Genomic DNA, 96,319 nt, shown 5'->3' with positions numbered 1-96,319 from the left:
CGCGATGAACGCGACGACGAAGCAGGCGGTCGCAGCAAGCAGGGTGGGGATCATCAACACGCCAAACCAGCCCACATACAGGCGGTTCTCGGTGCTGGTCACCCACTGGCAAAACTGCTCCCACAGGGAGGCAGATTGTTGTCTCTGTAAAGTCGTGGTCATGATGAAATAAGTGCAGTTAGGTTTGCTTGATGCTTGTCCATGAAGGACAGGCAAGTTATGTATGTACTTACATTAACTGAAATGTTTCAGTTTGTAAACAACTTAGGGTAGATAACTCCCCCGCAAGGTCTGGTAATTGCGACACTCCCGACCTATGCCGTTTGGGGTATGGCCTCAGCCTTGCTCTGGCTGACGCATCCAGGCTTGTTTAGCTCTAGCGATCTGCTGGGGCGCAGGGATGGACTGAAACAGGCTAAGGGCTTTGTAAAGATGATCTTCAGCTTCGGCGGGCTGCGTAGACAGGCAGTCTAGGGTGAGGGCGTATTGCAGGTGGGCCGCAGCGAGATCGCAGTGGGCACCGACTTCGTCCAGCAGGGCGATCGCACCCCGACAATCCTCTACAGCCTCGGCCAAATCCCTCCGCTGCCCCTTCAACCGCCCCCGCCCCGCCAGAGCATTGGCCTTAATTTGCAGGTAGTGGCCTGCCTCTGCTGCCTGGATGGCTTCGCTGAAAAGAGATTCAGCCGTATCTAAATCTCCTAAATTTAAATAGGTGTGGCCCAAAAGCTGCACAAAGAAGGCGTGACGCCCGCTTTTGCCTTTGCCTCGCGTTTGGTCAATAACAGCGTCAGCTAGGGTTTTCGCAGCTTCTTGATCGCCTTGGTATGACCGCACCAGAGCTAGACAGGTGGTAGCTTTGTCGGCCCAGGGTTGGTGGCGAGTGCCCGTGGCGGTAGCGATCACCTGACTAAACCAGCTCGCAGCCGCATCGAGATTCCATAGGTCAAGGTGGTAAAGGCCGAGGCTGAGCTGGGAGTCGACCACCAGCATGGTGAGGTAGTACCAGCGGTGGGTGGCGGGGGCAGGGGCTTCGGCTTGTAGGCAGGCCTGGGCGATCGCGATCGCATTCTGCTGACAGGCGATCGCCCTCTCCAACCGCCCCTGTATCCAATACAGATCGCCCAAGATATTCGACAGCTCGCTGGCGTCGGCATTCTCAGTGGGAATGTGGTCGATGATGGCGGTGATCGCATCGGTGACCGGCTGCACCAGGCCCATGCGATATAGGGCGCTGCCCAGGGGCAGAAACTGCTGCCACTGGTTGTCGCGGCTGTGCAAAATCACCCGCGCCGCTGCGCCATAGTCGCCAATCGCAACGTAGTGGTAGTAGGCTTCTAGCGCCTGGACTGCATCTTCTAGGGTGCAGATACGTTGAATGCTGTCACTCCAGCGGCGGGCAGCCGCACGATGGGCCGATTCCCACTCAGTAGCGGTTTGAGAAGCGGCGCTGAGCTGGGCTAAGGCCCCAGCCCGCACCACGGGGTGCAGCCAGTAGCGCCCCTGACGGCACTCCAGCAGCGAACGGTTGCGCAGGGAAGTGACGATCGCCTGATGGCGCTGAGTTGGGATGTCAGCCATCAAGCACTGCACAGATTCCCAGGGAATCGTCGGCACGTCTTGGTAGCGGTAGACGCCCAGACGGCAGAACAGGCGGTGGGCGTCTGGGTCGAGATCGCGCAGTCGGACGATCTGGCTTTCTACCAAATTCTTGAGATCTACGGGGCCAAGTAAATCTTGGCTGTGGGCCTGCCAGTAGAGGGCGAGGCTGCCGTCAAAGTCGGCCTGCACGACCCCAGCGAGAATTTCCATGGCCTTGGCGTTGCCGCCGTAGGCGCTGTGCATCGCGGCTAGCACCTCCCCATTGTCAGGAATGCCTCGGTGGGCGAAGTAGGTAGCCCAAGCGGCCAGGGCCAAACCTGGCAGACGGTAGTGGGTGATGGGAATGCCGGGTTCGCAAAGGCGATCGCGGCTCGTCATCAGGGTCAGCGTCTGCCCGCGACTGTCAGCTAAAACCCTGAGCAGTTCGCTGTAGCGGCGATGAGGGCCGATGAACTGGCCCTGGGCATCTAGCGCGGGTTCTAGGTTGTCGATTAATACGGCGACCTTTTGCTGGCGCAGGTGTCGGCGCAGGCGATCGAGCGTCACCCCAAACTCGCGACCTGGTTCGACGCCAAAGTCTTGGCGCAGCCATTCTTCCACCACCCACTCTACTGGGGTGATGTCGGCGGGGTCTTTGGCCATCAGCAGCTCCAGCGTGAGATCTACGGGCTGTTGCGCCAAAAAGTGCTGGGCCAGGGTGGTTTTGCCGAGGCCGCCTTCCCCCTGGATGAGGAGAGTGCGATCGCCCTGGGCAACCAGAGCGGTGAGGTGGGCGATCGCCTCCTGACGCCCCACAAAATTAGGATTGGTCGGATGCGAAGCAGAGATCTCCGCAGGGCTGCTCAGCGTCATCTGCCCCGGTTCGGCCACAGATAAAGAGGATGGCTGTTCCCATAAAGCCGCAGCGTTAGGGTTAGCGCCCCTGGTGGATACCTCAATGCCCATCTTACGCAGCGATCGCTTCAGGGCCGACTTCAGGGTAGATTTCGTCACTTTCTCGCCGGTCACTTTTGACAGCAGCCGCCACATTTGGTAGGCCACGTCTTTGATGTGACCCTCGGTATAGCCAGCGGTGTTGGCAATATCGAGATACTTTTGGCCCTGCCACACCTGGCGCAAGATGGTGCGCTGCAAATCGTTCAGATGCCGTCCGGTGACGGTGAAGACAAGCCGATCTGCCAGTTCTACCGCATCTGAAGCCATCGCTGCTGGTATCCTCCACGGCCACAACTCTAGCCGAGATTGAAGTTTCTTTCATCTCCGGTGGACGGTTTCCGCCTTTTTCCGCCTCTGGAATAGTGGCCCTCAGCGCAATGACCGACCCTAGCCGACCGACGGCAACAGTCCCCAAAGCTACGGTGAACTTACCCAACCATAACCCATGCAAAGGGTATCAAATATGACCGCCACACTTTTCTCCTCTGCAACGGTATTTGAGAATGATTTGGCTGGGCCTTGGCAGTCTGCCCTTGGCCCCAAGCTAGCGCACCAGCGGATTACAGCCCTAACCCGACGGTATGTGACCGTTGAGCATCTGGGCGATCGCCTCACCGACCTGCCTCACCAGTTCCAAACTCCCCAGCCGCGCCGATGGAATCTGGTAAATTGGGCCGATATTTCCTCTGAACAGGTCAGCGGTATTGCCCTCGACACCTTCTGCGCCATTCTGCTGGGCACCATCAACACCGAAGCCCCAATTCGCGGCTACACCCAGGCCAGCCGCCAATACCTAGAGCATTTCTATCCGCAAATGGCGGAGTTTGTCGGCGGCACCGTGGATGCCGCCGGACAGGTGATCCGGCTGGGGCTCTGGGAACGAGAAGAGAAGCGTCACACCCCTGTTTTGACAATGCTCTACCACCGGCTGGCTGGGGCCGTTCCCCAGCCCGTTCCTCACCGGGCGAGGCCCTACGCCCGCAGCAGCAACCCCCGTGCCGATCTCTACCGCCACGGGTTGCACCGCATCGCTACCGAATACGGCGCTGCCTGCCTCTACCTGTGGATGATGGCCTATACCACCGGCCCCCTCCAAGCCGCACTGGGGGAACTACTCATCGACGAAATCAACCACATGACCAAGTTCTGGGGCTTTGGCCGCTGGGCCTACCCCAACACCGGCCTGGGAATGATTGCGGGTACCCTAACCCACGCGATGGTGAAAAAGTGGCGGCAGCCCAACCTTCAGGGCAGCCTAATTCATACCCTGCGGCGCATGACGGCTGAACTGGCCTGGGAGCGATGGAGCCTCAGCCACCGGCTGACCTTTCTCTATACCTTTGACCAGGTCATGCGAGTGCTGTGGACGTGGGATCGATCCCTAACTCGGCCCTATCTGGAGGAGTTGTTTGGCCAACAGGCCAACCATGGTTAGAGAGAGTTGACGGCTGGAAAAACCCGATTCAGCCCGAACTCAGGCAAAAGCAAACGGCGAGAGTCAATGACCGTTTACCTGGACGATCGCCGTTGATTGTTTGAGCCAATACCAGCTAGCGACCTATTTATAAGGAGTATTTGAGATGACCCAGGTAATCGATTTCACCACCCTGCCAGCAGATCTCTATGTCGAAGCCCTGCCTCAGCATGTAGCAGTGATTATGGATGGCAACGGTCGCTGGGCCACCCAGCGGGGCATGCCGCGTATTGCAGGCCACCGCCAGGGGGCTAAAACCGTAAAAGACCTGCTGCGCTGCTGCAAAGACTGGGGCATTGGGGCGCTGACGGTCTACGCCTTTTCGACCGAGAACTGGCGGCGACCGATGGAAGAGGTGAGCTTTTTAATGCGGCTGTTTGACCGGCTGCTGCGCCGCGAACTGGCCGAAATGCAGCGAGAGGGAGTGCGCATCCATTTTCTAGGTGATTTGTCGCCGCTGCCGGAGCGGCTGCGAGAACTGATGGCAGAGGCGATGGCATTAACCCGCCAGAACCAGCGGGTGCAGTTCAACGTGGCGGTGAACTACGGCGGGCGGCAAGAGCTGGTGATGGCCACGCGCCACATTGCCCAGCAGGTCGCCTGCGGCGCTCTATCCCTAGAGCAGGTCGATGAGGAGACTCTATCCCGCGCCCTGCTCACCTATCCTATGGCCGACCCAGACTTGCTGATTCGCACCAGCGGCGAACAGCGGCTGAGCAACTTTTTACCCTGGCAGCTGGCCTATACCGAGCTGTACTTTACCGACCTGCTGTGGCCCGAGTTCGATCGCGCCGCCTTTCACCAGGCCCTGCACTGGTACCAAAGCCGCCAGCGCCGTTTTGGGGGATTAGCTACACCGCCCATTGCCCAAGGGTTTTAACGGAGGCATGCTTGCAAACTACACCGCAAGACGCAGGGGTTGAGCCGTTTGTTGCGCAATAAAAAAGTGAGCCAAATCTGGCTACAGATTTTGGCTCACCCAAGGGAGACTTACTTAGAAAAAATTGTCAGTCAGCGCGGTTTGCGCGCAAGCCCTACGCTGCCTCTGCGAGGGTGGGGTAGTCGATATAACCCTCTTCCCCACCGCCGTAGAAGGTGTCGGGGTTGGGCTCGTTGAGGGGAGCATTCTTCGCAAAGCGCTCGGGCAGGTCGGGGTTAGCGATAAACAGCTTGCCGTAGGACACTAGGTCGGCATCGCCGCTGGCGATCGCAGCGTTCCCCGCCGCCTGGTCGTAGTCCCAGTTCACCATCAGCAGGCCGTCGTAGAGCGGGCGGAACTCCTTGGTGGGGATGGGAATACCGCCGTAGCGCAGGTCGGCTTCGCTGGGTTCGAGCAGGTGCAGATAGGCCAGATTGAACGGGTTGAGCGCCTGAATAGCGTAGCCAAAGGTGGCCCTGGGGTCAGAGTCGGTCATGTCGTTGAAGGTGGCACTGGGAGAGAGACGCACGCCGACGCGATCGCTTCCCCAAACCCCGACCACAGCTTCAGTGACCTCTAACAGCAGGCGAGCGCGATTTTCGACCGGGCCGCCGTAGGCATCGGTGCGGTGGTTGCTGCCGTCGCGCAAAAACTGGTCGAGCAGATAGCCGTTGGCCCCGTGCACCTCCACGCCGTCGAAGCCCGCTGCTAAGGCATTCTGGGCGGCCTGACGATACTGATCGACAATGCCCGAAATTTCATCCAGTTCAAGCGCCCGCGGCGTGACAAAGCGCTGCATGCCCTCGTAGGTCATGGCGTCGCCCTTCGGCTGAATGGCGCTAGGAGCCACGGGTGTTGCCCCATCGGGCTGTAGAGACGGGTGCGAAATGCGCCCCACGTGCCACAGCTGCAAGAAGATCCGACCGCCATGGGCATGGACTGCCTGAGTAATTTTTTGCCATCCGGCGATCTGCTCGGCACTGTGGATGCCGGGGGTGGCAGGGTAGCCCATCCCCTGGGGAGAAATCTGGCTGGCTTCAGTGATAATTAGACCCGCAGAGGCTCGCTGCTCGTAATAAGTCACATTCAGCGACTGGGGCACGTTGCCCTCCCCGGCGCGGTTGCGGGTGAGGGGAGCCATCACAATCCGGTTGGGCAGTTCGTAAGCGCCCAGTTGAATGGGCGTAAAGAGGTTCTTTTCAGTAGACATAAGAGCTTCCTTCGGGAGGGTTAGAACAGGGGCTTTTTGCAAAACGATATCGGTCACATAGGGGCAAATGGCCTGCGCCCTGGCGGACAATCGAGACCCGAGACAACATAAACATACATAAGGGCATAAAACGGCACAGATTCTCCAGAGGAAAATGGCATTTGCCCCCTAGAAAATCAAGGCCGGAGACGATCTAAATAACGGCATGGGCTTGTAGGGGCAAGCGGCTGGTTACCCCTACAAGCGGCTGTAACTGGTTAGCTCAGAAACGGCTCAACGGCTTTGGAAAGGGTGGCCTTAGACACCGCCCCAACCATCTGCTCCATTTTTTCGCCATTCATAAACACCATGAGCGTGGGAATGCTGCGAATGCCATAGTGGGAGGCAATGCCCGGCTGCTCGTCGGTGTTGACCTTGACTACTTTGAGCTGCCCCTCATACTGCTGGGCCACCTCATCGACAACACCCGCCACCATGCGACAAGGGCCACACCAGGGAGCCCAAAAGTCGACGAGAACCGGCACATTGCTTTTCAGCACTTCGGCTTGAAACGTATCTTGAGTAATGCTGACAACTGCAGACATTGGAATACCTCCGCCAACTGGGCGAATTTCAATTATTCGAAAAACTCGAACAATCAAACTATAGCGTCTCCCGTGGCATAATGCAACTATGCGACCTATTCACCATCCCAGCTGCCAAGACATCGCTCTCGAAGGAGTTTTGTATGCCCTCGGCGATCCTGTACGCCTCGAAATTGTGCAGAGACTTGCCAGCAACGATGAGCTGTCCTGCTCTGATTTAGATTTGGGAGTGGCAAAGTCAACCCTCTCCCACCACTTCAAGATTTTGCGCGAGGCCGGGGTGCTGCACTGCCGCAAGCAGGGCACCCAGCACATGAACTCCCTCCGCCGCGACGATTTAGAGGCGGCGTTTCCCGGCCTGCTCGACAGCATTCTGAAGGCCGCTGATGCCAAAGCCGAAAGCTAGGTAATTTGGGGTTAAAGAGACCATCCTCAGGTAGGGGCACAAGGCCTGCGCCCTTGAGGGGAAAGCGAAAAATCCGAGGGTTTTCGAGACCAGAATTCTCATAAGTCGCCTCTCTAAGGCACCCCACTCCAGTGTCTACCTAAAGTGGATTAGACTCCAGAACACTGCTCTGCAGGGACTCTATCTCAGGCCCGCGATCTGGATCGCGAACGGCATCGGCAATTTTTTTAATAAAACTGGCGGTGGGTACGGCGAGCAGCAGCCCCAGGAAACCGGCAAACTTTGCTCCGATCAACAGCGCCAGAATGATAATCGCAGGGTTTAGCCCGGTGATGCCCCCCATCAGGCGCGGGGCCACCAAGTTGTCGTTAATTTGGCCCAGCACGATCGCGACGCCCAGCACCTTGAGACCCAGCCAAATATCTTGAAACGCCAGCAGCGTGCTTACCCCCAGCACTGCCACCGTACCACCAAAGGGAATGACGCTGACTAAACCAATCACCAGGCCAAACAGCAGACCAAAGGGCACATTGAGCGCGATCAGGGCGGTTGACTGGGCCACCGCCAAAATCAGCGCCAGGGTGGCCTGTCCCGAAAAATAGCCCTGAAAGCTGGGCTTTAGAGAGCTGCGAATCTGCGATCGCCAGAGGGTTGGCAGCCAGCTCAGCAGACCTTCCCACAGCGGGTCGCCGTTGATCACCAGCAGAATGGCCAAGACAACGGTGATCAGCAGGTTGAGAGCGCTGTCGAGGGTGCTGAGGGTAACGCTAATCGCCTGGGTGGTGGTGGCCTGGAGCGCGCTCGTCAGCTGATTGGCGGCTTCCACCGTGAGCTGATCGAGGTTGATGGGCAGGTTTTGAAAGACGGTTCGATCTTCTAGCAGCAGCAGCTGGGTTTTGGCGCGATCGATCCAGCCCGGCAGTCGTTCGGCAAAGTCGTTGAGCTGCTGCCACACCTGTGGCCCCAAAAAGATCACTAACACCGTGGTAACCACCACGGCCAACAGCACCACCAGCGCCACCGCCAGGCTTCTGGCCAGGCCTCGATTCTCTAGCCAGTCGATGGGGTAGTCGAGCAGGAAGGCGATCAGCGTGGCGGTGATGACAATGCTGGTGGCGGGCTGAAAAATTCCTGCCAGCCGATACAGCAGCCAACCGTTGAGGCAGATGAGGGGCAGAGCTAGCCCTGCGATCGCCCATTTGGGCAGCTGAGAAAAAGAGATCATAGGTGCCGTTCTAACGCTGAAATATCTAGCTCGGCCAAGGGGACGAAAAAGTCCCTCAGGCGCTGCGCTATTTTAGCCACCCCGCCTGACACATTTGACTCGATGTTGAGCGGTAGCACCGGATCGTGCAGCGACAGCCGCAGCAAAAACCAGCCGTTCTCGTCTAGAGATTGGCAGGCCACGCGCACCCCCTCGTAGTTTTTGGGTGCGATCGCCCAGTCGGGCTGAGTATCCACAAACTCTCGCAGCTGCTCAATCACCCCAGTGCCGTAGGTTTTAAAGTCAGGGGTTTTGATCTTGAGGCGAAATTCTTCGCTTTCCTGGGGTTCTTGCAGGGGAGCGATTAGGTCGGTGAGGCGATTCCCGCACAGGCGGGCCTTGGCCAGTTCCACCAATAGCTGACTGACCAAGTAAGCTCCATCGTCTAGGAAGTAATTCTCTTTCATGGCCCCGTGGCCCGAGGTTTCGATCGCCAGCCAGGCGGGCTGCCCCAACCCATTTAGCCGTATCGCCTCATTGATCACATTCCTGTAGCCCCGCTGAAACCGATGGTGCACACCCCCCAGATCGCCCTCGATGAACTGGGTCAGCCCATCGGAGGTAATGGAGTCGGTGACGATGGTGGTGCCGGGGTGTTGGTGCAGCACGATCGCCGCAATCAGCGCGATCAGCCGGTTGCGGTTGAGTTCGCGCCCCTGGTGGTCAACCGCTGCCCCGCGATCGACATCGGTGTCGAAGATGATGCCAAAGTCGGCCCCCTGGGCCACCACCGCCCGGCAAATCGAGGCCATTGCCGCCGCGTCTTCTGGGTTGGGCACATGGTTGGGGAAGGTGCCGTCGGGGTCGAGGAACTGGCTGCCGCTGGTGTCTGCCCCCAGGGGTTCGAGCACCTGGCTGGCATAAAACCCGCCCGCCCCGTTGCCCGCATCGACGATAATCTTGAGCCTGTGCAGCGGCTGGTCAAAATTGTCGGGATGGTTTACCGACTGGCGAATTTGCTGCACAAGGCCCGCCGAGTAGGCGGCGATCAGATCGCGGCTCTCCACTGGGCCGGGCGTAGCCGCCGTTGGGAAATTCCCCCGCTCTGCCAGTGCCAAAATGCGAGTAATGTCTCCCTTGCCGAGGCCGCCCTGGCGGGTGAAAAATTTGAGGCCGTTGCGGTTGAAGGGCAGGTGGCTAGCGGTCATCATGATTGCGCCGTGGCAGGCAAACTCGGGCAGCACGGTGCTCATAAACATGGCCGGGGTCGAGGCCATACCCACATCCATCACCCGACAGCCCAGGGAGGTCATGCCTGCGATCGCCGCCTGCATCAAGGTGGGGCCAGAGAGGCGACTGTCGCGCCCCACGGCGATCGCCAATTCTGCCGCTGGGACGCTCAACGCTGAAGAGAGCCAGGTGGCAAAGGCTTTACCCAGAGTATTGACCACCTCGGGGGTGAGGTTGACCGATTCACCGGAGACGCCCTCTAAGGCGACACCGCGAATGTCGGAGCCGTTTTGGAGAGTGGCCCAGTTAATGGATGTTGTGGATGGGGGCATGGGGCGATCGCTCCTGCTGTCATTCCCTTCACCATAGAAGCAGCCCCAGCTTTCTGCCGATTTCTTCAGCTTTTTTGCACCCCAAGCCGGGCCGCGATCGCACGCTATGGGGTCAAGCGCCACAGTTATAGCAAGTCCAGCTCGGGATCTATAGAGTTCCCCCAGGCAGAACTCCCCTTCTGGCCTGGGATGAGGTCTATCTCCCTGCGACCGATGACCAATTCGTATATCCTTAAAGGCACTTGGGCCACAGCAGCGCCTAAAAAGCTTCACCGCCAGGTCAATGTCAGAGCTATACACTCAAATCTTTCGTCTATCGGGGCAGCATCCCTCGCTGTTTTGGCTGGCGTTATTGGGGGCGATCGCGGCCCTGGCCTATTTTTCGGGCAACGTGCTCTCTCGCCTGGTCAACTGGCTGCTGCGCCGCTTGACCAAGGGCCGAGCCGATAAATTTTACCGCCTGGTGGTTCAGCCCCAGGAGTCGCTATTGCAGGGGGTTCTAGTACTGACCCTGCTCGACCTGGTGGCCTACCTGATTTTGAACCGAGATTTGCAGGTGCGGTGGTATCCCTACCTGGAGATTCCACTCACCCTGGGGTTTACCCTGGTTTTGGGCTGGTTTTTGGCCGGTAGCTTCAGGGCTTACTTCAACACCTACCTGCTCGATGCCGCCCTACAGGAAGGGCGCAAGAGCAACAGCGAAATTTTGGTGCTGGCCCGGTTCTTTGCCAACGCCGGCATTCTGCTGATCTTGGTGGTGGCCTTTGCCGAAACCCACAGTCTGAATATCTTTGGGCTGATCGCCAGCCTGGGGGTAGGCGGCATTGCCGTCGCCTTTGCCGCCCAAAAGGTGCTAGAGCAGCTGCTCGGCGGCCTGGTGATCTATGTTGACCATCCCTTTGGGGTGGACGACTACATTGGCCTGCCCGACGGCACCTTTGGCCGGGTCGAGGCCATCGGGCTCAGGTCGACCAAAATTCGGGTGGCGGGCAAGGGGTCGCTAGCGATCGTGCCCAACAACGTGATCATTCAATCCACCGTCGAAAATTTCTCTGGGGCCAAGAAGGTGATGGCCATTACCTACCTCAACCTGTACCGGGCCGTCAGCCCCGAAGAACAGGCCCTGATTCGTCAGGTCATTCTAGAAAGCACCCAGGAGCTGTCGGGCATCGACCCCCGCAGTACCGACATCGCCTTTCGCGACCTAGATGGCGGACGGCTGGCCCAGGCCCAGATCACCTTCTTCATTTTGGGGTCGGGCGATAGCTCCATGGAGATTCGTCGCCAGCTGCTCAAGGTCGCCAGCCAGCAGCTCACCCAGCGACTCAAGCAGTACGGCATCGCCTTTGACATTGAAGAGCCCACGGTCTATGTCGATGCCCCCATTACCGTGTAGGGTGCTGGGGGCCGCTGCTGTATTGCCGCTGTTTCGCTAGATTGTTGACAACCCGCCTTTCTAACATTGTTTGTAACCCTCCGCGACCTGCTCAATACCGTTGATATTCAGCTTTTAGCACTGCCGCCATTGGCGGTGTTTTTGGTCGCGCTGCTGCTGGCCCTGCTGGTTGGTCGCTATACTCCAGGGCTGTTGGGGCTAATCATTCAGCGGTTCTCGCCCCAGCAGGGGGCCACCGTCTACAACAACCTGGTCTTGCCCATCAAAGGCACGGTAAAAACCGCCGGCACCCTGCTGCTGGTGTCGCTGTCGATGGTGTGGCTGCAAGCGGCCTCAGCGGGGCTGTACGGATTTTTTCGCCCCCTGGTTGATTTAGCCACCATTGCCAGCGTGGCCTGGTTGGCCTCTCGCCTGTTTCGACAGTTTGTTCGGGTATACGGCATCAAAATGGTGCGCCGCCTGGGCCGCGAGGTAGACGAACTGCTGCTGGTGTTTGAAACCCTGGCCAATGTGATTATCGGCTTTATTGCCGTGCTGGCGTTTGCCCAAAGCCAGCGGTTTAACCTGGTGGGCCTGATTGCCAGCCTGGGCATTAGCGGTATTGCCCTCGGCCTAGCCGCCCAAAAGATTTTGGAACAGCTGCTCAGTACCCTAGTGCTCTATCTCGATCGCCCCTTTGTGCCGGGCGAGTACATTCGCCAGGGCGATCGCCAGCTGTGCCGGGTCGAGTCGATTGGGCTGCGATCGACCAAGCTGCGCACCGCCGCCAAAAGCACGCTGATCATTGTGCCTAACTCAAAGCTGGTCAATGAAGAAATTGAAAACGTCAGCCGGGCCAAGAAGGTGATGGTAATGCTGTATATGGACTTTGCCCGCCCCCTGCGCGAAGAAGATGCGGCGCTGGTGAAGCAGGTAGTGACCCGCAGCACCGAATCGCTGTTTGGCATTGACCCCGGCAGCACCAGTATCAGCTTTCCGGCAGCGACCGAACCGGCAAAAAACGGGGGCTTTGCCGCCAGTCGAGCGCGGGTGACGTTTTTTATCTTGGGCTCTAGCGAAAACTCGATTGAGCTACGCAAGCGCCTGCTAGAGCTGGCTAACGACAACATCGCCAGCGAGCTGCAAGCCTACGGCATTGAGTTCGCTCTGCAAGATCCGACGGTGTATGTTGAGTCGCCAGTTACGCTATAGCTTTGTATCGTCATCTATATCAATTACCATCGTCATTGCTTTCAACCATGCTACAAACTCTCCCCGGTCGTCAGAGTTTAGAACTTTTATGGCGGATATTTTCCGCTAGCCCCTTGCGGGGAGACTGCTCAGTCGTGGACTTCTTCAGGCGGCAGTGTAAATGACTATGAGCATCAAACCTGGCAGCAAGTATTATCCACTGTTTGAACACCTGCAAAACTGCAACCAAGCCGCTATAACGCTCACCTTTTTAGAAATTGAAGCCTTGATGGGTAGATCTCTGCCCGCCTCAGCACGAGCCAAAAAGAACTGGTGGAGCAATCGCGATAGTGCCAGTGCCCTACAGGCGATCGCCTGGGTCAGCGCAGGCTATCAAGTGCACTCAGTCGATCTGACTCAGCAGTGGGTCACCTTTCAGACCTTTCAAGCCACCTACAACGTCCAACGCAAAGATGGCGAAATCCAGTGGAACGGGGATGCTATTAAAGCGCTGAGAGCTTACAAGGGCCTGAACCAGGAGCAGTTTGCCAATGAGTTAGGCGTGCGCCGAGAAACCGTGAGCGAATGGGAAAACAGTAAGTACGAGCCCGATCGCTCTAAGCGTAAGCTGCTAGCCATGATTGCCAAGCAGGCCAACTTCGGCAATCTGGAGACAGATGCATGAACCTCTATTGACTTTTTGTGTGGCTAGACCACATAATGCTGAAAGTCGATCAGGCGTACTCATAACGTGCGATGCCCTGTCAGCGTAAGGCCATGAGCCATTGCTCTAAGGGGCTCTGGCTAGTGGTGCTCGGCCTTTCGCAAGGCCGAGCCAGCAACTCTCAACACCAGCAATTAGATCTTTGAAACTATGTTTAACCACCCTCCTGGGGAAGGTAACCTTCCCGCCACGTTCACGCTGCCTACCTATCAGCCCGATCGCCTCACCCACATTCTTGTCGGCGACTATGCCGCTGTAATCGAGGCCATTAACCGTATGGAGGTGCTGCGCTATTGTGCCAGAGTTGCATGGATCGACCCAGTGCCCACCGGGCGCAGCGGCGAGTACATCAGCGTCATGACCCGCCGCCTCACCTCCTTTGAAGAGTGATCTGGAGATCGCCATGAATCAGCGTGGGGTGGAGATGCGGCTGACCTAAAATTAGCAGGCAGTAACCACCCTGCGCCGTCACTCGCGACTAGCAAAGTTGCAGCGACCAAGGGACAGATCAAACAGATGAAACCCATATTCTTGCGATAGGGCCTCAAATACCTGAAGCCCCCGCACGCTGTTGCCGCGACCGTCGAGGGGCGGCGAAAACACGGCAATACCAGCCTGGTTCGGCACAACAGCGAGAATTCCGCCCGAAACGCCGCTCTTGGCCGGAATTCCGACCCGAAATGCCCACTCCCCAGCAAAGTTATACATACCGCAGGTGTACATGACGCTGAGAATGTCGCGCACATGCTCGGCCCCCACCGCCCGCTGCCCGGTGATAGGGTTAACACCCTGGTTAGCCAGGGTGGCGGCCATCACCGCTAGATCGTGGGCCGTAACCAGTACCGCGCACTGCTGAAAGTACAGATCGAGCGCTTCTTCAATGGGCTGGTCGATCATGCCGAAGTTGAGCATCAGATGGGCCATAGCCCGATTGCGGTGGCCCGTGGAGCGCTCCGACATAAACGTAGACGCATCGACAAATACCTCATTACCCACGTAGCGCTGGAACATGGCCAGCAGTCGGTTGAGTCGTTCGGCGGGGTCTGCGCCAGCGATTAGAGCGGTGGTAGCGATCGCCCCCGCATTCACCATCGGATTGTCCGGACGTTTAGAATCCTCATCTAGCCGGATGAGGGAATTAAACGGATCGCCCGTGGGCTCTACCCCCACTTTTTTGAGCAATTTCTCGCGGCCATAGTTTTCGAGGGCCATGGCGTAGACAAATACTTTTGAAATCGACTGGATGGTGAATTTCTGCGCCACATCCCCCACCTCGTAGGCGCGGCCATCTAAGGTGACCATGCTAATGCCAAACCAGTCGGGGTTGGCCCGCGCTAGCTCAGGAATGTAGGTAGCCACTTTACCACCAGAAACTCCCCTCAGCTCTTGGTAAAGCTGCTCTAAAAACGCTTGAACCTGGGACATGCACTCACCCACTCACCTACTTCTGCTCGGGGTGCTGGGCTTCGGGGCGGTGGTTGCCCAAGTCATTGAGCCGCCAGATAAACTGGTGCAGCTTGCCAAAATCACGGTTGTTAAAGTGCATAATCAACCGGGGCAGGTCAATGGTTTCATCCCTATGCTCTTCGGGTAGGGCGGCTGACTTTTCAATTTTCCCCTTGGCGAGAATGTCGCCAAATTCTTGGTTGAGCAGATCTATAGCGCCATCGGGCAGGTCGCTCTTGAGTCGAATGATCAGGCGATCGCTCGTATAGCGACAAGAGTGGTACACCCGATAAAAGCTGCTGATGGCGTGACAAGCGTCATCAACATTGTCAGTAATGGTATACAAACTGGGGTCATCGGGGCTAATTAGCCCTCGGCTCAGCAGGTGGTTGCGAATGTAGCCATCCCACCCTTGCCAGTAGTCGCCGCCGGGATGATCGACCAGCACAATGGGCATAGGGTCGGCCTTACCCGTTTGAATCAGCGTCAGCGATTCAAAGGCTTCGTCCTGGGTACCAAACCCCCCCGGAAACAGCACCAGGGCATCGCTCTCTCGCAGAAAAAACAGCTTGCGGGTGAAGAAGTACTTGAAGTTGATCAGCTTAGGATCGCCCTCCATGACCGGGTTAGCGCCCTGCTCGAAGGGCAGCTGAATATTTAACCCAAAGGATTGCTCTGGGCCAGCCCCAGCGTTGCCCGCTTCCATAATGCCGCCCCCGGCTCCGGTCATGACCATAAAGCCCAGTTCGGTCACCTGCTTGGCAAATTTCTCAGCTAGCTGGTAGTCAGGACTAACCGCCCCAGTCCGGGCTGAGCCAAAGATCGTAATCTTGCGGGTGTGCCGGTAGGGGTAAAACACCTGAAACCCCTGCTCCATATCGAGCAGGGCATGGTTCAAAATTTTCCAGTCGAGTCGGTCTGCTTCCCGCCCCATCATTCGCAAAATAGTTTCTAGCACCTGGCGAATGAGCTTGCCATGTTCGAGGTGGGGCAATTGCTCAAACACCATGGCCAAATCGGCCTGAACGCTAGAGGGTAAATCTGAGGGGAGCGCAACCATACGCCGTTGGGTCCATAGAGGCAGCATCCTATTCTAGCGACAATTCTGACCCCTGCCCTGCAAAGACCCTCTGGCGAGAGACTTACCAGTGCTAAAGGGCGACGCAAGGTCGAATCAGCCGATAGCTAAACCGATGAAAAACTGCCTGTCCTAGCACTTGGGGCAGCGGTTTGAGGCGATCGCCTACTCCAACCGCTAGGACAACCTGACGCTGACAAGGGCTAGGCTAGAGCAGGGCAAGCCTAGAGATACTTTTCGAGGGTGTTGGCCAGGGTGGTTTTGGGTACGGCACCCACAACCATGTCAACACGCTGCCCCTCTTTGAAAATCATGAGGGTGGGGATGCTGCGAATACCGTACTGGCTGGCTACGCTAGGATTCTCGTCGGTATTGACCTTAACGACCTTGATTTGGCCATCGTACTGCTCAGCAATTTCTTCGACTACCGGAGCCACCATACGGCAGGGGCCACACCAAGGGGCCCAAAAGTCGACCAGTACGGGGACGGTGCTTTCGAGAACTTCTTGCTTAAACGTAGAATCTGTTACCTGAGCGGCTGCCATGCCTTGCGTTCCTTGCCGTTGTTAACCACACGCAATCTTATCATAGCCAACCCCCGGCTTCTTGGGCGAGTGGTCAATATCTATGGATTGAACTGGGGATTGAACTGGGGATTGAACTGGCGCTAACTCACCTAAATCAGCCGTATTTTGGCGTTTTTAGGGCTAAGATGCCTAGATAAGAAACCGCCCAGACCAATGGCCTGGGCGGGGTGTGGTGTGAGGAGTGAACTCAAACATAAATGTTTGAGCGCAAATATATTCTACTGTGGACAATTGGAAATCTGCCACCGCCCGATGACATTCTCAACAAAATTGTGGTAGCCACAAATTGTTTTCGCCCCCGGGAACCTACGCAGAGGCCTAGAGTCGGCTACTTGGAAATTGAGGCCACAGAATGAGGCTCCCGAGCGTTGGGGTGAGGGGCTCACTTTCAGCGTTGCCAACCACGGGGGACTAGGGAGTTGCCTGGCCTGAAGCATGTCGTAGCACCTGAGAGATTGGCTAGAGATTAGAACAGAAAGTATCGCTGGGCCATGGGCAGCACGTCCGCTGGTTCGCAGGTTAGCAGTTCGCCGTCGGCCCGCACTTCATAGGTTTCGACATTGACCTCCATCTGGGGTTGGTAGGCATTGAGCTTCATGTCGGCTTTGCTGAGGCTGCGGCAGTTGGCTACAGCAGCGGTGGCTTTAGTCAGCCCAATGTGAGCCGGAATGCCCAAATCCATGGCGGCTTTGGAGATAAAGCTGAGGGAGGTGGCGGCGATCGCCCCCCCAAAACTGCCAAACATGGGCCGCATGTGTACCGGCTGCGGCGTGGGAATGCTGGCGTTGGCATCGCCCATCTGCGCCCAGGCGATTAGACCACCCTTGATCACAATCTCGGGCTTCACCCCAAAGAAGGCGGGCCGCCACAGGCAGATATCGGCCAGCTTACCCGCCTCGATGGAACCCACATGGTCAGCAATGCCGTGGGTGATGGCGGGGTTAATGGTGTATTTGGCCACGTAGCGCTTGGCCCGGTGGTTGTCGTTGCGATCGCTATCCTCCGCCAGTGGGCCCCGCTGCACCTTCATCTTGTGGGCGGTCTGCCAGGTGCGAATCACCACTTCCCCCACCCGGCCCATGGCCTGGGAGTCAGAGGCAATCATGCTAAAGGCTCCGAGGTCGTGGAGAATGTCTTCGGCGGCGATGGTCTCGCGGCGAATGCGCGACTCGGCAAAGGCAATATCTTCGGGAATGCTGGGGCTGAGGTGGTGGCACACCATCAGCATGTCGAGGTGCTCGTCGAGGGTGTTGCGGGTGTAGGGGCGGGTAGGGTTGGTCGATGACGGCAGCACATTGGCCTCGCCGCACACCTTGATAATGTCGGGGGCGTGGCCACCGCCAGCCCCCTCGGTGTGGTAGGTGTGAATCACCCGATTTTTGAAGGCGGCGATGGTGTCTTCTACAAAACCCGCTTCGTTGAGGGTGTCGGAGTGGATCGCCACCTGCACGTCGTACTCGTCGGCCACCCCTAAACAGGTGTCGATGGTGGCGGGGGTGGTGCCCCAGTCTTCGTGGAGCTTGAGGCCCATGGCCCCCGCTTTCACCTGTTCCACCAAGCCTTCTGGCTGGGCGCTGTTGCCTTTGCCCAAAAAGCCCAGGTTCATGGGGAAGGCGTCGGCGGCTTGCAGCATGCGCCAGATATTCCAAGCACCGGGGGTGCAGGTGGTAGCGTTGGTGCCGGTGGCGGGGCCGGTGCCGCCACCGATCATGGTGGTGATGCCGGAGGCGATCGCTGTGTCGATCTGCTGCGGGCAAATAAAGTGAATGTGGCTGTCGATGCCCCCGGCGGTGACAATCATGCCCTCCCCAGCCACGACCTCGGTGCCGGGGCCAATGATGATATCGACGTTGTCTTGAATGTAGGGGTTGCCCGCCTTGCCAATCTTGAAAATTTTGCCGTCTTTGATGCCGATGTCGGCCTTGACAATGCCCCACCAGTCCAAAATCAGGGCGTTGGTGATCACCATATCCACCGCTCCCGCATCGCGCCCGATCGGCGATTGCCCCATACCGTCGCGGATGACTTTGCCGCCGCCAAATTTCACTTCGTCCCCGTAGGTGGTGAAGTCTTGCTCAACCTCAATAACTAACTCCGTGTCGGCTAAGCGAATGCGATCGCCTACCGTCGGGCCAAAGGTTTCGGCATAGGCACGGCGGTCCATGCGATAGCTCATGGGGACTCCTCAGAGATGGGGCAAATCTAGCTAGAACCACTCTAGAATGCGGGATCTCCCCCATTTGGTCAATTGGGCTACCGGAGGCGATCGCACCTGTGAGACTGTCATGCTGTGCCTGACCGAGAGGGCTCCTGTGTATACACAAATGTGTCTCGGCTGAATTGCCCTCGCTAATCCCCCCACCCCCCTTAAAAAGGGAGGGCATTGGATCCTCTTTCTGGGAAAACTGCCCCCTTTCCTCAAGGGGGGCTCTATTGAGGAATCCTAACAGGTTGAATTTGGGGGGATCATAGCGAGCGTTTGGCTCAAGCAGAAATACATATATACGGGAGCCCGACCGGTCGGGATTCCCTTAAGCCATAATTAATATCAGTTTTGATGCAGACTAGCTAGGCCAACTCACCTCCCCTTAATTTCCATGGTGACCTTAAACGCCTCCACCCAAAGCCTCTTAGCCCAACTCCACGCGCACCTCAAAACCCTCTACGGCCAGCGGCTTTATCAGGTCATGCTGTTTGGCTCTCATGCCCGTGGCGAGGCCAGGCTAGACTCTGATGTCGATGTGTTGGTTGTCCTTACCGGTGCCGTTAACCCTGGCCAAGAAATTTCCAACATTAGCGAGTTCCTAGCCAATCTCTCTTTAGAGTACGACAAGGTTATCGGCTGCCTGTTTATGGATGAGACCCGTTACACCACCCGCCAAGGGCCACTGCTACGAAACATTCGGCGTGAAGGCATTGCCCTATGACCGAAGACCAAGAAGAGTTATTGCTCAAAGCTCAACAGAGTCTGGCTGCCGCTCAACTATTGCTGGGTAACGATTACACCGATTTTGCCGCTTCGCGGGCATACTATGCGATGTTCTATGCTGCAGAAGCTTTGCTTGAGGGAGATGGGCTTTCTTTTTCTAGTCACAGCGGTGTCATTTCTGCCTTTGGCAGAGAGTTTGCCCGTACGAAAAGAGTTCCAGCCAAATTTCACCGCTATCTGATTGAGGCACAAAACCTCAGAAATACTGGTGACTACGGGCAATTTAATGCAGTCGATCAAGTGCAAGCATCCAATATAGTTGAGCAATCAGAAGAATTCTTAGCCATGGTTCAGTCATTGATTGATTAACAGGTTCGTTGGTCGCCTAGGGCTGCATGACCACCGAGCGATCGCCGCAGAGTAACCTTTCCCGATGGCCTAGAAGCAAAACCCCCAGCTTCTCAACAAGAAACTGGGGGTTTTTGGCTAATGCGTCTGGAAGGAAATAACCCTAGCTGGCCAGATATTCGCGAATATCAGACTGGCGCTTACGCAACTTAGTCAGAGCCTCGCGCTCAATCTGGCGCACCCGCTCGCGGCTGATCGATAGCAGATCGCCAATTTTTGCCAAGGTCATCGTTTTGCCATCAGATAATCCAAAGCGGAGAGACAGCACCTCCCGCTGTTGGGGAGTCAGGTCACCCATCAGCCGCTCTAGGTCTTGGCGCAGAGAGACCTGGGTGGCAAAGTCTTCAGGCGAAGGGCCGTCATCTTCGAGCAGTTCGCCCAGTTCGGTATCCTGGTTATCGCCCACTTTGAGGTCTAGGGAGAGAGGTTGGCGAGACTTTTCGAGGTAATCGCGCACCTGTTTAGCGGTCAGATCGCATTCGATCGCTAGCTCAGCCACCGTGGCCGCCCGACCGTAACGCTGGGACAGCGTGCGCTGGGCTTTTTTGAGCTTGTTGAGCTTTTCGGTAATGTGAATGGGCAGGCGAATGGTACGGCTTTTCTCAGCGATGGCGCGAGTGATGGCCTGGCGAATCCACCAGTAGGCGTAGGTGGAGAATCGGTAGCCCTTGGTGGGGTCAAACTTTTCCACCCCGCGCTGCATGCCGATGGTGCCTTCTTGGATCAAATCGAGCAGGTCAACGTTACGCTTAATGTACTTCTTGGCCACCGACACCACGAGGCGCAGGTTGGCTTCCACCATTTTGCGCTTGGCCAGACTGCCATCGCGCACAATGGCCTCAAGCTCAGCTACGGGTACGCCCACGGCCTCAGCCCACTGTTCTAGGGCTAGGCCATAACCTGCGGTCTCTTCTAAAGCCTTCCGCTTGGCCTCTAGGGCCGACAGCTTCTGCACCTGCTTGCCCAACACAATCTCTTCTTCGTGGGTGAGCAAGGGCACCTTACCAATTTCTTTCAGGTAAGTGCGAACCAGGTCAGTGGAATTTTGCACAGTTCTCATAGATCGGCACGGTGGGGAGAGAGCGACGGGGAACGAATAGGGCAGAATGCCCATTAAAAACTGCTGCTGGCCAGCAGCCAAGGCTAAGACGTTCAAACGCCCACAGCCTGAGAATCGATCTAGCGACGAGCCCGAACCGGCACGGGAATCGGCTCAGCCTCTAAGGCCGCTTGCTCAGCTTGACGCTTGAGAATCAAACCGGCAGCTACTGCGGCAATACCAGCTTCTAAAAGGGATCCAAAGATGTCCATAGGTAAAAGGTTGTTAATTGGATATGTAAACAACTGTAACATTTATGAAGGGAAGCGTGAATGGCTATTAATACTCAGCACATTGCGATCGCGCAGGCCTGTATCCCTTAGATTAAAGCGATTGACAGGGGCATATTGCATTCCAGAAGACATATTTTTGGGGTAGCCACGGAAGAAATTCTTAAAATTCAAAAAATAATGTTAATAAAACTCTGAGAAGCTACTCATAGCGTTGAGGAGTGTAAAGCTGGTTCTAAGCGGAGAGCGAAAGCCGCGATCCCTGGGGGGTCTTGGTCACGTCGATGCGGGTTTGAAAGGCCGCCCGAAAGTGGGGAATGTGGGTAACGGTGAGAATGCAGGCAAAGTCGGCTGCGATCGCGTTGATTGCGGCAATCAGGCGATCGCACCCCTGCTGATCCTGGGTGCCAAAGCCCTCGTCAATAATCAGCAGCTGTAGCGCCAATCCCGATCGCTGGGCCAGCAGCCGGGCCAGGGCCAGCCGTAGGGCAAAGTTGACCCGAAACGCCTCCCCGCCCGAGTAGGTTTCGTAGGGGCGGGTGCCTCGGGCGTCGGCAATCAAAATATCCAGCGTGTCGATGATCCCTTGGCCGCGCTTAGTGGCCCGCTGGGTAACAAACTGCACGTGGAGCTGGTGAGCGCTCAGGCGACCCAGCAGATTGTTGGTTTCGGCCTCAAGCTGGGGCAGCAGGTTTTCGATCATCAGCGCCTGAATGCCGTTATGGCCAAAGGCCAACGCCAGCTCTTGGTAGACCCGCTGGCGCTGGCGTACGGTGGCCAGTTCTTGCTGCTTTTGGGCGAGCCCCTGGTGCAGATCGTCGAGGTGCTGGCGGGCCTGACCGAGGGCACCCAGCTGGGCCAGTAAGGTATCGCGCTGGTGCTGACGGGCGGCGATCGCCTCTTCCAACTGTTCTAGAGCCTCGGCATCGTAGGCTGAGTCCTGGTGCTGGGCCTCTAAGACGGCGATCGCGGTGCTCAACTGCTCTAGCTCCCGCCGCTGCTGCTGCTCTTGGGCCTGAAGGCTCTCGATTTGGGCCTGGCGCTGGGGCTGCTGCTGCCGGGCCGCCTCTAGCTCGCGGTGGCGCTGCCGCCAGCTTTGGGCTGTCTGGAGGGACTGGCGAATCTGCTGGTGATGGTCGATGCGGTAGTTGAGCTGCTCAAGGGCGGTCTGGGCTGCCGCCAGCGCCTGTTTCTGGGGGCCATTGTGCAGCAGAGCTAGGTCAGCCTCAAGGGTAGCTCGCTCAGCCTCAAGCTGCTGCTGCCGCCGATCGAGCTGCTGTCGCCGCCGCCGGGCCTGGGCCAGCTCGTGGTGCTTGATCTCAGCCCAGCGCAGCCGATCGACCTGGCCGCGCACCAGGGCATGGTCGCGATCGTCGTAGGCCAGCTGGGCTAGGGTGTCGTTAATCTGGTGCAGCTCGGTGCGCAGGTCGAGGGCGTACTGGTTTTCAGTGAGCGACTGCTCTAGGCGCTGCTGCTCGGCCTCTAGAGCTTGAAGCCGCTCGTGGACGGTGGCCTGGGAGGCCATTTGAGCGGTGAGCTGGCCCTGCTTTTGCAGCACCGGGGCGTAGGCCTCTAGCTCGGCTTCGACCGCCCGATACTCCTGCCGCAGCACCTGAATCTCGCGCTCTGAGGTGGCCAACTGCTCGCGAATCACCCAAATCTCTTCTTGTAGCTCTTGCTGCTGCTGGCGATGGCGGCCTTCAACTAGTTTGCGGTGGTGGGTTTTGAGGGCGCGATCGCACAGCGGGCAGACGGCCTCTGGCTGAGCCAGCATGCCTAACTTTTGGCCAATCTGAGCAATCTGGGTTTCGCAGGCGCGCTGGTTAGACTGGAGCACCTCCATAAAGCTGCGCCGCTCTAGCCCCTTCTCGCGCACCTGCTCCTGGTAGGCCCGGCGCTGTTCTAAATAGGTCAGGGTATTTGACACCTCCTGGGCGGTGGCCACCAGCTGGGGCGGATTTCCCTGATCTTGCTGGAGCTGCTGGGCGGCGGCGGTGAGTTCTTCCAGCCGGGTCTGGAGACGGGTTTGGGCCTGCTGTAACCCGGCCTCTAGCTGTCGGCGGCGCTGCTGTAGCGGTTCGGCCTGAAGCTGAAGCGCATCCAGGTGTTTGAGGCGAGCTTTGGCGGTGAGAAACTGCTGGCGGGCCGCGTCAACGGCTTCGCTTTGTAACAAAGCTGAATCTAAATCGGCGATCTGGGCCTGCAAGGCCGCCAGCTGGAGCTGGGTTTGACTCAGGCGCGTGCGGTCTTGGGCCGACTGGGCTTGCCACTCAGCCTCTAGGCTCTGGCGCTGGGCCTCTAGCGCCTGGTAGCGTTGAAAGTGCTGGTTGAGCTGGGCATCCTCCGCCTCTAGGGCCGCCAGTTCCGCCAGGCCAGTCTCAATCTCAGCGGCCTGGGCCAAACGCTGATCCTGCTGGTGCTGTTCCCGGGTTAGCGCCGCCAGGGAGGTTTCGGTTTGGTGTAGAAGGGCCATCAGGTGCTGCTGCTGCTGCCGCTGCATCTGAAGCTGCTGCTCACAGGCGGAGTGGCTTTGCTCCAGGGTGCGAAGCTGCTGCTGCTGCTGGCGATCGCGCTCCTGGGCCTGATCGATATCGTGCAGTTCTTGCTGAAGCTGGGCCTGGCGCTGTAGGGTCGGTTCGTAGTCGGCCAGGGCGGCAGTGAGTTCGTCGAGCTGGGTTTGACGCAGGGTGGCCTCAGCCTTGGCCTGGCGAGCCTGCTCTTTGGCCCCCTCGGCCAGGTGGTCGTACTGGTGCAGCTTGAGCAGGTCGGCCAGAATTTGCTTGCGATCGCCGGGCCGCTTCAGCATAAAGTCGTCGGCCCCGCCCTGGCGCAGGTAGGCCGAGTTGATGAAGGTGTCGTAATCGAGCCGCAGATGGCGACAGATCAAAAGCTGAGTGGCCCGCACCCCGCGCTGGGTCAACACTCGCCAGCCCTCCTCGGTGTGCACCTGAAACTCTAGACTGGTACCCTGGCTGCGGTGGCGGCTGCGCATCACCCGGTAGGTGTGCTCCCCCTGGTGAAACTGAAAAGTCACCTGGGCCTCCATCTCGCCCTGGTGGATGATGTCATCATCGGCGGCGACGCGGCTCTGGCCCCACAGCGCCCAGGCGATCGCCTCCAGCAGCGACGATTTACCCGCGCCGTTGGGGCCAGCCACGCAAACCACGTGCAGCCCACTGAAGTCGAGGCTGGCATCGCGGTAGCTAAGAAAATTCTTGAGGGCAATGTGCTTGGGAGTCATGGGTACATTAGCACCACTATCCCCAGCCTACAGTACAGCAGAACTTAAAGTACACCTGTATTTTCAAAAGCCGCCAAGTTTTCAAACAGAAGTGGCTGACACGAATGCTCATGTCAGCCACTTCTGTTGATTCAAAACACGGAAGCGGTGGGATTTGAACCCACGAGGGAAGGTTTACTCCCCTACCTCCTTAGCAGGGAGGCGCTTTCGACCACTCAGCCACGCTTCCAAGAAGTAGCTCTTCGTTAGTTTAGCAGACACTCAGCAGAGACTTGAAACAACCCATGACTTTTTATCAAAGCGGGCACCACCGTCGCGCTCAAGCGCTGCGGCTGGGCTGCATTTGGGGCCACAGATAGACTAGCCCAGAGGCCAACGTCAGCGCCACCGCCGCCCAAAAGAGAATCTGTGCTGGCCCATCCCAGACCGCCGGTAGCGGGGCCAGCAGCAGGGCGATCGCCGCAATCTGAACTACGGTCTTGGCCTTGCCCCACAGGTTGGCCCCCGGTACCGCGCCCCCCTGCATGGCCGGGTTGACCCGCCAGCCGGAGATCGTAATTTCCCGCGCCACAATCAGAAACACCCCCCAGGCGGGCACCTGGCCCAGCCCCACCAGCATGAGCAGGGGGGCCAGCACCAGCAGCTTATCCACCAAAGGATCCAAAAACTTGCCTAGATCCGTCACCTGGTTGAGCCGCCGAGCCAGGTAGCCGTCGAGCCAGTCGGTACTCGCCGCCACCACAAAAATGCCCGCCGCCCACCAGCGCTGGGCCGCCGTTGGAGCCTGGAGCAGCACCAGCAGCAGCGGAACGCCGAGCAGGCGGGAGACGGTAATCCAGGTGGGAATGTTCATATAATTTTGGATTTTAGGTTTTGAATTTTAGAGTTAGGGAGAGTTGAGCAGTGTCTAGCGCTTCTCCATCAAAGTCCTTTTTGGCCTAAAGTTCCTCTTCCCCTGGGAGAGGGCTGGAACGCCCTAGCCCTTGACTTTGCCGAAGCGGCGATCGCGCTGCTGGTAGGCGTAGATCGCCTGGTGAAACTCCGAGGTGTCGAAGTCGGGCCACAGGGTGTCGGTCACGTAGATTTCAGCGTAGGCTAGCTGCCACAGCAAAAAGTTACTGATGCGCATTTCGCCGCTGGTGCGAATCAGCAGGTCGGGATCGCTGATCTCAGCGGTGTAGAGGTGGCGGCTGAATAGGGACTCGTCAATGGCGCTGGGGTCGAGGTCGCCCCGCTGCACCTGCTCTGCGATCGAGCGGCAGGCCTGCACAATCTCCTGCCGCCCGCCGTAGTTGGTGGCCACCGTAAACTCAATGCCGTGGTTACCCTGAGTCTGGGTCACCGCCTGGTGAATCTCGCCCTGGAGCGATCGCGGCAGCGCCGCCAGATTGCCCACAAAGCGAATGCGGACGTTTTCCTCCATCATCTCCAGCAGTTCCTGGCGCAGCACCCGCTCAAACAGCGCCATCAGAAAATCCACCTCTTCCACAGGGCGACCCCAGTTCTCGGTCGAAAAGGCGTAGGCCGTCAGCGCCCCAATGCCCCAGTCGCGGCAGCAGCGCAGCAGGGTTTTGAGCGTATCTACCCCACGGCGGTGGCCCATAATGCGCGGCAGCCCCCGGCGCTTAGCCCAGCGCCCGTTGCCATCCATAATCACCGCTACGTGATGGGGCAGGCGATCGGGCTTGAGGTCGGCGGGCAGGGCATGGCGAACAACAGGCTTGGTGGTCATTTTTTCTCTCGGGGAGACGATGAGGGGAGACGAAACAAGCGCAGTATGTAGGCAACCCCAAGGCTGCCCAGCCGCCGACTCAAGCTTCTGAGCTGGGGCGCCACCGCCTCGCGATCTACCGATTTAGAAAACTTAGACCGCAGAATACTGCGCAGGCGACTGCTAGTCAGAGGCCGATCTAGAATACCGCCTTCCGCCAGTGAAATAGAGCCTGTTTCCTCTGATACCACAACACAGAGACAGTGCTCTACCCGTTCAGTAATGCCCATCGCCGCCCGGTGGCGGGTGCCTAGCTGGCGCGAGGCCACCCGCTCCGAAATCGGCAAAATCACCCCCGCTGACGCAATCCGCGATCCCCGCACCAGCATGGCCCCATCGTGGAGCAGCGTGGTGGTTTGAAAAATAGTTTGAATCAGTTCCTTAGAAACTTCAGCGTTGATGCGCACCCCCGGCACCATAAAGTCGCGCTCGTCGATGAGCTTGTCGATTTCTAGAATTAGCAGTGCCCCGGTGCGATTTTGGGACAGTTCCTTCACAGCATCCACAATTTCGTCGATGACGTTATCGGGCTGGGGCATGGCCTCTCGCGACGGACTGAGCAACTCCCACACCCGCCCCTGGCCCAGCAGCTCCAGCAGTCGCCGAAACTCTCCCTGGAGCATAAAGGCCATGGCCACCGCCGAGCCAATCACCAGCTTGTCGAGCACAAACCCCAGCAGCGCTAACCCCAAAAACTTGCTCAAGGCCGCTGCCAGCATTAGAAAAATCAGCCCTCGCACCATCCACAGGGTGCGCTTTTCGCCAATGATGACGAGCACCACATAGCTCAGCAGCAGCACCAGCGCAATATCCAGCGCCTGTAACACGAACCTAACCTGGTCAAGGTTTGTTAGCCATTGCTCCCAGAGGTAGTTCATGCAGCGTTAGAGGATGGTGCCTGAGCGGCTGTGCGATGGGTTGGCCTGAGCACCCCCCTTAGCAAAACCTTGCCCGAGACTAGCAACGGTTGCTGGTTAGGTAGACTTTGCTTCGGGCCGGAGGGTTTCGGGCAGACAATCTTGCCGAAGCAAATCTGCCACGGTTTCCCGGCGAATAATCAGGGTGGCGTCGCCGTCGGCCACCAGCACCGCCGCAGGCCGAGGCACCCGGTTGTAGTTCGAAGCCATGCTGTAATTGTAGGCACCTGTGCCTGCAATAGTAACCACATCCCCGCTCTTCAACTCGGGCAGAGCCGCATCCTTAATTAGAATATCGCCAGACTCGCAGTGCTTACCGGCCAGGGTCACGGTTTCTGTCAGGGGCGCGGCCATGCGGTTGGCCACTAGCGCCCGGTACACCGACTGGTAGGTGATGGGGCGCGGGTTGTCAGACATGCCGCCGTCAATGGCGGCGTAGGTGCGCAGGCCGGGGATCACCTTTTGGCTGCCCACTCGGTAGGCGGTGACGCAGGCGGAGCCAATCAGCGATCGCCCAGGTTCGCACAGCAGCTTGGGCAGGGGAATATCGTGGGCTGTACAGGCCGCGATCACGCTCTCGCATACGGTCTTCACCCAGGTGTCAATGCTCGGCGGGTCGTCGCCCTCGGTGTAGCGAATGCCCAGACCACCGCCCACATCCAGTTCCGTCAGGGTGAGGCCGTGGCGCTGGGCGGTGACCATCCACTGGGCCATGACAGCCCCGAGGTCGGTATGAGGGTTCAGCTCAAAAATCTGCGAGCCAATGTGGGCATGGACTCCCAGGCAATTTAGCTGGGGCTGACCGCTGAGAAACTCAAACACGGCTTCGATCTGGTCGGGGTCAAAGCCAAACTTGCTGTCGAGGTGGCCGGTGCGGATATATTCATGGGTGTGGCACTCAATGCCGGGGGTGACCCGCAGCAAAATGGGCACGGTTTTGCCCTCCTTGGTAGCGATCTCTCCCAGAGTCTTGAGTTCGAGCCAGTTGTCGACCACCACCCGGCAGCCCACCTCGACCGCCAGAGTCAGCTCTTCAAAAGACTTGTTGTTGCCGTGGAAGTAGATGCGATCGCAGTTGGCCCCGGCTCCGGTGGCCGTGAGCAGTTCGCCCGCCGATACCACATCAATCCCCAGCCCCTCGTCGGTGACGATGGCGCACACCGCCAGGCAATTCCAGGCTTTCGATGCGTAGACAACCAGGGCATCGCCTGGATAGTAGCGCTCAAACCCCTGGCGATACTGGCGGCAGGCGGTGCGCAGCGTATGGTCGTCGAGAATATAGAGAGGTGTGCCAAACCGCTCGACGAGCTCTACCACGTCGCAGCCGCCGACGCTCAGGTGCTCGTCTGGGGTGGTGGTGGCGGTCAGGGGCAACAGCTGCTGGTTAGGGGACAGCGTGCCGTCGGGGTTGGCGGGGGGGAGGTACTGGCGGCTGTCTGCAATCGACGCCGGTGCCGGAGGGGTTGAAACCATAGACCTTGTGCTCATAGAAACGAAAGAAATGTTCAAACAATCATGCGAGACAGCCGCGACGCTACCGGCGGGGAGCCGTGGCCCTATTCCGCCCCAATGCCCAGTGTACAATTAAGGGCTGTGCCAGTTTTCTATACCAATCAAATCATCAGCACCTGTGGGCTATCTTTCTTGCCAGGCTCCATGCCAAGACGACATTGCTGCCCTGGTGGCCCTCGATCACCTCGCCCTGGGGGGGCTGTGGTCAGCGGAGGGCTACGGGCGCGAGATTGATAGCCCCAACAGCTGTCTGCTGATGCTGGTGCATAGCCCCTATGGTAGTCAGGGGCCGGGGGGCGATCTATCGACGGCTTCGATGGCGGGCCTGAAAACTTCCTCACCCCCCGATCCTCAGACCTTTCAGTCTTCACCGGGTGTCCAAGGGCGATCGCGCCCCCCACATCCACCTCGGCTAGGGGCCGTTGAGCCTTCAGCTTCCCGTGGTGCGGCAGATCCTGCGTCTTTAGAAAGTTCTGGCGAACCCATTCTCCTTGGCCTGGGCTGCTACTGGGCGATTTTAGATGAGGCTCACATTACGGTCTTGGCGATCGATCCTCGCTACCAGCGGCGGGGGCTGGGGAAATGGCTGTTGGTGAACTTGCTGACCGATGCCTGTGATCGTCAACGACCGGATCCAGATGAAGGCCATCGTACGCTTACCCGCGCCACCCTTGAGGTGCGTCCCTCCAACAGCCGCGCTCTGGCCCTCTACGAAAGCTTTGGGTTCGAGACCTTAGGGCTTCGCCGCCGCTACTACGCCGATGGCGAAGATGCCCTGATTCTGTGGCAAAATTCCCTTAAAACCGCTGAATTTCGCGATCGCCTCCAGCAGCAACGCAGTGCGGCAAGGCATCAACTTGGGCGGCAAGGATGGCAGATAACCGACAAAAAATTGCCCCTCAACCGAACCTAAAACCGAACCTTTAAAGTTGAGAAAATTTACATTTTCTCAAGGCGCAATCTATTGACAATGGGCGATCCCAACCAATTTCTAAGCCCAAAGGAGTAGCCAAAGGAAGCGCGGTAAACCGGCTGTTTAGTAGGGCACAACTGACAAAAATCGCTGTGCTAGAATTTGCCTATCCGGCACGCACCAGGTGATTAATACCATCATGTTTGAACGCTTCACAGAAAAAGCAATCAAGGTCATCATGCTGGCTCAGGAGGAAGCTCGTCGGCTCGGCCACAACTTTGTGGGTACCGAGCAGATTCTCCTGGGGTTAATTGGGGAAGGCACGGGCGTAGCCGCCAAGGTCTTGAAGTCGATGGGCGTCAACCTCAAGGACGCGCGCATTGAAGTTGAAAAGATCATTGGCCGTGGCTCCGGCTTTGTGGCCGTTGAAATTCCCTTTACCCCCCGAGCCAAGCGTGTGCTTGAACTCTCCCTGGAAGAGGCCCGCCAGCTCGGCCACAACTACATTGGTACCGAGCACCTGCTCCTGGGACTGATCCGCGAAGGCGAGGGGGTCGCGGCCCGCGTTCTCGAAAATCTGGGCGTTGACCTGTCTAAGGTGCGCACCCAAGTGATTCGCATGCTGGGTGAAACGGCGGAGGTGTCTGCCGGAAGCAGTGGTGGGCGCACCAAAACCCCCACCCTGGATGAGTTTGGCTCTAACTTGACCCAAATGGCCGCCGACGGCAAGCTCGATCCGGTGGTCGGTCGTCAGAAGGAAATTGAGCGCGTCATCCAAATTCTCGGTCGCCGTACTAAGAATAACCCGGTGCTGATCGGTGAGCCTGGCGTGGGTAAAACCGCGATCGCCGAAGGTCTAGCCCAGCGCATTGGCAACGGCGACGTGCCCGACATTCTCGAGGATCGCCGGGTGGTGACGTTGGATATTGGCCTGCTAGTGGCCGGTACCAAATACCGAGGCGAGTTTGAAGAGCGCCTCAAGAAAATCATGGATGAGATCCGCACCGCGGGCAATGTCATCCTGGTGATCGACGAAGTCCACACCCTGATTGGGGCGGGGGCTGCCGAAGGTGCGATCGACGCGGCCAACATCCTCAAGCCCGCCCTAGCCAGGGGTGAGCTTCAGTGCATTGGCGCGACAACGCTAGATGAGTACCGCAAGCACATCGAGCGCGACGCTGCCCTTGAGCGCCGCTTCCAGCCGGTGATGGTGGGCGAGCCCAGCGTGGATGAAACCATCGAGATTCTCCACGGCCTGCGCGATCGCTATGAGCAGCACCACAAGCTGAAGATCGCCGACGAAGCCCTGGAGGCTGCCGCCAAGCTGTCGGATCGCTATATCGCCGATCGCTTCCTGCCCGACAAGGCCATCGACTTGATCGATGAGGCGGGTTCTCGCGTGCGCCTGCTCAACTCCCAGCTGCCCCCGGCGGCGAAGGAGCTCGATCGCGAGCTGCGTCAGGTGCTGAAGGACAAAGACAACGCCGTGCGTTCCCAGGACTTTGACAAGGCCGGGGAGCTACGCGATCGAGAAATGGAGATCAAAGCCGAAATTCGGGCGATCGCCCAGAACAAGGTCAATGAAGACGCTGGCGGCGAAGAGAACATGCCCGTGGTAGGCGAAGAAGACATCGCCCACATTGTCGCCTCCTGGACTGGGGTGCCGGTGAGCAAACTCACCGAATCTGAGTCTGAGAAGCTGCTGCACATGGAAGACACCCTGCACCAGCGCCTAATTGGTCAAGACGAAGCCGTGAGGGCTATTTCCCGAGCCATTCGCCGCGCTCGGGTGGGCCTTAAAAACCCCAACCGGCCGATCGCCAGCTTTGTGTTCTCCGGCCCCACCGGGGTTGGTAAGACCGAGTTAGCCAAGTCTCTCGCCGCCTACTTCTTCGGCTCCGAAGAGTCGATGATTCGCCTGGATATGTCTGAGTTTATGGAGCGCCACACGGTCTCCAAACTGATTGGCTCGCCTCCGGGCTATGTGGGCTACAACGAGGGCGGTCAGCTCACCGAAGCAGTCCGCCGTCGGCCCTACACCGTGGTGTTGTTCGACGAGATCGAGAAGGCCCACCCCGATGTCTTCAACATGCTGCTGCAAATTCTGGAAGACGGTCGCCTGACCGATGCTAAGGGCCGCACGGTTGACTTCAAGAACACCCTGCTGATCATGACCTCTAACATTGGCTCCAAGGTGATCGAGAAGGGCGGCGGCGGTCTCGGCTTCGAGTTTGAGCAAGACCAGGCTGAGTCGCAGTACAACCGCATTCGCTCCCTGGTGAACGAAGAACTCAAGCAGTACTTCCGCCCTGAGTTCCTCAACCGTCTCGACGAAATCATCGTCTTCCGTCAGCTCACCAAGGACGAGGTCAAGGAAATCTCCGACATCCTGTTGAAGGAGGTGTTCGGTCGGCTTACCGAGAAGAACATCCACCTCCAGGTCACCGAGCGCTTCAAAGAGCGCTTGGTGGAAGAGGGCTATAACCCCAGCTACGGGGCAAGGCCGCTGCGTCGGGCGATTATGCGTCTGCTCGAAGACACCCTGGCCGAGGAGATTCTTTCCGGTCGTCTGGGCGATGGTGACACCGCCACCGTCGATGTTGACGACACCGGCAAGGTTGTGATCCAGTCTGAGCAGAAGCGAGAGCTGATCTCTGCCGAGAGCTAAAACCTGCATCATCAGTTGTTGACAATGCCGTTCTCTGGTGAGGACGGCATTTTATTGTTTACCCTGATGGGGTCATGCGGTAGCGGCCTAGAGCCGCTATGCTGGCATCACCTTTGAGAGGTTTCACCATGGGCGATGTTACCGACTGTGAAAAACTGGCCGGGGTGTTTAACCGAGCCAGCGAGCAAGGCAAAGGGGCCTTTTGCCAAATGCTCTGGGGCAACCAGCCCGAAGATGTGCAGGCCCAGCTTAAACCGTTGCTCAGTCAATCAACCATTGACCTGCTAGATGCGGCGATTAGCCCGCCGCAATAGTCTTTCACAATGCACCTCTGAATGCTAAAACGAGTCTATGAAGATAAACGGCGAGCCAACTAGAACCATTCGTCTGCACCCAGAGAGCCCTGGCATTGTGCAGGTGATTGACCAACGCCAGCTGCCCCACCAACTCACCTGGATGGATCTGACCTCCGTGGATGAGGCCGCCTACGCCATCAAAGATATGGTGGTGCGAGGTGCCCCGCTCATTGGGGCAACTGCCGGCATGGGCATGTACCTGGCAGCATTGGAAGCGGTTTCGGCGCAGGACTTTCGCCGTTTTTTAGAACAGGCCGCCCAAACCCTGGGCCAGACCCGACCCACCGCCGTCAATTTGCACTGGGCGCTGAACTCTCAGATCCAGGTGCTTCAGCAGGCGGCAACGCCATCCGAAGCCGTAGATCGGCTGCGGCAAAACGCTGAGGACATTCTCGACGCCGATGAAGAGCAGTGTCGCCAGATCGGGCTCCACGGCTTGTCCCTGATCGAGGAAATCTACGCCCGTACTGGGCAGACCGTCAATATTTTGACCCACTGCAATGCGGGCTGGCTGGCCTGTGTAGACTGGGGCACCGCCACCTCACCGATGTACCAAGCCCACGATCGCGGCATTCCCCTCCACGTTTGGGTAGACGAAACCCGCCCCCGCAACCAGGGTGCCAAGCTCACCGCCTGGGAACTGGGCCAGCATGGGGTGCCTCACACGGTTATTCCAGACAACGCTGGGGGCCACTTGATGCAGCATGGCCAGGTTGATCTGGTGATTGTGGGCACCGATCGCACCACCCGCCAGGGCGATGTCGCCAACAAAATTGGCACCTACCTTAAGGCTCTAGCCGCCTACGACAACGGAGTGCCCTTCTATGTGGCGCTGCCCTCCTCCACCCTAGACTGGGCCCTGCGGGACGGCGTGCGCGAAATCCCCATCGAGCAGCGTAGCCAGGAGGAAGTGAAGTACATGGACGGTCTCTCCCCCCACGGCGTTACCTCAGTGCTGATCTGCCCAGAATCGTCCCCCGCTGCCAACTACGGCTTTGACGTTACCCCCGCTCGTTTGGTGACCGGGCTAATTACCGAACGGGGCATCTGCCCGGCCTCGGAGACTGGGCTGCTCAGCCTGTTTCCAGAACAGGCGGCATCCTAAGGGCCAGACCATGACCACCCCCAGTGAAGGCGTCACGGATGAGGGCGTCATCAAATATGATTGCCATTGGACGCCGGGTGCTCCGGTGTCCGCATCCGATTTGGCTGAGTTGATGGCGTGGCGCGATCGCCTATGGCAGGCCAAGCAAATTGGCCTCTATCCCAACGGCATCGGCTACGGCAATATCAGCCTCAGACTATCGGCCCACAGCTTTGCCGTTTCTGGCACCCAGACCGGCCATTTGGCCCAGACTACCGATTATCACTACACCCTGGTAAATGACTGGGATATCGATCGCAATACCCTACGCTGCACTGGCCCTGTTAAGGCCTCATCGGAATCTCTGACCCATGCGGCTCTATACGATTACAGCGACGCGATTCAAGCGATTATCCACGTCCACAACCGCGATCTGTGGCAGCGCTACCGGGGGGTGCTGCCCACCACGGCTGTCACCGTTCCCTACGGTACCCCGGCGATGGCCTATGCTATGCAGCAGCTGTTGCAGCATGGCGATTTGAACCAAAAGCGCATGTTGATCATGGCGGGGCATGAGGAAGGGGTACTCGTCTTTGGCCCTACCCTGAATTCGGCGGCCCAGGTACTGTATCAGCACATGGATGGGGATTAGCACCCACCTGTTCGGGAACTCCTGTGCTCTCAAATCGCCTGGATTGGGGCCGCTGCACGGGATGATATCCGCGTTGGGATGATGGAATTTGTCGTTGAAGACCCAACGTCAAAGCCCGTTTAGAGTTGCGTTAGGTCACGGCTGCCCCCCATCCTGCGCGTCCCTTGCTACAGTCGATAGGCAGATTAAGACGCAGCACAGCAGGAGCACCATCGTGGATCAATGGCAGCAGGGGGAAACCCTTGATCTGGAAATTACCGACCTGAGCAGCAGCGGCGACGGCATTGGCCGCTGGCAGGAGCGGGTGGTGTTTGTGCCTGACACGGTGCCTGGCGACACGGTGCGGGCGCGGCTGGTGCAGGCTAAACCAACCTTTGGCCGAGCCAAGGTGCGACAGTTACTGACGCCTTCCCCCGATCGCATCCGAGCCGCCTGCATTGTGGCCGACAAGTGCGGCGGCTGCCAGTGGCAGTCGATTAGCTACTCAGCTCAGCTGGTGGCTAAACAGCAGCAGGTGCTCGATGCCTTTACTCGCATCGGTGGCTTTGAAGAGCCTCTAGTGTTGCCAATTCTGGGTTCTGACGCGCCCCTGGGCTACCGCAATAAGGCCACCTACCCTTTGGGGCGATCGCCCGAAGGCCAGGTCAAGGCGGGCTACTTTCGCCAGGGCAGCCACAAACTGGTCAACCTCAACCAGTGCCCCGTGCAGGATGAGCGGCTTAACCCCATGCTGGCTGAGATCAAACGCGACCTGCAAGACCGGGGCTGGTCGATCTACAACGAGGGCAAGCACCAGGGGCGGCTGCGCCACCTGTCGCTGCGGGTGGGGCGTCGCACTGGGCAACAGCTGCTAACGCTGGTCTCCACCGCCCCAAACCTCAAAGATATTGAGCTCCAGGCCCAGGAGTGGCGAGAGCGTTACCCGGATCTAGTCGGGGTCTGCGTCAACCTCAACCCCGACAAAACCAACGCCATTTTTGGGGCCGAAACCCTGGTGATTGACGGCGTCCCCTATATCGAAGAAATCTTTGCCGGGCTGCGGTTTCAAATTCACGCCACCACGTTCTTTCAGGTCAACACCGAGCAGGCCGAGCGGGTCTTGCAGGTGATTTTAGATGAGCTTCAGCTCACCGGCATCGAAACGATGATCGATGCTTACTGCGGTGTCGGCACCCTCACGCTGCCTCTGGCTCAAAAGGCTAAGCGGGTGATGGGTCTAGAGGTTCAGGCCGAGGCCGTGGCCCAGGGCTTGGCCAATGCGGGGCTCAACGGCATCGACAATGTTGAGTTTCGGGCCGGGGATGTGGGGGTACTGTTGACCGAGGCAGCCGCAAGCCTGAACGATCCGGTAGATGTTGTAGTGCTGGATCCACCTCGCAAGGGCTGCGATCGCCCCATGCTTGACGCCCTGCTCGAACTTCATCCCCCTCGCATCGTCTACATGAGTTGTGACCCCGCTACCCTGGCCCGCGATCTCAAGATTCTGCGGGATGAGGGCGGTTATACCCTGGTTAAGGCCCAGCCCGCCGACTTCTTTCCGCAGACCCCCCACGTAGAATGCGTCGCATTTCTGGTAGCGTAAAAGCCAGATTGGTTTTACTGCGTTTCTCTCCGCTCCTATGAAGTTCAGCACCATTGCCGACAAAATTCAGATTACTACCGCCTCTAGTCTGACGGTGAACCCTGGTCATGATCCCGACATCATTGGGGTGGCTGCCGTTGACCAGGCCTCGTTCGGCATGCTGAGCTACATCGAAGGTGACAAGTTTGCCACCTTTGTCGATACCACCGAGGCGGGGGCGCTAATTTTGCCCCAGAACCCAGTGCTCCAGACTAAGGCCACCGATCGCGGCATTGCCTGGCTAAGCGCTCCTGACCCGCGATTGGCCTTTGCCCGAGCCATTGGGCTGTTCTATACGCCCTTTCAGCCCGCCCCTGGCATCCACCCTAGCGCTGTGATTGACTCCACCGCCGTCTGTGGTGAAAATGTCTCCATCGGGGCCAACGCGGTGATTCAGGCGGGTGTCCATCTGGGAACAGGGGTCTGCATTCACCCCAACGTGGTGATCTACCCCAATGCACGGGTGGGCGATCGCACCGTGCTCCACGCCAACTGCGTCATCCATGAGCGCACCCAGATCGGAGCCGACTGCGCCATTCACAGCGGGGCGGTGATCGGGGCCGAAGGCTTTGGCTTTGTGCCCACCCCCCAGGGCTGGGAAAAGATGGAGCAGTCGGGTATTGTCACCATTGAAGACGGCGTGCGGGTGGGCAGCAATACTACAATCGATCGCCCTGCCGTCGGCACGACTCGCGTCGGGCGCGGCACCAAGCTTGACAACCTAGTGCACATTGCCCACGGCTGCCAGGTCGGTGAGGGTGTCGTCATGGCCGGACAAGTGGGCATGGCTGGGGGCGTTATCATCGGCAACCGGGTGATTTTGGCGGGACAGGTAGGCATCGCCAACCAGGCGGTAATTGGTGACGGCGCGATCGCTACGGCTAAAGCCGGGATCCATAACGACGTAGCCCCCGGCGAAATCGTCACCGGCATGCCTGCCCTGCCCCACAAGGTTTTTCTCAAAGCCTCAGCTGTATACCGTCGCCTGCCCGAAATGTACAAAACCATCCGAAGCCTACAAAAGCATCTGCCCTAGCCCATGGATCACCAGCCCATGCCTCCTGCCCAGGACAACGACACCGACATTCAGCAGGAACTGCGCCTCAGCCGCCGGTTTACCCTAGCGGATGCCATCGGCCAGGAGGCGGGCAGTTTCATGAAAGGGGAATCTCCCATTCCTCGGCTGGTGCAGGCCAGGCACGGAGCCCAGCAAGCGCTGAAAGAATCTTTGGTAGATGGGCCCGGCGCGCTGCATCGGGTTTTGGAGCAGTGGCTGGTGGATGATGACAGCCGCCTCAGTCGATATGTAGGGCAGCCCGTCGAAGCCGTGAAAGATTTGCTGGTAACAGTGCTGCGATCGCCCGCCACCTTTTACGAACTGGTGCGCCAAACCGATGTCACCTGGGGGCAAATCTACGATAGTCGGCCCCACTTTCAGCAGCCTGGTCAACCCGCCCATCCCGACGACGAATACACCCACGAGTCGGTGCGAGAGACCTTGGAGTGCTGCCTGCACGTTCTCAACCAGCCGCCCACAGTACAGGATTTTGAAGCAAAGCCTGAGTAATTCCATCGTCGAATATAGTCATCGCCACTGGGGTTAAAATCAGCGAAGACAACCCGCATTGAATCAGGACTTAGCATAACCTAACAGCCCTATAGTGAAAAAACCGCTGTTGCTAAACACAACAGCGGCCAGGAGCACTAGTCACTTGAAAGACATCAGACGGTAAAGTCCGGATCGATACCGCGCCACACCGCTACTAACCGTCCCTGTACATCTACCAAATCCGCTGGAAACTCCATAACTGGATAGTTGGGGTTGGCAGGCTTGAGATGCACCTGATTACCCTGGCGGTGGAATGACTTGAGGGTAGTGCCGCTTTCCACCCGAGCCGCAACAATGGTCCCCTCCCGAATTCCCTGGGGATCTTTTACTGGCCGCATAATCACCACATCCCCGTCTTGGATCATGGCCTCAATCATACTGTCTCCGGTGACCTTGAGAGCATAGTCGCCCGACTGAATGGGCAGCCCGTTAAGGTCAAGGCGCTCGACGGCATCGGTGAACGCTTCGTTAACAAAGCCAGCGGCAATGGTGCCAAGAATGGGCACGCCCCGAACGTCATCTTTAACGCGAATAGTGCGCGCTTTGCCCTCGCTCCACTCAATGTAGCCCTTATTTTTGAGGTGCTCTAAGCGACTTTGAATGGGAGCCGGAGAACGCAGGTTCATTGCCCGCATCATTTGGCGAATAGAGGGAGAGTGCTGATTGGCCCGGATATACTCAACTAGCCAGTCGTAGAGCTCCTGTTGGGCGGTTGTTAAGGATTCCATAGAGATTTAGCCACGGCGTTGGGTTATGTCATGGAACAAGTGTACCAACTGAGCGGCGATCTGTCTACTCTAGCAACAAACCTTTGGGTAAGTCAGTACTAACACCAAATCTGATGCCAATCCCGCTGCTTCCCCAGAGCGAGCCAAAGGGTCAGAGGCTGGTTTCCCCTACTCATTCCCGCTTGGAAATGTTGCTGAGCCCGTACGTGATGATTGACATATTAAAGCAGCCATTGCATAACGACTAAAAAGGCTGCCTTTGGGCAGCCTTTTGTTCAGTCTAGAGGGCTAAAATTTAAGCCAATTTAACGGATGTACTCTTTTAGAATGCTGTTGCGGTTGGGGTGACGCAGCTTACGCAGAGCCTTGGCTTCGATCTGGCGAATGCGCTCGCGGGTGACGTTAAAGATCTGGCCAATTTCTTCCAGGGTCTTCATCCGGCCGTCGTCGAGACCATAGCGTAGGCGCAGCACATCGCGTTCGCGGGGGCTGAGGGTGCCCAAGACACTCTCTAGGTCTTCCCGCAGCAAGCTCTTGGACACCTGGTCTTCAGGGGTTTCGCCGTCAGACTCAATGAAGTCGCCAAGGCGAGAGTCTTCTTCTTTACCGATGGGGGTTTCGAGGGAGATGGGTAGCTGGGCCGACTTAGCGATAAACCGCAGCTTCTCGATGGTCATTTCCATACGAGTGGCGATTTCTTCTTCGGTGGGCTTGCGGCCTAGCTCTTGGGAGAGCAGCTTGGTGGTTTTTTTAATGCGAGAAATGGTTTCGTAGAGGTGCACCGGCAGGCGGATGGTGCGCGACTGATCGGCGATCGCCCGGGTGATCGCCTGGCGAATCCACCAAGTGGCGTAGGTAGAGAACTTATAGCCCTTCTCGTGGTCAAATTTTTCAGCGGCGCGGATCAGGCCCAAACTACCTTCTTGAATGAGGTCTTGGAAGGAGAGCCCGCGGTTCATGTATTTCTTGGCGATCGAGACCACCAGACGCAGGTTAGACTGCACCATTTTGTCTTTAGCTCGCCGACCAATGTGCAGACGGTGGCGGAAGCTGGCCACGGTATAGTCTTTGCCTTCGTCTTGGCCAACGGCGGCGGCCCATTCGATATCAGACGGTTCCCGTTCGAGGGAGTCGAATAGCTCGTCTTGAATGCGCTCTAGCTTAAGCAAATCGGCGATCTTGCGGGCTAGCTCAATTTCTTCTTCGGCCCGCAGTAGGCGAATACGACCAATCTCTTGCAGGTAGAGACGAATGGAGTCTTCGGTGTAGTGGCGCTTTTTGGTCTGAGCTCGGCGGCGGGTTACTTTACCCTTCGGCGCTTTGTCATCAGCGACGGCCTCGTCATCTTGGGCAACAAAATTCTCGTCACTATCGTTACCGTCGATCAGTAGATCGAGTTCAGTTTCAGGGTTGATAGTGCCGAGCAGATGATTTGCTTGGGTCATGCCGCGAACCTCGTGCTCCTTAAAATTGAAAGACAAAGACTGTGATCAGATTAACAGCTCCGTTAGATAGATGCCCACAGTTCCGAAAAAGTGCGGATCTATTTTCTAGAACTCAGTGATCAATGCCTAGCCACCTAGACGTTTACGATACTGGCTTGGTGCTGTTAGCCCGGGCTCGCCTCCGCCTCTATCTAGAGAAATACATCAGCGCCGCCATGGCCTTTCAATTTTAACTGCAATGCCAGGTGATGTACCACCCCAACTTTGCGGAAAACTTTTGAATTGGCTGAAATGCTTAAGGCACAGTCAAAACGCCTGGTTCAAATTTGAGGGCGATCGCGCAAAAACCGACCCAATAGAACATAAGAACTATCCCTCTGACTCGTATTTTCTTCCTTTATAAAGAATAATAACGTAAATCGTTGGGGGTTCCTAAACGTGAATCAAGCTGCTGACGCGGTTCGTCGCCGGGCTAAATCTTCGGCTTGGCTCGCCGAATTTTGTAGTCAATTCAATACATTTGCGCTGGCATGCCAGTATTTTCTACGCATTATTACGTAGTTTTTTCATGCGCAAAAAAGGATCCGATTTAGAGGAGCGTTAAGTCTGATCTGGTCTCGAAGCTAGCAATTTGGCAAAAATGCTTTGGCTTTGAATAACGGCCAGAGGCTCTTCATTAAATGCCGCTGCCGTCTAGAAACTCTTCGATGACGCGGTCTTGCAAACGGCAGTGAACGCCGTCTTGAGAGCGCACCGCCCCCACTAAAACAGGTTGGCGCACTTGGCCCAAGGCCTGCACTTCTTTCTCTAGTGCTTCGATGCGATCGAGCAAGGCGCGAATTACCTGGGCTTCGGAGTCGGGTAGGCGACCGTGCTCTAGAGGTTCTACACGCTCTCCGGCTCGGTACACGATGCGACCAGGAACGCCCACCACCGTGCAGTCAGAGGGCACTTCTCGCAGCACTACTGAACCGGCCCCAATTCGCACATTGTGCCCGAGATAAATGTTGCCCAGTACCTTAGCCCCGGCCCCCACCACCACGTTGTCGCCTAGGGTAGGGTGGCGCTTGCCGGTTTCTTTGCCGGTACCCCCTAAGGTTACGCCCTGGTAGATTAAGGCATAGTCGCCTACGATGGCGGTTTCCCCAATGACTACGCCCATGCCATGGTCGATAAAGACTCCTTTGCCAATGGTCGCCCCCGGGTGAATTTCTATGCCGGTGAGGAACCGCGCCAGGTGGGAAATGAGGCGCGGCACTACAGGCAGGCCCAGGTTCCACAGCCAGTGGCTGAAGCGGTGTAGGGCTAAGGCATGCAGGCCAGGGTAGCAGGTCAGCACCTCTAGCCAGTTGCGGGCCGCTGGGTCACGCTCGAAGACGATGCGAAAATCGACAAGCAGAGTGGTGAGCACAGGCAATGAATTAACTGCAGCCCTACCATCCTAACGTGGGCCTGTCGTTGACCAACACCTTTCGCGGGTGTGGATTACTCCAGCGTAAGCATTACGGCCCTGCACCAAAAGAGAGGTTTTTTGACCCTACGGAGTTGCGCTGAGGGAGTAGTTGTAGCGCTGACCCTGTTGGTGGGAGCCGACCCAGACACTGTAAGTACCTGCTGGCCAGTTTTGGTCTTGCACTCGGGCGTCGGGATTGCGGCGATCGGTGTCGCCGCCACAGCGTACGGTGCCATCAGACCCTTGAACTAGAAGGCTGGTATCGTTGCCGCCGCTGTTGACTTGAAGGGTGAGGGTGGCGAAGTCTTGCTGTAACACCATGATGTGATCGGGGGCAGTGTCAGCAAACCCGGCGCAAATGGTGCCGTTGCGATCGCGCCCGGCAATGCTAGACAGCGCAGAAATACCGTTGGTGAAGCCGCTAACGCTGGCTGTAGGGGTAGACCCAGACAGCGTAAACGCCTCGAAGTTGGCCTGCTGAGCCAGGGAAGGCAGCATTGCCAGTAGCCCCGTCGCCAGCCCTGCGGCTAGCGCCAGTGCTCCGCATTGTTGATAGTTGATAGCCATGGCCCCAGCCTCCTACGGTTCAGTTCTATGGTGCTAGGTAATCGTCGCGATCGGTAGACATAATAGACAGATACTGCAACTGTCTTCGGTCACACCCCCTCCAGTTACACTAGGCAACCGTTGGCCACTTATCTAGCGATGTCCGAATCCCCAGGAGGCTCCAGCCATGGAACTTGTGATATGGAACTTGTGATATTGATGATCTGCGTGGCGGCCTCCTGGGCGATCGCCATTCTGGTCAACAGCCTGACTCACCTCGGCCAGTTGTTAGTACCTTCCCCCTGGCTGATAGGCGGCATGGCCCTGGTGTTAACCACGTGGATCATGCGTGACGAGTAGCGCTAAAGCTCAGTCGTGCCGTAGAGTTCTGGCACCTCTCGAACCGGCGGCAGCGACTTAGCATCTCGGGTTTCGATATAGCCCGTATAGTAAGCCCCCGGCTCGATTTCTAAAGCACCGGCTACCACATCTCCTTCGAGGCGGGCCGTGCGGCTGAGGGTGAGCTTACCCTCGGCAAAGACCCTGGCCTTGAGCACCCCCTGCACCACAATATTTTGAGCTCTGACCTCGGGGCCTTCGATCAACCCCGTAGAGGAGATCTCTAGGTCACCCTTGATGTCTACAGTGCCATGGATGACGCCGTCTACCCGCAGCATACCTTCGGCGTGAAGCACCCCTTCAAACTCAGTCTTTTGACTCAGATAGGTCAATAGCGGAGCCGGTTTACGTTTGAACATCAAAATTGCCCTCATAACTCCAGAGAACAGCACTCCAAGCAATGGCCTGGGCGACATTAGCCCTAAAGAAGCTGCCGCGGCCCGAACAGCACCCTAGCTGTGTAACTAAATATTAAAAGACAATGGCTTCGGCCCGACAATAATCTGCTGGTTGGCAGCAGTTTCCCTCTCTTTAGAGGGGTGGGCGCTACCATCTACCCTCGTTATGCTTTAAATTAGAAGAAACTTGGAAGAAATACCCCCTATTCAAAATCAGCGGGGATCAATATAAATAGACGCTAAACCCTTCTGAATTCACAACGGTCTCCTCTTCCTTTTTTCTGATTCGACCCTTTTAAAGACATGGTCCTAGTGCTGGTTCGCTGGCGCTGAGACTTTTACTCCAGCGATCGCGATCGGTGCGACAGAGCCCTTACCCTGTTCTGCCGCGTTGTTATCTCACCCCATAACAAGCCCTTACAGGAAACCTACCATGACCGCTATAGATGTTCGCCTTCAGTTTGAGCAAGCCGTTCAATCCTTTGAATCGGTAGATGTAGACTGCAAGATCGCCGTACTCTGGCAGATCTACGACACCCTGGGCCAAGCTTTTGCCGCCATTGCTCCGGTAGCCCTTTTTTCCCAGGCCGTTCAACAGCTGCTCAGCCAGATTCAGCAGGTCGATCGCGACGATCAATCGGCCATCATGCGCGATATTCTCGCGGGAGCCGACACCCGCTTTACCCAGGCTTATCAGGCTCTCAATACGAACATGAAGCTGGCCTTTTGGCATCGCCTGTTCAGCCTCATCCCCACCAGCCGCCTGCCGATAACGGCCTGCCGAGACGGTTCAGCCACAACCCAGGCGCTGATCGCCCGCATCGGGACCATGGGCCTCAACGAACGGCTCCACTTTTTGCGCCGAGCCGTGGGCTAAGTTAAGGCAAGCCACTTATTGTTTCTCAAAATCTGCGATTGGCGTTTTTGGGAAGGCATTGGGCCAAGCGGTGGGTGGGAGCTGGAGTTCATGCTCCCCCCTCACTCAACTGCTAGCTCTCAGCACTGGGGGATGTTGACGGTAAAGTGAAAGCCATAGGCTCCGCGATGGGGCCTAACTGCTCTATCTACCGTTTGGCTATGCCTACCATTGAGGTTAATCAGCTCAGTAAGCGCTACCCCGTCGCGATCAAAGAGTCGGGCCTGGGGGGAACGCTACGGCATTTCTTTCGCCGTCAGTACCGTTTAGTAGAGGCGGTACAGGCCGTCTCGTTTCACATTGAGCCGGGCGAAGTAGTGGGTTTTTTAGGCCCCAACGGAGCCGGTAAGACCACCACGCTCAAAATGCTCACTGGCCTGATTCGACCCTCAGAAGGAACGGTGCGGGTAGGCGACCAGGTGCCCTTTCAGCGGCGGGCCGAGTTTTTGCAGGATATTACCCTGGTAATGGGGCAAAAGCAGCAGCTGCTGTGGGATCTGCCTGCCCTCGATTCGCTGCGGATCAACGCCGCCATCTATGGCCTCTCCGACAAAGAGTTTCACTACCGGGTCGATGAGCTCACCGAGATGTTAGCCCTTCAGGGAAAGCTGACCCAGCCGGTGCGAAAGCTTTCTCTGGGCGAGCGCATGAAGGCCGAAATGATGGCGGCCCTGCTGCACCGTCCTCGCGTCTTGTTTTTAGATGAGCCTACTTTGGGACTAGACGTCAATGCCCAGGTAGCAGTGCGGGAATTTTTGCGCGACTACAACCGTCGTTACGAGGCCACCATTTTGCTCACCAGCCACTACATGGCCGACATCACTGCTCTGTGCCGCCGAGTGCTGCTGATCTACCAGGGGCGGTTAATCTACGACGGCAGTCTAGAGGGGTTGCTCGATCGCTTTGCTCCCTACCGAGAAGTCACCGTAGATTTGTCCACGGGCTGCGATGCCGCCACCCTGAGCCGCTACGGCGAACTAGAAAGCCTGGAGGGCTGCACGGCTCGTTTGATCGTGCATCGCGATGCCCTAACTCAAACTGTCAGCCGACTGTTGGGCGATTTGGATGTACAGGACTTGACTGTCAGCGACCCGCCAGTGGAGGAAGTGATTGGGCGCGTGTTTGCGGCAGGTTCTGCTGAGCGGTGAGGGGATGATGGGTAGGTGAGTGGGTGGATGGGAAACGGCTAAACACGCAGGCCGAAGTAGGTGAGGACGAGTTCTTGGGTGCCAGTGTTGGCGACTTCGTGGTGTTCGCCGGGCGCGATCGCAATACAGACGCCGGGAGTGAGTGGATAGACCTGACCCTCAACGGTAATGGTGCCAGCGCCCGATTCGACGAAAAACACTTCGGCCATATCGGCGTGGCTGTGGCCGTTGGCGATCTGGCCGGGGGCAAAGCGGGCCTGGGCAAAGTTGGTCAGGTGGGGTAAGTCATCCCCATGCAGCAGCACCCGCTTTTTAATCGCCGGGTTGTGGGAGACCGACGCTTCGGGCACTTGATCGAGGCCGGTGATTTTCATGGTCTGGCGCAGTTCTGACTTACAACAGCTCGCACTGGCCGTGGTGGCGCAGCAGATGATCGCACAGCACCAGGGCCACCATGGCTTCGACCATGGGCACGGCGCGGGGCAGCACACAGGGGTCGTGGCGGCCCCGCGCCTCTAGCACGGTAGCTTCGCCGGTATTGGTGACGGTGTTTTGGGCTTTGCGAATGGTGGCGGTGGGCTTAAAGGCGACGCGAATAATAATGTTTTCGCCGTTGGAGATGCCCCCCTGGGTGCCGCCGGAGCGGTTGGTGCGGGTGCGCAGGGTGCCCGCTTCGTCAGTGTAGAACTCGTCGTTGTGCTCGCTGCCGGTGAGCAGGGTGCCCGCGAAGCCAGAGCCAATTTCAAAGCCCTTGCTGGCGGGGAGCGACATCACGCCCTTGGCCAGATCGGCTTCGAGCTTGTCGAATACGGGGGAACCCAGCCCGACCTTGACCCCACGAGCCACGCACTCCACCACGCCGCCAATGGAGTCGCCCTGGTCGCGGATGGCTTCGACCCGGTCGATCATCTGCTCGGCGGCGATCGGGTCGGGGCAGCGGACAATATTGCTCTCGACCTGCTCTAAGGTGACAGTGCTAGGATCCACACTGCCCTCCAGGTCTTGGATGCGCTTGACGTAGCCAATGATCTCAGTGCCGGTGACCTGGTGGAGGATCTTTTTGGCGATCGCCCCCGCCGCCACCCGCCCAATGGTTTCCCGCGCTGAGGAGCGGCCGCCCCCCTGGTAGTTGCGCAGGCCATACTTGGCGTCGTAGGTGGCATCGGCGTGGGAGGGACGATAGGCGGTGACCATCTCGCTGTAGTCCTGGGGGCGGGTATTTTCGTTGCGCACCAGAATAGAGATGGGGGTGCCCAGGGTTTTGCCCTGAAAGACGCCGGAGAGAATTTCGCAGCGATCGCCCTCTTTGCGCGGGGTGGTAATTTTGCTCTGGCCCGGACGGCGGCGATCGAGCTCGGCCTGAATTTCCTCAGCGGAAATCTCTAGGCGGGGGGGACAGCCATCGATGACCACCCCCACCCCACCGCCGTGAGATTCGCCAAAAGTGGTGATGCGAAATAAGTCCCCAAAGGTGTTGCCCATAGATCGGTAATGCCAGTATCGGCCAAGGTAGTTTTACCGATCCTACTATTTAGTTTCCTGATTGGTTTCCGCCAGCTTCAAATAATAGCGAGGATTCACCGCCTGACTGTTGCGGTAGACGCTGTAGTGCAGGTGCGGGCCAGAGGATCGCCCGGTGCTGCCCAGGTAGCCCACCACATCGCCTCGGTTAACGCGATCGCCGATTTTGACCTCCAGTTCGGACATATGGGCGTAGAGGGTTTCGTAGTTATAGCCGTGGTCAATTTTGACGTGGTTGCCGTAGCCGCCGTTGTAGTCAGCCCGCACCACTACCCCTTCGGCCGTCGCCAAAATCGGCTTGCCCACTGGCCCGACAAAGTCTACGCCCTCATGCATTTCGTAGCCCCGCAGGCCAAAGGGGTTGGGCCGCAGCCCAAACTCTGAGGAAATCGAGGCCTCCCCCGCTATCGGTTTGCCGCTGGGGAAAGCTGCCGCCTGCTCGGCCTCGGACTCAAGAGTTTGCTCTAGGGCTGGCTTTACCGCTCGAGAGAGCATGACCTCTAGACTGGGCAACTGGCGGCGGGCTTCGTCGAACATGACCTCGGCAGGAGCTTCCTCAGCTACACCACCGCGAGGAGGAATCTCCGCTTCAGAATTGGGGACGCGGGTATTCTCAAGACTTTGCTCGGGCAGGCCAGCGCGGTTCTTGAGCACCTCAATTTCGTTGCCGATCGCGTCTAACTCGGTCAGCACTTCGCTCGCAGTTTCAGACAAGTTTTGGTTGCGCTGGGCCAGGTGCACGTTTTGATAGAGCAGCAGGCCAATCCAGGTGAGGGGTAGCCCTACTACTAAGGCTAGGCCCACCAGCAGCGGCACCGGACGCAGCCTCAGGGTGATAGGAGATTTGCCAGTTGCCGTAATCAGTACGGTGTAAGGCTTGAGCTGAAGACGGGGCATAGCAAAACTAGCAGGGAAAAGTGGTAGCAGACGTTAACCATCAGACCAAGATGGATTATACGGGGATCAGAGCATTTGCACAATTTCACGGATCGTTTGCAGGCCAACGCCACAGTGACTCCAAGGTGCAATTCTAGAATGTAGGGATTGTTCTGGCCGTTGTCGAACGTGGCCTGGGGCACTCCGAGCCGCTGATCATGGCTGTGTAAAGAATCCGTTACACTGAGTAAATAGCGCTCTACAGAGAATTCGTGCGATGGATGTCACCTGGCTCGACAGCAACTCTTGGCTGATTACCCTGGGGGGACAGCGCATTTTGGTTGACCCCTGGCTGGTGGGAGAGCTGGTGTTTGGCCAGCAGCCCTGGCTGTTTAAGGGCGAGCATCCCCAATCTCGGCCTTTGCCCGAGGCGATTGACCTGATCTTGCTTAGCCAGGGGCTAGAAGACCACGCCCATCCCCCCACCCTAAAGGCTCTCGATCGCACCATCCCGGTGGTGGGGTCGCCCAGTGCGGCCAAGGTGGCAGAGAGCCTGGGTTACAGCCAGGTCACAGCCCTCAACCACGGCGAAACTTTTATCCTCAATCAACAGGTGACCATCAAAGCGATCCCCGGCGCACCCGTAGGGCCGCTCGTGACTGAAAATGGCTACATTCTGCGCGACATGTCGGGCGATCGCGAGTCGGGGGCCTCTCTGTTCTACGAACCCCATGGCTTTCACCGGCCCGAGCTGAAGGCAGAGGGGCCTGTGGATGTGGTGATCACACCGGTGGTCGATCTGGCGCTGCCTGTGGTGGGGCCGATCATTCGCGGCCAGCAAGGGGCTCTAGAACTGATCGATTGGCTCCAGCCTCAGGTGGTGCTGCCCACCGCCGATGCGGGCGAAGTCACCTACAGCGGATTGCTGATCAACTGGCTCAAAACAGTGGGCGATCCCCAGGCGTTGCAGGCGGCGATCGCGGCCAAAGGACTGTCAACCCGAGTGTTAGCTCCTGTTGTAGGTCAATCGCTGCCTTTGAACCTCATACCTCGCCAGCCTTTGGCCACGGGGGTTTAGCGAGGATTTAGCGATCCCCACCAGCGGCAATGGGGTATCCAGGGAGGCTGTATTCAGGTAACCTTCTTTTAAGGTTAGTCAAGTTTTAAGAAGGATCTATAGCTATGCCTTACACCACCGAAGACGGCGGCCGCCTCAACAATTTTGCCAACGAGCCCAAGATGTATGAGGCTGAGCCCCCGAGTGCCACCCAAAAGCGCAACTATTTGATTTTGGGTGGGCTAGCCCTGGCGCTGGTGGGTGGACTTCTGGTGGTGGCGATTTCCGTCTCGTAGGTCAGGTCTGCGGTTTAGCCAGCCAACTCTAAACGACAGCCGAGGCAGAGACTGCTTCGGCTGTCTTGTATCTGGAGTCGGGGTAGAGTAGGCGGAGTAACGTCTACCTCGGGTTAGCATGGCAAACTCGCCCCATTGGCTGGAGGGTGTAACCGGCAGCGGCAAGACTGCCTGGCTGCTGGAGCAGCTGCGCCCAGATGCTGCGGCGCCGCTGGAGCTGGGCCAAAGCCACTTAATCTTTGCAGCCAATGGCGACAACCGCCTGCGGCTGGCGGCGCGAATTGGGGATGTGGCCCCCGGCGTGGCGGTGGTCACGACCACACCCAACGGCTTCATTCAGGACGAAGTGACGTTGTTTTGGCCGCTGCTGGTGGCCGAGCTGGGCCTGTCGCCCCAGTTTCCGCTGCGGCTGCGGCCCGAGAATGAGCAGGAGTTAACCGCCAGTCATTGGCGACAGCAAATTCTCGACGGCACCCTGACGGTGGAGGGCTGGTTAGAGGCCCAGACCGTGCGGCGATCGCTCGATTTTTTGCAGCTGGCCGCCGCTGGAGGGATCCCTGCTGAAGATTTGCCCGTGCTGCTGCCGGAGGGCATTCCCCCAGGGTTTGCCCCCGAGACGGTGTGGCGGGCGATCGGTCAAGCGCTGGTAGACTGGCGCGACTGGTGCCTGGCGCGGGGTCTGCTCACCTACGGGGTGATGACCGAGCTGTACTGGCGGCATTTGCTGCCCCACCCCCTCTACCGAGAGAAATTGCTGGCCCGCTACGGTGGTCTATTTGCCGATGACCTGGATGAATATCCGGCGATCGCCGCCCAGTGGCTCCAGGTGTTTATCAATGCCGGGCGGCCCGTGGCCATGACCTGGAATCGCCACGGCAAGGTGCGAATGGGGCTGGGGGCCGATCCTGATGCCCTGGAGCAGATGCGGGATCAGTGCCAGGTGACAGAGCAGACCACCCCGGCGACCAATGCCCTGGCCTACCCCTGGGGCGATCAGGTGGTGGCGTGGGTGATGGATCCCCTGGCGCTGCCCGAACCGCTGGCCTGTTTTGAAACCCTGCAAACGGTGTCGCGGGGGGAGCTGCTGCGCAAAACGGCGGAGCGCGTGGTCAAGGCGGTCAACCAGGGCCAGGTGGCCCCCCAGGAGATTGCGATTATTGGGCCGGGTCTAGATGCGATCGCCCGCTACACCCTGGCCGAAATTCTCAGCGATCGGGGGCTGCCGGTGGCCTCCCTCAGCGACCAGCGACCGGTGATTCACTCGCCCTTGGTGCGATCGCTGCTTACCCTGCTCACCTTTGTGTATCCCGGCCTGGGGCGGCTGGCCAGCGCTGAGGAAGTGGCCGAAATGCTGGTCGTGCTGAGCCAGATTCCCCAAGCCCCCGAGATTGGCCCCTGGTTTGAGGCGGTGCAGATTGACCCGGTGCGGGCCGAGCTGCTAGTTGACCACTGCTTTGAACCCAGCCTAGAGCAGCCCGAACTGTTGCCCGTAGAGCGCTTCGATCGCTGGGATCGCCTCGGCTACAAGGCCACCGAAGCCTACAGCCGATTGCGCCAGTGGATTGAACAGCAGCGCCAGCAGCGCCAGCAGCGCTTGACGCCGGGGGTGATTAGCGTACTCGATCGCGCCATTCAGGCCTTTTACTGGGGCGGCAGCCACCTACCCGCCGACCAGCTTGCCGCCCTGCGCGAGCTGATGGAAACCGCCCAGCACTACTGGGCGGTAGAAGATCGCCTGCGCCAGGTGGCCCCGATGCTAGATCAAAAATCTACCGTAACGCTAAAAAATTCTCTAGAGCGGTTTATTCTACTGCTGCGCCAAGGCACCGTAACCGCCAACCCCTACCCGGTGGAATCGGCCCAGGTGATTACCATCGCTACGGTGTACCAGTACCGCCTGCAGCGCCTGCGCCACCGCTGGCACTTTTGGATCGACGCCGGATCGCCCCGCTGGCTGGCCGGTACCGACAATCTACTGTTTGGCTATCCGCTATTTTTAGGATCCTACCGGGGTCGCCCCTGGACGACTGAGGATATTGAAACGCTGCACCGCGATCGCCCCGAGCGCATTGTGCGCGATCTGCTGGGACGAGTCAGCGATCGCGTAGTGCTCTGCCACAGCGAACTGGCAGTCAGCGGCCAAGAGCAAATCGGCCCTCTGCTCACCCTAGTCACCGCCAACGCCGACGCTTAAAAGCAAATAGGGAAAGAATGAAGAGTGAAAACTGAAGAAAGTCCCAAACTCTTCGTTCTTCACTTTTCGTTCTTTTTGTTGTCCGTCCCATGGCCGACAACAAAAGAGGGACACTGACTAGCAGCATCCCTCTTTCATGGCATTTGCCTCAGATGAACTGGGGCTTAACGAAAGCGCTTTTTGCGACGCGCGACGGCTTTGCGCTTGCGCTTTTCTTGGGGCGTCTCGAAGTGGCGACGACGCTTAACTTCCGAAAAAACCCCGGCCTTAGAGACCTGCCGCTTAAAGCGACGCAGGGCCGATTCAATGCCTTCGTTTTCACCGACAACGACTTGAGTCATACGAAATCGCTTCTTTACTCCTTGGGTATGCCTAACAAATCAAACAACAGGTTGTCAAATTCACACACTGTTCAAGATTGCCCCGGAGCGGTCGAGCCACCTCCCATTGCTCCAGGCAGAGTCGTCATGGTCAGCTGTCAGTACGAAGTATATACAGACAGAAAAATTCGGGCATAGTTGTCCGTAATTTTTATCAGACTAGCACAAAATAGGCCGTTGCCCAGCCCAACCCCGTTGGGGCCAAACGGTGGTTAGGCGGTGTAGGTCTTGGGCCGAGGGAAGGGCAGTTGCCCAGTGCAGAGCCCCTGGCCCAGCCGCTGCTCACAGAAGGATTTTTCGTCGGGAGCCAGCTGGTCGTAGCTGATATCTCGCCGCAGCACAATGCCGTTGTGGCCCGCCAAAAACCGGGGCAGTTCTGCGTACTCAATGGTGCGGAGGGTGGCCATGTCGTAGCTGGTGTAGGTGGTCAGCTCTGGGTCGGCAAAGTCAACATCGATCACGGTTAGCACCTTCCTCGGCGGCAGATTGCTGTCGATCAGAGCGCGCGGCCCAGACCCCAAAAGGCCGGTGTGGAGCAGCTGGAGATTGCCCCGGTGGCCAGGATAGTAAGCATGCTGGTGGCCGCTGATGTAAGTGTGCACGTTGTATCGCTCTAGCATGGCCCGCAGCTGATCGGCGTTGGCGAGCACTTCGCCGGGTTTATCGCGCCCCACAGCGATGCCGTAAAGGGGCAGGTGGCTGAGCAAAATGCGGGCCTTAGCCTGCTGGGCGGCGTCGCTGGCTAAGGCTTGCTCGACCCAGGCCAGCTTTTCCTCGGGCAGGCGACTGGTCGAGCCATCCCAGGTCATAAAGAAAATCCCCTGCTGCTCAAAGGTGTAGTAGAAGGGAAAATCGGTGCGATCGATAAAGTTAACCCCAGGGCTGTGTTCTGGGGCCGTCCAGTAGGCCGTGGCTAGGTCGCGTTCCTGCTGAAACAGAAATTGATTGTTTGGCCCCCTGGCCCCCGAGGCATCGTGGTTGCCGATAGTAAAGCCGAAGGGCACGGATTGCTGGCGCAGGGGAGCCGCCACATGGTCGTCAAACGCCTGCCACATAGCCCGAATTTGGTCGGGTGTCAGCGATGGACTTTGCCCCGCTACCATGTCGCCGCCGCACACTACCAGATCGGGCTGCCAGAAGGGCAGTAGGGCGATCGCCTTATCCACTTCAGGGTCGTAGTCGGTGGAGCCGTAGGCGCTGTTGAGGTCGCTGATCGCTACCAGCCGGACATCCTTACGGAGCGGGTTGGCCAGTCCTCCCGCTACACTGGCCACGATCGCCTGGGCTTCGGCAGACAGCGCTGGCGGAGCTGGAGCCACATCTGTCACCGCCCCTTCGCGGGCCTCAGTGGGGGATACTGCCTCTGCCCCAGGGGCCGGAGTCGCAGGGGCGGGGGGTTCCGAGAGCAGTGCCCGCTGGGAACAAGCAAGGCATACGCTGAGCACTATGCCCAGGCAGAGGCCGGTGAAAAAGCGTTTAAAACCCATAACCAAGAAAGGCCAAACCACAGGCCTAAACTTACCCCATCTATCCGACTTTTGGGCGGGGGGTTTGCCGGTCGGATGGCTGGGTCGCAGGTTGAAAGGTTAGTAGGTTCGAACGTTCGGGCTTACTCATCCAAGCGGCAAACTTGTGAGTCCCAATTGTCTATCCAGAACTCAAGTTCCTCTGGCTAGAATTTGGAGAGATTTTCGGCTCACTTGCCGCCCGCGATATCAATAAATGACCCGGTGGTGTAGGAAGCCTCTGCCGAAAGCAGCCACAGAATAGCATTGGCCACTTCCACCGCCTGCCCGCCCCGCTGCATGGGCACTGCGCCTTTAACGCGCTCGACCCGATTGGGCTCGCCGCCGCTGGCGTGAATATCGGTGTAGATAAAGCCGGGGCGCACCGCATTGACGCGAATGCCCTCGGCGGCCACTTCCTTAGCAAGGCCGATCGTGAGGCTGTCGATCGCACCCTTGGAGGCGGCGTAGTCCACATATTCCCCTGGCGACCCCAGCCGCGCCGCCACCGATGACACATTGACGATCGCCCCACCGGCTCCACCGTACTTCGTTGACATGCGCTTTACGGCTTCGCGCGCGCAGAGAAAGCTGCCGGTGACGTTAGCGGCCAAGACTCGGCTGAGCCGGGCGGCATCGAGTTCGTCCACGCGCCGCTGCTGCTCTAGAATTCCGGCATTATTCACCAGGGCCGTCAGCGTACCCAGTTGTTCATCCACCGTTTGAAAAAGGCGTAGCACATCGTCTTCTAGGGAAATGTCTGCGGCGACGGCCATCGCCCGTCCACCTGCCTGGGCGATCGCGTCAACCACGCCATGGGCTGCCGCTGAGTTGTGCAGATAGTTGACGCAGACCCCATACCCCCGCTCGGCGGCGAGACGGGCTGTAGCGGCCCCAATACCCCGACTGCCGCCGGTAACGACTAAAACCTGTGCCATCAGCTGCTGGACTAAAACGACGATAGCGACTCGAATTTGGCAGATTTAGATTCTAGCTGCCGCTGGGTGCGGGCGCGATCGCAGCTAAAAGCTTACCTGGTTATCTACGTTACTGGAGTATGCTTTAAGCCTGTTGATTTAGATCCAGCTCTGAAAAAACGTCTTTAGCAATTAACAGGGCATTGACGGCAGCGGGAAAGCCGGCATAAATCGACATTTGCATAATGACTTCGACAATTTCGTCTCGGGTGCAGCCTACATTTAAAGCGCCTTGAATGTGAGCTTTTAAAACAGTGGGTGCATTGCCCAGGGTGACCAGGGATGCGATCGTGGCAATTTGCCGCTCTTTGGGCGATAAACCCTCGCGGGAGCAAATATCACCGTAGGGAAACTCAATAATAAATCGCGCAAAATCGGGGGCAATATCCCCCAGAGCATCCATGATGCCCTCGCCGATGTGGCCATGAATTCTGGCCAGCGCCTCTTGCCCACGGGCATACCGAGTCGAATCCATTGGGATGTCTTTCTTCAAAATGGTTTGCCGGGTTGTCGTTACTTGGCTTCCATCCAGTTTGGCCCGGCGTGGGCTTCGACCTTGAGGGGCACCTTCAGCTCTACGGCAGACTCCATCACGGCGATAATCTGGGGTTCTAGCTCTGCCCACTCGTCGGGGGGCACCTCAAACACCAATTCGTCGTGGACTTGCAGCAAGAGGTTGGCCTGATAATTTTTCAGTAGCTCATGCAGGCGAATCATGGCAATTTTGATGATGTCGGCACTGCTGCCCTGGATCGGGGCGTTGGCCGCCGCCCGCAGCGATCCGGCATCGTAGCCGTTGGTGCGGAGAGCATCGAGGTCGATGGTGGCGGGGTCGGTGCCGCGCAGCGATCGCAGTTTGCCATCCGTAAAGTTGAAATACCGCCGCCTGCCGCAGATGGTCTGCACGTAGCCCTGGGCGATCGCCTCTCGCTGCATTTGCAGCAGGTACTCAAAGACTTTGGGGTAGCGATCGTAGTAGCGATCGATAAAGGTCTTAGCCTCGGTGCGGCTCACCCCGGCCTCACGGGCAAAGCGCACCGCTCCCATGCCGTAGATAATGCCAAAGTTGATCACCTTACCGGCGCGACGCTCTTCAGCAGTGATGTCGTCTTTCTCGAACAGCAGCCGGGCTGTCAGAGCGTGGACATCGTCGTTGTTGTTGTAGGCCTCCACCAGCACCGGCTCACCGCTGAGGTGGGCGAGAATGCGTAGCTCAATCTGAGAATAGTCTGCCGCCACCAGCCGCCACCCGGTTTCGGGAATAAACGCGGCGCGGATCTGACGACTAAAGGCCGTGCGAATGGGAATGTTTTGCAGGTTGGGGTTTGACGACGACAGCCGCCCGGTGGCCGTCACCGCCTGGTTAAAGTCGGTGTGCACCCGGTGAGTATCAGGGCGAATTAGAGTGGGCAGAGCATCCACATAGGTGGATTTCAGCTTGGAGAGGGTGCGGTGCTCCACTACCAGATCCACCACGGCGTGGTCACCCTGGAGCTTTTCGAGGGTAGAGGCATCGGTGGAGTAGCCGCCCGACTTATTTTTGCGCGACTTGCGCTTATCGAGGCCCAGCTTTTCAAAAAACAGCGTGCTGAGCTGTTTAGGCGACCCCATATTGAAGGTTTCCCCAGCCGCTTCGTAGGCGGTTTTTTCCAGGCGGGCCAGGTCAGTTTCAAGCTGCTTTGAGAAATTGGCCAGGTAGTCAGGGTCAACGCGAATGCCGGTGCATTCCATCTCCGCCAATACCGGCTCCAGGGGCAGCTCGACCTCGGCAAACAAGGTTTTGAGGTCAGGGACTTCGTCTAACTCAGCTTGAAGCTTGGATACCAGGAGATAGGTGGTGTGTACGTCGGCTCCGCAGTAGTTGGCCACCGCCGCAATCTCTACATCGGCGATGGTTTTGCCCTTGGGCACCAGGTCTTCGTAGCTCTGGGCCACCAGGTTGAGGTAGCGCAGGCTGAGGTCGGTAAGGTTGTGGCTGGCCTCGGGGTTGAGCACATAGCTGGCCAGCATGGTGTCAAACACCACGCCCCTCAGGTGAATGCCCTGGTGGCGGAATACCAGGCGATCGTACTTGGCGTTTTGCAGCGCCTTGGGGAATTCGTCGCTCTCGAGGATGGGACGCAGCGCGTCTAGCACCATCTCCAACGGCAACATTTTCCCGTCGCTGTGACCTACCGGAACGTAGGCCATGTCTTCTCGACCCGTGCCCCAGCAGCAGCCGATGCCTACCAGCGTGGCGTCCCTTGGCTCTAAGGACGTTGTTTCGGTGTCCCAGGAGACAGGGGTGGCGGGGTTCTTTTGCTGAGAGAGAATATCTAGCAGTTCGTAGAGCTGGGCCTCGGTGGTGATGATCTGGGGTGCGATCGCCACCTCATCCACCCCCTGGGCGTTGTCGGTTTCCTCCGCCGTAAAGAAGGCCACATCCGCGCCGCCCGTATCCTCAAAGCGGCTGGAGCGACTAGGTTCTGGGCTGCTGGTGCCCCCACTCAGCGCCTGACTGGCCTTCGCCGCCGTCTCCTCTGCCGCTGCGCCACCAAACGCAGTTTGCAGCTTGCCTAGCCGATTGACAAAATTCTGAAACTCCAGCTTTTTCAGCGCCGGAATCACCACATCGGGGTCAAACCCATCCAGCTTGCAGGTAGCCAGGTCGATGGGCAACTCCCCATCGGGAATATCAGTAATAATTTTGGCCATGTAGCGCGAGTGGTAGGCCGACTCTTTGCCCTCGATCAGCTTTTTCTGAGTCGCGCCCTTGATGTTGTCGATATCGGCGTAGACGGCATCCAGGTCGCCGTACTCCGCCAGCAGCTTGGCGGCGGTCTTGGCCCCAATGCCCTTCACGCCAGGGATATTGTCCGACGAGTCGCCGCACAGGGCCTTGTAATCGACCACTTGATGGGGGTAAATATCGAGCTTGGCCTTGACCTCCTCAATTTTAAACTCCTGGGCCAGGCCGTTCTTGGCCCCCTTGGCAAAGGCGTTGCCCAGGTGCAGCACGGTAATGCACTCGTCGGGGTCAATCAGCTGAAACAAATCCTGATCGCCGCTGAGAATTTTGACGCAAAACCCTTCGGCCAGGGCTTTAGTGGCCAGGGTGCCGATCACATCGTCGGCCTCAAAGCCGGGGGCGACGTAGATATTCAGCCCAAAGTCGGTGAGCAGTTCGTTGAGATTTTCGACATCTTCTAGAAACCCCTCCGGCGCTTCGGGGCGGCCATCTTTATAGGTGGCGTCGGCCTGGTGGCGAAAGGTGGGCGCAGCCAGGTCAAAGGCCACGGCGGCGTACTGGGGCTTTTCGACCTCCATCATGTCGAGCAGCGACTTGAGAAAGCCGTAGCACACGCTAGTTGGAATACCCGTGGAGGTGCGCAGGCCGCCGTCGGCATTTTTGGCAAACGCATAGTAGGAACGGAAGGCCAAAGAATGGCCATCTACCAGCATCAGGGTGGGCTTGTCGGCGGAGGAGTTGGCGGCCACGGCGGGTTCTCGGGGTCGGGGAATGAGTTCCTATTGTAAGGGGCGAGGTCAATCTTAACTGCCTAGAGCACTGACTAGGACGCGGAGCAGATCTTCTAGATCGGCGGGTACTCGGTAGAGATCGAGGTCTTGGGTGACCCGACGAGACTGGCGATCAAACTGACCAAACTGCCAGATATTGCCCGTCGAAATGGCTCCTTGTAAAACCGGTTGGTCTGACTCAATCCATTGATCTAAGGCAATCAGCTCGATCGCTAGCTGCACAAAACCCCGCTCTAAATCTTCGTTTTTGGCTTCAATCACCAAAAAAGTAGTGCCATTTTGTAGCAGGTAATCAAGCGATCCCTTGAGCTGGTTGCTCACCGCCACCGGATATTCCACATTCAGGGTGGCCTGGGTGTAGTGCAGCACATCGGTCAGCACTGGAGCGATGAGAAATTCTCGCCGGGCCATTTCGCTGGTGAGGCTGAGGCGGGGCAGGCTTTCTTCGATACGGGTTTTGAGATCGTTTAGGCGATTGAGCGGGCCTGGGTAGCGAGGCAGGTGTAAAGCCTGGCGCTGAAGTGACACGCCAAAGTAGGCCAAAATATCCTGCGGCGCAAAGTTGAGCTTGAAGTAGTCGGCAAACGTGTACGACTGTTCGGGCTGGATAATGGCAGCTCTAGGCATATCTCAGACCGTTTAGGGATGAAGTGGGGGGCGTAATCCTAGTGTATCGTTCCACCGAAGGGGCGATCGCCATGCTAACCAACGCGATCGCGTATCAATTTGCGCAACCAGGGCAGTAGGCTCATCCAAAATGGTTGATACTGGCCGCAGCCCATGTTCTGTTGGGGGTAACGCCCATGCAAAAGATGCCAAATCTGAAGCCGTTAGGCTGTGTTTTGACGATCGCCCTGGCAACCCCTACACCACTCCCTGTCGGTGCCCAGAGCACCCCTCCCCGGATCGCCTGTGAAACGATGGTTTCTCTAAGCCAGGGAGGCACTTTAACCTATCTACTAACGGGCAGCCTGCCGGAAACTACTGCGGCGGACAATCGGCAAGACCCGATCGCACCAGCCTTGACCCTAACGGTGCAGTGGCAGAATCAGACGGGGCGGGTGCAAACCCTGCTCAATGCCGCTGCCCTGAGCGATTATGAGCAACTGGCTCCCGATGCTGACTATGCTCAACTGCCCTTTGAAGGCCCTTTTCGCGGTCAGCCCAACAACGCCGACCATCTCTATGGAACACCCGATTCGGTGCATGGTCTCTACGTCAGCCTGCGCCCCACCAGCGGACTGCCCCAGCAGATCCAGACCGTTCACTACTTGAGCCCTAGCAAGTACGTGCGCTCAATGGTGGGCACCTGCCAGACTGCAAATGCCGACCTCAACGGGGCGATTGACGAGCAGTTGTCGCTGCTACAAGAACGACTTCAAGCCCAGGACTGGGCCGCTGCCGATCGCATAACCCGGCGGTTGCTGGCCCCAGGGACAACCTCCCTGCCACCGTTTGATCCCCTACCCTCTGATCCAGTATTGTTGCGGCCAGAGCTGATAAAGGCCATTGACCAGATGTGGCTGACGGCCAGCAACGGGCGATTTGGGCTCCGTGTGCAGCAGCGTCTTTGGCAGGCGGCGCTGGCCGAGCATCCCAACGATGGTGTAGCGGCGGTCAATGCCTTTCGCGATCGCGTCGGCTGGAAGCTGGCGGCTCCTCGCGCTGAGGTTGACTTCATTAGCAGTGACTGGTTGAACGAGTCGGAGTTGACCTACTCCTTGCAGGCTCCGGAGGGCCATCTGCCTTGGGCTGGCGTGTCGGATGAGGTGGTGCAGGCAGTTGCGGTTCCACCAGCCGGGGTGCATTGTGGCAGCTGCACGGTCGATGCCATGCAGCTGCGCAACGAACACTTCTATAGATACATTCCACAACTGATGGAACGGGCAGCGTTGTATCTAGACCGGCCAGTTTCCCAGAGTGCAGAATAGCAACGCTTAATCCAGCGCTGTCCAGTCGACTTAGGACGGCAGATCGAGGTGTGGTGGCCGGAGATGGGGGTGAGGGGGCGATCGCCCCGTCTGTCCACGCCCATATCACAACCGGCAACCCATAGGGTAGGCTAGGAAAGCAAACGACACACCCTAAACCCATGGCCAACCTCGAACCTACCGTCACCCCCACCATCGAGCGCTCTAAGGCGGGCTTTAACGACTACGCCGAGCGGCTAAACGGGCGGGCCGCCATGCTGGGGTTTGTGGCGCTGGTGCTGTTTGAGCTGGCTACCGGGCAGGCGATCGTCACCTGGCTGGGCCTACGCTAGGTAAGCTATTGCCTGTATTGGGAACGCTATTTATCTGAGACAGATTCCCCCAGGTCTTTGCCCTAAACGTTTTCCTCGATAACCCCCCTTCGAAAGGCGGGCAGGGGGGATCTCCAAAGGCCAATTCACCGTCATTAACCTTCATTAACCTTGCTACATTCGGGAGATCGACCCATTAAGGCGCTTTTTAGAAAACAACCGTGGCTGGCTACAGCGCTCACCGTAGGCGCTGTCGATGGCCTTATGGGGGCGACAGAAGACAAGGTTTCTTTAGCGTTGTTTGGCCTGCTGCTAGCGGGCGGGGCCGTCACCCTGAGTTGGGGACAAATTCAGCGCCACGCTACCTCTAGCAAAATGCCGGTGCTGTTGAACCCACCTGGGCAGGTTTACGTTCCCACTTCCACCGGGCGGAACGACCTACAGGCCAGCACAGGCGACGAGTCTACCCCCTGAAGCGGGCACTTGGTCTGGGCGCAGGAGCGGCAGTTGGCGTTGAGCAGGTGCTCTAGGCTGCGCTGGCGGTAAAGGCTGACATTTTGGCGAATGTAGCCCTCGACTTCGAGTTCTGACAAATTATCGGCGATCAAAATCGCCTGGGGAATTTCTAAGGCCTGGCGGCTGAGGTTGATTTGGGCCAGGTTGTCGCAAAAGCTAATTTGGGGTGAATGCACGATCACCGGCAGCTTTTGAGGCTGGCTATGAAAGCCCTCGGGTCGCTGTTGGGCATAGTGGTCTTTGAACTGTAGGGTGACGGTGCCGTCGGCGTAGCAGCGGCTGCGAATATGGCGCTGAAAGGGCACGGTGAGAAACCCATCCGGAGCCAGGCTGTACCACCACGACTTATGCCATCCCTGGGATGGCAGATTGATAATGTGTTGTACCTCGTCGGGGTCAAAGCCCGATCGCGCCAGCAAGGCCTCTGCCTCAGTGAGCGAAACATTCTGTGCCAGGGTGGCGAGGTCGGAGTGGCAGGGGGTAATAGCCTGGTACTCGCGGTGGTTGTGGACATCGGGCAGCGGCGGCGCATCGGGGTACGACCCGGCCAGCACGCAGTTGATGTGCTCGAAGGTGAGCAGGGCATCCATACGGCCCTGGCCATGGGCACTGTGACTTTGGGGCAGGGGCACGCCGACTTCGACGGTGACGGAGCCAATTTCGTGGGGGTGGGCGATCGCAGGCAAGCTCTCGGTGAGCAGCGATCGCAAAAACCCATCGTCGGCTACAGCCAGGGCTAACTGCGGGTCGGCGGCAGACAGGCCATTTCCTGGCTGAGCGCGTTGAAAAGGCTGGGCGAGAGGAGAGCTAACCATAGGTAAACACTCGCCAAAATGAGGAGTATTGCTAATGCTGTTGGGCACAGGGTTGCTGGGCAAAGCTAGATCTAGCCACCAAACCCGTGGTGTCACTGTTCTATCAAGCCGACCCGCAGGCGTACAGTCCAAGGCCAGGAAACGTTGCACAGGTTTGCACAGCGCAATGTAACCGCCGTACTTCGTTACCGTTTTTGGTGCTCACCGCATCAGAACCGCATCCTCAATAAAAAAGCGCCCCGACGATGTCACGCGGGGGCGCTTTTGCTTTACCTAGGGTTCAAACACACAACCAACCAAAACTAAGCATTCGTCGAGTCATCCACCGGGGTTTCGACATCGTCTAGCACAACGATGTGGACGGGGGTGGGCGCGGCGGGCTCAGCGGGCTGGCCGATTTTGCTGTAGGCCAGCGCCACTAAGGAGCGAAAGCCGCGCACTAGGGGACGCACAACGCCGTAGCGATCGCCATACTCCGTGGCCATATCGGCATCGAAGCGATCGACCTGGGTCTGTAGGCCAGCCAGAATTTGCTGGGCCCAGCCGACTTTGCGATCGTTGGCCAGGTAGCGCAGGTCGGCAAAGATTTGCGCCCAGGTGGGGGCCGGGGCATCGGTCTCAGTAGCGACCTCAGCCTCGATGGCTTCAGCTTGGACAGCTTCGGCTTGGACGGCTTCGGCGACTGCATCGGCAACCGCTTCAGCGGCGGCGGCATCGGCGGCTTCATTGGCCCTGAGTTGATCAATCATTTCGGCCAGGGTTTTGCGGCCCTGGGTTTCGATTTCGCTGGAGCCATCTCTTAACTCAGCTAGAGCTTCAGCGGCAGCAGCTTTGACAATTTCGCGAATGCGGCTGGCGCGCTGGCCACCTTCTTTTTGAGCTTTTTCCCACTCGGTCTTGACGCGGTCTTGTACGGGGTTAGTCATGGGGGCTTCTCCTAATTAAAAATGGGGTTGAAAAGTTAAATTTTCTGGTTTTTGCTAGTTCAAGCAGGAGGCCGGGGTTACTCTCAGGTGGTGTCCCACGGCCCGACTTAGCTAGGGTTAGATGACGGCAACAGAATCTACGTCAATTACGGTTTCATTGATCTTGACCGCTTCTGCCATGGCCACAGTCTCGTCAACCTGGCGGAGGTTGCGTTTGCGATCGAGCAAGATCTGAGTGATTTCGGTGATAGCGATCGTGGCGATGAGGCCATCATCTAGCCAGCCCAAAATGGGAAACATATCGGGGGCAATATCAATGGGGCTCACCAGATAAACTAGGGTGCCAAACAGCACAACCCAACGATATTTCGAGTTGCGGAGCAACTGACGATACCAGTTCATAAAGGGCTTACCAAAAAATCGTTTTGCCATTGCTATCTCCTTTCGCCGATATGACTATCTTGACAGAGGCATGGGATTGGCACAGGTGTGGCTTACCCGTGAAAAAGCGGGGTTTTTACACCGAATCGACCGTAGAGGGAAAGCCGTAGGGGAGTGGGCGAGCAGGGGAAGTTGGAGAGGAGAGTTTTGAATTTTGAATTGAAGAGCGGAGAAGTTGCGGGAGATGGGGAAGAAATCGCGTTGCTGGGAAACTCCGGGGTATGATGTGGCAGATTTTTCGCGGGCACCTGGGTTATGTCATCCTTTCAACTGCGCATTTATGTTCCGCCGCATCCGTTGGTTAAGCACTGGCTGGGGGTCGCCCGCGATGCCGATACGCCGGGGCCGCTGTTTCGCTCAGCGATGGAAGAACTGGGCCGCTGGCTCACCTACGAGGCCATCCGCGAGTGGGTGCCGACCATGGATACGACGGTGAATACGCCCCTCGGCCCGGCCCCGGCCACCTTTATTAACCCTGAGGTGCCGACGATGATCGTGCCGATTTTGCGGGCGGGGCTGGCGCTGATGCCCGGTATTCAGGCGCTGCTGCCCCTAGCCTCGGTGTATCACGTGGGCTTCGTGCGCAACGAAGAAACTTTGGAGGCGAGCTGCTACCTCAACAAGCTGCCGGCCCAGCTCGACCCCGCCACGCGGGTAATCATCAGCGAGCCGATGCTGGCCACGGGCGGCACCATCATGGCGATGATGGCTGAGCTGACCCAGCGGGGCATTGACCCAGCGGTGGTGCGGATTATTTCGATTGTGGCGGCACCGCCGGCCCTGCAAAAGCTGGCGGCGGCCTACCCCACCGTGACCATCTACACCGCCATGATCGACGAGACGGTGAATGAGCACGGATTTATCGTGCCGGGGCTGGGGGATGCGGGCGATCGCACCTTTGGCACCTAGCTAGCTTGATCAGGGGACACAGAATCGGCGATCGCCCGAAAATCCGTCAGAATGTAAATAGGTAGGGGGTACGATGGCATCGCACCCTAAGCTTTGGCACAATGGAGTATTCTAGGCAACGGTTCATCGGGTTTCTTTTTTGGGGTTAGGTAGGCAAAACCTATGAGTCAGCAAGACAATTTCGTCGGCGGTTTTTTACTCGGCACTCTGGTGGGTGGCGCTCTGGGCGGCGTGGTGGGTGCGCTGGCGGCATCGCGCATGCAGCAGTCGGGGGGCAAAGCCAAGTCTGCACTACCCAAAACTAGCGGCAGCCTGGCTTTTGGCGAGTTTGACGACCCCGACGAAGAGAGCATTGAAGCCGCCCGCCTCGGCCTAGAAGACAAAATTGCCCAGCTCAACGATGCGATCGATGACGTGCGGCAGCAGCTTGGCAGCGTTAACGGCCACTCTGAGCGCCCTTGGGAAAGCCCCTCCCGCATAGACTCTTAAGCAAATCTACCGGGTTCGCGCCGTGCTAGACGAAGCAAACCGTTACACTAACTGACAGACTTAGACGCTCCGTGTATTGTTGATAACGACTACTGCCGAGGTTCTCAAATGGACATATTGGTACAAACCCTCACCACGTTTTTATCGATCTATACGATCCTGCTGATCGTGCGCATTCTTCTGAGCTGGTTTCCCAATGTGGATTGGTTTAGCCCGCCCTTCTCGGTGCTGAGCCAGCTAACTGACCCCTACTTGAACCTGTTTCGCTCGATCATTCCTCCCCTAGGCGGCATTGATCTCTCGCCCATCCTGGCCTTTTTGCTACTGTCGTTTTTGCGGCAGGGGTTGGTTGCGATCGCCGCCGCCACGGCATCCTCCTACGCCTACTTCTAGGCTTCCACTGCCAGCTTCAACTTAAGCCCAACCGCTAGCTCCTCTCCAAACGGCAGGGATTTAGCGGTTGGGCTTATTTGCTTGAAAGGATTGCTGCTCTTCGCGGTGCAGGGGCCAGGGTTCCCTATAATGGGGGCTTGTGACGTTTTGCCATTCACCCCCTAGCTATGTCGTCTGACTCTAACCGCCCAGGCCAAAGCGCCTCCAGCCTTGACGAAATTCGCGCCGCCCGCCTGCAAAAGGTAGAAGACCTCAAGCAGCTCGGCCAAAACCCCTTTGCCTATCGGTGGGATGTCACCCACCACACCGCCGACTTGCAGGCCAAATATGCCGATTTAGAAGCCGGGGCCGAGGTAGATGCGACCGTTTCCCTGGCCGGCAGAATTTTGGCGCGGCGGGTGTTTGGCAAACTGGCCTTCTTCACCCTGCAAGATGAGAGCGGCATCATTCAGCTCTACCTTGAAAAGGCCACCATCCAAGAGCACATGGGCGCGGCGGATGAGCAGGCCTTTGAACACCTGAAGCAGCTCACCGACGTGGGCGACATTCTGGGCGTGCGCGGCACCATCAAGCGCACCGAGAAGGGCGAACTCTCGGTCAAAGTGCAGGAATATGCCTTGCTCACCAAGGCGCTGCTGCCCCTGCCCGACAAGTGGCACGGCCTGACGGATGTGGCCAAGCGCTACCGCCAGCGCTACGTGGATCTTATCGTCAACCCCACCGTGCGCGACACCTTTCGCAAGCGGGCGCTGATTACCTCCGGCATTCGGCGCTATTTGGAAGATCGGGGATTCTTAGAGATCGAAACCCCGGTGCTGCAAAGCGAGGCCGGGGGAGCCGAGGCGCGCCCCTTCGTCACCTACCACAACACCCTGGAGATGGATCTCTACCTACGCATCGCCACTGAGCTGCACCTGAAGCGGCTGGTGGTGGGCGGCTTTGAGCGGGTGTTTGAGATTGGCCGCATCTTTCGCAACGAGGGCGTGTCGACCCGCCACAACCCCGAGTTCACCAGCGTGGAGTTTTACCAGGCCTACGCCGACTACCACGATTTGATGAATCTGACGGAAGACCTGATTGCGACCCTCGCTAAAGACATTCTGGGTACGCTCAAGATTACTTACCAGGGTGTAGATATCGATCTGACCCCGCCCTGGAAGCGGGTGACGATGCACGACCTGGTGCAGGAGCACACTGGGCTAGATTTTCGCCAGTTCACCACTCTTGAAGAAGCCCAGGCGGCGGTGAAGGAGCTCAAACTGCACGGTGCCGACGACTGCGACTCGATTGGCAAACTGCTGAACGAAGTCTTTGAGCAAAAAATTGAAGAAACCCTGATTCAGCCGACGTTTCTGATCGACCACCCGGTCGAAATTTCGCCCCTGTCGAAGCCCCACCGCAGCCGACCTGGGGTGGTAGAGCGATTCGAGCTGTTTGTGGTGGGCCGCGAGACCGCCAACGGCTTTTCGGAGTTGACCGACCCCATCGACCAGCGGCAGCGCTTTGAGCTTCAGGCGGCGCGCAAGGCAGCGGGCGATCTGGAAGCGACCGGGGTGGATGAAGACTTCCTGACGGCGCTGGAGCACGGTATGCCGCCTACCTGTGGTGAAGGCATTGGCATCGATCGCCTGGTGATGCTGCTCACCGATAGCCCCAGCATTCGCGATGTGATCGCATTCCCATTGCTGAAGCCGGAGCGGGAGGAGTAGGGGGAATATGGCCAAAGAACGAAAACAGAAGAGCGAAAAATGAAAAGAATGGCTGATAGGCTTAAATCTTGGCATTTTGGGCTGTTCTAACCCAGATTTCACCTACAGATGCGCTTTAACGAAAAGCTCCCGACCTAGGCCGGGAGCTTTTCAAATATAGGGAGTTCAGCTAGAAAGTGGGGTTCTGTATAGTAAGGGTGCAGTGGGCTTGCCCGGTTACGACGTACCCACGCATAAGATTCCCACGCTGGAGCCCAAATTCCGTAAGGAATTGCTAAAAAATCGAAAACTTTATCGGGTATTTACAGCCAGGGTAAATGTTTTGCTGGTTTGACACTAAGTTGAGCACAACCACGTCTGGGCCTAGATCGGCGCAACTTTGGCACGATGCAGCAGGCGATCGCCCTGACGGTAGCCCACATGGCTCACCCTCACTGGCTGTCCTGGCGACAAAACCCCTGCCTTGGGCTGGTGAATTTGCGGATCGTAGGACACTTCAGCCCCGACCGTTTCTATAGGAGTGACGCCCCAATTCTGCACCAGGGTTTCTACGGGGCGCACCAGAGGGAGCAGTTTTTGGGCGGGAAGATCGGCCTTGTACTGGGCGGCGTGGGCGGCGGTGGGCCACTGCACCAGCCAGGGCTCTAGCTGGGCGATCGCCTCCTGCTGCACCTGCTGGCGCACGGCATCGGCCTGGGTGGTGAGCTGGGTAGTGAGGCGATCGCACTCCTGCCGTAGAGCTTTAATCTGATCTATCAGTTCAGCCCCGGAGCCACCTGTCGGCTGAGGCGCATTGGGCGAGCTAAACCTGTTCACTAATGCCTCTAGCGGCAGTCCCAGGGTTTGGCCGAGGCGTTGCAGCACGTCCAAGCGCAGTCGCCCGACCTGCCCCTGGCGCAGGCTGTCGATCGCTGTGCGGGGCACGCCGCTTGTCTGGCTGAGGGCACGGTAGCTGACAATATTTGCCTGGGCCATCAGCGATCGCAGCGCTGGGCTGTAATCTACCCGGTTAGAACTCGACATTGCCATAGTCCCCCGCTACACCCGCTAATAACTGATGCCGCCCTAAAAGTTGAGGTCTAACTCTTCCGGCGGGCGGTTTTGCAAATCGGGGAGATTGCTACTGGGGGTTGACCCTGGGTCGCGCATGCCTTCGCCTAGGGGATCGCGGGGACGGGCGGTGGGCGAGGGCGTAGGCCTAGGTGCGGGGGCGGTTTGACCACTGCCGCTGGCGGTACCGCCGCCCTGGTTGATAATCACGGGCTGATTGGGCCGGGGGTTGAAGGTTTCAAAGGTGACGGCGCGCACCAGGGGCGGGTTTTGGCCATCGGTAACCCGCAGGGTCACCGTCGTGGTACCCGCCGGGCTAAGGGGCATCGACAGCGACCCCTGGAGGCCCACCGTCCCTGGTGAAGGCAGCAGTTCGACCTTGGCCGTTGATCCGCCCTCGACCCGCCAGGCCACCTGGAATCCGGGGATTTGCTGGCCCGGCTCTACTGGCACCAGATATTTAGGCTGGGCCTCGCGTCCGTTGATGGTGAACGCAGCAATGCGCACCGGGCGGGGCTGAATATTCACCACCTCGCTCTGTTTAGCCGCTGGCAGCTCGCGATCGCCCAGATTCACAGGCACCGGGGTGAGTTCAAACTGGTACTGACCCACCTCCACCATGCCGCTGGGCACCCCCTGGCAAATCAGGCGATCTTGAAGTTGGCAAAAGGGCTGAAGCTCTTCGGGCAGAGACACCTGGGCCGGGCCATCGGGGTTGCGCAGGGTAAACCGCCGCCCCCCTAGGGTGGTGCCATCGGGCCGCTTCACCACCAGCAGCAGGTCTTGCAGACTCTCGGGATTAGTCACAATCCAGCTGACGAGAATGCCAGCTTCGGTAACGGGTGGGGCCAGGGTCGGCGTACTGGCCGAAACTTGAGTACCGGCTTCAGAATAAATCACCTGCTCGGGGGCAAGCTCAACCACGGTGGGCTGGGGCAGGTCGGCCACGGTAACCAGGCTGCTCTCGGCCTGGATAGGCGCTAGATTGAGGCCCATGTCGGGCATCAGAGTCAGCTCAAAGCGGTACTGACCCGGCTCCCGCAGGTCGAGGGGCACCTCGCGACAGGTGAGTAGCCGTCTGGTCAGATCACAGTAGGGCAGTAGGCCAACCGGCAGGCCCTCCGATAGGTCGTAGGTTTCTGGGCCATACACCAGGGTGCCGTCCGGAGCGTAGCCGCGCAGCAGCATGGTCTGCACCTGGCGAGGGTTGCTCACCTGCCAGCTCAGGCGCGGGCTCTCCCCGCGAGCGATCGCATACTCACTCTGGGAGGGCGAAATATCCATTACGTAGGGATGGGGCGGCGTGCGCAAAAAGAGCCACCACAGCAGACCGCCAAGACTGCCCAGGGCACCTATCCCAGCGGCGATCGCTAGCTGGCGCTGCCACCGAGGGCGCGGCCGCGGCCCAGGCATCGGGGCCAGGGTGATGGCTGCCGCCGTTGCCGCACTCTCCACCACTGGGTCGGTCTGGAGTTCTGGCTCCTGCCACTGTTCGATCTGAGACCCTGCCATAGCCGTTGTTTGTCCTCACATTCCAGGGCAGCATAGCGACTTAGCGGTGCCCCTGCCAACTACCCTGGCCTACCAATGCTCTAATGGTGACATTCTATCTATCTCAAGCGGCTATCTATCTCCAGGGTGCTATCTATCTCAAGAAGGAGTTCCAAACCCAAAAACCCGTCGAGACTAGTCCTTATCCTACAAAAGGTTAGAGCCATGACCGAAGACGTGATCGAAGATGTCTTTCCCGAGGCCGATTCTCCCCAAGACATTCAGTGGGTTGCTGACTCAGATGAGCAGCCCACCTTTCCAGAGGGCGCTTGGACCGATAAAACAGCTCTGGTTGAAGCCTTTCTAGAAGGCAGAAAGTGCCAGGTTAAGTTTGAAGGGGTCTACTGGACTGCGGTCGCCGCCTCCCCCGATGTGGCGCTGGGGCTTGGCGATACAGTGGCCGTTCTGGGCCGCGAAGGCAACGAATTAATCGTGCAAAAGCTGCCCGATCGCCAACTGGGCCTTCAGTCGCCCAGTCCCCAGGGCCAAGCACCCCTGCCAGATCCCCTGTTCTAAACCCCTGAGGTCGATGACCTGACCCCAAGCCCCCGTTGGGGTCACCAGAACTGGGGAATACCCATCATCGGCAGGGAGGTTTTTAGTGGGGATACTTTTAGGCTGCGGCCTTAGCCGCGCCCATGCGAATCTCTGAGCAAAACGAGGCCATTTGCACCCCATCCCCGGTCTTGAGCACGCTGGTGCGCATGCGCAGGTTGGGGTTTGCGAACCACAGACGTTCTTCTATCTGCCCGGCATCGGTGGGGGTCACGATGGTCAGCACATCGTCTTCAACCCGGTAGTTGCCCTGGAGCGCAGGCGACGACGATGCAGCCTGCACCAGCGTCCCGGCCCCTGCATCGGTAGGGGTCATAACTACCATCAGGGCGGTGCCCTCGATTTTTTGGGTTTCCCCCTCAATTTGGCTGTCTTGGTGAATCCGCAAGCCGCAGGCAATGTGGCTCGGGTCGTGGCCGAGGGGGGCGCAGGCTTGGGCCAGGTCGCTGTCGGTGGCGGGCAGAAACTCAATCAGCAGATTAGACTGCCCCGCTTGGGAACTCTGACTGGCCAGGTTATGAACGGTGCGCTGCGAAAACCACTTGCCGGACAGGGTTTCAAAAAAGTTCACAATGTCCATGGGAGTAATCTGCGTTTCGACAAATAGTCACAGTCTTTAATTCTAAGGCGAAGCGCTCCTTTTTCTGGGACAGATGCTTGCCGAAGTGGATTACAACAACGCTTATGAGATTGCCAGAAGGGTTAGCATTCTGCTCAATGCGCTGGCTTTAGAGGAGGTTCGCAACCAGCTTTTGTACGGATGAGGAAACGTTTCGAAGACATTTTGTGTACAAATGTTGCGAGAGGAAAAGTGCTGAACCCCTTTTCCCGTAAGAATTTAGAAGCATCACAGAGTGATAAGCTAACGGTTACGCTGAAAGCTGTTTTTAAACGCTGTTCTTGTAAATTGGTGACGCCTTCCATGACCGCAGTGAACCAGGTACCTTTGTTGCTCCGCGCCGCCCGTCATGAGGTGCTAGAGCGTCCCCCGGTGTGGATGATGCGTCAGGCTGGGCGCTATATGCAGGTGTACCGCGATCTGCGCGATAAATATCCGTCCTTTCGCGATCGCTCCGAAAATGCCGATCTAGCGATCGAGATCTCGCTGCAACCCTGGCGCGCCTTCCGCCCCGACGGGGTGATTATGTTCTCGGATATTTTGACGCCGCTGCCGGGCATGGGCATTCCCTTCGACATCGTGGAGAGCAAGGGGCCGATCATCGACCCGCCGATTCGCACCCAGGCGCAGATTGACGCGGTGCACGAGCTAGATCCTGAGACAGCGCTGCCCTACATTCGCACCATTCTGCAAACCCTGCGCAGCGAAGTGGGCAACGACGCTGCGGTGCTGGGCTTTGTGGGCTCTCCCTGGACCCTGGCGGCCTACGCCGTGGAGGGCAAAACCTCTAAGAGCTACACCAACATCAAGGGCATGGCCTTTAGCGAACCGGCGATGCTGCACACCCTGCTGGGCAAGCTGGCCGACAACATTGCCACCTACGTGCGCTATCAGATCGACTGCGGTGCCCAGGTGGTGCAGCTGTTTGACTCCTGGGCCGGGCAGCTCAGCCCGATGGACTACCACACCTTTGCCCTGCCCTACCAGCAGCGGGTGGTGCAGCAGGTGAAGCAGACCCACCCCGATACCCCCCTGATTCTCTACATCAGCGGCAGCGCCGGTGTGTTCGACCTAATGGGCGAGTCTGGCGTGGATATCGTCAGCGTTGACTGGACGATGGATATGGCGGAGGCTCGCCGTCGCCTTGGCCCCAGCATTGGCGTGCAGGGCAATGTTGACCCGGCGATTTTGTTTGGCTCGAAGGAGCTAATTCGCGATCGCATTCTCGACACCATCAAAAAAGCGGGCAATCGCGGCCACATCATGAACCTGGGCCACGGCATTTTGCCCGGTACCCCCGAAGAAAACGCCGCCTACTTCTTTGAAACTGCCAAAAACGTCGATAAGTTGCTGGCGACCGTTTAGGGTCAGGGAGAAGGTTGGAAAGTTAGAAAGTTCGAGCTTGCCAACCTTCTAACCTGTCAACCTTTCAGCCAATCCAGCAAAATCAGGAGCTAGGCTGCAACGGATTTAGAGCCACCCTCTATGCTCTCCCTTACCCAGGGCCATCTGCGTCTGCTGGAGATCTGCCCCCGGCGCTATCAGTACACCTATCTAGAGCATCACACGGTGCCCACAGATCCCGCTGTGCTAGAGCGGCAGCGATGGGGCACTGAGTTTCACCGGGTAATGCAGCAGCGAGATTTGGGGCTACCCGTCGATGATCTGCTGAAAGAAGATGCGGCCCTAGACGCCGCAGTCTGTGGCCTGCTGACTGCTGCACCAGATCTCTTTGTGCCCCAGGGGGATGGCTTTCGCCAGAGCGAGCACCGCCGCACCCTGGCTTTTAATGGCTACACCCTCACCGCCATCTACGACCTGCTGGTAATGGGGCCGACCAGCGGCCAAATTATCGACTGGAAGACCTACCAAAATCCGCCTCAGCAGGCCCAGCTGGCCCGAGAGTGGCAGACTCGCCTGTATCTCTATCTATTGGTTGCAACCAGCCACCTGTCCCCAAACCAGGTGACGATGACCTACTGGTTTGTGGCCCCTCCAGCGGCCCAGGCGGCACCGCCCCCCCCCAGCAGTATTACTTTTGCCTACACCGCTGCCCAGCACCGCCGCACCGAGGCCGATCTACAGCGGCTGACCGACACCCTCACCGCGCTGCTGGCCACCGAGACCGAGCTGCCCAAGGTAGACCCGGCCCTGGGCTACTGTGCTCAGTGCCCCTTTGCGGTGCGCTGCCAACGGTGGTCTGAGCGCTTTGGTCTAGAGGGGGCCATGGTCTTACCGGCGATCGCAGATATTGCCGAGGTGCCTCTGTAAATACTGCTCCAATATGCTCAAACTGATCCCTTGAACTGGTCTGTAACCCAAAGAATCAGCATAGATTCTGGTGTGCCGCATCTTTCTAAAGGCTAAGATCGAGACAATAACAGAATGACCTTGACGATTTTACACTACTCATTCCCAAGGGCATTTCTATGTCGCAGCCCCCTTCTTCTCCGTCTATGGAAGCTCTAGCCGAGCAGCTACAGGTCTGCGAAGCCCGCTACCGCACGCTGTTTGATAATGCTCAGTTAGGCATTGTGCTGACCGATGCCAAGGGCTACTACCTCGATGCCAACGCCAGCGCCTGTCAGCTGTTTGGCTACAGCCGCGACGAGTTTGTTGGGCTGCATGCCTCAGATATCGTGGTGCAAAGCGAGGTATCCCACATCGACTCGGCTCTGGGCGAAATTCAAGATCGCAGCGATCACCACCGCGAGTGGCAGTTTCGCCGCAAAGATGGCACGGTGTTTGTGGCGGAGGTGATCGCCACCCTCATGCCCGACGGCACTCTGATGGGGATGATTCGCGACTTGAGCGATCGCAACGCGGCCCAGACCTACCGCGATCGCATGGCGGCAATCGTCGAATCGACTTCCGATGCCATTATTAGCACCGACCTCAACGGCATCGTCACAAGCTGGAATGCCGGGGCAGAGGTTATCTACGGCTACACCGCCGCCGACATCATTGGCACCCCCGTAACGCGGCTGTACCCAGCGGACAAGCTGAGCGAGGCAACCCTGATTTTGGAGAAGATTCGGCGGGGTGAGCGCATTGAACTGCTAGAGGCCCAGCGGCACCGCAAAGATGGGCAACTGATCTACGTTTCTATTGCCGCATCACCACTGAAGGACAGCCGGGGCAGCATTCTCGGCACCTCGGCCATTGTGCGCGACGTGACGGCGCTGAAGGAGCGCGATCGCGAGATTGCCCGTATGTCTCGGCTCTACGCCGCCCTAAGCCAGATCAACCAGGCCATTGTCTGGACTGCCGACCGCGACGAGCTGTTGCAAAAGGTGTGCCAGGCGCTGGTAGACGACGGCGGCTTCTGCATGGCCTGGATTGGGTGGCACCGCGCCGATACCGACGGGCTGAGACCGGTGGCCGTCTACGGCGACGACGGCAGCCTGCTGCCCAGCCTGATGCTCGCCGAGGATTATCAATACCCCGCCTCTGACCTGTCGGTTAGCTTGGCCGTTATCGCCCTGCGATCGCACCAACCCTATATCTGCAACGACGCCCTCAATGACCCGGCCACCAGCGCCTGGCGCGGCGCGATCGCCCACGGCAAGTTTCGCGCCTCGGCCCACTTTCCGATTTGGCTAGATGAGACCGTGGTGGGGGTGCTCAACGTCTATGCCGAACAGCCCAATGTCTTCTACGACAAAGAGGTTGCCCTGCTCCAAGAGGCCGCTGGCGATCTCTCCTTTGCTCTCAATGCCTTTGCCCGCGACGAGGCCCGCCGCCAGGCGGAGCAATCCCTGCGCGACGAAATGCGCTTCACCGACACGATGATCGAGAGCATGCCCGGCATTCTCTACTTCTACGATACCGAGGGGCATTTTCTGCGCTGGAACCAAAACTTTGAGCGCGTCTCTGGCTACTCCGCCGACGAGATTACCCAAATGCACCCCCTCCATTTCTTTGCGGACGACGATAGAGCAAGATTAGAGCAGCGCATTGGGCAGGTGTTTACCGAGGGCGAGTCTTCCATTGAGGCGGCTTTTGTGTCTAAAGACGGCACTGCCACTCCCTACTTTTTTACTGGGCAGCGGGTGCAGTTTGAAAACTCCTGGTGTCTGGTGGGGGTCGGCATTGATCTTTCGGAGCGGCGGCGGGCCGAAGCGCTGCTAGCCGAAAGCGAGCGCAAGTACCGCGAACTGGTCGAGCACGCCAACAGCATTATTCTGCGATGGAATGCCGAGGGGCGCATTACTTTTCTCAACGGGTATGGCCAGCAGTTCTTTGGCTACAGCGAAGCCGAAATTCTCGGTTGCCACGTAATGGAAACCATTGTGCCGCCCATCGAAAGCAGCGGGCGCGACCTGCAACAGCTGATGAACGCCGTTTGCGCCGACCCTACCGCCTTTGAGCAAAACATCAACGAAAATGTGCGCCGCGATGGCCAGCACGTCTGGGTCGCCTGGACAAACCGCATCGAGCTAGATGCTGACGGCAATGTGGTTGAAATTCTCAGCATCGGCACCGACATGACCGCTCGTCTACAGGCCGAAGCAGAGCGAGAAAAGCGTCACCAGGCCGAGGCTGCCGATCGCATCAAGTCGGCCTTTCTCGCCACCATGAGCCACGAGCTGCGCACCCCCCTCAACTCAATCATTGGCTTTACGGGCATCATCTTGCAGGAGCTGGCCGGGCCGCTCAACGCTGAGCAGAGTAAGCAGCTCGCCATGGTGCGCACTAGCGCCCGCCACCTGCTGGCTCTGGTCAACGACGTGCTGGATATTTCTAAAATCGAGGCGGGGCAGCTGGAGGTTGCCCGCGAGCCCTTTGACCTGCACCAGTCAATTGCCAAGGTGGTGGCGATCGTGCAGCCCCAGGCCGCCGCCAAATCGCTCGATCTGCGCGTTGAAGTCGCCCCCAACCTGGGCGAAGCAGTAGCCGACCAGCGTCGATTTGAGCAGGTCTTGCTCAACCTGCTGAGCAACGCCATCAAATTTACCGACTATGGCGAAGTCACCCTGGTTGCAGAATTAGTCGATGATTACTGGGTGCCTGGGGCAGAGTCAGCGGCGGCGGTTCGCCTGCGGGTTGCTGACACGGGCATGGGCATCCAGACAGAGGATCTGCCCGCCCTGTTTCAACCCTTTCAGCAGATCGACTCGGGACTGGCGCGCAACCACGACGGCACGGGGCTGGGTCTAGCGATCTGCCACCGCCTGGTTGACCTGATGGGAGGCGACATTCAGGCCAAGAGCACCTGGGGGGAAGGCAGCACCTTTACCGTGACGCTGCCGCTGCAAGTACCGGAGACACTATGAAAAAAACGATTCTGCTGATTGAAGACAACCCCCAAAACCGCTATCTGGTGCAGTTTTTGCTGGAGACGCGGGGCTACGAAATTCTTCAGGCAGAAACTGGCCCCCAGGGGCTGAAGATGGCTGCCAACCACCGCCCCGACCTGATCTTGCTCGACATTCAGCTGCCCGGCATGGATGGCCACGCCGTGGCCCACGCCCTGAAGAGCGACCCGCTGCTCAAATCCATCCCCATTGTGGCGGTTACGTCTTACGCCATGGTGGGCGATCGCGAAAAATGTCTCGCCGCCGGGGCTGAGGGCTACATCGAGAAACCCATTGACCCCGAGTCGTTTGGGGACGAGGTAGAGCGGTTTTTGCCCGTCGCTAAAGGAGATGTCGCCCCATGAGCCCGGTGCTAATCGTTGACGACAACGCAGAGAATCTCTACCTGCTGCGCATGCTGCTCCAGGGTCATGGCTACACCGTCGAGGAGGCCCGCCACGGTGCCGAAGCCCTCACTAAAGCCCGGCAGCGGCTCCCCGCACTCATCATCTCCGACCTGCTGATGCCGGTGATGGATGGCTACACCCTGCTGCGCCAGTGGAAGGCCGACGACCGACTCAAGGCGATTCCCTTTATGGTCTACACCGCCACCTACACCGACACTAAAGATCAGCGCCTGGCCCTTGACCTGGGGGCCGATGCCTTTGTGGTAAAGCCCGCTGAGCCCGAGGCTCTGATGACCTCAATTACGGCCCTGCTGGCTTCTCCAGACCCGGCCCAGGCCTCGGTGCGCCTGCCGCAGATCGAAGAAAATACCCAGCTCAAAGACTACAGCGAGACCCTGTTTCGCAAGCTAGAGAAAAAAATCGAGGGCCTACAGCAGACCAATCGACGGCTAGGGGCCGAAATCGCTCAACGCAAGCGCACCGAGGCCGCCCTGCGCGACAGCGAAGCCCGCTACCGGCAGCTGTTTCAAGCTATCACCGACCCACTGTTTGTCTACGATCGCGAAACCCTGGCCTATCTGGCCGTCAACGATGCCGCCGTAGCCCAGTATGGCTACAGCTACGACGAGTTTTTGACCATGACCATTCGAGATGTACGCCCTCCCGAGGATGTGCCCGTCTTACTGAAGATGCTGGCTCAGTCGGGAACATCGCTGGAGCATCGGGGTCTCTGGCGGCATCAGAAAAAAAACGGTGACATTATCAACGTTGAAATTTCTGCCTACGGGCTCACCTTTGCGGGTCGCCCCGCCTGCCTGGTGCAGGCCCGCAACCTGACCGAACAGAAGCGGCTCGAAGAACAGTTTCGCCAGGCCCAAAAAATGGAGGCGATCGGTCGCCTGGCCGGGGGCATTGCCCACGACTTTAACAACCTAATCACGGTGATTAAGGGCTACAGCGAGCTATTGCAGAGCCGCATCGCCACCGATGACCCCGCCAGTGAGCTGCTGGGTGAAATTTACAAAGCGGGCGAGCAGGCCGGAACGCTGACCCGCCAGCTGCTGGCCTTTAGTCGTCAGCAGGTGCTAGCGCCCCAGGTGTTTAACCTCAACACCGTGGTCAGCAATACCGAGACCATGCTGCGTCGCCTGATTGGCGAAGACGTTAGTTTGGTCACCACCCTCAGCTCCACCCTGGGCCAAGTTAAGGCCGACCCCGGCCAAATTGAGCAGGTGTTGATGAACCTGGCGGTTAACGCCCGCGACGCCATGCCCCAGGGCGGTACCCTCACCCTGGCAACCAAGACCGTGCATCTGGATGAGGCCTACTGCCGCACCGTGGCCGACCTCGCCCCCGGCGACTACGTGCGGCTGACAATGCAGGATACCGGCTGCGGCATAGATGCTGCGACCCAGGCCAACATGTTTGAGCCATTTTTTACCACTAAGGCCGTGGGCAAGGGTACCGGCTTGGGTCTGACCACGGTGCACGGCATTGTCAAGCAGTCGGGGGGCCACATTGCGGTGGAGAGCACGGTGGGTCAGGGGACGACGTTTCAGATTTACCTGCCTCGGGTGGCCGAACTGGTGCCCGAGGTGCGATCGCCCGCGCGATCGCGCACCCTACCCCAGGGCAGCGAAACCGTATTGGTGGTCGAAGACGAAGACGCCGTGCGCGCCCTAGAAATTCTCATTTTGCAGCGGTGCGGCTACCGGGTGCTGGAGGCCATTAATGGCAGCGATGCTCTGCACCTCGTCGAGCAAGAGCCGGGGCCGATTCACCTGCTGCTGTCCGATGTGGTGATGCCCCATATGGGGGGCCGCGACCTGGCCGACCAGATTGCCCTAAAACGCCCCGACTGCAAGGTGCTGTTTCTTTCGGGCTACACCGACGATGCCGTGATTCACCACGGCGTGTCTGAGGCGGGCGTGGCCTTTTTGCAAAAGCCCTTTACCCCGGCGGCGCTGGCCCAAAAGGTGCGGCAAGTATTGGATGGGGCAACGGGGTGAGGGAGTGAGGGGGTGAAAAAGCTGTCTGTCTTAATCCTTAAAATCTCCCGTTACACACCGACAAAACCAGGCACAAAACTTCAACAGGTGAATTTTCTAGAACCTGGTTAAACCATGGGTTAGGGTCAGGTTAACCTGAGGTTAGACACAGCTGAGTCGCTTCACATCACGCTCGTCGAGCCTTCAATCGGTAGGTTTTTCTCTACATGCCATCTCACCGTGGCAAGGAGTTTACTATGACCCAAAACGTCCTTTCAGGCCGGCGCAATGTAGCGCTGGTAGGCACCTATTCCAGCGGTAAAACAACTCTGTTAGAAAGCATTTTGTCCGTCACCGGGGCCACGACCCGCAAGGGCAGCGTCGATGAGGGCAATACCCTCGGCGATAGCGCCCCAGAAGCCCGCATCCGCCACATGACCGTAGAACTCAATGCCGCCAGTACTCAGTACGGCGGCATTTGTTTTACGTTTGTAGACTGCCCCGGCTCCGTCGAACTCCAGCAGGAAGCAAACCATGCCCTGATGGGGGTCGATGCGGCGATCGTGGTCTGCGAAGCCGACCCCAACAAAGTGCTGACCCTCTCGCCCCTGCTGCAATTTCTCGACGCCTGGGAAATTCCCCACCTGATCTGGATCAACAAGCTCGATCGCGCCAACGGCACCTTTAGCGAAGTCCTCGCCGCCCTGCGCCAGATCTCCTCCCGCCCGGTGATTCCCCAGCAGTACCCGATTCGCCAAAACCACGACCTGGTGGGCTTTATTGACCTGGTGACCGAGCAGGCTTTCCACTACCACCCCGGTGCCCCCGCCGACCCCGTGCCCCTGCCCGCCTCGCTTCAGGCAGAAGAACAGGCCGCCCGCGCCGAAATGCTTGAAACACTGGCCGACTACGACGATCATCTATTAGAAGAACTGCTGGAGGACATCGCCCCGCCCGAAGAGGAAATCGTCCGTGACCTGAGACTGGATCTGGGGGCCGATCTGATCGTCCCAGTCTTCATTGGTGTAGCCCTCAACGACTACGGCGTGCGGCCTCTGCTCGATGCCCTGGTAAAAGAAGCTCCGGCTCCAGAAGTCACCTGCGAAAAGCGGGGCATTACCTGCGCCACCGATACCGTGGCCCAGGTGCTAAAGACCTACTACACCCCCCAGGGCGGCAAGCTGTCGCTGGTGCGCGTCTGGTGCGGCGAGCTGAAGGATGGCGACAGCCTAAATGGCGATTCCGGAACGGATCGCTCCGCGAATCGCATGGGCGGCCTCTACGACTTGATGGGCAGCCAGCAAACCAGCCTCAGCCGCGCCGAAGCAGGCCGAATTGTGGCGGTGGCCCGGCTGGAGAGTGCTCAAACCGGCGACACCCTCACCACCAGCGGCAACCTCGACACCCTGCTGCCCAAGGCTCCGGTGATCGAGCCGGTCTACGCCCTGGCCATCACCCCGGTCAAGCGCAGCGATGAGGTCAAGCTCAGCGCCGCCCTCACCAAACTGCTGGAAGAAGACCCCTCCCTCTTTTGGGAGCAGCACGGCGACACCCACGAGGTGATTCTCTGGGGCCAGGGAGACGTGCATCTAAATTTGGCGATCGATCGCCTCAGCCGCAAGTACAACCTACCCATGGCCACCCACCTGCCCCAGGTACCCTACAAAGAGACCATTCGTCAGGCCAGAGAAGCTATCCACGGACGCTACAAGCACCAGAGCGGCGGCCACGGCCAGTTCGGCGATGTGTACCTCTCGATTCAACCGCTGCCGCGCGGCGACGGCTTTGCCTTTAGCGATACCATCGTCGGCGGCGTGGTGCCCAAGCAGTACATCCCCAGCGTCGAAACCGGCGTGCGCGAGTACCTCGACCACGGGCCGCTGGGCTTTCCGGTGGTGGATGTGGCGGTGACGCTGACCCATGGCTCGTACCACAACGTCGATAGCTCCGACAATGCCTTTAAGCAGGCGGCCCGCATCGCCATGCAGGAGGGCATGGCCGCCTGTGCCCCCACCCTGCTCGAACCCATCGCCCAGGTCGAAATTTCGGTGCCCAGCGTCTACACCTCCAACGTGCTCAAGCTAATCACCGGGCGGCGCGGCCAAATTCTCGGCTACGAGGGCAAGGCCGACTGGCCAGGATGGGATGTGGTCACCGGGCACCTGCCCCAGGCCGAGATGCAGACCATGATTTTGGAGCTCAGGTCGCTGACCATGGGCGTGGGCTTCTTTAAGTGGACCTACGACCATCTCGACCCGGTGCCCGAGAAGATCACAGAAAGAATATTGGCGAGTGCGGGGGGCGATCGCTAATTTCCCCTCGTCCGCGACCTAAGCCAGCCGAAACCGGGTTTCTCATCATGATGCTCAGAGCTATCTAAGCCATCCCCGAGAAACCCGGTTTCTGTGATAGGGAAGCACGCACCTTATCTAACAACGATGGGGATTGACGCGTTGTACAGCCTTTCTACTCAAGGCGTTTGGCAAACTCAGAGAGCAACGCCGGAAAATCTTCTGGTTGCGGAAACTTGTTAAAGCTATGAACGGCAGGTGTCGTTGCCCACGGCAGCTTTTCGTCTGTGTAGGTCTCGATGAACGGGCTGTAAGACTGGGCATCATCCATCATCGTCGCTCGCACGTTGACAAAGTCATCCATGCCCTCTGGGCGCGTGAACAGCCAGCTCATGCAGTGGGCACAGAAATAATGACGCGTTGCACCCCGCAGCCCACCAATCACAGGTTCTCCCAATGTTACCTTGAACCCACTGCTGGGATGAAGTGTGCTCAAACTAAAGGCGCTTGCAGTCATTTGCTGACACCCCATGCAGTGACACGCCATAGTCATTAAAGGTTCTGAGCTGACTTCAAACTGAACCCGCCCGCATCTACATTGACCTGTTTCGTGAGGTTTATTGTCTGTCATCATCGACTCCTTAGCGCTTGGCTCGACAACAGTGTTCCTTGTTCTAACCCTATAAAGTAACGTCTCTATGCCTGCAATGAGTCGAAAGCAAAAAGCAAACGTTACTGCGAAGTATTGGTTCCAGTTAACAGTAAAGCTCAACGGCGGCAGACAAACTTCGAACTCTCACCAATAACCTTTGTTCCTTCCGTTACAGCGCAGTGTTGGAATGGGATTGAGTACGTCCTTAAAGCACAAGTCTAGCGAAGGGCAATTTGCGCACATAATGACCGATCAAGAAGCATAACGGAATACCAACTAAGGTTACAAAAAAGAACTTGAGTAAAGGAGGAATCAAAACAGGAGCGACTAAAAACTGGACAGCGATAATTACCAAAATGTGAATCAGATAAACCGTATAAGCATTTGCAGATAATATTCGTCCCCATTTTCCTTTCCCATTAACTTGTTCGCGGAAAAATACGAGCAAGCCAATACATAAACCTACGCAGATTGTAGCTTCCCAAGTGCTCCAGACAAGCGATCGCCAATCCCAACCGCCACCTGCAATCAGTCGAGTTGGAAACAACTGATTTCGTGTCAAGGCATAACCATACCGTAACAAAGCTGCTGCCAAACCAATTCCCAACCAGACCCATCCTCGCTGGGTAGGCATCCTGCGAAACCAGTCATGGTGATAAGCAATGATTCCAATCACGAAAAGACTCAGGTACTGAGGCAGATGAGCGATTTCTGTAGGAATGATCCACAGTAACCCCTTCCAGGTATCGATCGGATATTGAATCCGGATGAAAAATGTCACAATTGCTAATGCAGTTAGATACGCCAAAATTAAACCATGCTGAGGATCTGCCATTTTTTGCTGATCCGGCTCAAACATCGCCTTTTGCTTCGTCATTTTACGCCATAGAACATAGCAAACCGCATAAAACAGCAGATGTACAAGGAACCAGAGATGCCCAACCTGGACTTTACCTTGACCTAGATAAACCTCAAAAAAGAATTGACTAAAAGATAGCTCAGTTGATTGAGCAAAGTAAAAGATTGGGGGGAACACTAATAGCGCAAAAACCAAAATTGGAATTCCCAATTGCCAAAAACGCTCTTTTAAGAAAACCTTGGCTCCTTTACGCTCACATGCACTGGGCACGAAGTAGCCAGAAATCAGAAAAAACAATCCCATGAAGAAAGCTGCATTGGTTGCAAAGAACGCCCCCAGAATCTCAGCCTGTTCCGGATTGAAAATTAGCCACATGCCTCCTGTAGGACCATAGGGTTGACCAGCATGATGAGCAATTACTAGCATGATAAGAAACACTCTCAAATTGTCAACAAACCACAAGCGAGAGGATTGAGTGTTCCATCTAGTTTTGGTGTGTTCCATGACACTAGTTGCTGTCGCTTCAACCTGTAAATTTAGCTACTGTAATTAATATACAATCTAGCTTTGAAACTTAACTGAGCGCTAGCGTGCATCTTGTAATTGCTTTGTTCATAACCTCGTAGCTCGGCTTGATCTGCCAGACAAACTTGTTTCAACAGTCCTAAACATAGCTTAAGAAGCCCAACGGCTCCAATCACCGGACACAAACAACCTTTGCAGCTTACCATTGCTTAACATTGTTCCGGTGCATTGCGATTGTTAGCCTGTTTACTGAGATCTTGAAGTTGAGTCATCGACTGGCAACTCCCACCTCGGATTCAGCCGATTAAACGTTTCACGCTGCTGTTTGAGGTCAACTTGCGGTAAGCACTGCTCTACAAGCTCGAATGTTTCCTCCACGAGTTGTCGCAACTCATGAACTCCGCTTACAGCATCAGCTTGAAAAACACGCTCTAGTCGATTGAAAAAACTAGGCGGTTTGATGCTCATTTCTTCAGCCCAATAGCGTGTCCACTTGAAGCCGGGATGATAAATGTGATTTAGCCCAAACAGCAAGTTGAGAAGCCATCGCACAATCATGCACTTGTTCTCGTATAGCATCGGAATTTCAAGGCGTTCGGTCAGAATGTGTTGACCATCAAACGGGCGAAATTTCAGATGCTTCTGAACCATTGCAACAGCAAGTTCTTCAGGATAAGGAGAAAGCCGATTTTGCCACTGTTTGATGATGTCTTCGCCGTAAAGAATAACTGCGTGCTGAAGATTAGACGCTGACGCTTGCTTCTCAAACACAAGCCCATTTTGCGACACATCGTAGCACTCAACAACATCAGTCACAATCCTGTCCATTGCATGTCGTGCCCAATGACCCGCTTCGACTTTCATGCCGTATAGATAGAACTGCTCTAACCATGCTTCTTTTGCTTCCTCATGCGGCTCAATCTCCCATCCTTTAACACCAACATTTTGGGCTGTAGTTTGTAATTCTTCAGCAGACGGCAATTTTGACCAAATGAAAGCTAACTCAAGGTCAGAATACTGATCTGAAATCCCTAATGCTGCCGAGCCAAACACAAAACACGCTTCAACTTCAGGGTTAGCCGTGAAAGCAGGAGCGATTTTGTGAGCCAAAGAAATTCGCCATACGCTGTGTTCAGTCATGTTGAGGATTCATAGTCTCTTTACCGCAACAATGTAGCGCAGCAGGCTAACTATGTATTAAGCGTCAAAACTGCTGGATAAGCCCCTGATTTTGGGGTATTATCGGCCACCTTTGAGGGTTAACTTCTGAGTTTAGAGGTTTTATCCATCAATTATGCTGGATAAGATCTCTCGCTGGGTGCTTATCCAGCAGCTTTTGGGTTTGAATCTACAAGAGCATCTGCGCCCCCGATCGCTCCTCCACGGTTGACGGGGAGCTTTTGTACCATTACTCTCCTACGTTAAGCCGTTCGCGCAGAGCGGTCGTCATACAGAACTCGAAAACTTTGGCGCTGCCGGAAGGTGCTACCAACACCAACCGACAGCTCACCCCGCAAATCTCTGAGGCAGATTGCGAGGCTAGGGAGATCGTACCCTAGTCACTCCAGTTTGCACGTCAACTGCGGGTGGCTAGGGTTTTCGTGTTCTGTTTTCTTCCCATCACTAAAAGGAAACAGAACCGATGTTTAAATATCAAGAGCCAGCAGCCAGCGACAACTAAGAGACTCAAGGGACCGGGTCCCTACCGCTTTCATCAGAGATTGGAGGGCAAGGCAAAGGAACCCGGTCCCAGCCTCGCTCCTTAAACCCTGAAAAGGTGCGCCACATGCTCTTTGGCAGTTTGGCAGGCATAGACCGCACCATCAAAATCCTCCACACCCTGGGCTACGCCGACCCCAACGACTGGAGCGACCCCATCCCCGCGCCGCCCAGCGGTGCTGTTGGCGCAGCCTCTCCGGAGGGGATGTCGTGGATGGCGATACTGACTAAGACCCTGCTGATTGAGTAGTTTCTTGCCAAGAAACCGTGTGCCCGCTGCTTGTAGCACAGTTTTGGAACAAACAGCAGGCACACGGTTTCTAATTGCAAATTGGCACAGCAATGAAGCTTACAGTACCTTCAATGTATTAAGCACAGGCCCCAATACATTAAACTGGCACAGCAATAAAGCTTACTCATGTGCCAGTTTATTAGTTGCAGCCCTCAATGAAGCTTATTGGCACAGCAGTGAAGCTTATTGCGTCGTCAATGTATTGGTTGCAGCCCTCAATGAAGCTTACTGGCCCAGCAGTATGGCAACTGCGCCCCACAGCTTCGCTCTGATGAGTCTAAACGTCAACCAGCATCTTCCATGACCCAACCGCCCCTCCGCATCATCTCCCTCATCCCCAGCGCCACCGAGATTGTCTGTAGCCTAGGGCTGGAGGAATTCTTAGTAGGCCGCAGCCATGAGTGCGACTTTCCGCCCGCCGTCAAGGCTCTGCCCGTCTGCACTGCGCCCAAGTTCAACCCCGAGGGCACCAGCGGCGAAATTCACCAGCGGGTGAGCGACCTGCTCACCTCGGCCCTCAGCGTCTACCGGGTCGATATCGAAATGCTAGAAGCGCTACAGCCCACCCACATCATCACCCAGGCCCAGTGCGAAGTCTGCGCCGTCAGCCTAGGGGATGTAGAAGCCGCCTTGGCCGAACTCACCCAGGGCCAGCCTCAGCTAATTTCGCTTTCTCCCAACCGCCTGGCCGACGTTTGGGACGACATCTATAAAACTGGGGTGGCCCTGCTGGGGAAGGCGGGGCAAGCTCAGGGAGAAGCAGTTTTGGCTGGGCTCAAACAGCGGGTGCAAACCTGTCGCGATCGCACCATCAACCTCCCCTCCCCCACCGTCGCCTGCATCGAGTGGACCGAGCCGCTGATGGCCGCTGGCAACTGGGTGCCCGAACTGGTGGATATGGCGGGGGGCAAATCGCTGTTTGGCCAGGTTGGCCAACATTCCCCCTGGATGGCTTGGGGCGACTTGGTTGCCGCTGACCCCGAGGTGATTGTGATAATGCCCTGCGGCTACGACCTGGCCGTGACCCGACGCGAGAGTGCGGCGCTGACCGCCCATCCTCAATGGTCGCAGCTCAAAGCGGTAAAAACTGGCCGAGTCTACCTGACCGATGGCAACCAGTACTTCAACCGCCCTGGCCCTCGCCTGGTCGATTCTTTAGAGATTTTGGCGGAAATTTTTTACCCAGAGCGAGTTGCCTATGGCTACCAAGGCCAGGGTTGGCAGCCCTTTAGCTCTGGGCCTGATTAGATTTTCTGCGTGAAGTTTAACAGAGCACTAGCTACGCTGACGCTTTTGTAGCGCCTCTAGCATCTGCTGCTTAACGGCTTCAGCCCAGAGGCTAAAGTCTTCTCGGTTTTCTAGCGCATTGCGAGCCGAGGACGAGAGAGCAGAGGCAGATTGCGATGTTTTTGTTTTCAAGGTAGCCATGTCGCTATATCAGAGTTTCTAATATCTCTGATATAACAAATTTGCTTGGGCTCTAGCTACGGCATTATGCGCCCCTTGCATCGACCTGGCAAAGACCTGCATATTGCCCGGCGATCGCGCAGCGTTCCCTTTGGAAATCGCCCTAGGTTTGTGTTGATTCCCTTAGAATTTTTCGGCTTCTGCGAGGGCCATGGCCCTGTTGGCGGCATAGGTCTGCACCCGATCTTGGGCCACGGGATAGCGCTCATCTTCGGGGGGCACCTCAGACATGAGATCTGCCGCTCGCTGCCAGCGCACCGCCAAATCAAGCCATTCGGCGGCGGTGGAGGCCGATTTACCGTCTTCTACCGACTGCTGAGCAATGCGCACCGCCAACACGAAGGGATCTTGCCCCGTTGGTGCAGCGGGAGCCGGGGCCGGGGGCGGTTCGCTGGTGGCAGTGTCTTGAGAGCCCAACCTCAGCTCAACACCCAGCCAGTCTTTGGTCGCCCAACCCACCAGCAGCAGCAGCAGCGCCAGACTGGCTCCGCCAATTAACCCGCGCCAAAAGGCGCTGCGGCTCGAAGCCGGCTTTTTTTGGTAAACATCGTCTAAGAATGGGTTGCGCTGGCGGGGGGCGCGCAGGTCACGCCACAGCCGAGCTGCCGGGTTAGGCTGCTTGAGCACGATCGGCTCTGACCACAGCAGGCTATTTTTGGTGCCGCGCTTGATTTCGTCGAGCCACAGCAGCTGCTGCTCCTGCACAATGCGGCTGTTGATATTGACCTTGTTAATGCCCCGAGGGCTGATCGACTCCAGCACGTGGCGCACTTGGTCAACCACCGTCTCCCGAGGCAGGGCATCGGCGGTGGGCGCTTCTACGAGCAGCTGCAAAATACCGCTGTCTTGAATGGCGCGGGTGCGAATGCCTTCGTCAGCAAAGTGCTCATTCAAAATTTGAATGATGGCGGCTACACTCCCCTGACGGGCCTGGAAGTCAATGTCGTCAATGGTTGGATGCATGGCTCAAGGCTGCCGCACGCCACAGAATTCCGCAGCATAACGCAGGTATAAACGGCTGATCTCGAAATTATATCAACCGCTGTCCAACCTGGAACGTTCTGAGTAAATCCTCAGGATCCTGAGGGTCGGCTTTATGGGGCTAGAAGGCCGATTTCTGGGGGCTGGCGGAGCCTTGAAACCAGTCTAAAGGAGATGCTGAAAGCGATCCTCGGCACCCAGCTGTTTGACAACCGCTTTGATGTCTTGGGTGCGGTCTTTACGGACGATCAGAGTGGCGTTGCCGTCGCGCACGATCACCACGTCCTCTAGGCCAATAGTGACGACGACCTCGTCGGGGTTGGCGGAGTAGACAATGCTGCCTTCGGTATCGAGGGCGACGTGGGTGGCCAGATCGACGTTCTTCTCGCCGGGCTGTTTGAGCAGCCGCTCTACGGCGTTCCAGTCGCCCAGGTCATCCCAGCCAAAGGTGACGGGCATAACCTGAGCGCGATCGGTGTGCTCCATCACGGCGTAGTCGATGCTGAGCTTATCGAGGCTGGGATAAGCGTCAACCCCTTGGGCAATCAGCGCCTGCATGAGGTCGGGGGCGTGGGTTTTGAGCTCGTTTACCATTACCCCGGCAGGGAAGATGAACATGCCGCTGTTCCAGCTGAAGCGACCGCTGTCGATGAAGGTTTGGGCGGTGGGGGCGTCGGGTTTTTCGGTGAAACGGCTGACGGTGTAGGCGCTGAGGCTGCCGTAGGTGCCGGTGGGTTCCCCCTGCTCGATGTAGCCGTAGCCGGTGGCGGGGTAGGTGGGGGCAATGCCCAGGGTGGCGATCGCCCCCTGGCTCGCGGCCAGCTCTGCCGCCGCTGCCAGGGTCTGGCAAAACGCTGCTTCGTCGGCAATCCAGTGGTCGGCGGGGAAGAACCCTACCAGAGCGTCATCGCCATAGCGTTGGGCGACTTCTAGGGTGCCCCAGGCCACCGCCGGGGCGGTGTCGCGACCCATCGGCTCGACCAGCAGGTTGGCTTCGGGCAGCTCTGGCAGCTGCTCGCGCACGCGATCGGCCAGGTGGGCAGCGGTAATCACCCACATGTTTTCCCAGCCTTCGGCCAGGGGCAGCAGGCGATCGGCGGTGGCCTGCAGCAGGCTGCGATCGCTGCCGTCTAGGCACAAAAACTGCTTCGGGCGCGCCAGGCGGCTCACCGGCCAAAACCGCTCGCCTTTACCCCCCGCCAAAATAATAGGAATTAGCGCCGCCATAGAAATTTTCCCTAGATTTTTAAGTCATAACGGCGGCCCGGCAGGCCACCTCCATAAGTGGCTCAATCCTATCCTTTGGAAGGAGATAACAGGGCAAAATTCGCTTAATATTGATTAACACATCAACCTGCTGCGAAGTTTTAGTGGGGGTCGGAAGGTGTTCCCGACGCCGCCCCTGGGTATAGAAAATTGGGTTTAAAACCCGTGCTGAGGCTACATCAGCCAGTCGTGACAGGGGATATGGTGGTAGGGCGTCGCAGCAAGTTAAGCAGGTATCCATGACAACCCCTTTGCAGAACGTTGAGCCCAAAGAAGGCCATTCCACCGATTCTGACCAGGCTGCAGCCTCAGACCGTCACGCCCCGGAACCTGCTGCGGTGGAACTGATGCCTAATTCTTCGTCGCCAGATGGCTCTCCAGGGGCGGTTCGACGCGTGGTTAACTCGCTGCTGTGGGGCGGTCTGTTTGTGGGTACGGCGGCGGCTTCGGCCCTGGTGGGGGCTGCGATCGCCCTCACCGTTCCCCTGCCCGACTTTATGGGGGGCAACACCAACCGCGCCGCCAGCTTTGGCGACCTGTGGCAGGCGGGCTTTCGCTACCAGGTGACGCGGCCGGTCAATATTTTGGTGATGGGCATTGACGAGGTGCCCAATGCCCAGCCCAACTCCGAAGCCACCTTTACGGGGCGAACCGATACGCTGCTGCTGGTGCGGGTCGATGCCGAAGCCGGTACTCTCAACGTCATGTCTATTCCCCGCGACACCCGAGTGCAGATTCCGGGCTTTGGCATGGACAAGATTAACCAGGCCAACGTGTTGGGTGGCCCAGAATTGGTCGCCCAAACCGTGGCCTACAACCTGGGCAATATTCAAATTGACCGCTACGTGCGCATCAACACCAGCGCATTCCGGGAGATGGTTGACCTGGTGGGGGGCATCGAGGTCAACGTGCCCAGCCGCATGGAGTATACCGATCGCACCCAAGGCCTCTACATTGACCTGTACCCCGGCTGGCAGACCCTCAGCGGCGACCAGGCCGAACAGTTTGCTCGCTACCGCAAAGACAGCGGCGACATTGGCCGGGTGCAGCGCCAGCAAATGCTGCTGAAGGCGCTGCGGGAGCGGTTGACCAACCCCACCGTGATTCCCAAGCTGCCCCAGGCGCTGCGGGTGCTACAGCGCTACGTCGACACCAACCTCACCCTGGAGGAAATGCTGGCGATCGCCAACTTTGGCCTCGAAATTGAGTCTAACCAGCTGCAAATGGTGATGCTACCCGGTCGTTTTAGCACCCCAGCCGAGTTTAACGCCAGCTACTGGCTCCCCAACTGGGAAGCCTCCGCCACCGTTATGCAAAGCTTCTTCCAGGCGGAGGGAGTGAGCATCTACGCCGACAATTCCCAGGCCAGCTACGTAACCGATCTGTCTATTGCGGTACAAAATGCCTCGGGCCAGCCCGAGCAAGCGGCTTCAGTGGCCCGCTACCTGCGCGAAAACGGGTTTAGCAATGTCTATATCGTCAATGACTGGTCGGGCACCATGGCCCGCACCGAGATTCTCGCCCAGCGCGGCGATGTCGATAGCGCCCGCACGGTCGAATCGCTGCTGGGGGTGGGGCAGGCTCTGTCGGAGTCAACCGGCGACCTCAACTCCGACATTACGATTCGGGTGGGGCAAGACTGGGTCGAGCAGGTCACCCAAACATCAGAGTCTCAGCTCTAAGATGGGCTAGGTACCGCCTTACTACAGGCCCAGCGCCCCAACTTGCCCCATGTCGAGCCTTTATCCGCCCAATGCTCAGGATGATCTGGCGCGCGATCGCAATCGCCTCGCCGCCGATCGCTCGCTGCTGTCCTTTGTGCGCATCAGCCTGACGCTGATTGGCATCGGTGTGGGGCTTGAGCAAATCCTCAGAGCGCTCTCCCCCAGCGGTCGCTACATCGATGCCTGGGCCTACGGCCTCAGCCTGGTGTATGTCGGGCTGGGGGTGCTAGGCCTGGGGCTGGCGATCGCCGATTATCTAGCCGAAAGCAGGCGGCTGCGATCGCCCCAGTACCGATATCGACCCCGCCGGTCGGTGGGAAAAGCTATCGGGCTCGCGGTCTTTGCCACTGGCGCGATCGCCTTTGGCTGGCTAGGGTTTGAGCTGCTCGGATAGAGGGATTGGCTAAGGCAGCAACAGCGTTATGCCCAACCCCATCAGCCCCACCAGCACAATGGTGACCACCGCCCAGCGGTTTAACACTTTAACCGGCAGCAGCACATAGTCTTGCTGCTCAAGAGCGGCTAGGGCCAAGCGATGTTGAACCAGCGCAAACCCCAACAGCAATAGCCCCATACCCACAAAACCCAGCCCCACCAGCGCTGGGTTCGGGACGGCCCGACTGGCTACCGGTGCCGTCTGTCGCCCCAGGCTGCGCGTAATTTGCTCAAAGGCTATACCAACCCCGATCAGGCCCAGGCAAATTCCAGTCCAGGCATTGAGGGTGCGCTCGGCAGCGGCTCGGTTGCGTTCCCGGGCAAGTTCGTTGGTGGTATTCACCATGGGGGGCAGGGGAAGATCACTCATGGTTCTAAGCATTGGGTGTACCCGGCATCGCCAGCACACCGTCTAGCCAGCGGGCGTCAGTATATTTTGAGGGTACGATAGTTTCGCTGAATAATAGTTGATGTATTTGTCCCTGCTGCTATGAGCCCATCCAATCCGGCCCCCAATTCGGCGACAGAGTTGGCCAAAGAGCGCAATCGCGCCGCCGAAGAGCGCACCCTGATGGCCTGGATTCGCACCGCCCTTGCTCTGATTGGCTTTGGCTTTGGCATCGATCGCATTGTGGCCGCCATTCACCAAAATCTGGGAGACTCGGTGAATCCCCTGCGGCTGACCCGCGTTTTGGGTCTATCCTTTGTGGCCCTGGGCACCTTCGCGCTGATGGGCGCGGCCCTTGACCACAACCATCAGCTCCAGCGCATTCAGCGTAACGATCTGGTCTATCGATCGCGGCGGTCTCCAGCCCTGGTTGTCGCCTACATCTTGACAGGGCTGGGGGCGATCGCCTTTATCGGCATTTTAGTGAGCCCCCTAGTCAACTGAGGTCAACCGGGTCAACCTAAACCCACCGCCTTCAACCTAGGGGCCGACGGCAATAGATCGCCCGGCAATAAATCGCCGCCCAAAGCAACGAAATTTGCCTGAAGAAATCATTTTTTCCCTCAGGTAAAAATATCGTCTAATATCCTGGATTGGCTGGGGCTGGAGTGTAACAAAGTCCAGTCAATAATTTTACACAGCTAGATGTTTTTTAGCCGCTTTTGAGGTGGGTAAGGCTGCCTTAGAGCGGCTACGAACACCACAGCACCCCTTGCGAATAAAGGTTAAATGATTCAGGAGACACCTAGGAATCTATTAGCTTAAGTCTAGGATGATAGGGAAATTTAAAAATCAGGCGTTCCATGGACTCTATGCAAACCCAAGTCACTCTTTTGACCAATAAGATTGACGCCCTGCATCAAATGATCGATCAGGTCAATGATCAAGTGGCGGCCTTAATCGCCACCCAGGCCTGCTCGGTAAACTCTGAAGAGCCTGGCATCAGCCGCTTTGCCTACGGCAATGCGCCTCGCCACAGCCCCAGCATGCTAGACAGCGTTTGTGAGCATAAAGACATTCTACTAGACAGCAGCTATCTCGATTTAGACCGCCAGAGCACCGAAACCCATTTCTCCCCGGACGTGCAAATTCAGCGGCTCACCGCCCAACTGACGGCGGCCTACAATCGCATCGCCGCTCTAGAAGAGCAGTTGTTAGCGTCCCGAGCCCATTAGTCTAATCGGCATCTAGGCTGAGGGACAGGTGAGCATAGCGCCTGGGCCCTGCTGAGTGGATGCCTGAGCGTAGATAACTCAGTCCTGAATATAGGGTTCGCCAGCGTTTAGAGCGGCTTCGGCTCGCACAAACTCGCGCCCCAAGTAGGCCGCATGGTCGAGGTAGGTGATGGGGCAGGGGTTGGCCGGGTCTTCAAAAATGGCAATCGAGAGTTCTTTGGCGGTGCGACCGCTGTAGGTGCAGGTGGGCACGCGCTCGACGGGGCCACGCACGGGTAGAGGTTTGCCCGTAGCCGGATCACAGGCCAGCCCTTTGTCGTTGATGATGTTGGCAAAGTGCTTGGCGCAAATTAGCCCCTGCTCTACGTCTAAATAAATTAGAAAATAGCCCGCCGGGTCTAGCTCAATGTAGCGTTTTGAGAGCTGGTTATCGAGGGCCTGGCGCTGGGCTCGATCGATCGGTTGGGTGCTAGAGGGTAGAGTCATTGCGGGTTAGGCGACAGCGATCGCAGCCTGACAGTACTAAGGTTAGGACTCTCTATGGTAGCGTGCTGAGCTGCCGCCTCAACTTCCGAAAGGCGAGATTACGCTTCAGGCTTCGAGGCTGTAGATCGGCTGGGGCGCTGCCTTTCCCTTGAGACAGAATTCCCCAAAAAAATTACAGTGGTAGTCGGGGTCGGGGCCGAGGGCCTGCCTGGTGGCGGCATCCAGCAGAATTTGATTGGGGCTGGCTCGACCCATCAGCCGGGCGGCGGTGTTGACCGTGTCGCCCAGCACGTTAAACTCGCGGCGGCCCCGGGGCTCGCCAATTTCGGCGGCAAACACCGGGCCGTAGGTCAACCCCATGCGGCAGGTAATGGCCAGGGGCTGGCCCTGGCTGAGGGGGGGATGGAGTTGGTTGACCAGGGCGCGAATGGCAGCTAAAGTCTCGACGGCCCGCAGGGGAGCCTCGGGGTCGGGGGCCAGCACGCCAAAGTGAATTAACAGTTCTGAGCCCACCGAGTGGTAGGTCACTTTCTGCAAAATGCCGCGCCGCCGCTCTACCGCCCCGTTGATCAGGGCAAAGGCCTGGGAAAAACAGGCGACAATGCCGTCGGTATCGTCGGGGTAGGCGGCATCCACCGCCTCTGGCAGGCCAATCAAGTTGACAAAGGCCACCGCCGCCGTCGGAAACGCCGGGGAAATGCGGCGGGCGGCAGCGGTGTTCACCAGCAGCTGAAGCACCGGTCGAGGTAGGTAGCTGGCCAGAGGTTCAATGGTGGCCAGACTAACTTGAATTTCGCTCAGCAGGCCCGGCACGCTGCGGTCAAATAGCACCGAGCTAGCTGGGCGGCGGCGGCTCAGGGTGAGATCGTACTCGCCCAGCGCCAAGGCGCTCAGGTCATCGACCACCAGCCAGCTATCTCCAGCGTTGGGTTCGAGGTGCAGGGGGTGAGCTGTGGGCTGAAGGCGATCGCGCCCGGCCTGGCTCAGGCATACCCGGCCCACCACCCCAGCCCCCTCGGTGCGCTTAGCCTCCAGCACCGGCTGCCCCAGCAGCACGTGGGCGCGGCGCAGGGGGGTGCCAATATCGGCGGCCACAAACTGGCCCGGATGAATGCCCAGCCGCATGCGCAGCGACAGGCAACCCTGGGCGGTCTCGATGGCGGCAAAGTTTTCCATGGCTCGCTGCATGCGCAGGCCTGCGTAGATGGCCTGCATGACCTCGGCATGGTCACCCTCAGATTGGTAGGCCTCGTGGCGAAACTGTACCAGCATGGCATCGCCGGTAAACTCCAGCAGATTGCCGCCAGCTTTGCTAACCAGCTCCACCATCTGGGCAAAGTAGTCGTTGATCAGCGCCAGCAGGGCTTCGGCTCCGGCCCGGCCCGCAGCAGCGTTGGCCGCAAACAGCGGCGTAAACCCGGCTAGATCGGTAAATAGCAGGGTGCCCCGGTGCCAGCAGTGGCGGATCTGCGGGCTGAGGGGTGGCTGTTGAGCCACGTCTCGAGGCACATAGTCGATCAAAATATGCTGAAGGGTGCGCAAGTGGTCAAATACCTTGACCATGGTTTTGGGCGAAGGATCAACCCATAGGGCGGCGTACAAGTCGGCGGGAACCAAATCTCGCAGGCTGCGCTCAATGCTCTCCAGTTCTGCCACTGCCCCTATCCATTGCTGATCCAACTCAATGTCTGTCCTGTTCTAGGGTGCCCAATCAACGGCTATGGCCCCATCAGGTTAGCTCTGCGCCAGGGCAAGGGCTGTTTCCCGGCAGCAGCTTGAGTGGTAGCTCGGCGTTAATGGCGTCGATTTCCTGCTGCTCTAGCTCGTTGACCTCAGTGATGTAGCGGGTCAGCAGCGTTTTCATGCGCGGGGCATAGAACCGATGCAGGCTGTAGTTGCCCAGGGCCGGAAAGCCCCGCCGTTTTTTGTGGCGGCCCCCGGCACCGGGGTCAAACAGGGTGATGCCGTTAGCGATCGCCCACTCAATCGGCGCGTAGTAGCAGGCGTTAAAGTGCAGATTGTCCATCTCCATTGCCGAGCCCCAGTAGCGACCGTAGAGGCGATCGCCCTTGGTCAGGCAAAACGACATGCCAACGGGGGCGCTGTCGTCTTCGCCATAGGCGGCAAAAAATACCATGCGGTGGCGGTAGTCGTGGTGCAGCAGGTGGAAGAATTTGCGGCTCAGGTACTTGCTGCCCCACCAGCCAAACTTGTCGCAGGTGTCGGCATAAAAGTCGTACATTTGGTCGCACAGGGCATTGCTGATGGCATCCCCGGCGATCGCCTCCAGGCGCAGGCCCGCCGTCGCCATTGACTTGCGCTCGCGCTTGATGTTGCGCCGCTGGTTGGCGTTGAACATGCCCAGGTAGTCGTCAAAGTCTTTGAACCCGTGGTTTTGCCATACGTAGCTGTGGTGCAGCCATTCCGAAAAGCCCAGCTGGGTCATGGTGGCCCGCCACTGGGGGTCAACGTAGAGAAAGTGGCAGCCGGAGATATTGTTGCGATCGCAAAATCCGTCAATCACCTCTACCATGGCCCGAGTAATGATCGCTTCGTCGGCGTCGGGGGCAATGAGAAACCGATAGCCCTCTGCCGGGGTAAAGGGCGACATGCCCAGCAGCTTAGGGTAGTACTCTACCCCCAAGCGTTCGGCAAGATCGGCCCACTGGTGGTCAAAGACAAATTCACCCCGGCTGTGGCCCTTCAGGTACATGGGGGCGGCTCCCACCAGGGTGGTGCCCTGCCAGATAGCCAGATGGCAGGGCAGCCAGCCCGCATTGGCCCCCACGCTGCCCGATCGCTCCATATTGTGCAGCCAGCTCCACTCCAGAAACGGTGTCGCTAGGGGCTGAGCCAACTCATCCCACACGGTCTCGGGAATCTCATCAATGGAGTGCAGCCAGGTAGCGGTCAGCGACGGCACAGAGGGATAGCCCATGGATGTATTAGTCAGTAGGAAAGAGTTGGTTATTCTCCAGGGTAAAGGAATTTCCAGCCCCTTGCAGGGGTTGGGGTAGCACACGGTAGTGCAAAAACACTTCCCCTTCCACCACCCGATGGGAGAGTAACTGCAATCGGGGCGCCAGCGCCACCAAAAACCCCGCGCCATCCACCGGGGTTGGGGCCGTTGCCCCGCCCAAAATCAGCGGGCACACGGTCATGAATATCTCGTGGACGCAGTGGTAACTCAGCAGTTCTGCCGTCAGCCTGCCCCCGCCCAGCAGGGCCAGGTGGTGGATACCCGCCATTCTCAACTGGGCTAAGATCCAGGGCCAATCCCAGGGTTGGGTTTTGGCCTCGGGCACTGTCCAAATGTGCTCGAACAGCCCCGTTTCCGTCCAGCAATGGGCTCCAGCGGCAGTCGTGACCAACCCTCTGGGTACCGGCTGCTGAAAATACCGAAATTTGGGGTCGAGGTTGCCCGAGGGCGACCAGACAATCTGCATAGGCTGGTCGGCCTGCTGCCGCTGCCGTCGCTGGGCCAGCAGGTCTGGGCTGCGCACACTCAGGGTAGTGCCGTAGGCCCGCAGGGTACCCCCCCCAAACAGCACCCCATCTACCGCTGCTACTCTTTCCTCCAGGTGGGTCAGGTCGGCCGCCGAGGAAAAACGGGCGGCCCCGCGCTGGGCATCGGCAATTTTGCCGTCCAGACTCATGGCCAGCACCAGGGTGATGCGGGGAATCGGTGGGTTGGGAGCGATCGCCAAGGGTCAGGGCTATGGAGAGTATCCCTAGTTTACCGAGGCCTCTACTAGCGAGGGCTGGCCTTCGCCTAAATCCCAGCTGCTGTGGCATTTCCAGCTTTGATTGGTCAACTGCTGGTAAAAGCGCATTTCCCACAGGGTGGGGGTTTTCCAGTCGATAGCGGCTTTGGCCTGGGTGACTACGGCCTTATTGTCTTTGCGGTTAGAGCCGTAGGCCAGGGGCAGCCCCAGTTCATCCTGAATACGGAGTGGCATTTTGCGGGTGGGCGACTTAACCGTACAGGCAAAATTCACCATCACCTGCTTCAGCCAGGGAGAGGTAATCGCCAGTCCGCTCCAGCCGGATTTGGTCACTAGGCCCTCTAGGGTCACCACCGGAGTAGGGCGCGCTTTTAGGCCTCGGTTGTAGGCGCGATCGAGGCTGCGGGTATAGATCGGGGCCGCACCAGACTGTTCTTCAAAGCCTTCAATCAACAGGCAGCAGGCGTCTGGGCCTTGTTGGAGGGGTACGGCTGTCTCTCTGTGCTCGGCTAAGAACCGCTTGATCTGCTCGGCTAGGCTTCCAGTCGGGCAAACATAAATAGCAAATTTAGTCATAGGGCATTCCCAGAGAAACAGCGGACTGGGAAGTACGGTAGGGGGCCTGCTCTAGCCCACTGGCTGGATGCAGACGCTAGGGATAGAGGCAGGACAACGACGATACCTCTATATAGCAGCTTAGACTATGAATGCTCGAATGCCGTTAATGGGTCGTTATTATTTACTTAAGAATTTCGGTTTTGCTCAACTCTACAGCCGTTAGCGACCGGGCACATCAAAGGCATTTTCGATGTAGTCTTGCAACGTTAGATAGCGGGCATCGTCCACAGGCAGGTGCTTGGCGCGGTTGGTAGGGGGTTGTTGCCCCCGCCGGCAGGCCACCAGGGCTACGTCAAATCGGCAGGTGGCCTCGGCCCACTGGGGATGCTTGAGCAGATAGAGTTGGGCAGCTTTCCACAGTTTGGCCTGCTTGCTGCGGGTGATGGCCATCAGGCCGTAGGCATCCCAGTTGCCCTGGCTGCGAGTTTTGACTTCGACAAAGGCAAGCTGACCGCTGGGGTTAGACGCTCCCAGGGCCATCACCAGATCGAGTTCGCCCCAGCGGCAGTGCCACTGGCGATCGCACTGTCGCCAGCCCTGGGTTGTCAGCCAGTTGGCCACCAGGGTTTCGCCCAGGGTGCCCAGTTCGGTTTTGCTCAGTTCGGCGGTCATAGCGGAATATTCCCAGGCAGCATCCTTTAGCGTGCCCAGTGGGGGAGGGGCGATCGCCCTAGCAACAGTGCCCGCCAAAAGTTCCTACCGATAGTTCGTAAACTGCACCGCTACGGGCCAATCTTCCTGCTTCACTAGCTGCATCGCCTGTTGCAGGTCATCCTTCGACTTGCCGGTCACCCGCACCGCATCCCCCTGAATCGCGGCGGTCACCTTCTTGAGATTGTCGCGAATCAGCTTGGTGATCTGCTTACTCATCTCCTGCTCAATGCCCTTTTTGAGGGTGACGGTCTGGCGCACGCGGGTGCCGCTGGCGGCTTCCACATCGCCGTACTCAAAGATCTTGAGGGAGAGGTTGCGCTTGGCGGCCTTTTGGTGCAGCAAGTCTTTCACCGCATCCAGGGTCATATCGCTGGCGGTTTCGATGGTGATGGTGCTCTCCGCCAGGTCGATAGTGGTTTTGGTGTCCTT

The 96,319-nt window shown here is 58.0% G+C and carries 94 protein-coding genes, 1 tRNA gene and 1 pseudogene (1 of these 96 cut by a window edge); 44 read left to right on the top strand and 52 right to left on the bottom strand.

The window, feature by feature from the left end:
• Together VB780_RS03095 and VB780_RS03090 are read right to left on the bottom strand one after the other, a co-directional pair.
• Nucleotides 1-162, bottom strand: a pseudogene (locus VB780_RS03095) (photosystem II q(b) protein); the annotation flags it as partial.
• 174 nt (nt 163-336) lie between these two features.
• Nucleotides 337-2,805 carry an NB-ARC domain-containing protein gene (locus tag VB780_RS03090; protein WP_323349670.1) on the bottom strand — a complete coding sequence of 823 codons (2,469 nt, stop codon included), beginning with the start codon at nt 2,803-2,805 and terminating at the stop codon, nt 337-339.
• Nucleotides 2,806-3,001: 196 nt separating this feature from the next.
• Between VB780_RS03090 and VB780_RS03085 the strand changes: the two genes are divergently transcribed.
• The gene (locus tag VB780_RS03085; RefSeq protein ID WP_323349669.1) at nt 3,002-3,973 is read left to right on the top strand and encodes a ferritin-like domain-containing protein; all 972 of its coding nucleotides are present in this window, start codon (nt 3,002-3,004) and stop codon (nt 3,971-3,973) included.
• A gap of 145 nt (nt 3,974-4,118) precedes the next feature.
• On the top strand, nt 4,119-4,892 hold the full coding sequence (locus VB780_RS03080; protein ID WP_323349668.1) for an isoprenyl transferase: 774 nt from the start codon (nt 4,119-4,121) through the stop codon (nt 4,890-4,892).
• Nucleotides 4,893-5,046: 154 nt separating this feature from the next.
• On the opposite strand, the gene VB780_RS03075 is transcribed toward VB780_RS03080, so the two are convergent.
• Nucleotides 5,047-6,141, bottom strand: coding sequence for an alkene reductase (locus VB780_RS03075; RefSeq protein WP_323349667.1), 1,095 nt, complete (start codon nt 6,139-6,141; stop codon nt 5,047-5,049).
• A gap of 257 nt (nt 6,142-6,398) precedes the next feature.
• Nucleotides 6,399-6,725, bottom strand: a complete 327-nt coding sequence (trxA, locus tag VB780_RS03070) for a thioredoxin (RefSeq protein ID WP_323349666.1) — start codon at nt 6,723-6,725, stop codon at nt 6,399-6,401.
• Nucleotides 6,726-6,813: 88 nt separating this feature from the next.
• On the opposite strand from trxA (VB780_RS03070), the gene VB780_RS03065 reads away from it, so the two are divergent.
• On the top strand, nt 6,814-7,131 hold the full coding sequence (locus tag VB780_RS03065) for a metalloregulator ArsR/SmtB family transcription factor (protein ID WP_323349665.1): 318 nt from the start codon (nt 6,814-6,816) through the stop codon (nt 7,129-7,131).
• 139 nt (nt 7,132-7,270) lie between these two features.
• On the opposite strand, the gene VB780_RS03060 is transcribed toward VB780_RS03065, so the two are convergent.
• Nucleotides 7,271-8,356: an AI-2E family transporter gene (locus VB780_RS03060; protein WP_323349664.1), complete on the bottom strand. Its 1,086-nt coding sequence runs from the start codon at nt 8,354-8,356 to the stop codon at nt 7,271-7,273.
• Nucleotides 8,353-9,897 (bottom strand): phosphomannomutase/phosphoglucomutase, encoded by a 1,545-nt coding sequence (locus VB780_RS03055; protein ID WP_323349663.1) that lies wholly within the window; start codon nt 9,895-9,897, stop codon nt 8,353-8,355. Before VB780_RS03055 ends, VB780_RS03060 begins: the two co-directional genes overlap by 4 nt.
• A 283-nt stretch (nt 9,898-10,180) precedes the next feature.
• On the opposite strand from VB780_RS03055, the gene VB780_RS03050 reads away from it, so the two are divergent.
• The 4 genes from VB780_RS03050 to VB780_RS03035 all read left to right on the top strand — a co-directional run bounded on the left by VB780_RS03050 (nt 10,181) and on the right by VB780_RS03035 (nt 13,577).
• Complete coding sequence (locus VB780_RS03050; protein ID WP_323349662.1) at nt 10,181-11,293, top strand: mechanosensitive ion channel family protein; 1,113 nt, start codon at nt 10,181-10,183, stop codon at nt 11,291-11,293.
• A gap of 66 nt (nt 11,294-11,359) precedes the next feature.
• Nucleotides 11,360-12,484, top strand: a complete 1,125-nt coding sequence (locus VB780_RS03045) for a mechanosensitive ion channel family protein (protein WP_323349661.1) — start codon at nt 11,360-11,362, stop codon at nt 12,482-12,484.
• Nucleotides 12,485-12,650: 166 nt separating this feature from the next.
• Entirely contained in the window at nt 12,651-13,148 is a 498-nt protein-coding gene (locus tag VB780_RS03040; RefSeq protein ID WP_323349660.1) for a helix-turn-helix transcriptional regulator, read from the top strand.
• Nucleotides 13,149-13,337: 189 nt separating this feature from the next.
• Nucleotides 13,338-13,577, top strand: a complete 240-nt coding sequence (locus tag VB780_RS03035; protein WP_323349659.1) for a hypothetical protein — start codon at nt 13,338-13,340, stop codon at nt 13,575-13,577.
• A 78-nt stretch (nt 13,578-13,655) separates the two neighbouring features.
• Here VB780_RS03035 and glsA read toward each other — a convergent pair whose 3' ends face one another.
• The 4 genes from glsA to ureC form a co-directional block, all read right to left on the bottom strand.
• On the bottom strand, nt 13,656-14,612 hold the full coding sequence (gene glsA / locus VB780_RS03030; protein ID WP_323349658.1) for a glutaminase A: 957 nt from the start codon (nt 14,610-14,612) through the stop codon (nt 13,656-13,658).
• Between the two features lie 16 nt (nt 14,613-14,628).
• Complete coding sequence (locus VB780_RS03025) at nt 14,629-15,693, bottom strand: LOG family protein (RefSeq protein ID WP_323349657.1); 1,065 nt, start codon at nt 15,691-15,693, stop codon at nt 14,629-14,631.
• A 242-nt stretch (nt 15,694-15,935) separates the two neighbouring features.
• Nucleotides 15,936-16,256, bottom strand: a complete 321-nt coding sequence (gene trxA / locus VB780_RS03020) for a thioredoxin (RefSeq protein ID WP_035985715.1) — start codon at nt 16,254-16,256, stop codon at nt 15,936-15,938.
• A gap of 508 nt (nt 16,257-16,764) precedes the next feature.
• Nucleotides 16,765-18,474 (bottom strand): urease subunit alpha, encoded by a 1,710-nt coding sequence (gene ureC, locus VB780_RS03015; RefSeq protein ID WP_323349655.1) that lies wholly within the window; start codon nt 18,472-18,474, stop codon nt 16,765-16,767.
• A 421-nt stretch (nt 18,475-18,895) separates the two neighbouring features.
• On the opposite strand from ureC, the gene VB780_RS03010 reads away from it, so the two are divergent.
• Both VB780_RS03010 and VB780_RS03005 read left to right on the top strand, forming a co-directional pair.
• Entirely contained in the window at nt 18,896-19,225 is a 330-nt protein-coding gene (locus tag VB780_RS03010; protein ID WP_323349654.1) for a nucleotidyltransferase domain-containing protein, read from the top strand.
• Nucleotides 19,222-19,596 (top strand): HEPN domain-containing protein, encoded by a 375-nt coding sequence (locus VB780_RS03005; protein ID WP_323349653.1) that lies wholly within the window; start codon nt 19,222-19,224, stop codon nt 19,594-19,596. The genes VB780_RS03010 and VB780_RS03005 overlap by 4 nt, the downstream gene beginning before the upstream one ends.
• A 142-nt stretch (nt 19,597-19,738) precedes the next feature.
• Here VB780_RS03005 and VB780_RS03000 read toward each other — a convergent pair whose 3' ends face one another.
• From VB780_RS03000 to lysA, 8 genes are all read right to left on the bottom strand, one after another.
• Nucleotides 19,739-20,695: an RNA polymerase sigma factor, RpoD/SigA family gene (locus VB780_RS03000; protein WP_323349652.1), complete on the bottom strand. Its 957-nt coding sequence runs from the start codon at nt 20,693-20,695 to the stop codon at nt 19,739-19,741.
• A 119-nt stretch (nt 20,696-20,814) separates the two neighbouring features.
• On the bottom strand, nt 20,815-20,946 hold the full coding sequence (locus VB780_RS02995; protein WP_323349651.1) for a hypothetical protein: 132 nt from the start codon (nt 20,944-20,946) through the stop codon (nt 20,815-20,817).
• A gap of 253 nt (nt 20,947-21,199) precedes the next feature.
• Nucleotides 21,200-24,205, bottom strand: a complete 3,006-nt coding sequence (locus VB780_RS02990) for an SMC family ATPase (protein ID WP_323349650.1) — start codon at nt 24,203-24,205, stop codon at nt 21,200-21,202.
• Nucleotides 24,206-24,344: 139 nt separating this feature from the next.
• Nucleotides 24,345-24,434, bottom strand: a tRNA-Ser gene (locus tag VB780_RS02985).
• Nucleotides 24,435-24,524: 90 nt separating this feature from the next.
• Nucleotides 24,525-25,058, bottom strand: coding sequence for a CDP-diacylglycerol--glycerol-3-phosphate 3-phosphatidyltransferase (gene pgsA, locus VB780_RS02980; RefSeq protein ID WP_323349649.1), 534 nt, complete (start codon nt 25,056-25,058; stop codon nt 24,525-24,527).
• A gap of 123 nt (nt 25,059-25,181) precedes the next feature.
• Nucleotides 25,182-25,937, bottom strand: coding sequence for an isoprenyl transferase (locus tag VB780_RS02975; RefSeq protein WP_323349648.1), 756 nt, complete (start codon nt 25,935-25,937; stop codon nt 25,182-25,184).
• Complete coding sequence (cdaA, locus tag VB780_RS02970) at nt 25,934-26,854, bottom strand: diadenylate cyclase CdaA (protein ID WP_323349647.1); 921 nt, start codon at nt 26,852-26,854, stop codon at nt 25,934-25,936. Before cdaA ends, VB780_RS02975 begins: the two co-directional genes overlap by 4 nt.
• Before the next feature lie 96 nt (nt 26,855-26,950).
• Complete coding sequence (gene lysA, locus VB780_RS02965) at nt 26,951-28,366, bottom strand: diaminopimelate decarboxylase (protein WP_323349646.1); 1,416 nt, start codon at nt 28,364-28,366, stop codon at nt 26,951-26,953.
• 157 nt (nt 28,367-28,523) lie between these two features.
• On the opposite strand from lysA, the gene VB780_RS02960 reads away from it, so the two are divergent.
• From VB780_RS02960 to VB780_RS02925, 8 genes are all read left to right on the top strand, one after another.
• Nucleotides 28,524-29,318 carry a GNAT family N-acetyltransferase gene (locus tag VB780_RS02960; protein ID WP_323349645.1) on the top strand — a complete coding sequence of 265 codons (795 nt, stop codon included), beginning with the start codon at nt 28,524-28,526 and terminating at the stop codon, nt 29,316-29,318.
• 199 nt (nt 29,319-29,517) lie between these two features.
• Nucleotides 29,518-31,986: an ATP-dependent Clp protease ATP-binding subunit gene (locus VB780_RS02955; protein ID WP_323349644.1), complete on the top strand. Its 2,469-nt coding sequence runs from the start codon at nt 29,518-29,520 to the stop codon at nt 31,984-31,986.
• Nucleotides 31,987-32,114: 128 nt separating this feature from the next.
• Nucleotides 32,115-32,300 (top strand): hypothetical protein, encoded by a 186-nt coding sequence (locus VB780_RS02950; protein ID WP_323349643.1) that lies wholly within the window; start codon nt 32,115-32,117, stop codon nt 32,298-32,300.
• 37 nt (nt 32,301-32,337) lie between these two features.
• Nucleotides 32,338-33,447, top strand: coding sequence for an S-methyl-5-thioribose-1-phosphate isomerase (mtnA, locus tag VB780_RS02945; RefSeq protein ID WP_323349642.1), 1,110 nt, complete (start codon nt 32,338-32,340; stop codon nt 33,445-33,447).
• Nucleotides 33,448-33,457: 10 nt separating this feature from the next.
• Nucleotides 33,458-34,078, top strand: a complete 621-nt coding sequence (locus VB780_RS02940; RefSeq protein ID WP_323349641.1) for a class II aldolase/adducin family protein — start codon at nt 33,458-33,460, stop codon at nt 34,076-34,078.
• A 214-nt stretch (nt 34,079-34,292) separates the two neighbouring features.
• Nucleotides 34,293-35,660: a 23S rRNA (uracil(1939)-C(5))-methyltransferase RlmD gene (gene rlmD / locus VB780_RS02935; RefSeq protein WP_323349640.1), complete on the top strand. Its 1,368-nt coding sequence runs from the start codon at nt 34,293-34,295 to the stop codon at nt 35,658-35,660.
• Between the two features lie 37 nt (nt 35,661-35,697).
• Nucleotides 35,698-36,735 carry a UDP-3-O-(3-hydroxymyristoyl)glucosamine N-acyltransferase gene (gene lpxD, locus VB780_RS02930; RefSeq protein WP_323349639.1) on the top strand — a complete coding sequence of 346 codons (1,038 nt, stop codon included), beginning with the start codon at nt 35,698-35,700 and terminating at the stop codon, nt 36,733-36,735.
• Between the two features lie 18 nt (nt 36,736-36,753).
• The gene (locus tag VB780_RS02925; RefSeq protein WP_323349638.1) at nt 36,754-37,266 is read left to right on the top strand and encodes a hypothetical protein; all 513 of its coding nucleotides are present in this window, start codon (nt 36,754-36,756) and stop codon (nt 37,264-37,266) included.
• A 155-nt stretch (nt 37,267-37,421) separates the two neighbouring features.
• On the opposite strand, the gene lexA is transcribed toward VB780_RS02925, so the two are convergent.
• The 4 genes from lexA to VB780_RS02905 all read right to left on the bottom strand — a co-directional run bounded on the left by lexA (nt 37,422) and on the right by VB780_RS02905 (nt 41,501).
• On the bottom strand, nt 37,422-38,036 hold the full coding sequence (gene lexA, locus VB780_RS02920; protein ID WP_323349637.1) for a transcriptional repressor LexA: 615 nt from the start codon (nt 38,034-38,036) through the stop codon (nt 37,422-37,424).
• A 305-nt stretch (nt 38,037-38,341) separates the two neighbouring features.
• On the bottom strand, nt 38,342-39,481 hold the full coding sequence (gene rpoD, locus VB780_RS02915; protein WP_323349636.1) for an RNA polymerase sigma factor RpoD: 1,140 nt from the start codon (nt 39,479-39,481) through the stop codon (nt 38,342-38,344).
• 676 nt (nt 39,482-40,157) lie between these two features.
• Nucleotides 40,158-40,892 carry a serine O-acetyltransferase gene (gene cysE, locus VB780_RS02910; protein WP_323349635.1) on the bottom strand — a complete coding sequence of 245 codons (735 nt, stop codon included), beginning with the start codon at nt 40,890-40,892 and terminating at the stop codon, nt 40,158-40,160.
• 126 nt (nt 40,893-41,018) lie between these two features.
• Nucleotides 41,019-41,501 (bottom strand): hypothetical protein, encoded by a 483-nt coding sequence (locus VB780_RS02905; protein ID WP_323349634.1) that lies wholly within the window; start codon nt 41,499-41,501, stop codon nt 41,019-41,021.
• Between the two features lie 180 nt (nt 41,502-41,681).
• Between VB780_RS02905 and VB780_RS02900 the strand changes: the two genes are divergently transcribed.
• Entirely contained in the window at nt 41,682-41,840 is a 159-nt protein-coding gene (locus VB780_RS02900) for a hypothetical protein (RefSeq protein WP_323349633.1), read from the top strand.
• Nucleotides 41,841-41,842: 2 nt separating this feature from the next.
• Here the strand turns inward: VB780_RS02900 and VB780_RS02895 are convergent, their stop codons facing one another.
• Nucleotides 41,843-42,238, bottom strand: coding sequence for a polymer-forming cytoskeletal protein (locus VB780_RS02895; RefSeq protein ID WP_323349632.1), 396 nt, complete (start codon nt 42,236-42,238; stop codon nt 41,843-41,845).
• A gap of 472 nt (nt 42,239-42,710) precedes the next feature.
• Between VB780_RS02895 and VB780_RS02890 the strand changes: the two genes are divergently transcribed.
• Together VB780_RS02890 and VB780_RS02885 are read left to right on the top strand one after the other, a co-directional pair.
• On the top strand, nt 42,711-43,154 hold the full coding sequence (locus VB780_RS02890; RefSeq protein WP_323349631.1) for an orange carotenoid protein N-terminal domain-containing protein: 444 nt from the start codon (nt 42,711-42,713) through the stop codon (nt 43,152-43,154).
• Nucleotides 43,155-43,354: 200 nt separating this feature from the next.
• The gene (locus VB780_RS02885; protein WP_323349630.1) at nt 43,355-44,341 is read left to right on the top strand and encodes an ATP-binding cassette domain-containing protein; all 987 of its coding nucleotides are present in this window, start codon (nt 43,355-43,357) and stop codon (nt 44,339-44,341) included.
• Nucleotides 44,342-44,379: 38 nt separating this feature from the next.
• Here the strand turns inward: VB780_RS02885 and VB780_RS02880 are convergent, their stop codons facing one another.
• Genes VB780_RS02880 through VB780_RS02870 form a run of 3 tightly spaced genes read right to left on the bottom strand, consistent with a single transcriptional unit; the run spans nt 44,380 to nt 46,759 of the window.
• Complete coding sequence (locus VB780_RS02880; protein ID WP_323349629.1) at nt 44,380-44,715, bottom strand: cupin domain-containing protein; 336 nt, start codon at nt 44,713-44,715, stop codon at nt 44,380-44,382.
• Nucleotides 44,716-44,734: 19 nt separating this feature from the next.
• Complete coding sequence (aroC, locus tag VB780_RS02875; protein WP_323349628.1) at nt 44,735-45,823, bottom strand: chorismate synthase; 1,089 nt, start codon at nt 45,821-45,823, stop codon at nt 44,735-44,737.
• Between the two features lie 45 nt (nt 45,824-45,868).
• Nucleotides 45,869-46,759 (bottom strand): M23 family metallopeptidase, encoded by an 891-nt coding sequence (locus tag VB780_RS02870; protein WP_323349627.1) that lies wholly within the window; start codon nt 46,757-46,759, stop codon nt 45,869-45,871.
• 256 nt (nt 46,760-47,015) lie between these two features.
• Here VB780_RS02870 and VB780_RS02865 point away from each other — a divergent pair, with 256 nt between their 5' ends.
• From VB780_RS02865 to VB780_RS02855, 3 genes are all read left to right on the top strand, one after another.
• Nucleotides 47,016-47,816 (top strand): MBL fold metallo-hydrolase, encoded by an 801-nt coding sequence (locus VB780_RS02865; RefSeq protein WP_323349626.1) that lies wholly within the window; start codon nt 47,016-47,018, stop codon nt 47,814-47,816.
• A gap of 104 nt (nt 47,817-47,920) precedes the next feature.
• On the top strand, nt 47,921-48,091 hold the full coding sequence (gene psb34, locus VB780_RS02860; protein WP_323349625.1) for a photosystem II assembly protein Psb34: 171 nt from the start codon (nt 47,921-47,923) through the stop codon (nt 48,089-48,091).
• Nucleotides 48,092-48,209: 118 nt separating this feature from the next.
• Complete coding sequence (locus VB780_RS02855; RefSeq protein ID WP_323349624.1) at nt 48,210-50,285, top strand: hypothetical protein; 2,076 nt, start codon at nt 48,210-48,212, stop codon at nt 50,283-50,285.
• Between the two features lie 164 nt (nt 50,286-50,449).
• Here VB780_RS02855 and rpsU read toward each other — a convergent pair whose 3' ends face one another.
• The 6 genes from rpsU to VB780_RS02825 form a co-directional block, all read right to left on the bottom strand.
• Nucleotides 50,450-50,626, bottom strand: a complete 177-nt coding sequence (gene rpsU, locus VB780_RS02850) for a 30S ribosomal protein S21 (protein WP_194052138.1) — start codon at nt 50,624-50,626, stop codon at nt 50,450-50,452.
• A 251-nt stretch (nt 50,627-50,877) separates the two neighbouring features.
• The gene (locus VB780_RS02845) at nt 50,878-52,152 is read right to left on the bottom strand and encodes a metallophosphoesterase (protein ID WP_323349623.1); all 1,275 of its coding nucleotides are present in this window, start codon (nt 52,150-52,152) and stop codon (nt 50,878-50,880) included.
• Nucleotides 52,153-52,361: 209 nt separating this feature from the next.
• Nucleotides 52,362-53,108 carry an SDR family oxidoreductase gene (locus VB780_RS02840; RefSeq protein ID WP_323349622.1) on the bottom strand — a complete coding sequence of 249 codons (747 nt, stop codon included), beginning with the start codon at nt 53,106-53,108 and terminating at the stop codon, nt 52,362-52,364.
• A gap of 124 nt (nt 53,109-53,232) precedes the next feature.
• Entirely contained in the window at nt 53,233-53,622 is a 390-nt protein-coding gene (locus VB780_RS02835; protein ID WP_323349621.1) for a carboxymuconolactone decarboxylase family protein, read from the bottom strand.
• 38 nt (nt 53,623-53,660) lie between these two features.
• On the bottom strand, nt 53,661-56,624 hold the full coding sequence (gene polA / locus VB780_RS02830; protein ID WP_323349620.1) for a DNA polymerase I: 2,964 nt from the start codon (nt 56,622-56,624) through the stop codon (nt 53,661-53,663).
• Between the two features lie 54 nt (nt 56,625-56,678).
• A complete protein-coding gene (locus VB780_RS02825; protein WP_323349619.1) occupies nt 56,679-57,293 on the bottom strand; it encodes a hypothetical protein in 615 nt (204 codons plus the stop codon).
• Nucleotides 57,294-57,469: 176 nt separating this feature from the next.
• Here VB780_RS02825 and VB780_RS02820 point away from each other — a divergent pair, with 176 nt between their 5' ends.
• The 3 genes from VB780_RS02820 (at nt 57,470) to VB780_RS02810 (ending at nt 59,382) form a co-directional block, all read left to right on the top strand.
• Nucleotides 57,470-58,597 (top strand): GUN4 domain-containing protein, encoded by a 1,128-nt coding sequence (locus VB780_RS02820; protein ID WP_323349618.1) that lies wholly within the window; start codon nt 57,470-57,472, stop codon nt 58,595-58,597.
• Nucleotides 58,598-58,758: 161 nt separating this feature from the next.
• Nucleotides 58,759-58,929, top strand: coding sequence for a chlorophyll a/b-binding protein (locus tag VB780_RS02815; RefSeq protein WP_139296895.1), 171 nt, complete (start codon nt 58,759-58,761; stop codon nt 58,927-58,929).
• A gap of 150 nt (nt 58,930-59,079) precedes the next feature.
• On the top strand, nt 59,080-59,382 hold the full coding sequence (locus tag VB780_RS02810) for a hypothetical protein (protein WP_323349617.1): 303 nt from the start codon (nt 59,080-59,082) through the stop codon (nt 59,380-59,382).
• Here the strand turns inward: VB780_RS02810 and VB780_RS02805 are convergent.
• The 3 genes from VB780_RS02805 to VB780_RS02795 all read right to left on the bottom strand — a co-directional run bounded on the left by VB780_RS02805 (nt 59,316) and on the right by VB780_RS02795 (nt 61,597).
• A complete protein-coding gene (locus VB780_RS02805; RefSeq protein WP_323349616.1) occupies nt 59,316-60,239 on the bottom strand; it encodes a hypothetical protein in 924 nt (307 codons plus the stop codon). The two genes, VB780_RS02810 and VB780_RS02805, sit on opposite strands and share 67 nt — an antisense overlap.
• A 302-nt stretch (nt 60,240-60,541) precedes the next feature.
• On the bottom strand, nt 60,542-61,165 hold the full coding sequence (locus tag VB780_RS02800) for a hypothetical protein (RefSeq protein WP_323349615.1): 624 nt from the start codon (nt 61,163-61,165) through the stop codon (nt 60,542-60,544).
• 117 nt (nt 61,166-61,282) lie between these two features.
• A complete protein-coding gene (locus VB780_RS02795) occupies nt 61,283-61,597 on the bottom strand; it encodes a YkvA family protein (protein ID WP_323349614.1) in 315 nt (104 codons plus the stop codon).
• A 264-nt stretch (nt 61,598-61,861) separates the two neighbouring features.
• Between VB780_RS02795 and upp the strand changes: the two genes are divergently transcribed.
• The 4 genes from upp to lysS all read left to right on the top strand — a co-directional run bounded on the left by upp (nt 61,862) and on the right by lysS (nt 65,106).
• Nucleotides 61,862-62,515 carry a uracil phosphoribosyltransferase gene (gene upp / locus VB780_RS02790; RefSeq protein ID WP_323349613.1) on the top strand — a complete coding sequence of 218 codons (654 nt, stop codon included), beginning with the start codon at nt 61,862-61,864 and terminating at the stop codon, nt 62,513-62,515.
• Between the two features lie 162 nt (nt 62,516-62,677).
• On the top strand, nt 62,678-63,004 hold the full coding sequence (locus VB780_RS02785; RefSeq protein ID WP_323349612.1) for a hypothetical protein: 327 nt from the start codon (nt 62,678-62,680) through the stop codon (nt 63,002-63,004).
• 108 nt (nt 63,005-63,112) lie between these two features.
• Nucleotides 63,113-63,397 carry a YggT family protein gene (locus VB780_RS02780; protein ID WP_317035063.1) on the top strand — a complete coding sequence of 95 codons (285 nt, stop codon included), beginning with the start codon at nt 63,113-63,115 and terminating at the stop codon, nt 63,395-63,397.
• A gap of 167 nt (nt 63,398-63,564) precedes the next feature.
• Nucleotides 63,565-65,106, top strand: a complete 1,542-nt coding sequence (gene lysS / locus VB780_RS02775; protein WP_323349611.1) for a lysine--tRNA ligase — start codon at nt 63,565-63,567, stop codon at nt 65,104-65,106.
• A gap of 363 nt (nt 65,107-65,469) precedes the next feature.
• On the opposite strand, the gene VB780_RS02770 is transcribed toward lysS, so the two are convergent.
• Together VB780_RS02770 and VB780_RS02765 are read right to left on the bottom strand one after the other, a co-directional pair.
• Nucleotides 65,470-66,129 (bottom strand): helix-turn-helix domain-containing protein, encoded by a 660-nt coding sequence (locus tag VB780_RS02770; protein ID WP_323349610.1) that lies wholly within the window; start codon nt 66,127-66,129, stop codon nt 65,470-65,472.
• A gap of 42 nt (nt 66,130-66,171) precedes the next feature.
• On the bottom strand, nt 66,172-67,668 hold the full coding sequence (locus VB780_RS02765) for a hypothetical protein (protein WP_323349609.1): 1,497 nt from the start codon (nt 67,666-67,668) through the stop codon (nt 66,172-66,174).
• A 204-nt stretch (nt 67,669-67,872) separates the two neighbouring features.
• Between VB780_RS02765 and VB780_RS02760 the strand changes: the two genes are divergently transcribed.
• A complete protein-coding gene (locus tag VB780_RS02760) occupies nt 67,873-68,223 on the top strand; it encodes an NfeD family protein (protein ID WP_323349608.1) in 351 nt (116 codons plus the stop codon).
• Between the two features lie 97 nt (nt 68,224-68,320).
• Here VB780_RS02760 and VB780_RS02755 read toward each other — a convergent pair whose 3' ends face one another.
• Complete coding sequence (locus VB780_RS02755) at nt 68,321-68,842, bottom strand: phycobiliprotein lyase (protein WP_323349607.1); 522 nt, start codon at nt 68,840-68,842, stop codon at nt 68,321-68,323.
• A gap of 342 nt (nt 68,843-69,184) precedes the next feature.
• Here VB780_RS02755 and hemE point away from each other — a divergent pair, with 342 nt between their 5' ends.
• The 6 genes from hemE (at nt 69,185) to VB780_RS02725 (ending at nt 78,885) form a co-directional block, all read left to right on the top strand.
• On the top strand, nt 69,185-70,246 hold the full coding sequence (gene hemE / locus VB780_RS02750) for a uroporphyrinogen decarboxylase (RefSeq protein WP_323349606.1): 1,062 nt from the start codon (nt 69,185-69,187) through the stop codon (nt 70,244-70,246).
• A 120-nt stretch (nt 70,247-70,366) separates the two neighbouring features.
• Nucleotides 70,367-71,152 (top strand): PD-(D/E)XK nuclease family protein, encoded by a 786-nt coding sequence (locus VB780_RS02745; protein WP_323349605.1) that lies wholly within the window; start codon nt 70,367-70,369, stop codon nt 71,150-71,152.
• Between the two features lie 158 nt (nt 71,153-71,310).
• Nucleotides 71,311-74,157: a PAS domain S-box protein gene (locus tag VB780_RS02740; protein WP_323349604.1), complete on the top strand. Its 2,847-nt coding sequence runs from the start codon at nt 71,311-71,313 to the stop codon at nt 74,155-74,157.
• On the top strand, nt 74,154-74,543 hold the full coding sequence (locus VB780_RS02735) for a response regulator (RefSeq protein WP_323349603.1): 390 nt from the start codon (nt 74,154-74,156) through the stop codon (nt 74,541-74,543). The genes VB780_RS02740 and VB780_RS02735 overlap by 4 nt, the downstream gene beginning before the upstream one ends.
• Nucleotides 74,540-76,594: a response regulator gene (locus tag VB780_RS02730; RefSeq protein ID WP_323349602.1), complete on the top strand. Its 2,055-nt coding sequence runs from the start codon at nt 74,540-74,542 to the stop codon at nt 76,592-76,594. Before VB780_RS02735 ends, VB780_RS02730 begins: the two co-directional genes overlap by 4 nt.
• A 236-nt stretch (nt 76,595-76,830) precedes the next feature.
• Nucleotides 76,831-78,885 carry an elongation factor G gene (locus tag VB780_RS02725; protein ID WP_323349601.1) on the top strand — a complete coding sequence of 685 codons (2,055 nt, stop codon included), beginning with the start codon at nt 76,831-76,833 and terminating at the stop codon, nt 78,883-78,885.
• 154 nt (nt 78,886-79,039) lie between these two features.
• On the opposite strand, the gene VB780_RS02720 is transcribed toward VB780_RS02725, so the two are convergent.
• From VB780_RS02720 to VB780_RS02710, 3 genes are all read right to left on the bottom strand, one after another.
• The gene (locus VB780_RS02720) at nt 79,040-79,396 is read right to left on the bottom strand and encodes a GFA family protein (protein WP_323349600.1); all 357 of its coding nucleotides are present in this window, start codon (nt 79,394-79,396) and stop codon (nt 79,040-79,042) included.
• A 325-nt stretch (nt 79,397-79,721) separates the two neighbouring features.
• Nucleotides 79,722-80,879 carry an acyltransferase family protein gene (locus VB780_RS02715; RefSeq protein WP_323349599.1) on the bottom strand — a complete coding sequence of 386 codons (1,158 nt, stop codon included), beginning with the start codon at nt 80,877-80,879 and terminating at the stop codon, nt 79,722-79,724.
• Nucleotides 80,880-81,146: 267 nt separating this feature from the next.
• Complete coding sequence (locus VB780_RS02710; protein WP_323349598.1) at nt 81,147-82,040, bottom strand: DUF4037 domain-containing protein; 894 nt, start codon at nt 82,038-82,040, stop codon at nt 81,147-81,149.
• A gap of 646 nt (nt 82,041-82,686) precedes the next feature.
• On the opposite strand from VB780_RS02710, the gene VB780_RS02705 reads away from it, so the two are divergent.
• From VB780_RS02705 to VB780_RS02695, 3 genes are read left to right on the top strand one after another with little or no spacing between them, the layout of a single operon-like run.
• On the top strand, nt 82,687-82,869 hold the full coding sequence (locus VB780_RS02705) for a hypothetical protein (RefSeq protein WP_323349597.1): 183 nt from the start codon (nt 82,687-82,689) through the stop codon (nt 82,867-82,869).
• Nucleotides 82,870-82,912: 43 nt separating this feature from the next.
• Complete coding sequence (locus tag VB780_RS02700) at nt 82,913-83,215, top strand: hypothetical protein (RefSeq protein WP_323349596.1); 303 nt, start codon at nt 82,913-82,915, stop codon at nt 83,213-83,215.
• A complete protein-coding gene (locus tag VB780_RS02695) occupies nt 83,212-84,159 on the top strand; it encodes a cobalamin-binding protein (protein ID WP_323349595.1) in 948 nt (315 codons plus the stop codon). Before VB780_RS02700 ends, VB780_RS02695 begins: the two co-directional genes overlap by 4 nt.
• 27 nt (nt 84,160-84,186) lie before the next feature.
• On the opposite strand, the gene VB780_RS02690 is transcribed toward VB780_RS02695, so the two are convergent.
• From VB780_RS02690 to VB780_RS02680, 3 genes are all read right to left on the bottom strand, one after another.
• Complete coding sequence (locus tag VB780_RS02690) at nt 84,187-84,339, bottom strand: hypothetical protein (protein ID WP_323349594.1); 153 nt, start codon at nt 84,337-84,339, stop codon at nt 84,187-84,189.
• Nucleotides 84,340-84,501: 162 nt separating this feature from the next.
• A complete protein-coding gene (locus VB780_RS02685; RefSeq protein WP_323349593.1) occupies nt 84,502-85,341 on the bottom strand; it encodes a hypothetical protein in 840 nt (279 codons plus the stop codon).
• 183 nt (nt 85,342-85,524) lie between these two features.
• Complete coding sequence (locus VB780_RS02680; protein WP_323349592.1) at nt 85,525-86,586, bottom strand: mannose-1-phosphate guanylyltransferase; 1,062 nt, start codon at nt 86,584-86,586, stop codon at nt 85,525-85,527.
• A 278-nt stretch (nt 86,587-86,864) separates the two neighbouring features.
• Here VB780_RS02680 and VB780_RS02675 point away from each other — a divergent pair, with 278 nt between their 5' ends.
• Entirely contained in the window at nt 86,865-88,307 is a 1,443-nt protein-coding gene (locus tag VB780_RS02675; protein WP_323349591.1) for an LCP family protein, read from the top strand.
• A 49-nt stretch (nt 88,308-88,356) separates the two neighbouring features.
• Nucleotides 88,357-88,743 (top strand): YidH family protein, encoded by a 387-nt coding sequence (locus VB780_RS02670; RefSeq protein WP_323349590.1) that lies wholly within the window; start codon nt 88,357-88,359, stop codon nt 88,741-88,743.
• Between the two features lie 9 nt (nt 88,744-88,752).
• Here the strand turns inward: VB780_RS02670 and VB780_RS02665 are convergent, their stop codons facing one another.
• Nucleotides 88,753-89,154 (bottom strand): DUF202 domain-containing protein, encoded by a 402-nt coding sequence (locus VB780_RS02665; protein ID WP_323349589.1) that lies wholly within the window; start codon nt 89,152-89,154, stop codon nt 88,753-88,755.
• Between the two features lie 120 nt (nt 89,155-89,274).
• Between VB780_RS02665 and VB780_RS02660 the strand changes: the two genes are divergently transcribed.
• Nucleotides 89,275-89,676 (top strand): YidH family protein, encoded by a 402-nt coding sequence (locus VB780_RS02660; protein ID WP_323349588.1) that lies wholly within the window; start codon nt 89,275-89,277, stop codon nt 89,674-89,676.
• A gap of 359 nt (nt 89,677-90,035) precedes the next feature.
• Nucleotides 90,036-90,407: a hypothetical protein gene (locus VB780_RS02655; RefSeq protein WP_323349587.1), complete on the top strand. Its 372-nt coding sequence runs from the start codon at nt 90,036-90,038 to the stop codon at nt 90,405-90,407.
• 78 nt (nt 90,408-90,485) lie between these two features.
• Here VB780_RS02655 and VB780_RS02650 read toward each other — a convergent pair whose 3' ends face one another.
• From VB780_RS02650 to VB780_RS02620, 7 genes are all read right to left on the bottom strand, one after another.
• Nucleotides 90,486-90,893: a DUF4346 domain-containing protein gene (locus tag VB780_RS02650; protein WP_323349586.1), complete on the bottom strand. Its 408-nt coding sequence runs from the start codon at nt 90,891-90,893 to the stop codon at nt 90,486-90,488.
• Between the two features lie 105 nt (nt 90,894-90,998).
• On the bottom strand, nt 90,999-92,573 hold the full coding sequence (locus VB780_RS02645) for an adenylate/guanylate cyclase domain-containing protein (RefSeq protein ID WP_323349585.1): 1,575 nt from the start codon (nt 92,571-92,573) through the stop codon (nt 90,999-91,001).
• Between the two features lie 49 nt (nt 92,574-92,622).
• Nucleotides 92,623-93,831: a GNAT family N-acetyltransferase gene (locus tag VB780_RS02640; RefSeq protein ID WP_323349584.1), complete on the bottom strand. Its 1,209-nt coding sequence runs from the start codon at nt 93,829-93,831 to the stop codon at nt 92,623-92,625.
• A gap of 7 nt (nt 93,832-93,838) precedes the next feature.
• Complete coding sequence (locus VB780_RS02635) at nt 93,839-94,600, bottom strand: RibD family protein (protein ID WP_323349583.1); 762 nt, start codon at nt 94,598-94,600, stop codon at nt 93,839-93,841.
• A gap of 24 nt (nt 94,601-94,624) precedes the next feature.
• Nucleotides 94,625-95,194 (bottom strand): hypothetical protein, encoded by a 570-nt coding sequence (locus VB780_RS02630; RefSeq protein ID WP_323349582.1) that lies wholly within the window; start codon nt 95,192-95,194, stop codon nt 94,625-94,627.
• Between the two features lie 201 nt (nt 95,195-95,395).
• Nucleotides 95,396-95,926, bottom strand: coding sequence for a YraN family protein (locus tag VB780_RS02625; RefSeq protein WP_323349581.1), 531 nt, complete (start codon nt 95,924-95,926; stop codon nt 95,396-95,398).
• A gap of 6 nt (nt 95,927-95,932) precedes the next feature.
• Nucleotides 95,933-96,319, bottom strand: the 3' portion of a protein-coding gene (locus VB780_RS02620; RefSeq protein WP_323349580.1) for a YajQ family cyclic di-GMP-binding protein. The gene runs 105 nt beyond the window's last position; 387 of the gene's 492 nt are visible here — the last part of the coding sequence; its start codon lies off the right edge, out of view; the stop codon is at nt 95,933-95,935.

Origin of the sequence: Leptolyngbya sp. CCNP1308 (genome assembly GCF_034932455.1) — a bacterium.
Classification (GTDB): domain Bacteria; phylum Cyanobacteriota; class Cyanobacteriia; order Phormidesmidales; family Phormidesmidaceae; genus Nodosilinea.
This window is presented reverse-complemented; position numbering and strand designations above follow the sequence as displayed.

Coding starts and splice junctions, on each gene's coding strand:
- VB780_RS03090 (WP_323349670.1), bottom strand. CDS start 2,805: ATGGCTTCAGATGCGGTAGAACTGGCAGATCGGCTTGTCTTCACCGTC.
- VB780_RS03085 (WP_323349669.1), top strand. CDS start 3,002: ATGACCGCCACACTTTTCTCCTCTGCAACGGTATTTGAGAATGATTTG.
- VB780_RS03080 (WP_323349668.1), top strand. CDS start 4,119: ATGACCCAGGTAATCGATTTCACCACCCTGCCAGCAGATCTCTATGTC.
- VB780_RS03075 (WP_323349667.1), bottom strand. CDS start 6,141: ATGTCTACTGAAAAGAACCTCTTTACGCCCATTCAACTGGGCGCTTAC.
- trxA (WP_323349666.1), bottom strand. CDS start 6,725: ATGTCTGCAGTTGTCAGCATTACTCAAGATACGTTTCAAGCCGAAGTG.
- VB780_RS03065 (WP_323349665.1), top strand. CDS start 6,814: ATGCGACCTATTCACCATCCCAGCTGCCAAGACATCGCTCTCGAAGGA.
- VB780_RS03060 (WP_323349664.1), bottom strand. CDS start 8,356: ATGATCTCTTTTTCTCAGCTGCCCAAATGGGCGATCGCAGGGCTAGCT.
- VB780_RS03055 (WP_323349663.1), bottom strand. CDS start 9,897: ATGCCCCCATCCACAACATCCATTAACTGGGCCACTCTCCAAAACGGC.
- VB780_RS03050 (WP_323349662.1), top strand. CDS start 10,181: ATGTCAGAGCTATACACTCAAATCTTTCGTCTATCGGGGCAGCATCCC.
- VB780_RS03040 (WP_323349660.1), top strand. CDS start 12,651: ATGAGCATCAAACCTGGCAGCAAGTATTATCCACTGTTTGAACACCTG.
- VB780_RS03035 (WP_323349659.1), top strand. CDS start 13,338: ATGTTTAACCACCCTCCTGGGGAAGGTAACCTTCCCGCCACGTTCACG.
- glsA (WP_323349658.1), bottom strand. CDS start 14,612: ATGTCCCAGGTTCAAGCGTTTTTAGAGCAGCTTTACCAAGAGCTGAGG.
- VB780_RS03025 (WP_323349657.1), bottom strand. CDS start 15,693: ATGGTTGCGCTCCCCTCAGATTTACCCTCTAGCGTTCAGGCCGATTTG.
- trxA (WP_035985715.1), bottom strand. CDS start 16,256: ATGGCAGCCGCTCAGGTAACAGATTCTACGTTTAAGCAAGAAGTTCTC.
- ureC (WP_323349655.1), bottom strand. CDS start 18,474: ATGAGCTATCGCATGGACCGCCGTGCCTATGCCGAAACCTTTGGCCCG.
- VB780_RS03010 (WP_323349654.1), top strand. CDS start 18,896: ATGGTGACCTTAAACGCCTCCACCCAAAGCCTCTTAGCCCAACTCCAC.
- VB780_RS03005 (WP_323349653.1), top strand. CDS start 19,222: ATGACCGAAGACCAAGAAGAGTTATTGCTCAAAGCTCAACAGAGTCTG.
- VB780_RS03000 (WP_323349652.1), bottom strand. CDS start 20,695: ATGAGAACTGTGCAAAATTCCACTGACCTGGTTCGCACTTACCTGAAA.
- VB780_RS02995 (WP_323349651.1), bottom strand. CDS start 20,946: ATGGACATCTTTGGATCCCTTTTAGAAGCTGGTATTGCCGCAGTAGCT.
- VB780_RS02990 (WP_323349650.1), bottom strand. CDS start 24,205: ATGACTCCCAAGCACATTGCCCTCAAGAATTTTCTTAGCTACCGCGAT.
- pgsA (WP_323349649.1), bottom strand. CDS start 25,058: ATGAACATTCCCACCTGGATTACCGTCTCCCGCCTGCTCGGCGTTCCG.
- VB780_RS02975 (WP_323349648.1), bottom strand. CDS start 25,937: ATGACCACCAAGCCTGTTGTTCGCCATGCCCTGCCCGCCGACCTCAAG.
- cdaA (WP_323349647.1), bottom strand. CDS start 26,854: ATGAACTACCTCTGGGAGCAATGGCTAACAAACCTTGACCAGGTTAGG.
- lysA (WP_323349646.1), bottom strand. CDS start 28,366: ATGGTTTCAACCCCTCCGGCACCGGCGTCGATTGCAGACAGCCGCCAG.
- VB780_RS02955 (WP_323349644.1), top strand. CDS start 29,518: ATGTTTGAACGCTTCACAGAAAAAGCAATCAAGGTCATCATGCTGGCT.
- VB780_RS02950 (WP_323349643.1), top strand. CDS start 32,115: ATGGGCGATGTTACCGACTGTGAAAAACTGGCCGGGGTGTTTAACCGA.
- mtnA (WP_323349642.1), top strand. CDS start 32,338: ATGAAGATAAACGGCGAGCCAACTAGAACCATTCGTCTGCACCCAGAG.
- VB780_RS02940 (WP_323349641.1), top strand. CDS start 33,458: ATGACCACCCCCAGTGAAGGCGTCACGGATGAGGGCGTCATCAAATAT.
- lpxD (WP_323349639.1), top strand. CDS start 35,698: ATGAAGTTCAGCACCATTGCCGACAAAATTCAGATTACTACCGCCTCT.
- VB780_RS02925 (WP_323349638.1), top strand. CDS start 36,754: ATGCCTCCTGCCCAGGACAACGACACCGACATTCAGCAGGAACTGCGC.
- lexA (WP_323349637.1), bottom strand. CDS start 38,036: ATGGAATCCTTAACAACCGCCCAACAGGAGCTCTACGACTGGCTAGTT.
- rpoD (WP_323349636.1), bottom strand. CDS start 39,481: ATGACCCAAGCAAATCATCTGCTCGGCACTATCAACCCTGAAACTGAA.
- VB780_RS02905 (WP_323349634.1), bottom strand. CDS start 41,501: ATGGCTATCAACTATCAACAATGCGGAGCACTGGCGCTAGCCGCAGGG.
- VB780_RS02900 (WP_323349633.1), top strand. CDS start 41,682: ATGGAACTTGTGATATTGATGATCTGCGTGGCGGCCTCCTGGGCGATC.
- VB780_RS02895 (WP_323349632.1), bottom strand. CDS start 42,238: ATGTTCAAACGTAAACCGGCTCCGCTATTGACCTATCTGAGTCAAAAG.
- VB780_RS02890 (WP_323349631.1), top strand. CDS start 42,711: ATGACCGCTATAGATGTTCGCCTTCAGTTTGAGCAAGCCGTTCAATCC.
- VB780_RS02885 (WP_323349630.1), top strand. CDS start 43,355: ATGCCTACCATTGAGGTTAATCAGCTCAGTAAGCGCTACCCCGTCGCG.
- VB780_RS02880 (WP_323349629.1), bottom strand. CDS start 44,715: ATGAAAATCACCGGCCTCGATCAAGTGCCCGAAGCGTCGGTCTCCCAC.
- aroC (WP_323349628.1), bottom strand. CDS start 45,823: ATGGGCAACACCTTTGGGGACTTATTTCGCATCACCACTTTTGGCGAA.
- VB780_RS02870 (WP_323349627.1), bottom strand. CDS start 46,759: ATGCCCCGTCTTCAGCTCAAGCCTTACACCGTACTGATTACGGCAACT.
- VB780_RS02865 (WP_323349626.1), top strand. CDS start 47,016: ATGGATGTCACCTGGCTCGACAGCAACTCTTGGCTGATTACCCTGGGG.
- psb34 (WP_323349625.1), top strand. CDS start 47,921: ATGCCTTACACCACCGAAGACGGCGGCCGCCTCAACAATTTTGCCAAC.
- VB780_RS02855 (WP_323349624.1), top strand. CDS start 48,210: ATGGCAAACTCGCCCCATTGGCTGGAGGGTGTAACCGGCAGCGGCAAG.
- rpsU (WP_194052138.1), bottom strand. CDS start 50,626: ATGACTCAAGTCGTTGTCGGTGAAAACGAAGGCATTGAATCGGCCCTG.
- VB780_RS02845 (WP_323349623.1), bottom strand. CDS start 52,152: ATGGGTTTTAAACGCTTTTTCACCGGCCTCTGCCTGGGCATAGTGCTC.
- VB780_RS02840 (WP_323349622.1), bottom strand. CDS start 53,108: ATGGCACAGGTTTTAGTCGTTACCGGCGGCAGTCGGGGTATTGGGGCC.
- VB780_RS02835 (WP_323349621.1), bottom strand. CDS start 53,622: ATGGATTCGACTCGGTATGCCCGTGGGCAAGAGGCGCTGGCCAGAATT.
- VB780_RS02825 (WP_323349619.1), bottom strand. CDS start 57,293: ATGCCTAGAGCTGCCATTATCCAGCCCGAACAGTCGTACACGTTTGCC.
- VB780_RS02820 (WP_323349618.1), top strand. CDS start 57,470: ATGCAAAAGATGCCAAATCTGAAGCCGTTAGGCTGTGTTTTGACGATC.
- VB780_RS02815 (WP_139296895.1), top strand. CDS start 58,759: ATGGCCAACCTCGAACCTACCGTCACCCCCACCATCGAGCGCTCTAAG.
- VB780_RS02805 (WP_323349616.1), bottom strand. CDS start 60,239: ATGGTTAGCTCTCCTCTCGCCCAGCCTTTTCAACGCGCTCAGCCAGGA.
- VB780_RS02800 (WP_323349615.1), bottom strand. CDS start 61,165: ATGACTAACCCCGTACAAGACCGCGTCAAGACCGAGTGGGAAAAAGCT.
- VB780_RS02795 (WP_323349614.1), bottom strand. CDS start 61,597: ATGGCAAAACGATTTTTTGGTAAGCCCTTTATGAACTGGTATCGTCAG.
- upp (WP_323349613.1), top strand. CDS start 61,862: ATGTCATCCTTTCAACTGCGCATTTATGTTCCGCCGCATCCGTTGGTT.
- VB780_RS02785 (WP_323349612.1), top strand. CDS start 62,678: ATGAGTCAGCAAGACAATTTCGTCGGCGGTTTTTTACTCGGCACTCTG.
- VB780_RS02780 (WP_317035063.1), top strand. CDS start 63,113: ATGGACATATTGGTACAAACCCTCACCACGTTTTTATCGATCTATACG.
- lysS (WP_323349611.1), top strand. CDS start 63,565: ATGTCGTCTGACTCTAACCGCCCAGGCCAAAGCGCCTCCAGCCTTGAC.
- VB780_RS02770 (WP_323349610.1), bottom strand. CDS start 66,129: ATGTCGAGTTCTAACCGGGTAGATTACAGCCCAGCGCTGCGATCGCTG.
- VB780_RS02765 (WP_323349609.1), bottom strand. CDS start 67,668: ATGGCAGGGTCTCAGATCGAACAGTGGCAGGAGCCAGAACTCCAGACC.
- VB780_RS02760 (WP_323349608.1), top strand. CDS start 67,873: ATGACCGAAGACGTGATCGAAGATGTCTTTCCCGAGGCCGATTCTCCC.
- VB780_RS02755 (WP_323349607.1), bottom strand. CDS start 68,842: ATGGACATTGTGAACTTTTTTGAAACCCTGTCCGGCAAGTGGTTTTCG.
- hemE (WP_323349606.1), top strand. CDS start 69,185: ATGACCGCAGTGAACCAGGTACCTTTGTTGCTCCGCGCCGCCCGTCAT.
- VB780_RS02745 (WP_323349605.1), top strand. CDS start 70,367: ATGCTCTCCCTTACCCAGGGCCATCTGCGTCTGCTGGAGATCTGCCCC.
- VB780_RS02740 (WP_323349604.1), top strand. CDS start 71,311: ATGTCGCAGCCCCCTTCTTCTCCGTCTATGGAAGCTCTAGCCGAGCAG.
- VB780_RS02735 (WP_323349603.1), top strand. CDS start 74,154: ATGAAAAAAACGATTCTGCTGATTGAAGACAACCCCCAAAACCGCTAT.
- VB780_RS02730 (WP_323349602.1), top strand. CDS start 74,540: ATGAGCCCGGTGCTAATCGTTGACGACAACGCAGAGAATCTCTACCTG.
- VB780_RS02725 (WP_323349601.1), top strand. CDS start 76,831: ATGACCCAAAACGTCCTTTCAGGCCGGCGCAATGTAGCGCTGGTAGGC.
- VB780_RS02720 (WP_323349600.1), bottom strand. CDS start 79,396: ATGGGGTGTCAGCAAATGACTGCAAGCGCCTTTAGTTTGAGCACACTT.
- VB780_RS02715 (WP_323349599.1), bottom strand. CDS start 80,879: ATGGAACACACCAAAACTAGATGGAACACTCAATCCTCTCGCTTGTGG.
- VB780_RS02710 (WP_323349598.1), bottom strand. CDS start 82,040: ATGACTGAACACAGCGTATGGCGAATTTCTTTGGCTCACAAAATCGCT.
- VB780_RS02705 (WP_323349597.1), top strand. CDS start 82,687: ATGCTCTTTGGCAGTTTGGCAGGCATAGACCGCACCATCAAAATCCTC.
- VB780_RS02695 (WP_323349595.1), top strand. CDS start 83,212: ATGACCCAACCGCCCCTCCGCATCATCTCCCTCATCCCCAGCGCCACC.
- VB780_RS02690 (WP_323349594.1), bottom strand. CDS start 84,339: ATGGCTACCTTGAAAACAAAAACATCGCAATCTGCCTCTGCTCTCTCG.
- VB780_RS02685 (WP_323349593.1), bottom strand. CDS start 85,341: ATGCATCCAACCATTGACGACATTGACTTCCAGGCCCGTCAGGGGAGT.
- VB780_RS02680 (WP_323349592.1), bottom strand. CDS start 86,586: ATGGCGGCGCTAATTCCTATTATTTTGGCGGGGGGTAAAGGCGAGCGG.
- VB780_RS02675 (WP_323349591.1), top strand. CDS start 86,865: ATGACAACCCCTTTGCAGAACGTTGAGCCCAAAGAAGGCCATTCCACC.
- VB780_RS02670 (WP_323349590.1), top strand. CDS start 88,357: ATGTCGAGCCTTTATCCGCCCAATGCTCAGGATGATCTGGCGCGCGAT.
- VB780_RS02665 (WP_323349589.1), bottom strand. CDS start 89,154: ATGAGTGATCTTCCCCTGCCCCCCATGGTGAATACCACCAACGAACTT.
- VB780_RS02660 (WP_323349588.1), top strand. CDS start 89,275: ATGAGCCCATCCAATCCGGCCCCCAATTCGGCGACAGAGTTGGCCAAA.
- VB780_RS02655 (WP_323349587.1), top strand. CDS start 90,036: ATGGACTCTATGCAAACCCAAGTCACTCTTTTGACCAATAAGATTGAC.
- VB780_RS02650 (WP_323349586.1), bottom strand. CDS start 90,893: ATGACTCTACCCTCTAGCACCCAACCGATCGATCGAGCCCAGCGCCAG.
- VB780_RS02640 (WP_323349584.1), bottom strand. CDS start 93,831: ATGGGCTATCCCTCTGTGCCGTCGCTGACCGCTACCTGGCTGCACTCC.
- VB780_RS02630 (WP_323349582.1), bottom strand. CDS start 95,194: ATGACTAAATTTGCTATTTATGTTTGCCCGACTGGAAGCCTAGCCGAG.